General features: G+C 39.8%; 89 protein-coding genes, 2 rRNA genes and 2 pseudogenes. 50 read left to right on the forward strand and 43 right to left on the reverse strand.

Annotated elements, in window-relative coordinates; translation table 11 throughout:
* Nucleotides 1-22: 22 nt before the first annotated feature.
* From F908_RS14585 to F908_RS14595, 3 genes are all read left to right on the forward strand, one after another.
* Nucleotides 23-2,914, forward strand: a 23S ribosomal RNA gene (locus F908_RS14585).
* Nucleotides 2,915-3,109: 195 nt separating this feature from the next.
* Nucleotides 3,110-3,224, forward strand: a 5S ribosomal RNA gene (rrf, locus tag F908_RS14590).
* 339 nt (nucleotides 3,225-3,563) lie between these two features.
* Entirely contained in the window at nucleotides 3,564-7,976 is a 4,413-nt protein-coding gene (locus F908_RS14595; RefSeq protein ID WP_005164241.1) for a hypothetical protein, read from the forward strand.
* Between the two features lie 60 nt (nucleotides 7,977-8,036).
* Here F908_RS14595 and F908_RS14600 read toward each other — a convergent pair whose 3' ends face one another.
* Nucleotides 8,037-8,372, reverse strand: coding sequence for a protein tyrosine phosphatase family protein (locus F908_RS14600; protein WP_005164243.1), 336 nt, complete (start codon nucleotides 8,370-8,372; stop codon nucleotides 8,037-8,039).
* Between the two features lie 123 nt (nucleotides 8,373-8,495).
* Between F908_RS14600 and F908_RS14605 the strand changes: the two genes are divergently transcribed.
* From F908_RS14605 to F908_RS14615, 3 genes are read left to right on the forward strand one after another with little or no spacing between them, the layout of a single operon-like run.
* The gene (locus F908_RS14605) at nucleotides 8,496-9,392 is read left to right on the forward strand and encodes an alpha/beta hydrolase (RefSeq protein WP_005164245.1); all 897 of its coding nucleotides are present in this window, start codon (nucleotides 8,496-8,498) and stop codon (nucleotides 9,390-9,392) included.
* Nucleotides 9,393-9,830 (forward strand): thioredoxin TrxC, encoded by a 438-nt coding sequence (gene trxC / locus F908_RS14610; RefSeq protein WP_005164247.1) that lies wholly within the window; start codon nucleotides 9,393-9,395, stop codon nucleotides 9,828-9,830.
* 1 nt (nucleotide 9,831) lies between these two features.
* Nucleotides 9,832-10,245, forward strand: coding sequence for an acyl-CoA thioesterase (locus F908_RS14615; RefSeq protein WP_005164249.1), 414 nt, complete (start codon nucleotides 9,832-9,834; stop codon nucleotides 10,243-10,245).
* A gap of 48 nt (nucleotides 10,246-10,293) precedes the next feature.
* Here F908_RS14615 and F908_RS14620 read toward each other — a convergent pair whose 3' ends face one another.
* Together F908_RS14620 and F908_RS14625 are read right to left on the reverse strand one after the other, a co-directional pair.
* Nucleotides 10,294-10,788, reverse strand: a complete 495-nt coding sequence (locus tag F908_RS14620; RefSeq protein WP_005164251.1) for a DUF4442 domain-containing protein — start codon at nucleotides 10,786-10,788, stop codon at nucleotides 10,294-10,296.
* 14 nt (nucleotides 10,789-10,802) lie between these two features.
* Entirely contained in the window at nucleotides 10,803-11,291 is a 489-nt protein-coding gene (locus tag F908_RS14625; RefSeq protein ID WP_004655922.1) for a YajQ family cyclic di-GMP-binding protein, read from the reverse strand.
* Nucleotides 11,292-11,381: 90 nt separating this feature from the next.
* On the opposite strand from F908_RS14625, the gene F908_RS14630 reads away from it, so the two are divergent.
* The gene (locus F908_RS14630) at nucleotides 11,382-11,696 is read left to right on the forward strand and encodes a rhodanese-like domain-containing protein (protein ID WP_005164253.1); all 315 of its coding nucleotides are present in this window, start codon (nucleotides 11,382-11,384) and stop codon (nucleotides 11,694-11,696) included.
* 69 nt (nucleotides 11,697-11,765) lie between these two features.
* On the opposite strand, the gene mnmC is transcribed toward F908_RS14630, so the two are convergent.
* The 4 genes from mnmC to F908_RS14650 are packed head-to-tail and all read right to left on the reverse strand — an operon-like array spanning nucleotide 11,766 to nucleotide 15,088.
* On the reverse strand, nucleotides 11,766-13,676 hold the full coding sequence (gene mnmC / locus F908_RS14635; RefSeq protein WP_005164254.1) for a bifunctional tRNA (5-methylaminomethyl-2-thiouridine)(34)-methyltransferase MnmC2/FAD-dependent 5-carboxymethylaminomethyl-2-thiouridine(34) oxidoreductase MnmC1: 1,911 nt from the start codon (nucleotides 13,674-13,676) through the stop codon (nucleotides 11,766-11,768).
* A 17-nt stretch (nucleotides 13,677-13,693) separates the two neighbouring features.
* The gene (locus F908_RS14640) at nucleotides 13,694-14,146 is read right to left on the reverse strand and encodes an SH3 domain-containing protein (protein ID WP_005164255.1); all 453 of its coding nucleotides are present in this window, start codon (nucleotides 14,144-14,146) and stop codon (nucleotides 13,694-13,696) included.
* 3 nt (nucleotides 14,147-14,149) lie between these two features.
* Nucleotides 14,150-14,452, reverse strand: coding sequence for a YciI family protein (locus F908_RS14645; RefSeq protein ID WP_005164260.1), 303 nt, complete (start codon nucleotides 14,450-14,452; stop codon nucleotides 14,150-14,152).
* Between the two features lie 24 nt (nucleotides 14,453-14,476).
* Complete coding sequence (locus F908_RS14650) at nucleotides 14,477-15,088, reverse strand: septation protein IspZ (RefSeq protein ID WP_005164263.1); 612 nt, start codon at nucleotides 15,086-15,088, stop codon at nucleotides 14,477-14,479.
* Nucleotides 15,089-15,133: 45 nt separating this feature from the next.
* On the opposite strand from F908_RS14650, the gene F908_RS14655 reads away from it, so the two are divergent.
* Nucleotides 15,134-15,985, forward strand: coding sequence for a PHP domain-containing protein (locus F908_RS14655; protein WP_005164268.1), 852 nt, complete (start codon nucleotides 15,134-15,136; stop codon nucleotides 15,983-15,985).
* A 42-nt stretch (nucleotides 15,986-16,027) separates the two neighbouring features.
* Nucleotides 16,028-16,345: a hypothetical protein gene (locus F908_RS14660; RefSeq protein ID WP_005164271.1), complete on the forward strand. Its 318-nt coding sequence runs from the start codon at nucleotides 16,028-16,030 to the stop codon at nucleotides 16,343-16,345.
* A gap of 40 nt (nucleotides 16,346-16,385) precedes the next feature.
* On the opposite strand, the gene F908_RS14665 is transcribed toward F908_RS14660, so the two are convergent.
* Together F908_RS14665 and radC are read right to left on the reverse strand one after the other, a co-directional pair.
* Nucleotides 16,386-17,297, reverse strand: a complete 912-nt coding sequence (locus F908_RS14665; protein ID WP_005164274.1) for a bestrophin family protein — start codon at nucleotides 17,295-17,297, stop codon at nucleotides 16,386-16,388.
* Between the two features lie 65 nt (nucleotides 17,298-17,362).
* Nucleotides 17,363-18,076, reverse strand: coding sequence for a RadC family protein (gene radC, locus F908_RS14670; protein ID WP_005164276.1), 714 nt, complete (start codon nucleotides 18,074-18,076; stop codon nucleotides 17,363-17,365).
* A 110-nt stretch (nucleotides 18,077-18,186) separates the two neighbouring features.
* Between radC and coaBC the strand changes: the two genes are divergently transcribed.
* The 4 genes from coaBC (at nucleotide 18,187) to F908_RS14690 (ending at nucleotide 21,610) form a co-directional block, all read left to right on the forward strand.
* Nucleotides 18,187-19,443 (forward strand): bifunctional phosphopantothenoylcysteine decarboxylase/phosphopantothenate--cysteine ligase CoaBC, encoded by a 1,257-nt coding sequence (gene coaBC, locus F908_RS14675; protein ID WP_005164280.1) that lies wholly within the window; start codon nucleotides 18,187-18,189, stop codon nucleotides 19,441-19,443.
* A 154-nt stretch (nucleotides 19,444-19,597) separates the two neighbouring features.
* The gene (locus F908_RS14680) at nucleotides 19,598-19,975 is read left to right on the forward strand and encodes a cytochrome b562 (RefSeq protein WP_005164281.1); all 378 of its coding nucleotides are present in this window, start codon (nucleotides 19,598-19,600) and stop codon (nucleotides 19,973-19,975) included.
* Between the two features lie 197 nt (nucleotides 19,976-20,172).
* Nucleotides 20,173-21,015 carry a bifunctional transcriptional activator/DNA repair enzyme AdaA gene (locus F908_RS14685; protein ID WP_005164283.1) on the forward strand — a complete coding sequence of 281 codons (843 nt, stop codon included), beginning with the start codon at nucleotides 20,173-20,175 and terminating at the stop codon, nucleotides 21,013-21,015.
* Nucleotides 21,002-21,610 (forward strand): alpha-ketoglutarate-dependent dioxygenase AlkB family protein, encoded by a 609-nt coding sequence (locus F908_RS14690; RefSeq protein ID WP_005164285.1) that lies wholly within the window; start codon nucleotides 21,002-21,004, stop codon nucleotides 21,608-21,610. The genes F908_RS14685 and F908_RS14690 overlap by 14 nt, the downstream gene beginning before the upstream one ends.
* A 60-nt stretch (nucleotides 21,611-21,670) precedes the next feature.
* Here the strand turns inward: F908_RS14690 and secB are convergent, their stop codons facing one another.
* The 4 genes from secB to rsgA all read right to left on the reverse strand — a co-directional run bounded on the left by secB (nucleotide 21,671) and on the right by rsgA (nucleotide 24,000).
* The gene (secB, locus tag F908_RS14695; RefSeq protein WP_005164288.1) at nucleotides 21,671-22,129 is read right to left on the reverse strand and encodes a protein-export chaperone SecB; all 459 of its coding nucleotides are present in this window, start codon (nucleotides 22,127-22,129) and stop codon (nucleotides 21,671-21,673) included.
* Between the two features lie 29 nt (nucleotides 22,130-22,158).
* Entirely contained in the window at nucleotides 22,159-22,419 is a 261-nt protein-coding gene (gene grxC / locus F908_RS14700; RefSeq protein ID WP_004664142.1) for a glutaredoxin 3, read from the reverse strand.
* An 11-nt stretch (nucleotides 22,420-22,430) separates the two neighbouring features.
* Nucleotides 22,431-22,847 (reverse strand): rhodanese-like domain-containing protein, encoded by a 417-nt coding sequence (locus tag F908_RS14705; RefSeq protein WP_005164290.1) that lies wholly within the window; start codon nucleotides 22,845-22,847, stop codon nucleotides 22,431-22,433.
* 94 nt (nucleotides 22,848-22,941) lie between these two features.
* Nucleotides 22,942-24,000, reverse strand: a complete 1,059-nt coding sequence (rsgA, locus tag F908_RS14710; RefSeq protein ID WP_005164291.1) for a ribosome small subunit-dependent GTPase A — start codon at nucleotides 23,998-24,000, stop codon at nucleotides 22,942-22,944.
* Between the two features lie 124 nt (nucleotides 24,001-24,124).
* Here rsgA and orn point away from each other — a divergent pair, with 124 nt between their 5' ends.
* Entirely contained in the window at nucleotides 24,125-24,679 is a 555-nt protein-coding gene (orn, locus tag F908_RS14715) for an oligoribonuclease (protein WP_034601948.1), read from the forward strand.
* Nucleotides 24,680-24,835: 156 nt separating this feature from the next.
* On the opposite strand, the gene F908_RS14720 is transcribed toward orn, so the two are convergent.
* Together F908_RS14720 and F908_RS14725 are read right to left on the reverse strand one after the other, a co-directional pair.
* On the reverse strand, nucleotides 24,836-26,035 hold the full coding sequence (locus F908_RS14720; protein ID WP_005164292.1) for an MFS transporter: 1,200 nt from the start codon (nucleotides 26,033-26,035) through the stop codon (nucleotides 24,836-24,838).
* The gene (locus F908_RS14725; RefSeq protein WP_051064417.1) at nucleotides 26,014-26,466 is read right to left on the reverse strand and encodes a RidA family protein; all 453 of its coding nucleotides are present in this window, start codon (nucleotides 26,464-26,466) and stop codon (nucleotides 26,014-26,016) included. Before F908_RS14725 ends, F908_RS14720 begins: the two co-directional genes overlap by 22 nt.
* Before the next feature lie 71 nt (nucleotides 26,467-26,537).
* Between F908_RS14725 and soxR the strand changes: the two are divergent.
* The 4 genes and pseudogenes from soxR (at nucleotide 26,538) to F908_RS14745 (ending at nucleotide 30,642) form a co-directional block, all read left to right on the forward strand.
* Nucleotides 26,538-27,031, forward strand: a pseudogene (soxR, locus tag F908_RS14730) (redox-sensitive transcriptional activator SoxR).
* Between the two features lie 690 nt (nucleotides 27,032-27,721).
* Nucleotides 27,722-28,849: a Re/Si-specific NAD(P)(+) transhydrogenase subunit alpha gene (locus F908_RS14735; protein ID WP_005164298.1), complete on the forward strand. Its 1,128-nt coding sequence runs from the start codon at nucleotides 27,722-27,724 to the stop codon at nucleotides 28,847-28,849.
* Nucleotides 28,850-28,860: 11 nt separating this feature from the next.
* Entirely contained in the window at nucleotides 28,861-29,184 is a 324-nt protein-coding gene (locus F908_RS14740; protein ID WP_004678363.1) for a proton-translocating transhydrogenase family protein, read from the forward strand.
* 3 nt (nucleotides 29,185-29,187) lie between these two features.
* On the forward strand, nucleotides 29,188-30,642 hold the full coding sequence (locus F908_RS14745; RefSeq protein WP_005164300.1) for an NAD(P)(+) transhydrogenase (Re/Si-specific) subunit beta: 1,455 nt from the start codon (nucleotides 29,188-29,190) through the stop codon (nucleotides 30,640-30,642).
* Between the two features lie 59 nt (nucleotides 30,643-30,701).
* On the opposite strand, the gene F908_RS14750 is transcribed toward F908_RS14745, so the two are convergent.
* Nucleotides 30,702-31,523 carry an SDR family NAD(P)-dependent oxidoreductase gene (locus F908_RS14750; RefSeq protein ID WP_005164301.1) on the reverse strand — a complete coding sequence of 274 codons (822 nt, stop codon included), beginning with the start codon at nucleotides 31,521-31,523 and terminating at the stop codon, nucleotides 30,702-30,704.
* A 262-nt stretch (nucleotides 31,524-31,785) separates the two neighbouring features.
* Here F908_RS14750 and F908_RS14755 point away from each other — a divergent pair, with 262 nt between their 5' ends.
* Both F908_RS14755 and F908_RS14760 read left to right on the forward strand, forming a co-directional pair.
* Nucleotides 31,786-33,108 (forward strand): ammonium transporter, encoded by a 1,323-nt coding sequence (locus tag F908_RS14755; protein WP_005164303.1) that lies wholly within the window; start codon nucleotides 31,786-31,788, stop codon nucleotides 33,106-33,108.
* A gap of 12 nt (nucleotides 33,109-33,120) precedes the next feature.
* Nucleotides 33,121-33,735: a hypothetical protein gene (locus F908_RS14760; RefSeq protein WP_005164304.1), complete on the forward strand. Its 615-nt coding sequence runs from the start codon at nucleotides 33,121-33,123 to the stop codon at nucleotides 33,733-33,735.
* A 42-nt stretch (nucleotides 33,736-33,777) separates the two neighbouring features.
* On the opposite strand, the gene rsfS is transcribed toward F908_RS14760, so the two are convergent.
* The 5 genes from rsfS to F908_RS14785 form a co-directional block, all read right to left on the reverse strand.
* The gene (rsfS, locus tag F908_RS14765; RefSeq protein ID WP_004664160.1) at nucleotides 33,778-34,176 is read right to left on the reverse strand and encodes a ribosome silencing factor; all 399 of its coding nucleotides are present in this window, start codon (nucleotides 34,174-34,176) and stop codon (nucleotides 33,778-33,780) included.
* Between the two features lie 81 nt (nucleotides 34,177-34,257).
* On the reverse strand, nucleotides 34,258-35,052 hold the full coding sequence (locus F908_RS14770) for a hydroxypyruvate isomerase family protein (RefSeq protein ID WP_005164308.1): 795 nt from the start codon (nucleotides 35,050-35,052) through the stop codon (nucleotides 34,258-34,260).
* A 23-nt stretch (nucleotides 35,053-35,075) separates the two neighbouring features.
* Entirely contained in the window at nucleotides 35,076-35,942 is an 867-nt protein-coding gene (locus tag F908_RS14775) for an NAD(P)-dependent oxidoreductase (RefSeq protein ID WP_005164309.1), read from the reverse strand.
* Between the two features lie 18 nt (nucleotides 35,943-35,960).
* Nucleotides 35,961-36,749 (reverse strand): crotonase/enoyl-CoA hydratase family protein, encoded by a 789-nt coding sequence (locus F908_RS14780; protein ID WP_005164310.1) that lies wholly within the window; start codon nucleotides 36,747-36,749, stop codon nucleotides 35,961-35,963.
* A 76-nt stretch (nucleotides 36,750-36,825) separates the two neighbouring features.
* Nucleotides 36,826-39,636, reverse strand: a complete 2,811-nt coding sequence (locus F908_RS14785; protein ID WP_005164318.1) for a GacS-like sensor histidine kinase — start codon at nucleotides 39,634-39,636, stop codon at nucleotides 36,826-36,828.
* Between the two features lie 149 nt (nucleotides 39,637-39,785).
* On the opposite strand from F908_RS14785, the gene cysM reads away from it, so the two are divergent.
* From cysM to F908_RS14805, 4 genes are read left to right on the forward strand one after another with little or no spacing between them, the layout of a single operon-like run.
* Entirely contained in the window at nucleotides 39,786-40,721 is a 936-nt protein-coding gene (cysM, locus tag F908_RS14790; protein ID WP_005164319.1) for a cysteine synthase CysM, read from the forward strand.
* 22 nt (nucleotides 40,722-40,743) lie between these two features.
* Nucleotides 40,744-41,559: a 3'-5' exonuclease gene (locus F908_RS14795; protein ID WP_171063604.1), complete on the forward strand. Its 816-nt coding sequence runs from the start codon at nucleotides 40,744-40,746 to the stop codon at nucleotides 41,557-41,559.
* Nucleotides 41,560-41,568: 9 nt separating this feature from the next.
* Entirely contained in the window at nucleotides 41,569-42,978 is a 1,410-nt protein-coding gene (rlmD, locus tag F908_RS14800) for a 23S rRNA (uracil(1939)-C(5))-methyltransferase RlmD (protein ID WP_005164325.1), read from the forward strand.
* Nucleotides 42,979-43,009: 31 nt separating this feature from the next.
* Nucleotides 43,010-45,316 carry a RelA/SpoT family protein gene (locus tag F908_RS14805; protein WP_005164327.1) on the forward strand — a complete coding sequence of 769 codons (2,307 nt, stop codon included), beginning with the start codon at nucleotides 43,010-43,012 and terminating at the stop codon, nucleotides 45,314-45,316.
* Between the two features lie 100 nt (nucleotides 45,317-45,416).
* Here the strand turns inward: F908_RS14805 and F908_RS14810 are convergent, their stop codons facing one another.
* The 5 genes from F908_RS14810 to F908_RS14830 all read right to left on the reverse strand — a co-directional run bounded on the left by F908_RS14810 (nucleotide 45,417) and on the right by F908_RS14830 (nucleotide 49,894).
* The gene (locus tag F908_RS14810; protein ID WP_034602944.1) at nucleotides 45,417-46,418 is read right to left on the reverse strand and encodes a CsgG/HfaB family protein; all 1,002 of its coding nucleotides are present in this window, start codon (nucleotides 46,416-46,418) and stop codon (nucleotides 45,417-45,419) included.
* Between the two features lie 73 nt (nucleotides 46,419-46,491).
* Nucleotides 46,492-47,094 (reverse strand): penicillin-binding protein activator LpoB, encoded by a 603-nt coding sequence (gene lpoB, locus F908_RS14815; RefSeq protein ID WP_005164332.1) that lies wholly within the window; start codon nucleotides 47,092-47,094, stop codon nucleotides 46,492-46,494.
* A gap of 28 nt (nucleotides 47,095-47,122) precedes the next feature.
* Nucleotides 47,123-47,530, reverse strand: a complete 408-nt coding sequence (locus tag F908_RS14820; protein ID WP_005164336.1) for a DUF1425 domain-containing protein — start codon at nucleotides 47,528-47,530, stop codon at nucleotides 47,123-47,125.
* Between the two features lie 18 nt (nucleotides 47,531-47,548).
* Entirely contained in the window at nucleotides 47,549-48,919 is a 1,371-nt protein-coding gene (locus tag F908_RS14825; RefSeq protein ID WP_005164338.1) for a COG3014 family protein, read from the reverse strand.
* A 201-nt stretch (nucleotides 48,920-49,120) separates the two neighbouring features.
* Entirely contained in the window at nucleotides 49,121-49,894 is a 774-nt protein-coding gene (locus tag F908_RS14830) for an SDR family oxidoreductase (RefSeq protein WP_005164341.1), read from the reverse strand.
* 93 nt (nucleotides 49,895-49,987) lie between these two features.
* Between F908_RS14830 and mazG the strand changes: the two genes are divergently transcribed.
* The 9 genes from mazG to yjgA all read left to right on the forward strand — a co-directional run bounded on the left by mazG (nucleotide 49,988) and on the right by yjgA (nucleotide 56,651).
* Nucleotides 49,988-50,794 (forward strand): nucleoside triphosphate pyrophosphohydrolase, encoded by an 807-nt coding sequence (gene mazG, locus F908_RS14835; protein WP_005164356.1) that lies wholly within the window; start codon nucleotides 49,988-49,990, stop codon nucleotides 50,792-50,794.
* The gene (locus tag F908_RS14840) at nucleotides 50,763-51,191 is read left to right on the forward strand and encodes a ComEA family DNA-binding protein (protein ID WP_005164358.1); all 429 of its coding nucleotides are present in this window, start codon (nucleotides 50,763-50,765) and stop codon (nucleotides 51,189-51,191) included. Before mazG ends, F908_RS14840 begins: the two co-directional genes overlap by 32 nt.
* 139 nt (nucleotides 51,192-51,330) lie before the next feature.
* Nucleotides 51,331-52,785: a polynucleotide adenylyltransferase PcnB gene (gene pcnB / locus F908_RS14845; protein WP_005164360.1), complete on the forward strand. Its 1,455-nt coding sequence runs from the start codon at nucleotides 51,331-51,333 to the stop codon at nucleotides 52,783-52,785.
* Entirely contained in the window at nucleotides 52,782-53,270 is a 489-nt protein-coding gene (gene folK, locus F908_RS14850; RefSeq protein WP_005164362.1) for a 2-amino-4-hydroxy-6-hydroxymethyldihydropteridine diphosphokinase, read from the forward strand. Before pcnB ends, folK begins: the two co-directional genes overlap by 4 nt.
* 39 nt (nucleotides 53,271-53,309) lie before the next feature.
* On the forward strand, nucleotides 53,310-54,119 hold the full coding sequence (gene panB / locus F908_RS14855) for a 3-methyl-2-oxobutanoate hydroxymethyltransferase (protein ID WP_005164364.1): 810 nt from the start codon (nucleotides 53,310-53,312) through the stop codon (nucleotides 54,117-54,119).
* Between the two features lie 3 nt (nucleotides 54,120-54,122).
* Nucleotides 54,123-54,968: a pantoate--beta-alanine ligase gene (gene panC, locus F908_RS14860; protein WP_005164365.1), complete on the forward strand. Its 846-nt coding sequence runs from the start codon at nucleotides 54,123-54,125 to the stop codon at nucleotides 54,966-54,968.
* 23 nt (nucleotides 54,969-54,991) lie between these two features.
* Nucleotides 54,992-55,843, forward strand: coding sequence for an RNase adapter RapZ (rapZ, locus tag F908_RS14865; RefSeq protein WP_005164367.1), 852 nt, complete (start codon nucleotides 54,992-54,994; stop codon nucleotides 55,841-55,843).
* A complete protein-coding gene (locus F908_RS14870) occupies nucleotides 55,840-56,109 on the forward strand; it encodes an HPr family phosphocarrier protein (RefSeq protein ID WP_005164368.1) in 270 nt (89 codons plus the stop codon). Before rapZ ends, F908_RS14870 begins: the two co-directional genes overlap by 4 nt.
* Nucleotides 56,110-56,111: 2 nt before the next feature.
* A complete protein-coding gene (yjgA, locus tag F908_RS14875) occupies nucleotides 56,112-56,651 on the forward strand; it encodes a ribosome biogenesis factor YjgA (RefSeq protein ID WP_005164369.1) in 540 nt (179 codons plus the stop codon).
* Nucleotides 56,652-56,696: 45 nt separating this feature from the next.
* Here the strand turns inward: yjgA and F908_RS14880 are convergent, their stop codons facing one another.
* Nucleotides 56,697-58,340: an acyl-CoA synthetase gene (locus tag F908_RS14880; protein WP_005164370.1), complete on the reverse strand. Its 1,644-nt coding sequence runs from the start codon at nucleotides 58,338-58,340 to the stop codon at nucleotides 56,697-56,699.
* Nucleotides 58,341-58,604: 264 nt separating this feature from the next.
* Here F908_RS14880 and thrS point away from each other — a divergent pair, with 264 nt between their 5' ends.
* On the forward strand, nucleotides 58,605-60,527 hold the full coding sequence (thrS, locus tag F908_RS14885; RefSeq protein ID WP_005164372.1) for a threonine--tRNA ligase: 1,923 nt from the start codon (nucleotides 58,605-58,607) through the stop codon (nucleotides 60,525-60,527).
* A gap of 5 nt (nucleotides 60,528-60,532) precedes the next feature.
* Entirely contained in the window at nucleotides 60,533-61,084 is a 552-nt protein-coding gene (infC, locus tag F908_RS15790; RefSeq protein ID WP_081399795.1) for a translation initiation factor IF-3, read from the forward strand.
* 60 nt (nucleotides 61,085-61,144) lie between these two features.
* Here the strand turns inward: infC and F908_RS14895 are convergent, their stop codons facing one another.
* Nucleotides 61,145-61,618, reverse strand: a complete 474-nt coding sequence (locus tag F908_RS14895; RefSeq protein WP_005164373.1) for an Hsp20 family protein — start codon at nucleotides 61,616-61,618, stop codon at nucleotides 61,145-61,147.
* Between the two features lie 289 nt (nucleotides 61,619-61,907).
* Here F908_RS14895 and F908_RS14900 point away from each other — a divergent pair, with 289 nt between their 5' ends.
* Together F908_RS14900 and F908_RS14905 are read left to right on the forward strand one after the other, a co-directional pair.
* Nucleotides 61,908-62,525: a glutathione S-transferase N-terminal domain-containing protein gene (locus F908_RS14900; protein WP_005164375.1), complete on the forward strand. Its 618-nt coding sequence runs from the start codon at nucleotides 61,908-61,910 to the stop codon at nucleotides 62,523-62,525.
* A 26-nt stretch (nucleotides 62,526-62,551) separates the two neighbouring features.
* Entirely contained in the window at nucleotides 62,552-62,977 is a 426-nt protein-coding gene (locus F908_RS14905; RefSeq protein WP_005164378.1) for a YqaA family protein, read from the forward strand.
* 32 nt (nucleotides 62,978-63,009) lie between these two features.
* Here F908_RS14905 and F908_RS14910 read toward each other — a convergent pair whose 3' ends face one another.
* A complete protein-coding gene (locus F908_RS14910) occupies nucleotides 63,010-64,263 on the reverse strand; it encodes an MFS transporter (protein WP_005164379.1) in 1,254 nt (417 codons plus the stop codon).
* Nucleotides 64,264-64,499: 236 nt separating this feature from the next.
* Here F908_RS14910 and rpmI point away from each other — a divergent pair, with 236 nt between their 5' ends.
* The 3 genes and pseudogenes from rpmI to F908_RS14925 all read left to right on the forward strand — a co-directional run bounded on the left by rpmI (nucleotide 64,500) and on the right by F908_RS14925 (nucleotide 65,714).
* Nucleotides 64,500-64,694: a 50S ribosomal protein L35 gene (rpmI, locus tag F908_RS14915; RefSeq protein WP_004637967.1), complete on the forward strand. Its 195-nt coding sequence runs from the start codon at nucleotides 64,500-64,502 to the stop codon at nucleotides 64,692-64,694.
* 11 nt (nucleotides 64,695-64,705) lie between these two features.
* A complete protein-coding gene (rplT, locus tag F908_RS14920; protein ID WP_004675688.1) occupies nucleotides 64,706-65,065 on the forward strand; it encodes a 50S ribosomal protein L20 in 360 nt (119 codons plus the stop codon).
* Between the two features lie 92 nt (nucleotides 65,066-65,157).
* Nucleotides 65,158-65,714 (forward strand): annotated as a pseudogene (locus F908_RS14925) (NADAR family protein).
* Between the two features lie 153 nt (nucleotides 65,715-65,867).
* On the opposite strand, the gene F908_RS14930 reads toward F908_RS14925, so the two are convergent.
* Nucleotides 65,868-66,869: a hypothetical protein gene (locus tag F908_RS14930; RefSeq protein WP_005164383.1), complete on the reverse strand. Its 1,002-nt coding sequence runs from the start codon at nucleotides 66,867-66,869 to the stop codon at nucleotides 65,868-65,870.
* A 231-nt stretch (nucleotides 66,870-67,100) separates the two neighbouring features.
* On the opposite strand from F908_RS14930, the gene pheS reads away from it, so the two are divergent.
* The 3 genes from pheS to F908_RS14945 are packed head-to-tail and all read left to right on the forward strand — an operon-like array spanning nucleotide 67,101 to nucleotide 70,789.
* A complete protein-coding gene (pheS, locus tag F908_RS14935) occupies nucleotides 67,101-68,081 on the forward strand; it encodes a phenylalanine--tRNA ligase subunit alpha (protein ID WP_005164386.1) in 981 nt (326 codons plus the stop codon).
* A gap of 33 nt (nucleotides 68,082-68,114) precedes the next feature.
* Nucleotides 68,115-70,496 carry a phenylalanine--tRNA ligase subunit beta gene (gene pheT / locus F908_RS14940; RefSeq protein WP_005164394.1) on the forward strand — a complete coding sequence of 794 codons (2,382 nt, stop codon included), beginning with the start codon at nucleotides 68,115-68,117 and terminating at the stop codon, nucleotides 70,494-70,496.
* Nucleotides 70,493-70,789 carry an integration host factor subunit alpha gene (locus tag F908_RS14945; RefSeq protein WP_004664224.1) on the forward strand — a complete coding sequence of 99 codons (297 nt, stop codon included), beginning with the start codon at nucleotides 70,493-70,495 and terminating at the stop codon, nucleotides 70,787-70,789. Before pheT ends, F908_RS14945 begins: the two co-directional genes overlap by 4 nt.
* A 100-nt stretch (nucleotides 70,790-70,889) precedes the next feature.
* On the opposite strand, the gene F908_RS14950 is transcribed toward F908_RS14945, so the two are convergent.
* The 3 genes from F908_RS14950 to trxA form a co-directional block, all read right to left on the reverse strand.
* A complete protein-coding gene (locus F908_RS14950) occupies nucleotides 70,890-71,141 on the reverse strand; it encodes a hypothetical protein (RefSeq protein WP_005164397.1) in 252 nt (83 codons plus the stop codon).
* Between the two features lie 391 nt (nucleotides 71,142-71,532).
* Nucleotides 71,533-72,801, reverse strand: coding sequence for a transcription termination factor Rho (gene rho / locus F908_RS14955; protein WP_004906752.1), 1,269 nt, complete (start codon nucleotides 72,799-72,801; stop codon nucleotides 71,533-71,535).
* A 327-nt stretch (nucleotides 72,802-73,128) separates the two neighbouring features.
* Nucleotides 73,129-73,455, reverse strand: coding sequence for a thioredoxin (trxA, locus tag F908_RS14960; protein WP_004675702.1), 327 nt, complete (start codon nucleotides 73,453-73,455; stop codon nucleotides 73,129-73,131).
* A gap of 273 nt (nucleotides 73,456-73,728) precedes the next feature.
* On the opposite strand from trxA, the gene ppx reads away from it, so the two are divergent.
* Genes ppx through F908_RS14985 form a run of 5 tightly spaced genes read left to right on the forward strand, consistent with a single transcriptional unit; the run spans nucleotide 73,729 to nucleotide 78,864 of the window.
* Nucleotides 73,729-75,249: an exopolyphosphatase gene (ppx, locus tag F908_RS14965; RefSeq protein WP_005164404.1), complete on the forward strand. Its 1,521-nt coding sequence runs from the start codon at nucleotides 73,729-73,731 to the stop codon at nucleotides 75,247-75,249.
* A gap of 33 nt (nucleotides 75,250-75,282) precedes the next feature.
* On the forward strand, nucleotides 75,283-76,107 hold the full coding sequence (locus tag F908_RS14970; protein ID WP_005164406.1) for an acetyl-CoA carboxylase carboxyltransferase subunit alpha: 825 nt from the start codon (nucleotides 75,283-75,285) through the stop codon (nucleotides 76,105-76,107).
* Entirely contained in the window at nucleotides 76,044-77,435 is a 1,392-nt protein-coding gene (gene tilS / locus F908_RS14975) for a tRNA lysidine(34) synthetase TilS (protein WP_081399883.1), read from the forward strand. The genes F908_RS14970 and tilS overlap by 64 nt, the downstream gene beginning before the upstream one ends.
* Nucleotides 77,436-77,438: 3 nt before the next feature.
* Nucleotides 77,439-78,278 carry a pyrroline-5-carboxylate reductase gene (proC, locus tag F908_RS14980; protein WP_005164417.1) on the forward strand — a complete coding sequence of 280 codons (840 nt, stop codon included), beginning with the start codon at nucleotides 77,439-77,441 and terminating at the stop codon, nucleotides 78,276-78,278.
* A 16-nt stretch (nucleotides 78,279-78,294) separates the two neighbouring features.
* Entirely contained in the window at nucleotides 78,295-78,864 is a 570-nt protein-coding gene (locus F908_RS14985; RefSeq protein WP_005164419.1) for a YggT family protein, read from the forward strand.
* 60 nt (nucleotides 78,865-78,924) lie between these two features.
* Here F908_RS14985 and polA read toward each other — a convergent pair whose 3' ends face one another.
* The gene (gene polA, locus F908_RS14990; protein ID WP_005164422.1) at nucleotides 78,925-81,690 is read right to left on the reverse strand and encodes a DNA polymerase I; all 2,766 of its coding nucleotides are present in this window, start codon (nucleotides 81,688-81,690) and stop codon (nucleotides 78,925-78,927) included.
* 189 nt (nucleotides 81,691-81,879) lie between these two features.
* Here polA and F908_RS14995 point away from each other — a divergent pair, with 189 nt between their 5' ends.
* A complete protein-coding gene (locus F908_RS14995) occupies nucleotides 81,880-84,735 on the forward strand; it encodes a DUF2339 domain-containing protein (protein WP_005164425.1) in 2,856 nt (951 codons plus the stop codon).
* Here F908_RS14995 and F908_RS15000 read toward each other — a convergent pair whose 3' ends face one another.
* Nucleotides 84,736-85,653, reverse strand: a complete 918-nt coding sequence (locus F908_RS15000) for a mechanosensitive ion channel family protein (RefSeq protein ID WP_005164426.1) — start codon at nucleotides 85,651-85,653, stop codon at nucleotides 84,736-84,738.
* A 9-nt stretch (nucleotides 85,654-85,662) separates the two neighbouring features.
* A complete protein-coding gene (locus tag F908_RS15005) occupies nucleotides 85,663-86,484 on the reverse strand; it encodes a hypothetical protein (RefSeq protein WP_005164430.1) in 822 nt (273 codons plus the stop codon).
* A 93-nt stretch (nucleotides 86,485-86,577) separates the two neighbouring features.
* On the opposite strand from F908_RS15005, the gene gspE reads away from it, so the two are divergent.
* Nucleotides 86,578-88,068 (forward strand): type II secretion system ATPase GspE, encoded by a 1,491-nt coding sequence (gspE, locus tag F908_RS15010; protein WP_005164434.1) that lies wholly within the window; start codon nucleotides 86,578-86,580, stop codon nucleotides 88,066-88,068.
* Nucleotides 88,069-88,133: 65 nt separating this feature from the next.
* Here gspE and F908_RS15015 read toward each other — a convergent pair whose 3' ends face one another.
* The 7 genes from F908_RS15015 to F908_RS15045 form a co-directional block, all read right to left on the reverse strand.
* Nucleotides 88,134-88,568 carry an organic hydroperoxide resistance protein gene (locus tag F908_RS15015; RefSeq protein ID WP_005164437.1) on the reverse strand — a complete coding sequence of 145 codons (435 nt, stop codon included), beginning with the start codon at nucleotides 88,566-88,568 and terminating at the stop codon, nucleotides 88,134-88,136.
* 88 nt (nucleotides 88,569-88,656) lie between these two features.
* A complete protein-coding gene (locus tag F908_RS15020; RefSeq protein ID WP_005164440.1) occupies nucleotides 88,657-89,094 on the reverse strand; it encodes a MarR family winged helix-turn-helix transcriptional regulator in 438 nt (145 codons plus the stop codon).
* Between the two features lie 80 nt (nucleotides 89,095-89,174).
* Nucleotides 89,175-89,528: a DUF4951 domain-containing protein gene (locus F908_RS15025; RefSeq protein WP_005164441.1), complete on the reverse strand. Its 354-nt coding sequence runs from the start codon at nucleotides 89,526-89,528 to the stop codon at nucleotides 89,175-89,177.
* Nucleotides 89,529-89,730: 202 nt separating this feature from the next.
* Nucleotides 89,731-90,555: a carbon-nitrogen hydrolase family protein gene (locus tag F908_RS15030; RefSeq protein ID WP_005164445.1), complete on the reverse strand. Its 825-nt coding sequence runs from the start codon at nucleotides 90,553-90,555 to the stop codon at nucleotides 89,731-89,733.
* Between the two features lie 28 nt (nucleotides 90,556-90,583).
* Nucleotides 90,584-91,105 carry an anti-anti-sigma factor GigB gene (gigB, locus tag F908_RS15035; RefSeq protein ID WP_004664261.1) on the reverse strand — a complete coding sequence of 174 codons (522 nt, stop codon included), beginning with the start codon at nucleotides 91,103-91,105 and terminating at the stop codon, nucleotides 90,584-90,586.
* Between the two features lie 102 nt (nucleotides 91,106-91,207).
* Nucleotides 91,208-92,176 (reverse strand): RsbU family protein phosphatase GigA, encoded by a 969-nt coding sequence (gigA, locus tag F908_RS15040; protein WP_034602948.1) that lies wholly within the window; start codon nucleotides 92,174-92,176, stop codon nucleotides 91,208-91,210.
* Nucleotides 92,177-92,307: 131 nt separating this feature from the next.
* Nucleotides 92,308-93,192, reverse strand: coding sequence for an MlaA family lipoprotein (locus F908_RS15045; protein ID WP_005164451.1), 885 nt, complete (start codon nucleotides 93,190-93,192; stop codon nucleotides 92,308-92,310).
* Between the last annotated feature and the right edge of the window lie 332 nt (nucleotides 93,193-93,524).

Raw genomic sequence — 93,524 nt, forward strand, 5'->3', positions numbered from 1 at the left:
TAACGACTGTTTGGGGTTGTATAGTCAAGTAATTAAGTGCATGTGGTGGATGCCTTGGCAGTCAGAGGCGATGAAAGACGTAATAGCCTGCGATAAGCTCCGGGGAGGCGGCAAATATCCTTTGATCCGGAGATTTCTGAATGGGGGAACCCACCCGCTATAAGGCGGGTATCATAAGCTGAATACATAGGCTTATGAAGCGAACGAGGGGAAGTGAAACATCTCAGTACCCTTAGGAAAAGAAATCAATTGAGATTCCCTTAGTAGCGGCGAGCGAACGGGGATCAGCCCATTAAGTTGTGTGTGTTCTAGTGGAACGCTCTGGGAAGTGCGAACGTAGAGGGTGATATTCCCGTACACGAAAGGGCACACATAATGATGACGAGTAGGGCGAGGCACGTGAAACCTTGTCTGAATATGGGGGGACCATCCTCCAAGGCTAAATACTCCTGACTGACCGATAGTGAACCAGTACCGTGAGGGAAAGGCGAAAAGAACCCCTGTGAGGGGAGTGAAATAGATCCTGAAACCGCATGCATACAAGCAGTGGGAGCCGACTTGTTCGGTGACTGCGTACCTTTTGTATAATGGGTCAGCGACTTACATTCAGTAGCAAGGTTAACCGTATAGGGGAGCCGTAGAGAAATCGAGTCTTAATAGGGCGTTTAGTTGCTGGGTGTAGACCCGAAACCAGGCGATCTATCCATGAGCAGGTTGAAGGTTGGGTAACACTAACTGGAGGACCGAACCCACTGTCGTTGAAAAGCCAGGGGATGACTTGTGGATAGGGGTGAAAGGCTAATCAAGCCTGGTGATAGCTGGTTCTCCCCGAAAGCTATTTAGGTAGCGCCTCGGACGAATACCATTGGGGGTAGAGCACTGTTTCGGCTAGGGGGTCATCCCGACTTACCAAACCGATGCAAACTCCGAATACCAATGAGTACTATCCGGGAGACAGACTGCGGGTGCTAACGTCCGTAGTCAAGAGGAAAACAATCCAGACCGCCAGCTAAGGCCCCAAAATCATAGTTAAGTGGGAAACGATGTGGGAAGGCATAGACAGCTAGGAGGTTGGCTTAGAAGCAGCCACCCTTTAAAGAAAGCGTAATAGCTCACTAGTCGAGTCGGCCTGCGCGGAAGATGTAACGGGGCTAAAACTATGTGCCGAAGCTGCGGATGTATACTTTGTATACGTGGTAGGGGAGCGTTCTGTAAGCCGATGAAGGTGTGTTGAGAAGCATGCTGGAGGTATCAGAAGTGCGAATGCTGACGTGAGTAACGACAAAACGGGTGAAAAACCCGTTCGCTGAAAGACCAAGGGTTCCAGTCCAACGTTAATCGGGGCTGGGTGAGTCGACCCCTAAGGCGAGGCCGAGAGGCGTAGTCGATGGGAAATTGGTTAATATTCCAATACTTCTGTGTAATGCGATGAGAGGACGGAGAAGGTTAAGTCAGCCTGGCGTTGGTTGTCCAGGTGGAAGGTTGTAGGCATGTATCTTAGGCAAATCCGGGGTACTCTATGCTGAGAACTGATAGCAAGCTGTACTTGTACAGTGAAGTGGCTGATACCATGCTTCCAGGAAAAGTCTCTAAGCTTCAGTTACACAGGAATCGTACCCGAAACCGACACAGGTGGTCAGGTCGAGTAGACCAAAGCGCTTGAGAGAACTCTGCTGAAGGAACTAGGCAAAATGGTACCGTAACTTCGGGAGAAGGTACGCTGCTGACGGTGATGGGACTTGCTCCCTGAGCTATTGGCAGCCACAGAAACCAGGCCGCTGCAACTGTTTATTAAAAACATAGCACTCTGCAAACACGAAAGTGGACGTATAGGGTGTGATGCCTGCCCGGTGCTGGAAGGTTAATTGATGGGGTTAGCGTAAGCGAAGCTCTTGATCGAAGCCCCAGTAAACGGCGGCCGTAACTATAACGGTCCTAAGGTAGCGAAATTCCTTGTCGGGTAAGTTCCGACCTGCACGAATGGCATAATGATGGCGGCGCTGTCTCCAGCAGAGGCTCAGTGAAATCGAAATCGCTGTGAAGATGCAGTGTACCCGCGGCTAGACGGAAAGACCCCGTGAACCTTTACTGCAGCTTGACATTGAACTTTGACCTTACTTGTGTAGGATAGGTGGGAGGCTTTGAAGTTGGAACGCTAGTTCCAATGGAGCCGTCCTTGAAATACCACCCTGGTAATGTTGAGGTTCTAACTCTGCCCCGTAATCCGGGGCGAGGACCATGTCTGGTGGGTAGTTTGACTGGGGCGGTCTCCTCCTAAAGAGTAACGGAGGAGTACGAAGGTGCGCTCAGCGTGGTCGGAAATCACGCGTAGAGTATAAAGGCAAAAGCGCGCTTAACTGCGAGACCCACAAGTCGAGCAGGTACGAAAGTAGGTCTTAGTGATCCGGTGGTTCTGTATGGAAGGGCCATCGCTCAACGGATAAAAGGTACTCTGGGGATAACAGGCTGATACCGCCCAAGAGTTCATATCGACGGCGGTGTTTGGCACCTCGATGTCGGCTCATCTCATCCTGGGGCTGAAGCAGGTCCCAAGGGTATGGCTGTTCGCCATTTAAAGAGGTACGCGAGCTGGGTTTAGAACGTCGTGAGACAGTTCGGTCCCTATCTACCGTGGGCGCTGGAAATTTGAGAGGATCTGCTCCTAGTACGAGAGGACCAGAGTGGACGAACCTCTGGTGTACCGGTTGTGACGCCAGTCGCATCGCCGGGTAGCTATGTTCGGAAGGGATAACCGCTGAAAGCATCTAAGCGGGAAGCCTACCTCAAGATAAGATTTCCCTAGGAATTTATTCCTCTAAAGAGCCGTTCGAGACTAGGACGTTGATAGGTTGGGTGTGGAAGCACGGTGACGTGTGAAGCTGACCAATACTAATTGCTCGTGAGGCTTGACTATACAACACCCAAACAGTTGTTGTATTCAAGATAAATTCAATACATAACTTGATTTAGTGTGAAAACTAGTTAAAATGCTGAACACAAAGTTAGACTCAATATCTAATCCGTTAATAACTCTTTGGTTCGTAAGTAAGGCAGACATGAAGTGAAAACACAACATGATCAGTAAGACCCCAAAACACCACAACAGTTTGCTGGCGACAATAGCAAGAGTGAACCACCTGATCCCTTCCCGAACTCAGAAGTGAAACCTCTTAGCGCTGATGGTAGTGTGGCCTTTGCCATGTGAGAGTAAGTCATCGCCAGCTTTTAAATCTAAACACCCCCATTCGAAAGAGCGGGGGTGTTTTTATTGCTGGGGCAAAGAAATTGGGAGTTGATTTAAGAATAAATTTTAGTCTGATGAAAATTGTGTAATATGTAGAAATCAAAGATCTATTAGACTGAGAATGCTCAATATTTCATTTGTGAAAAGAATTGGAAAGATCCAATAAAATTTTTAATTTACTTTTTTGCCAATTAGTTCTCTATATATATGGATAAAGAGACAGTTGCTGATTGATAAAAAATGTTATTTCTAGTAAATTTTTGTCCTAAAGCCATAATAGTAATTTAGGGCTAAATTATTACATAAGATGGACACTGCCATGACGTATTTAATTAATTTAAAAAAATTAGGGGTTAACTCTACACTCTTAGCTACTTCAGTTGCATTAGTTGCTTGTGGGGGTGGGGGTGGAGGGTATTATGGAAATAATAGTTCTAATAATACCAGTGGCAGTGGTTCTGATTCAGGAAATAATTCTTCTACTGATAGCTCAAAAGTTGCTGAAAGTATTAAAGTATTAGACTTAAAAGATACTTCAAATAATGTAATAGTTAATGCTAATGATAATTCTACTGTTAAATTCTCAATACAAGTACTAAATAAAGATAGTGGTGGAATTGCTGATAAAGATGTGACTTTATCTATCACTGATAGTGAAAAATTAGGTGTAACCAGTAAAGTTTCATTAGTGAAAACAGTTGATGGCGGTATTGCCGAGTTTGAACTAAATGTACCATCTATATCTGCAGGAACGGGTAAAGTATTATTAACAGCAACTGTGAATGGCACATCAATTAAGCAGGTTTATACTCTAAACATTGCTAAAACTAGTACTGTTCAAAGTAACTTTAACTTAAACATTCAGCAAGGAGTTGTTCTTAATTTACCTAAAGGTTCTGCAACGATTAATGCCCAAGTGACAGATCAAAATGGTGGCGTTAAAGCTGGCCAAAATGTTAGTTTAGCTCTACCTGTTGAGATGCAAGGTAAGTTTTCTATTTCTTCTGGATCTTCTCTTACTACCAACAGCGATGGTATTGCTACATTTACAATTGTCGCAAATGCTGATTTAACGACCGAAGATGTTCAGAAGTTTGTTGCGACTTCTCAAAGCTTAGATTTTAAATTGATAGATGAACATAAAGCTCAAAAAACGGTAAAAGCTGCGATTACTTTTAAAGATATTTCACAAATTGTGCAAAAGCTTGAAATTATTAAAGCTGATGCACCAATTACTGCACAAAACGGTATGACAATCGTTAAAGTGCGTGCAAAAAATAGTAGTGATATTGCTCTAGCTAATAAAAAAGTGAAGTTAATTTTCACAGATAAAAGTGATGCTTACGGTGTTAGTATTGATCAAACTGAAGTAATAACTGACTCTAATGGTTATGCAACCTTTACGTTAAAAGCTAACTCTAACTATCCGATCGCTTTGTCACAACAGGGTATTAACTTAAAAGCGGTATATTCTGATAATACAGAAGTTTTTGCTCAAGATACGATTAGTGTTATTACGGTTGATAGTAATGCAGCAGACCAGTTAGCGTTACAACGTTTAGAAGTTGCGTCTTCTTATAAAATCAATGCAAAAAATGATCAGATAACGATTACCGTTAAAGGCATTAATAATAAAGGTGAGGCTGCTACAAAAGGAAAAGTTACATTAGCACTAAATAATATCGCTACTTCTAATGGTGTAACTTTTGATGGGAGTGCTGAGCGAGATTTTAGTACAGCTGCAGGTGGTTATATTACATATACTTTACATACTAATGCGAATACTGCAGATGCAGTTGCTGCTTTAGTACAGGCGGGTATCACTGCTACATTTAAGACTGATAATAGCTTAACAAATGAAATAAAAATTGCTGTGACGGATGAAGCTAAATCTGAAGAGGCAGTAAGTTATTTATTAATTGATCCGATTAACACTGCTTTTGATTATACAAAAGACCAGACTATTACTGTAAAAGTTAAAGCAATTGGTGTTAAAGGAAGTGCTCTAAAAGGTGAAACAGTTTCTGTTTCATTGCCAACATTATCTACAACAGATTTACAAAATTTAGGCTTAAGCCTAACAGGTCCATCTTCTAAAAATACAGATGAAACTGGATACGCAACTTTTGTTTATGATTATAAGGCAAGTGGTTTAAGTGAACAAAAGCAACTAGTTTCAAACGGTATTCGTATTACGGCACAGGCTAGTTCGAATAGTGCACAACAAACAACAACAATTAATTTTAAAGCTCCTACAGATCAAACTGATTTAGATCTAGACTATTTAACTGTAGACATGCCTGGCAATTTAGTAATAACTCAAGGTGTTGAGCAAACAATACAAGTAGCAGTGAATGCAACGGGTACTGATGGTAAATTTTTAGTGGGTCAAAAAGTTGGTATTGGTTTAAATGAAGCTGCAATAACTAATGGAGTAAGTCTTGCTACTGCATCAGCAATTTCAACTGACGCTAACGGTAAAGCTATTTTTAGTCTTAAAATTAAGGCGAATAGTCCAACAGAACTTGCAAATTTAATTGCGAATGGAATAACAGTTGCTGTCAATAGTAAGCGTAAAGATGGTTCAGCTTATACGATAGCACGTAAAATTGATATTAGTCAGCCACCAGTAATTTTGCCAAATCTTGCAGGATTAGATTTAACTTATGATGTGCAAACAGTATCTGTTTTGGGCGGAGAAGTACGAGTAAAAGTTACGGCTAAAGATAATGCAGGCAATCTGATTGCGAATACTCCATTGACTATTGCTTTATCTAACTTGGTAAGTTCTAGAGTTTCTTTATCCAATGTTTCGCTGACTACAAATAGTAAAGGTGAGGCTGAGTTTACGGTTAAGGTATCTGAGGGTGTTTATGATGCTAGTCTAATCAAAAATGGAATTACATTCGCTGTTGTTGGAACGAATCTTAACAATGGTGATCGTATCCAGCAAACAGGTACTATCCAAGTTGCTATTCCTAAAGATTCAGTTAATTTACGTTTAACTTCTGATAAGAATGACGTGGAAATAGGTCAAACATATCAAGTTCAAGTTGCTGTAAAAGATGAGCTTGGCGCAAATACTGCTTATCCTGTTAATTTATCTTTAAATCAAGAAGCAATAAATGCAGGAATAAAGTTGAGCGCTGATTCCGTAATGACAACTGCAAATGGCTCAGTCCCAATTTCAATGACTATTCCAAAAGATATGTCAGATTCCGTTAAGTCTGCTTTATTAACTTCTGGTATAAAAGTCTTTGGTACAATTAAAAATCCAAAAGGTGAAGAATTAAAAACAACCTTAAACTTCACTGTAGTTGCGCCTATCAATGTAAATCATTTAACAATTGATAGTAATAAAGTCTCATTAAGTACGGCAGGTGATACAGCATTAACTACCGTTAAGCTATTAGATGTTAATCAAGGCGGAGTGGCAAATCAGCCAGTAACTTTAGCGATTGTTGATCCTCGAAATGTTACCTCAATCAAAGGTGCTTCACAAGTTGTTACTAATCAATATGGTGAGGCTGTCTTTACCCTAGATATGAAGGCTACTGTCGATACCAATACAGCACCTATTTTACTCATAGCATCGCACGTTAATGAACAAGGTGCTGTAGTACAACAAGTATCACAAATAGCAGTAAATTCACCAACTGCATTAGCGCCTCAGTTAGATTTGAAATTGAAAGCATCTAAAGATAAGTTGCATGTTCGTGGTGATGCTGTAGATATTTCTGTACTTGTTACTGATATTAATGGTTCGAGTCAATCTGGTAAGGCAGTAACTTTAACTATTCCAGAATACCAAAAAAATGGGGCATACATTCGTGGGGCATCAACAGTTGATAGTGATGCAAATGGTTGGGCTACATTCACAGTTGTTGTTGATGAAAACCTTCGTGGACAAGGTTATAGCGCAGCTCAGTTTGTGATAGATGACCTTCGTGTAGAAGCACTAGTTAAAGATAATAATGGAACTGAACGACGTCAAAGCTATTTGGCGGATATAATTGCTGCTGATGTTCCTGTTACTCAGGGATCAATTACAGTGACTATGAATCCAACCAAAGTAGGTGTTGATGATCCGAATGGTATTTATTACAACTGGAGTGCTTCTGCACAAGTTGTAGATTTAGATGGTCGTCCTGTTGCAAATCAAAATGTTACAATGGACGTACGAGCAGTCGAATTTAAACGAGGAGAGTGGATTGTTGTACAAGATTCTGTGACAAAAGAAAGATCTTGGGTCCAACATCTGCCACCAGCATCAGCATCTTTAGTTCCGCCATTGGCTTGTGCTGTATCAGCGATAGATGATCCTTCAACGTCATACGATGATCGTAATGTTACTATTCATGGCTTTAATAAATTTGATCAGGCATTGAATACTTATCGAGATATTTTGACTCTGGATCGCAATGGTAATCAAGTATTAGAAACACTCAATGCTGTGCGTTTTATTGGTGCAAGTGAAGCAAATCCTTATACAGCAACTTATACGACGGATAAAGAGGGTAAATTTGATTTCCAACTCCGTTATCCAAAAGCATATGCATCATGGTTATCTGTTCAGGTTGGAGCAACAACAACGTTATCTACGTTCCCTATTCATGGTTATCGTACTGTTTCATTGGCACCAGTTGCTGCTGATTTTGATAAAGTGAATTGGGCATATACACCATCATTAGATAATACTAGCCCGTATGGAACTTTACATACCTGTAAATAATTACTGATGCTCATAAAACTGGAAGCTCAAGGGCTTCCAGTTTTATTTTGATGAATTGAATTAATCATCCAATAAATCCATTTGTTTTGCGAGTTGGTATAAATTATTTGAGCGATTACCTGTGCGACAGAACATCAAGATCGGTTTTGGTAGCTCATTATAATGGTTTGCAAATGTGCGAACATCTAACTCTGTAATTTGACCTGCAACAACTGGTTGGTAGACATAATCTAAGCCCGCATTACGTGCGGATTCTTCAATCTGTGAGCTTGTAGGTTGTTCAGAACCACCTTCCATGTCTGGACGATTATTAATAATAGATTTGAAGCCTTTTTCGACAACTTGATCTACATGCTCAGGGCCGATTTGACCTGCAAAACCAACATTTTCTGACATCTTGTCACTCCAAAAATAAACAAAACATTTTATGCTCTATCATAGCATTAAGCTTGATCTTGAGTTTAAATGTCTGTAGCAAATAAATGATGATAAGTAATAAGATAAAGCATTGGAGCGCGCATGCACACCTATACAGTTGAGCCGTTGTATGTTCCTAGTGGCGAAGAAACCATAGCAGCAGATTTCTACCTCCCAAAGACCAATATTAAACCTGCTGTAATTCTTATGGCACATGGATTTGCTGGATTACGCCAATTTAAATTAGTTCAGTATGCACAACGTTTCTCTAAAGCTGGCTATGCTGTCATTTTATTTGACTATCGCTATTGGGGGGGCAGCACAGGAAAACCGCGTGAATTGGTTTCACTTGGTGCTCAACTAGATGATTGGAAAACCATTGTTCAATATGCTTCGAATTGTAAATTAATTGATAGTCGACGTATTATTTTATGGGGAACCTCACTAAGTGGTGGATATGCGCTTAGTTTAGCTACTGACCTTAAAAATATTCAGGCCGTGATGGTACAAGTGCCTTATGTAGATGGGGCTGAAACAGCAAAATTATACCCATTACAACGTTATCCAGAGGCTTTAAAGCGTTCTAGCCAAGATTACATGGGGTCTAAGATGGGCTTAGTGCCAAAAACTCTGCCGGTTGTAGATCAGCATAAACTATGCTTTTTACCGACCTCTGATAGTTATTATGGTTATCATTCGATTGTAAATCCTGACTATTATTGGAGTGGTGAAGTTCCTGCACGTGTATTTTTTAATTTAATGCGCTATCGTCCAATTCAATTTGTACGCAAAATTAATATCCCTGTTTTGTTTATTGCTGCGAAACATGATTCTTTGATTCCAATTGAATCTAGTCGTGAAGCTGCTACAAATATTGCACCATTTGTAAGCTATCATGAGTGGGAAATGAAACATTTCGATATTTATCACGGTTCTTGGTTTGAAAAAGCAGTCACAACCCAATTAGAATTTTTACATCAACATATCGGAGTGATGTAAATGATCATTGTCTGTGCATCCTGTGGTGCAAAAAATCGTGTACCTGAAGAAAAATTAGCAGTTCATCCAAACTGTGGGCAATGCCATCAACCATTATTAACGTTAGCGCCAATTGAATTAAATGAGCAAAATTTTAGCCATTTCATTAGTCATTCAGATTTACCTGTACTCATCGATCTTTGGGCAGAATGGTGTAATCCTTGTAAAATGATGGCACCTCATTTTGCTGAGGTTGCCAAACATAATCCTCACGTCGTGTTTGCTAAAATTGATACTGAAGCAAACCCGCCTTTAAGTGCTGCATTTAATGTCCGCAGTATTCCGACTTTGGTCTTAATGAATAAGACGACTGAATTGGCCAGAATAAGTGGTGCATTACGTACACCAGAGCTACAGCAATGGTTAAATCAGCAATTACAGCAACATCAAGGACATTAACATGACTGAACGTTCAAATCATCCAGAAGGGGTTTTATCCTTACAGAATATTGCTATGCCAGCAGATACAAACTGGAGTGGTGATGTATTTGGAGGATGGATTGTATCTCAGATGGATCTCGCAGGAGCGATTCATGTTGAGCGTTTGAGCAAGGGACGATGTGCAACAATTGCAATTAATGAAATGACCTTCCTTGTGCCTGTTAAGGTTGGAAATGTGATTAGTTGCTATACTAAAATTTTGAAAGTCGGAAATACTTCCGTACAGGTGCAAATCGAGGTATGGAATAGTCACGACAATTCGCGTGATCCGATTCGAGTTACTCAAGGTGTTTTTACATTTGTTGCTGTTGACGTGAATGGTAATAAACGACAAATCTCAGAACAAATTAAGCAAGATTTTTTAGCAAGCTGATAAAACAATAAAGCCCAAATTTAATTGGGCTTTATTTTAAATCTAAGACTATTTTTTACGTTTTGGTAGCCAAGCCCAAAGCATCTGACATTGAATTGGTTCGTTACCAGAATCGTCAATGACGGTCACAGGAATTAATAACTCGCCTTTATCATTATCCGCAATAAACTTTTGTTGATCTGCTGATAATGTCGCAGTTGCTGTTAAACCGCCTTGAGCAACTTTTAAATAGTCAACATGCAATGATTTAATTAACAAGATACGATCATCTGGGATATGTAAGCCCGTTAAAAAGCCCGTTGCAGTTTCTGCTAATAACGCCATTGCTGCTGCGTGAACCCCTTTAATATGATTTTGCATATTACGTTGGTTTTCAATACGCACAGTGACATGGTCTTTATCAACTTCTAAATAACGAATATTTGCTGTTCCAACCATAGGAACAACACGACCAAAAGCTTTACTCCATAGCGTACTACGGATACTTTTTGGAAATTTAGAAGTGGTTTTAACCAGCGTATAAAGACGGTTATCTTTTGCCATAATGAACCTAATGCTTAGTCTTTGAAATTATTAAATTGAAGTGGTAGACCAAATTGTTGTTCACGTAAAAAGTTCATGACCTGTTGCAAGGTATCGCGCTTTTTATCTGTGACACGGATTTTGTCTCCTTGGATAGAAGATTGCGCTTTGATACCACTTTCTTTAATGGCTTTATTAATTTTTTTTGCGGTATCTGAGTCAAGTCCATCTTTCAGCTTGATCACTTGGACTACATTTTTACCAGAAGCAGTGGCTTTTTGTGGATCTAAAGCTTGTACATCAATCTTACGTTTATAGAAGTGATTTTCAAGCATGGTATAGACTTGTTCACATTGGAAGTCACTTTCAGTTGAGATTTTGATTTCTTTATTTTTTTCATTTAACTCAATTGAAACGTCTTGTCCACGGAAGTCAAAACGTGTTGCAATCTCTTTTTCTGTATTTTGTACAGCATGATTGACTTCAAATAACTCTAATTCAGAAACAATATCAAAAGAAGGCATGGTTAGACCTTTACAAAGGGAAAGAATATTTGAGATGCTAAGGGTGTTTTCTTCATTTGCCAAGTGTTGTTTACATCAAAGGAGTGCACAATGATCCGTAAACAAGAAATTACAACATTTGAGTTCCCAGAAGGCGCAGTCATTTGGGATGTCCGAGATGCTAAAGCCTATGCAGAGGCACACGTCAAAGGGGCGTTGAATCTTCCAATTGCTGAAATTAATGCGGATAGTTTGACTCAGGTTGCAGCGGATCAGCCGATTTATATTTTATGTGGTGGTGGTAGTAAAGCACCACGCGCAGCAGAGCTTTTAGAAGGTTTAGATGATTCTCGTGAATATGTTGTATTGATGGGCGGTACACGTGCAGCACGTGATGCTGGCTTAGCTTTAGAACAAGGCGCATAGATCAGTTAAATTTGCCAAAATACTTAGGTATTTTGGCAAATTTAAAGAATGAACAACTAAAATAATAATTTACCCAGAATAATAAGGTTTTTTAGCTTTTAATTTCTTTTGAAATCTTTGAGGGTTTAATTTATCCAATAAACTTTGAGGAACTGGGCAAAGTTCACCTAAAATTAATGCTGCTAAGATTTCACTACATAATGGCGCAAATAAGAAACCTTTCGATCCTAAACCAGCAAAAGTATAGATTTGATCAAGATTTTGTATTTTCCCAACTAAGGGGAAATAATCTAAACTTTGTGCGCGAACGGATGCTCTTCCTTGCCAAGTCTCCAGTTTTGGAAGTTGTTCTGCATATTGAGGGAAGACACTGTGGATAAGTTCGTAGTTATGCACATGATCTTCAGTTAGCACTTCTGCATCATCCCGATTGGGATAAAAAGATGCCCCCAGAATTAACTGTGAAGCATCCAGTTGCATGCAATAGCCACCATAACTATAAGCTTGATCCAGTGCTAAAGGCCGCTGGCTATTCTCAACCCAGCTGACTTGTCCTCGAATTGGCTTTAAGACTGGATAGTTTTCGATGAGTTCAGCACTTTGTTTAGCACAACAGACAATCGCATGATCCGTTATGGCAATTTTTTGTTGGTCTTGCCAGAGTGTAACTTGGCTATCAGTCGACTCTAATCGAGAAATTTTTGCTTTTTCTATTCGAATATTAGCATGTTGTAAAATCTCATCACGTAATTGATGTGGTGAAACTGCACCTGCTTCATGTAAGGTCAGACTTGGAAGCTCGGTTTCTGGAAGACATTCAAGCGTTGTATTTGCAGTTAAAACGTTTTCAGGATATTGCTCAACCAGTCCTAGCAGTTCATCTGCATTTTTTAATGCAATTTGCTCGACTTGAATCGGTCTAAATGCCTTAAAACGAGGATAAAAATTCAACGCATGTTGCCAACTCAAGGTCATTAAGTGTTCATGCGCCTGTTCAATTGGGCATAGTTTTGGATTGAGCAATGCCAAGGGATTGCCAGATGCTCCTGAAAGCGGCTCATTTTGCTCGTAGATCGTAACTTGATGTCCTCGTTGAGCAAATGCCCATGCTGAGCTTAAACCTGCGATTCCTGCGCCAATAATCGCAATATGTCGCTGTACAGATGCTGAGCTTGTTATTTCAGATTCATTTTGAATCGTTATGTCTTGCTTCGAATCGGCGGTGTCTGTTTCTTCTTGTGAAGCATTTAGCCAAATAGCTTTGAGCATTTCTCGTTTATGGCCAAAACCTCGTGGACGGCTGATTTGGATACCGTGTTGTTTAAGCCCACGTTTTAATATGCCTGCGACACTAAAGGATGCGAAAGTTGTTCCAAAATCAGATAAACGCACCATATGATCTAAGACATTTGCCTGCCACATATCTGGGTTACAAGAGGGAGAAAAACCGTCCAAAAACCATGCATTCACTGCTTGGGTTTTAGGGATCGTTGGAAAAATATCCTGAGCATCCCCTAGCCATAAATCAATACTAAAACGTTCTTCAGGAAAACTTAAGCGATGACAACCTGCGATTGGCAAGGGATATTGCTGAATCAATTTTTCTGCTAAAGGTTTGAGCTCTGTCCAAACATTGAGTGCGCGGATCAAATCTGCTTTATTTAATGGAAATTTTTCAACGCTGACAACATGTAAATGGCTGTGATTATCTAAGCGAACTTGTTGCCAGAGTTGCCACAGGGTCAAAATATTGAGTCCTGTACCAAAACCAGTTTCACCTACACAGAAATATTGATAATCGTGTAGTTGAGAGAGGCGTTCGGTTAAATCATTGCCATTTAAAAATACATGTCGGGTTTCAAGCAAACCATTGTCTTTAGAAAAGTAGACATCACCGAATTGTTTAGAAATAGGAATTTCGATGCCATCGACTATTTCCCAATCTAATTCAGCAGTTTGTAATTTTGATGAATGAGACATAAATAAAAATTATATTGTTACCACTGGCGACGACGTTTGGTGTAGACATAGCTCGCAATAAAGAAACCTAGAATGACACCAACAGCAATGGTCATAGCACCATACAAGAACATTTGAGCACTGCGCTCACTTTGTAAAACTTGAATCTGAACAGTAAGATTGTCATTTTTGAGTTGTAATTCTTGATTTTGCGAGAGCGCTTCAAGATTGGCATTTTCAAGTTGTTTTAAGCGATTGGCTTGATCTTGAACCAATGCTTTGACTTTTGCTTCTTGTTGCTGTTTAGCCTTTGCAATTTGTTCAGCAGTTAAGGGCTTAGCAGTTGCCGTAGTAACAGGGGTGGAAGTTGTTGTTGAGTTTGGTTTAGCTTGAACAGTTGTTGTCGGTGCAATAGCTGGTGTTGGTTCAACAGCCCAGACTGATGAACTCATTAAGCATAAGGCGAAAAAGCTTTTGGCTGCAAAGTGCATGATTTACCCTTTTGGAAAAGCTTTGTTGAAAGGCTTTACCTCAATATTTGAGTAAATTCCTTCTTTTAAAAAAGGCTCTTCCTGAATCCAGCTATCTAGTGCTTCACGCGTGTCAAATTCAACAATAATCGTACTGCCTAAAAAACCTGCTTGTGGATTATTTGGATCTTTAGGATGAGCGCCAGCAGCAATTAAACGTCCTTCATCATCTAGCTTTTGCAATCGTTCAATATGTTGTGGACGAGTTGCTAAACGTTTTTCTAAGGTACCTTCATGATCAGTGCAGGTTAGGACAAAATAAGGCATGGCAGTCGCTCAATGATTCAAAATTCAGTCGGTGGTTTTAAAATGCTTTCTTAAGAAAAATAGTATAGCAGCAAGGTAACTGATAGAAACGATAATATCGCCGAAAGCCGTGAATTCGCCCCAATATTTGCCTTGCATATAGACGAATCCAAAGAAAAAATGTAAAGCGGCAAGCAAAAAGAATTGTCCACACCACGCTAAGTTCAATCTCATCCAGCCTTGATGACTTAATTCGAGTAACGAACCAAGAAGCTTTTTAATAATCGGGGTACGTTCTTTATTGAATAATGGGGTAACTAAAAAACCTATTCCAATACCGATATTGATGATGATTGCTTTCATTTTAATGTAGGTCACATCACTGAATACGAGTGTGATTCCACCAAAAATCACCGACATGACAACAATAAACCATTGCATTTTTTCCAGTTTAAATTTCTGGAAAAAGAACAAACAACCGTAAACAACAAGCGTTGAAATTAAAAGTGCACAGGTTGCCACAAGAATATGATTTTGATCGGTATTTCCTGTGCTACCAACCAACTGTAATAAAGGGTGATGACTATCTTTGGGATCAGTGGTTTTATAAAAATAAAAGAAGATAATAATCGGCAGATAGTCGAGCAACGCTTTCATGTTACAGTACGATGATGAAATAGGTCAGATAGCATAATACAAACCATGTTCGGTGTCGATTTACATACACATACCCACATTTCAGATGGTACGTACTCTCCAGAACAACTGGTAGAGGCGGCTGTTGACTTAAAAATAAAGATGCTTGCCGTGACAGATCATGACACGATGGATGCTTTAAACCGTGTCCAAAAACATGCTCAAGACTATGATATTAAAATCATTTCTGGTGTGGAGATATCCAGCCAATGGTCAAGGCCAAATATTAAAAAGAGTTATGGTGTTCATATTGTTGCTTTGAATATGCAAGATGAGACGCCTATAAAAGCAATGCTTGAAAATCAGAAAAAAGTCCGTGCTGAACGTGCGAAAGTAATTTGTAGCTTATTAGAGAAATGTATTGATTTTGATATTTACCCAGATGTGATTGCCAAAGTTGATGGACATCCAGATCGAGTGACCCGTACTCATATTGCCAAAACATTGGTAGAGAAAAATATTGTCAGTCGCCCACAACAAGCATTTGATCGTTTTCTTAAAGAAGGAAAAAAGGCATTTGTGAAATTTGAAGGTTTAGGGCTTAAAGAAACGATTGACGTGATCCATGCCAGCCAAGGCTTCGCAGTTTTAGCGCATCCAACCCGATATGATTTATCAGCGACCAATATTCGTTATTTAATTGAATTATTTGCTGAATCGGGTGGAGATGCTGTTGAACTTCCTCCGAGTGTAGAACCGGCATCAACACGTCAAATGGTGGATCGAATGATTCAGCAGTTTGATTTGGCTGTTTCGATCGGCAGTGATTTTCATGGCGACAATATGCCGTGGGTTAAACTGGGGAATACACCTAGAGTTAAAGAAGGACAAAAAGGTGTTTGGGAAAACTTTAGGTAAAATTTCAAAAATATTTGAAGTTATTTCAAGATAGAGGTTGGTATGGCATGTATTTGGCCGAGTGGAGATGACAAAGTCATCTTAAGTGTAGACTTTAATTTGATTGATTTTGCTGAGGTAAATAAGCTGTCATTGCATGAGTTTGATGATGATGGCTTAGGGAGAACAATAGCAACTCATATATATGAAAAAGAAAACTTTCCTGTAGTTTTTATGAAGCATCTTCAAGCTCAAAAAGCGTATGTCGATATTCATATTGATAGTTCATGTATAGATATTAAAGAATGGGAAAACATTTTAATCGAGAAATATTTTAAGAATGACTTTATCTATTTTAGATGGTCTGATTATAACACTTAAGAAATAATCTTTTACTCGATAAATGTTTCCTCTTTATAATTTACAATAAATTATGATCATGCGCTTGAATCGGTGGAGGGGTTGGGCGACCTAATGTTCCCAGTAACTCAATTTCAATTGAACGTACCATCGCATCTAAAGGCAAGTCATTGCTTTGTGTTCCAAATGGCTCTTCAATTTCTGTACTTAAAGCATCTAACCCCAAAAATGTATAAGCCAAAATTCCGACTAAAAGTGGGGTCACTAGACCTAATAAAGATCCCAAACTAAACGGCAGCATAAAGCAGAAAAAATATACAGTACGATTCAGTAAAACAGAGTAGGCAAATGGAATTGGGGTATTCGCAATACGATCACAACCCGTTTGCATTTCACTTAAAGCCGCGACATGGCTGTTCATTTGAGTATAAATAATATCTGATATTTCACCTTCTTTCATGGCTTGTAATAGTTCCCATTGAATCAGGCTAAGTGTGTATTGCGGTGCATTATGTTGTTGATAGAGTTGAGTTAGTGCTTGCTGGCTTAGACCACTGGTTTCTATAAGTTCAGTGGGATTTGCTGTTTGGTGACGTAAGCGGTCGCGTAACACATTCGCAAATACAATTACATTTTGAATAATACGTTCGCGGCGAGCCTGAGTTAATACACGACAGTCACGGTCAAAATGACGAGAAGTTGCAATTAAAACACCCCAAAGCTTACGTGCTTCCCACCAACGATCATAACAAGCTGTATTCTTAAAACCTAAAAAAATCGAAAGGACAACCCCAATCAGTGTAAAACCTACCAAAGGAATTTCTGGAAATCGATACAGATCTACATACTCAACACCACCAATAATGGCAGAGATAAGCATGACAAATCCTAGCGAGGGTAAAATTTTAGGCAAAATCGTCCCGCGCCATGAGAATAAAACTTTAAAAATACTCGGTTGATCACGGACAATCATGTTATTTGAATCATTAATTTTATGTGTTGATGTTCGGGTTAGATTTGGGCTTTGTCAAGATGAGATTACTTGATTTTAGTGGGGTTGAGGAGTTGTTGTTCAGAAAATGAAAAATGATCTTCTGCTGAAATAATAAAATGATCAATCAGATTAATTTCCAATAGTTTACAAGCTTGTTTGAGTTGCTGAGTCAGATAAATATCTTCTAGTGAAGGTTGAGCAATACCATAAGGATGATTATGTGCAACCACGATTTGGCAAGCCTGTTGTTGTAAGGCATAACGTAAGGTTTGATTCAGCGAAACGCTACATGAATGATGTGAACCATAGAATAGTTTTTTGAAATGGAGCTTTCTGAGTTCAGCATCTAAACAAAGTACAGCAAAAACTTCCTGCTTTTCACCTTGCAGTTCGTAGCGCAAATAATCCAATACCAGTGTTGATGTATCTAGACATAAACGTTGTTGATGAAAATAGTTGTGTAGATAACGCCGTCCAAGTTCTTTAACTGCCATGAGTTGGGCATATTTGGTAGAAGCAATTCCATTAAATTGGGATAAGTCTTCAAGTGATGCATCAAAAATCGGATTCAAGCCACCAAAATGTTGAATCAGAATTCGAGAAAGTTCCACCGCCGAATGTTGTTTTGAGCCTGAGCGTAGAAAAATAGCCAATAGTTCTGCATCAGATAGGCTTTGTGCACCTTGTAGTAATAAGCGTTCACGTGGGCGTTCTTGTTCAGGCCATGTTTTGATAGATTGTCTTATTGATTGATTCATTTTTATTCACACAATTTTTTTATGATGATGATTTTTCCAAGTACATCACTTGGGTATGACCGTATTTAATGCTATTGTGAGCGCCACTGCAACAGTAAGGTATCCTGTTTGTGAGCTTTGATCTCAGTGTTATTCCACATAAAAACATTATATTAGCGGTTACTGGCGGCATTGCTGCCTATAAAAGTGCGATTTTAGTCCGCCGTTTAAAAGATTTTGGTTTCGATGTTCGTGTCGTAATGACGCAAGGCGCACAAGCATTTATTACACCGCTCACTTTCCAAGCACTTTCAGGAAACCCTGTACATACCGAATTGCTTAATCCTGAAGCAGAAGCAGGCATGGGACATATCGAATTGGCACGTTGGGCTGATCTGATTCTCGTTGCACCTGCAAGTTGTAACAGCATTGCAAAATTTGCCAATGGTTTGGCAGATGATCTATTAAGTACCCTATATTTAGCAACCAAAGCCCCTGTGTGGATTGCACCTGCTATGAATCAACAAATGTGGGCAGCGAAAGCGACTCAGCGTAATTTGCAAACTTTAGTTGAAGATGGCGTGCATGTGATTATGCCTGATGCGGGTGAGCAAGCATGTGGTGATGTTGGCTTAGGGCGTATGCCTGAGCCTGAAGATTTAGCACGTCAAGTTGCCGCTTATTTTCATAAAGCACAACGTGCGATTGCTGAAAAATTTGGTTTATTGGCTGGCAAACGTGTCACTATTACAGCTGGTCCGACACGAGAAGCAATTGATCCTGTTCGTTATATTTCCAATCACAGTACGGGTAAAATGGGTTTTTCACTAGCGGCCGCTTGTTACGCAGCTGGTGCAAAAGTCACTTTAGTTGCAGGTCCAGTGAGTTTAGATACACCAAATGGTGTACAACGGATTAATGTCAGTTCAGCTATGCAAATGCTTGATGTCAGTATGAATCAGCTTAAAGAAGGTTGTGATATTTTTATTGCGACGGCGGCAGTTGCTGATTATCGCGTGGCTCAAGTTGCAGAACATAAAATTAAAAAAGCAGGTGATGAACTTGCAGTCGCTTTGGTGAAGAATCCTGATATCGTGGCGACGATTGCAGAGCAACAACAACGTCCATTTATGGTTGGGTTTGCAGCTGAAACCCAAAATGTTGAGCAATATGCAGCAGGAAAATTGGTTGCTAAAAAACTCGATATGATTGCGTGTAATGATGTATCACGCCCTGATATTGGTTTTGCTTCTGATGAAAATGCAATGACAGTATTTTTTGCTCAGTCATACCATATGGAAAAGCGTGAGTTAGAGAAAGCGTCAAAGCAAGAGATTTCGCAACAATTGGTAGAAGCAATACATGATGCTTTACTACAGAAGTCGTAAATAAAACAGTTTTACTTTTATTAAAATGCAACGAAATCGTTGCATTTTTTATGTATGCTAAAACAGCGCCGCAATATATGCGGCCAAATCAGAGTTCAATAAGTTTTGCTTCTGATCAGCCATCTACAGCCACAGTTTTCGATAGGATATCTTGATGATTAAAAAAACTTTAGCCACCGTGATTATGTTTTCTTCTCTTGCCCTTAGCAGCACCGTTATGGCTGCGGGTTTACATGATGATATGAAAGCTTTAGGTAAAAACTATAAAGCGTTTAACCAAGCTAAAAATCCACTAGCAGCGACAACTGCTTTAAATAATATGCGTAATGCAGCAACGCATTCAAAACAATATAAATTAGCGGTAAATACAACGGAAAAAGTACCGACCTCAACAGCTTTATTTGATCAAATTATTGTTGAGATTGATAAGGCTAAAGTACTTGTTCAAGCCGGTAAATTAGATGAAGCAAAAAAACAGGGCAAAAAAATTGCCGAGTTACGTGATCAGGGACATAAATACTATACACACTAATCTCATCGAGATGATTGGTGAGTCATCCCTTGTAATCAGCTAAAGTATTTTATGTTCTATCTTTTAAAAGCTGTGCTTGAATGAGCGCAGTTTTTTATTTGTACAGAGAGAAGGATAAACAAAAACTTAGCATGATTCAGATTTTCACTGCATTTTAAAATTGATACAGTGAAAATGTGAATGATGAGAGGTGGTCTATGTCCTCACAACAACATTATCAAAAAGTTGCTCAAGCAATTGCTTATATTCAACAAAATTTTCAGCAGCAGCCACAACTTGATGAGGTGGCAGCTCATATTCATTTGAGCTCAGCACATTTTCAGCGTCTATTTACGGAATGGGTGGGGACGAGCCCTAAGAAATTTTTACAATATACCAGCATTGAATATGCAAAACAGATTCTGAAGCAGCAACAGGGCAGTATCTTTGATGCGACTTTTGCCACAGGTTTATCGAGTACCAGTCGATTACATGATCTTTTCCTTCAGATTGAAGGAATGACGCCTGCTGAATATAAAAATGGTGGTGAAGCTTTAACAATTTCTTATCAATTTGCAGAAACATTATTCGGTGAGGTTTTAGTTGCTTCAACATCCAAGGGAATTTGTGCTTTAACATTTGTAAAAAAACCAACAGAGGCTTTACAGCATTTAAAAGCACAATTTCCTAAAGCAATGTTTATTGCTCAATCAGATTCACTACAACAAAGTGCTTTAGCCCTGTTTCAGACAGATCACAGTCAATTGGCCAAGATTAAATTACATTTAAAAGGGACAGCGTTTCAGTTGAAGGTTTGGCAATCTTTACTCAAAATTCCAATGGGTCAACTCACGACTTATGGAGAGCTTGCAAAATCGATTGATCATCCTAAAGCCGCACGTGCGGTGGGTACCGCAATTGGTAGTAATCCGATTGCTTTTCTGATTCCATGCCATCGTGTGATTCAATCGACAGGTGCATTCGGCGGATATGAATGGGGGCAAGTGAGAAAAACGGCAATGATTGCTTGGGAGGGTATTCATAGTCATGCAACTATTTGATATTGATGCGGATCCAAGTCATAACTATTTACCCTATCAAGGCACTGTTCAATATTATGGAAAAGTGATTCCAAATTTGAGAGCAGATGATTATTTTGACAAGCTCATGCAAAATATTGCATGGGAAAATGATCAAGCAATCATTTTTGGGCGAAAAATCATTACCAAAAGAAAAGTGGCTTGGTATGGTGATCAGGCATTTGAATATACCTATTCAAATATCCATAAGTATGCGTTGCCTTGGACAAAAGAATTACTCGAATTAAAGGTACTTGTCGAAAGCTTAACAGGTGAATTATTCAACTCATGCCTGCTCAATCTTTATCACACAGGTGAAGAAGGCATGGCTTGGCATAGTGATGATGAAACAGATCTTAAAAGAGATGGTGCAATAGCTTCACTCAGTTTTGGTGCAGAAAGAAAATTTTCATTTAAACATAAACATAGCAAGGAAAAAATCGAGTTGTACTTAGAGCATGGTAGTTTACTGGTGATGAAAGATACAACACAAAGCTACTGGCTACATCGTTTACCACCCACCAAGAAAGTGACCACACCTAGAGTTAATTTGACCTTTAGAACAATTGTTGATTGATTATTTGACAATAAAAAAGGACTGAAAATCAGTCCTTTTTTAATACTATGATCAGCGTAATTATGCTTGACCTTGTGCATCAGCATCCGCTTGTAAACGTTGCATGTTTGCTTCGAACTCAGCATCAAAGTTAATTGGTGTAAGTAACAATTGTGGGAAGCTACCCTTAGTGACTAAGTCATTTACAGACTCACGTAAGAATGGGAATAGAATATTTGGGCAGTATGCACCTAAGATGTAAGGAAGGCGATCTTCTTCTACACCATCAATAAGGAAAATACCTGATTGAGTTACATCAACAATGAATGCGGTCTCACCTTCATTCGTGGCTTGAACCACAACTTTTAAAGACACTTCATAGTGTGTTGGATCAATTTTTTCTGCTGAAGAAGATAAATTGATATTGAGTTCTGGCTGCCATTGTTTAGTAAATACTTGCGCACCAGGAACCTCAAAAGAAATGTCTTTTGTATAAATACGTTCTAACGCGAGTTGTGGTTGAACTTGTTCTTCGCTCATTGTTTTTCCTTAAATCTTGGAGTGTGTTGTTAAGCTAATAATTGGTCGAGTTTACCTTCACGCTCTAAGGCATAAAGTTGATCAAAACCACCGATAAATTGATCTTTAATAAAAATTTGAGGCACAGTACGATGATTGGTACGTTGCATTAACTCAATACGAACTTCAGGGGCTTCGTTGGAAAGATTAATTTCTTTATAAGCAACGCCTTTACGCTCCAATAATTGTTTTGCGCGTACGCAATATGGACAAGAAAGCGTTGAATAAATTGTGACGTTTGAGGTTGTCATTTTATCTCTCCTTAAGCTTTGGTTTTACTTTTAACTAAGGGTAAGCCTTGAGCTTTCCAGTTGCTGATACCACCATCTAGACGATAGCTATCTGCATGCGCAACTTTTTGTAATGCTGCACCCGCAACTTGACCTAAGTTACATATAAATACCAATGGACGATCACTTGCTTTTAATTCATCTACATGACTTGTGATTTGGCTATATGGAATGTTACGGCTACCGCTGATGTGACCATCACGGAAATCTTTCGCATCACGTAAGTCGATCAACATAGCATTTTTTGCCTTGACCAAAATACCGAGTGATTGTGGTGAAATTTTACGGCCATTGCGTTGTCCTTCTAAAATAAAGAACAACACAATTAACACGCCGAGCGCACCAAACAAGAAGGGGTGATTCCCCATAAACTCTAACCAGCGTTCCACAAGTCACCTAAAGTTAAAATCAAAATTGACCCTGAGTATAACTTATCTCTATGGTGATCAAAAATGTTAGTTCAAGGGCAAAACTTGAAGAAAACTAACTTTTTTGCTGCGCTTCTTGAATCTCATCAATGAGGCGTAGGTAACTGTCTAAACGACGCGGCAAAATTTCGCCTGCGTCAACCGCTTGTTTTAGGGCACAATTTTTCTCATGGGTATGGGTGCAGTTACGGAACTGACACAGCCCTAAATGGGCTTCGATGTCGGGAAAACCTGTACGTACCTTTTCTAAACTGAGATGCCATAACCCAAATTCGCGAATTCCAGGAGAATCAATGAGCGCACCGTTTGTTCCAAATTTAATCAAACGCGTTGAGGTGGTGGTGTGCTGACCAAGTGCTGAATTTTCGGAAATCACATTGGTTTTCTGTGCAGCATCTGGAACGATGGTATTGATGAGCGAGCTTTTACCGACACCAGACTGCCCAACGAAAGCCACCGTCTCATTATCCAAACGTGTAGATAACTCAGATAGATCACCACGAGAATGACAAATCAGGGTTTCATAACCCAAAGTTTCATACTCACTGAGCATCGTGAGAATAGGATCATGGTCAGTCAGTAAATCTGATTTGTTGAGTACCAATAACGCAGGAATGTTGGCATCGGCACAGGCCACTAGATAACGGTCAATCAATGTTGGAGCAGGTTCTGGTAACGGCGCAAATACAATCACAATCAGGCTAATATTTGCCGCAACAGGTTTAACTTTATGATAACGATCTGGTCGAGTGAGCAATGATTGCCTTGGATAAATCGCAGTAATAATACCTAAGCCCGTATTCGGATCTGCTTGCCACTTTACTCGATCACCTGTAACCAAGAGTTCTAAATTAGTACGAGTATGACAGCGCCAGATACTGTCTAACTCGATTGGTTTCCAGAATGGTTCTGGTTCACCTTCGGCAATTTGTGGTTTTTCAGGATGCTGTTCTGGAACCGATAAGGCTTGCACTTCGAGTTGACGACCATAATGCTGAACAACCAGCCCATCTAAATCTTGCGATGTATCAATGTCGTCTTGACGGGATTTGTGTTGTTTCTCAATACGACGCTGTTGTTGTTCAGTTAAACGACGCTTACGAATTAAAGCCATTCATGTCCCAAAAAATCCACACTTTGAAGATCGCAAAAATAGCATGAAGCCACTATAGAATTACAGCCAAGATGTAATTAATTTGCTACTATTGATGTTTTTAAGCCCTTTAGAATCGCTATTTATGAGCAGCACCCCAGATACACGATTAATTTGGATTGACCTTGAAATGACAGGTCTTGATACTGATAATGACAAGATTATTGAAATTGCAACAATTATTACAGATGACAACCTTAATATTTTAGCTGAAGGGCCTGTTTTAGCTGTTCATCAATCAGATCTCATTTTGAATGCAATGGATGAGTGGAATACCAAGCAACATGGTCAATCTGGTTTAATCGAGCGTGTACGTCGCAGCAAGTTGAATGCACAAGATGTAGAGCAGCAAACACTCGAGTTCTTAAAGAAATGGGTCAATCCAAAATCTTCACCGATGTGTGGTAATTCGATTTGCCAAGATCGCCGTTTCTTGCATCGTTTAATGCCAGAGTTGGAACAATTTTTCCATTACCGTAATTTAGATGTGTCTTCTGTGAAAGAGTTAGCGAAACGCTGGAGACCTGAAATCATGAGCGGTCTCAAGAAAAATGCCTCACACTTGGCAATGGATGACATTCGTGATTCGATTGCTGAATTAAAATATTACCGTGAATACTTTTTTATTATGAATCATTAAAAGTCATTGATTCTCAAAAGTAGTTAGCTGTGATATTGGCTAATAAAATGGTAACCCCAAAATAATGAGCATTAAGCTGATTGTTCTGGGGTGGGTTTTTGATGCTCAAAGATATTGTTAGTATGCATTGATTGATAAGTGATTTTAGTTTGAAGTCTAGCAATTATTTGCAGTATTTTTATTTTTATAAATTAAGTAATTATCCAATAAACTAAAAAGCATACAGGCAAAAACAAGACTTATTCCAGCGATGCAAGTCATTGTCCAACCACCATGATTCCATGAAAAAATCCCAAGTGCAGAGCCACAAGCACCGCCTGTAAAATACGCCGTCATATATATGGCATTAATTCGAGATTTTGCATCAGGTCGTAAGCGGAAAATAATACTTTGATTACTGGTATGGACATGCGCTAAAGCCAATTGGATAACGGCAAATCCAAGAATGTAGCTGAATAGAAAAGTTTGTCCAAAATAGAAACAAATCCAACTGAGGATGAACAAGCCACAACCGATCCAAGTTAATTGTTTGGTATAACCTTGGTCAGCGTAACGACCTATATATTGAGTTGATAATGCGCCGAAAATACCGACAAGGCTAACCATTCCAATCACAAGGTCAGGAAGATGATGTGCTGCTGTGAGCAATAAAGCAATTGTTGAGTACAAAATACTGACTGCCGCAAATGCAAAAGCACCTGTCAATGCACGTAATAGCAAACGTTTTTCTTGTTTTAATAATTCAGCCATAGAGACAAAAATTTGTCTGTAATCCATTTTGATTCGCATAACATATGGAAGTCGACTTTTGAGTGCATAAGCCAAAATCAACATTAAAATACCACTCACGACATAAATGACTTTCCAATGAAACAAATTTGAAAACAGCCCTGCAAGACTTGTGGAAAGTAAAATACCAACCAATAAACCACTCATGAGAAAGCCAACAACTTCACCTGTTTTTTCTGGTTCAACAGTCATGGTTGCGAGTGGAATTAACACTTGAGCAGCGACAGAAAATAGTCCAACTAGAATTGTACCAATCCAAAGCATTGGTAGATTCACAGAGAAAGCACAAATAAATAGGCCTACCGCACATAATGCCATTAAGAGCGGAATAAATTTGGTCTTATTAACGACATCGCCCATTGGAACAATAAAGAGCAAACCGAGCGCATAAGAAACTTGAGCAAAAGTTACAGTCAGAGCTGCTTGCCCCTCTGTCACTGCAAAAAATTGCTGAATGGAGTGAATTAAGGGTTGGCTATAATAGTTTGCACCTGCGCATAAACCACATGCTGCTGCCATAAACCAGAGTAAGGCTTTATTTTGACTCATATTTTGGGTCTTTGACATAATATTCTCTTCTCTGGTTCTAAGGCAGTATACGCAGTCGCTTCGATTTCAATTTGCATTTCTGGTAATGCTAAGCCTGTGACTGGAATAAGTGTACAAACAGGGAATTCATAAGTTTTCCGAAGATCCACTATTGTTTTAATCACCAGCTGATGTTTCTGAGTGTCATGATCAACAATCAGAACACGTAACATGGCAATATCTGAAAGTGTTGCTTGAATTGAGGCTAAAGCCTGTTGAATATTATAAAAGACTTGTTGTACCTGTTGGTCAAAAAAAGGTGAAAGTTCATCATTTTTATTTTCTCCACCTTGCCTTGCGAGATGAATAATTCGCATATTCGGTTTCACAACAGCAATATGACTATATCCATTGCTTTTAGGATGATAGAGCGCTTCAGGATTAATTATTTGAAAGGCTTGAGTATTTATTACGGTACATCTTTATAGAATAAGATATCTGCTAGTATCAAAGTTCAAGTTAACTAGAGATCAAGGAAATTTTGAAACAATATTCCCCAGAAACATGGCTTAGCATCGGAGAACTTGCAAAACGTAGCGGCGTAAGTGTTTCAACGATTCGTTTTTATGAAGAAAAAAATCTGATTTGGGGTACTAGAACGGAGGGGGATCAGCGTAGGTATCAGCGTGCGATGCTTAGGCGAATTGCAATTATAAAAGCAGCTCAACAGGTTGGGATCAGTTTAAAACAAATAAAACAAACGCTGAGTATCTTACCAAAGCAACAAGTGGCTACGAAAAAGATTGGCAAATTATGTCACAAGCGTGGCAAGGGCAATTGGATCAGCAAATCATGATGTTGTTGCAGTTAGGCCAACAATTGGATCAATGTATCGGTTGTGGTTGTTTGTCTTTGGAGCAATATCTTTTGCGAAATCCTGAAGATTGTCTTGCTGAGGATGCTATGGGTGCACATTTTCAAGAAATTTTATTTTTAATGATCAAAAAAAAAATAAGTCAGAATTTTAAAAGATGATTTTATTGCACTAATTTTGTGCGTTTTTTGAGGTTTTACTAGACAAAATCATACAAATATCACTTGAAAAAATGCCATTTAAAATTTTTACATTTATTTTTGATAATTATCTTGATTGATCTCTATTCGCATCTTTGGATCATTTTGAATGATTTGCTTAGTCTTTACTAATCGATGATTTTATCTGTAAAAATTTGATCGAAGTCGCTCTAAAAACGCTATAAATGTTCTAAGAAGCCAATCTCACCGATTGATTGCATGATTATGATGCAGATTCGGATGATTTATAAATCACAATACGTTCAATATCTAAACCAGATAAGTAATTTGTATTGATTATAAGTCATTGATGCAACAAAGCCCTGATTTATTATTTATACCTTACTTTTTTATCTGTTGTTGATGACTGAAAAAGATAGTGAGCTGGTGAGTTTGTTTAAATAATCAGATTTACCTATATAGTATATAAAGATAAAGTGTTTTTACTTATAAGTAGGCAAACATGCTGATTATATAAGTTGTAAGCATTAATCTGAATCATCAGTTCAAAATATAGGTATTTATTAAATAAATATTGGGTGGAATTTTAAAAAAGTTCCATTAGAATCCAAAATTCAACAAAGAATACTCCTGGGGGAAACATTGCTACTCGCGATGTTTACTTAAGAAAAACTAGCTTGAGGAACGCTCATGCAGATCGGAATCCCAACCGAAACTGTTGCAGGTGAAAGTCGTGTAGCGGCAACACCAGAAACAGTTAAGAAGTTGATTAACGCAGGTCATAGCATTGTCATTCAACGTGGCGCTGGTGTTAAAGCAGCCTATATTGACAGTGCTTATGAACAAGTTGGCGCAACTATTACGGACGATGCTTATACAGGCAGCCAAATTATTTTGAAGGTACGTGCCCCTAAAGGTGACGAAATTCAAAAACTTGCGGCAAATACAACTGTAATAGCTATGTTTGACCCTTACCGCAATCCAGAATTAGACCAGTTTGCTGCTCAGCAAGTGTCTGCTTTTGCTTTAGAGTTACTTCCTCGTACGCTTTCACGCGCACAAAACATGGATGTACTTTCTTCTCAGGCAAACCTGGCTGGTTATAAATCTGTATTGTTAGCTGCGGCTGAATATCAACGTATGTTCCCAATGTTAATGACGGCTGCGGGTACTGTAAAACCTGCGCGTGTCGTGATCATGGGTGTTGGTGTTGCTGGTCTTCAAGCGATTGCGACTGCAAAACGTTTAGGTGCGGTTGTAGAAGCAACTGACTTACGTCCAACGGCTAAAGAACAAGTTGAGTCTTTAGGCGGTAAATGGTTAGACGTACCAATGTCAGACGAAGAAAAACAACGTGCTGCTGAAGCTGCGAAAAGCGGTTATGGCTGGCAGCCAGGTGAGCAATACATCAAAGATCAAGCTGCGATTGTAGATAAAGCGGTATCAAATGCTGACATCGTAATCACAACTGCATTGATTCCAGGTCGTAATGCTCCACGCCTGATCAAGGCTGAAACTGTTGCCAAGATGAAACCGGGTTCTGTCATTTTAGATATGGCAGTTGAAACGGGTGGTAACGTTGAAGGTTCTAAAGAAGGCGAAACTGTTGTTACTGAAAATGGTGTGAAAATTTTGGGTATTCCAAACATTCCAGGCACAGTTGCAACTGAAGCATCTGCATTGTATGCACGTAACGTTTTCAACTTCCTTGAAACATTATTCGACAAAGACAAAAACTTTGCAATCAATCAAGAAGATGAAATCCAAAAAGCGTTACTCGTGACTCATGGCGGTCAAGTACTGCTCAAGCGCGGTTAAGGAGAGTTCTCATGGTTGAAACGATTACAATTTTCGTCCTTGCCATCTTCGTAGGTTATTACGTGGTCTGGGGCGTAACGCCTGCATTGCACACACCATTAATGGCGGTAACCAATGCGTTATCTTCGATCATTATCGTGGGTGCAATGATTCAGACTGTGGGTATGCCTGTGATTGGTGTTGATGCCAATGTAGCATTCCAGAGCGTAAACGTTGTAAGCATCTTGGGTGCGATTGCTGTGTTCTTGGCAAGTATCAACATTTTTGGTGGCTTTGCGGTAACTGCTCGTATGCTTGAAATGTTCAAGCCGAAGCAAAAGAAAAAAGAGGGCTAATAGATGGAATTTATTCGAGACTATGCGGATTGGTTCTACCTGATTGGTGCCGTCCTTTTTATCTTAACTTTGCGTGGCTTGTCTGGCCCTAAGACTGCAATTGCAGGTAACCGCTACGGTATGATCGCAATGGCGATTGCTGTAGTCACAACCTTCTTTGTTGCTGAGCATCCAGTAGTTTGGATGATTGGCGGTGCAATGGTGTTGGGTGCTGTTGTTGGTATCGCGCGTGCGAGAACAGTTCCAATGACGCAAATGCCTGAGACGGTTGCATTGATGCACTCTCTCGTCGGTTTGGCTGCGGTATTAATTGCGATTGCTGCGATTCTACACAACAACCAACTCAATGTATTATTTGAACAAAATGAAGCTGCTTTAACTGCTGCTGGTGTTCAGCACGCACATATGAGTCCAGTTCATTTATTTGAATTGTTTGTTGGCTGTTTCGTTGGTGCGATTACTTTTACTGCGTCTGTATTTGCTTACGGTAAATTAGCTGCGAAAAAATGGGCAAAAACAATTTCTGGTGCATGGGTTAAACCAGTTCAAGCAATCATTTTTATTGCGATGCTTGCATGTGGTTTCTACTTCTTCACTACGGGTAACATGACTGCATTCTGGGCAATGACAGCACTTGCACTTGCATTTGGCTGGGTGTGGATTGCGCCAGTCGGTGGTGGTGATATGCCAGTTGTGGTATCACTTTTGAACTCATTCTCTGGTTGGGCTGCAGCAGGTATTGGTTTCACACTTGAAAACAATATGTTGATCGTTGCGGGCTCACTTGTGGGTTCTTCTGGTGCAATTCTTTCTTACATCATGTGTAAGGCGATGAACCGTTCAATCATCAACGTCTTGTTTGGTGGTGCGATGGGTGGTGCAGCAGTTGCATCAGCAGATAAAGGTGAACAAGTTCAACGTAACCACCGTTCTGGTTCAGCAGATGACGCAGGCTTCCTGATGTCAAATGCAGACAGCGTTGTGATCGTACCTGGTTATGGTATGGCGCAAGGTCGTGCACAGAATGCTGTAAAAGAATTGTGTGAAGTTTTGAAAGAGCAAGGCGTAACAGTACGTTTTGCGATTCACCCAGTTGCTGGTCGTATGCCTGGTCATATGAACGTATTACTTGCTGAAGCTGATGTTGCGTATGAAGACATCTTGGAAATGGACGAGATTAACTCTGATTTCCCAGCAACTGATGTTGTATTGGTTATCGGTGCGAATGACGTTGTTAACCCAGCGGCAAAAGATGATCCAAGCTCACCAATCTATGGTATGCCGATTCTTGAAGCGCATAAAGCACGTACCATCATGGTGATCAAGCGTTCTATGGCAACAGGTTATGCTGGCTTGGACAATGACTTGTTCTATAACGAAAAAACGATGATGATCTTCGGTGATGCCAAGAAAGTTGTTGAAGATATGACAAAAGCAATCAATGGTGGTGGTCACTAATCTGACCCTATCAGGATTGAAAAAGCCACCCTTGGGTGGCTTTTTTATTTTCGATTTAATTAAAGATATTTTTCTACAAGATCCATAGATTGAGTATAAAGATCGCGCGCAAGCTGTTGGTTTTTAGCATGTGGTGATTTCCAGTCTGGCATATGTGCACTGACATATTCACCATTACGATTTGCCCAATGATCTGCAATAGCCATATCTGTAATTAACTTTGCAGGAACCGAGGTGGGTACTAAACCGATTTTCATAACCTCATAAATAGGCTTTGGTAGTTCGCGATAGATGTCTGAAGCAACACCGCCTGGATGTAAAGCATTATTGGTAATTGTACTGTTTGCCATTTGTTCAGCCAGTGCATTGCTGAATAAAAGATTCGCTAATTTAGATTGACCATAATAAAACAGTGGATTGTAAAAACCCTCAGCACGAAATTTATTTGGTTTGATTGAACCCGCCCAATGTGCAATCGAAGCAAGATGTACGATTCGGGCTTTAGGTGCTTTTTCTAATACTGGGAGTAGTTTTTGCGTCAAAAGAAAGTGACCGAGATAATTCACCCCAAATTGTTGTTCAAATCCATCAGCAGTGAGTTGCTTGGTTTTGGCAAAAAGGCCAGCATTGTTGATTAAAACATCTAGATTGCCATATTGATCAGCGATTTGATCTGCCGCTTTTCGGGTTTGTTCAAGACTATTTAAATCAAGTGAAACTAAGTCTACTTGTCCTTGATTAAGTTTACGTAATTTTTCTTGTGCAGCTTGTGCTTTTTGAGGATTGCGGCAGGCAAGAATGACATGTTGTCCTTGTTTGACCAATTGTTCCGCTGTAGCAAAGCCAATCCCTGTATTTGCACCTGTAATCAAGACCTTCATGTGTTACTCCTGTGATACTTTTTATTAACCAAGTTCTAAGGTGGTGTTATAGTGCGTTAAATTTGACAATTTGTCATGTCAATTTTTTAAAATTACCAATAACTCATCTTTGTACTTTGAGTAAAAAACTTTAATCATCAATAAGAATGTTAAATCGCTTTTTTATGATAAATAAATATAAACCAATAAATTTTTTGAATAAATGAAGTTTGTTTTGGCATTCTCTTTGCATTTAATTTCTTATTCTTTTTAGGGGAATTATATGAAAAATTTCGTATTGATTTTGCTATTTCTGTTGTTTTTCTCTTCCGCTACTTTTGCCGAAACTGCACCTAATATTCAAGAAATTCGCCTTTCCCTGGATAGCGTGTGGGTGGTTGTTGGTGGAATTTTAGTTTTCTTTATGCAAGCAGGATTTGCTTTAATTGAAAGTGGATCTGTTCGTAGTAAGAATACCGTTAATGTTCTTATGAAAAATTATATGGATACCTGTATAGGCGGCATCATTTTCTGGCTATTTGGTTTTGGTTTGATGTTTGGTTTAAATCAAACAGGCTGGATAGGATGGGGATATTTTATGCCGAGTCAATTAGATGACTGGCATTGGAATTTATTATTTTTCCAAATGATGTTTGCAGCAACAGCAACCACGATTGCAAGTGGTGCGATGGCAGAGCGAATACATTTTGTGGCCTATGTGGTGAGTGCCATCTTTGTCAGTGGTGTGATTTATCCGATATTTGGAAGTTGGGCTTGGGGAGGATTGTTTGGTGGAGATGGTTGGTTAAAAGCTCTGGGTTTCATTGATTTTGCAGGTTCAACAGTCGTGCATTCAATTGGTGGTTGGGTGGCACTGGCAGGCATTATCGTATTAGGACCACGTTTAGGTCGATTTGGTCGCAAAGGGCAAAGCCATTTTTTAGCAGGGCATAACTTACCTCTCGTTGCATTAGGAGGCTTTATTTTGTGGTTTGCTTGGTTTGGTTTTAATGCCGCTTCAACCGTTGCAGCTAGTGTTAGTATTGGGCGTATTGCATTGAATACACATCTTGCTGCGTGTGCGGCAGCTTCAACTTATATGATTCTTGCACTACTTCAATCAAAAGCAGTCTTGATGCGTCATACGATTAATGCTTCATTAGCGGGCCTAGTCGCAATTACGGCAGGATGTGCCACAATGTCACCGCCGTTTGCCATTATCACAGGGGCAATCGCTGGATTTTTAATTACCTTTGTTCCACAATTTATAGAAAAGATGCAATTAGATGATGTTGTGGATGCTGTGACTGTTCACGGTGTTTGTGGTGCATGGGGGACATTAGCCGCAGGCATTTTCTTTGAACAAGCACTATTTAATTTAGATATTATTCTTGTTCAGGCCTTAGGTGTGGGGGCTGCATTGATTTGGGGATTTGGTGCATCTTTTATTATGTTTAAATTTCTCGATAAGCTCTTGGGTGGTTTGCGAGTTTCACAACAACATGAACAACGTGGTTTAGACTACACTGAACATGCGGAGTTATCTTATCCTGAGTTTCAAAGAGATGTGACTTTTGAGACTGAAAACATCACTCATCGGCATTGAGGGGTGATTGCTATGGTTGAACTGACAATTGAACAAAAGAAGCAGGCAGTCACAAAAGGATTATCCCATTTTTTGCCAGATACCGTGTTGCAACGTGTTTTACACTATTGGGAAAGTGAATATGGTCATCAGCCTTCTTTTGTATTAAACCGTTTTTTAAGTGAAATTTGTACAACACATGAGTTGCAGTTGCTCCGCAAAGACATGTTGCGTCAGGTTTTGCATGAAATATCGATTGTTGAAAAGCAGCAACATCTTGAGGTTAAAGAGGATCTAGAGGTGGTGATTGCGGAAGAAGAGCAGCCTGTAGATCTATTTCAAGCTTTTTATGATTTTATCATCACAATTTTAAAGTCAGTTCATCGGAATGATTATTTAGAGTTCGTAGATGAATTGGGGATAAAAATGAAAAAGCATCGCTTATTGGCTGCTTATCGATTTATTGATGGTTCAGAAAAAAATTGTCTTAAGCAAATACCTCAAACACTCTATGCTGAACTGATTACAATTTTTTATGCCATTTATTGTGATTTTTATGGACCAAATAAAGCTGATCAGCTTTATGCGCAGATTAAGAATACAGTGAAGCAACAATATCCTGAAATTGATTTAAAACAGTTACTATGAATATAAAAAAAGCGACCAATTTGGGTCGCTTTTTTGAGAGCTTTAAGCTACTGATTCTGGTGCACGCCATAAACTTTCTAAGTCATAGAATTTACGGGCGGTAGGTAGCATAACGTGTACAACAACGAACCCTAGATCAATTAGGATCCATTCAGCATCTCGTTCACCCTCAACACCAATCGGGCGAAAACCTGCTTTACGTGCTTCATCAGCAACATTGTCAGCAAGTGCTTTGACATGACGAGTAGATGTTCCGCTTGCAATTACAATTGCATCGGCAACATTGCTAATAGAACTTACATCAAGTTCTAGAATATCTTTGGCTTTTACATCAGTAAGGGCTTCATGTACAACTTTTAAACAAGCATGTACATCTTTGTTTGCTGTTTTGATTTTTAGGTCGTGAGAATTAGAAGCGCTGGGCGATGGTTCTAAATTCATAGAGGGTATATTTTCCTGACAATTGCTCATTGTCAAATATACCGTTTTTCTCTATAAAATTCAAATTTCAGCAGTAACAGTTTATGTATTTACGTCATTGGAAAAGTACTTTTCTTTCCATGCAAAAGATTGATCTGATTGAGTTTTTGGTCGGTATTCTGCACCAATATAACCTTGATAGTCACTTTGATGTAACCAGTCAAAAATTTGCTTATAGGGAATATTTCCTGTGTCAGGTTCATGTCGATTTGGATAATCGGCAAATTGGATATGTCCAATTTGATATAAATTTTCCTGTAATCCAGCCAAAATCTCTTCACCCATCATTGCCATATGGTAACAATCGTACTGCATTTTTAAAGCAGGATGGTTGACGACTTCCAGCATTTCTTGGGCTTGAGCGATATTCTGAACTAGAAAACGTGGCATATCTGTGCCATTAATCATTTCAAAAACAGGTTCAATACCTTGTTCAGTGAGCATGTGGCAAGCAAGTTTCAAATTGCTTGCTAAGGCATTTAAACAAGGTAAGAGATCAGCATCTTGCGGCTGTTTACCCGCTAAAATATTGACTCGAGGAACATTCAATGCCTTTGCATAACGAATTGCAAGCATAAGGGCATGATGAAATTCAATTTCTTTTCCAGGAATACCTGCTAGGCCATTACCGCCCTGCATTAAATCGCCAGCAGGCACATTCATGAGGCAAAGGGAAAGATTGTATTGTTCAAGCTGAGTTTGAATATCAAAAATTTCTAATTCATATGGGAACTGAATTTCGATATGTTGGAAGCCATGTGCATGGGCTAAAGCAAAACGCTCAATCAAAGGGACTTCCGTAAAAATCATCGACAAATTGACTGCAAGATGGCTCATATTCAATCTCCTTCAATCAATTATTATTGCTCTATATATTGAATAATAGTCGCTAAATCATTATCAGCAAAACCGTTTTCTTGGTGAGCTTGTAACTGTAGTAGGGCTTTTTGTGCAACAGGTATATTTAGGTTAAAACTATGTGCAAGTTTTAATGCATTATTAAGGTCTTTAGATAAGGTCTGCACTTTCCATTGCACAGGCTCGAAAGTATGGGTTGCCATACGAGGAGCTAAAATTTGAAATGGTTTAGAATCTGCAAAACCGCCCGCGAGAGCAGGGGCAAGTAAGGTGGTATCTACGCCTGCTTGGCTTGCTAATGCAACAGCTTCTGCGATCAACGTGCTATTTGCTGCAACAATTAATTGATTACAAATTTTGGTGGCTTGTCCAGTCCCTGTTTCACCCATACGGGTGACACGTTGTGATAAGACTGTATAAATAGGCTCGAGTGCTTGGATGGTGTGTTCATCGCCACCAGCAAAAATGACCAAAGTACCTTGTTCTGCCCCGATAGTCCCACCTGAAACAGGTGAGTCAATCCAAGTCACTTGTTGCTGTTGGGCAGATTGTGCCAATTGTTGTGTCGCGGTTACCGACAAGCTAGAAAAGTCAACAATCACTTGCTCTGCTTTTAAATAGGGCTGGATTTGATCGAAAACGCTTTGAACAGCTTGATCATCCGCTAAACATATTAAAATAACAGGGTATTCCGCAATCTTGTTTAATTCTAATTGAGTTGCACCTTGTTGAATAAGTGCTTCACATGCATGTTGGCTTCGATTCCATACCGCTACAGTATAACCAGCTTGAAGAAGTCGAGAGGCCATACGTGTACCCATTAACCCCATGCCTAAGAACGCGATAGGTGTTTGTTGATTCGCATGCATGTGAATTTATCCTCGTGCTTATTTATATTGGCGCGGCAAGAATTGAATTTCTGGATTCTTATCTTTTTTACGTGCAAGGCTACTGTTTTTACCTAAAAGTAATTTAAGCTGCCACAGTTTTTCTAAACGTAAAGCCTTTTCAGGTTGATGTTCCATTGCATCCAATACTCGTTTCGCTGCCATAATTGCATCTGGCGAGCGCTGTAAGATTTCTTGGGCGATCACGTTTGCTTTGGCTAATGGATCTTGATCTAAATGTGTCACTAGACCAATTTCTTTAGCGTATTCTGCGTCAAAGATACGCGCAGTCAGCGTTAGTTCTTTGGCTAGATCAACGCCGATCAGCCCTTTTAATGAGCGGGTTAAACCCATGTCAGGTACTAGGCCCCAACGGCTTTCCATAATCGACATTTTAGTAGTGGGAGTCGCAATACGAATATCCGCTGCGAGTGCAAGCTGCATTCCTGCACCAAAGCAAAAACCTTCGATCGCTGCAATAACAGGAATAGGCAAATTTTGCCAAATTAAAAAAGCTTTTTGAAATAAGCTTTGTCCTGGTTTGATCAGTTCCCATGCTGCAAATGCTGTATTTTTTGGATTATTTAGATCTGATAAGTCGATACCAGCACTAAATACCTGTGCTTCACCCGTGAGGATGACACAACGAATTGAACGATCTTTCTCAATTTTTTTAGCTGTTGCAACCAATTCTTTTAATAATGCAAAACTCATTGCATTGCGTTTATCTGGTCGATTTAAGGAAACAGTTGCAATCCCATTGTTCTTTTCAACGCGTAAAAGTGCCATTTACCATACTCTTATTGTGTTTGATTGGGGCAGCATAGCATGAGTCTTTAACCTGAAACATGACACCGCAGTCACATTAAATGTCATGGGCGTGTAAGATGAGATTTGCGGCTTGTCGCACCTGTTCAATGGCCGTGTTTAATTCATTAAAGCGATAATTTGTTTCCCGAATAAAGCCGTCATCTGCTTTACGTCGTTCTTTACGTAGGGTTGAAACGAATTGTTCAAACTCGCCCGAAACCTGTTGTAAATTCGGTGTTCCTACGTATCGAGTAGCACCATATAAACGGTGTAATACATGTTCCAGTTGAGGGAAGTCTTCCATTTCAATCAATTGTTGCATTTCAGCAAGTTCAGTATCGAAACTGTCTACCAACATATTCAATAGATCTTGTGCTAGATCTTCTTTGTTCGCTGCTAATTGAACACTTTGTTGCCAATTCAAAATTTGAGGATCAATCGTTTCAATCGAACGTTTTTGTTCCGTATTTGCTGGTTGGGAAGAGAAATTGTTTTTCGTCCAGTGCGTTAAGATTTGAATGATTTGTTCCATTTGAATCGGTTTGGTTAGGTAATCATTCATACCAACTTTGAGTAATTTTTGCTTTTCGTCTGCTAGAGCATGTGCCGTGAGTGCAATAATCGGAAGTTGCATGCCTGTATCTAAAGTTGACTCTAAGGAACGAATTGCTCGTGTTGTATCAATTCCAGACATCACTGGCATTTGGATGTCCATAAAGACTAAGTCAAATGGCGGTAATTTTTGTTGTATACGTGCTTGAATGATATCAATCGCTTTCTGCCCACTGAGCGCTTTTGTAGTGGTGACATTCAATTCACCAAGTAATGCTTCCAGTACAATCAAGTTAGGTAAATGATCGTCTACAGCAAGTATATGTAATCCTTGACCATTAAAGTTTTCTGGTTCTGGCTCAAAGATAGGTTGATTTCCCAATAACTGAACCAGTTCACGACGACTCAACGGTTGGTAGAGCGGGCGTGCACGATATTCATTCAGCATGTTTGGCTCAAGGCTCATTTGATAACCGTAAACGGCTAAGTTTCCTTGGTAACGCTGACGAATTTCTTTGAGTAGTGCTTCTGTATCACCACTATGGTCAACGATAAGCCATGTATTTTCTTGCTGATTTAAATGATTCAGACGACTAAATAAATCCAAAATTGATTGTGTTTCGATATGTGAGACACAGTAGTTTTCTAAATATGAACGAAGCACACTCGCTGTGGCAGGATGGGCAAGGTAAGAGACTACTTTTAAATGATCGAAATGTGGATGCTCGACAAATTCATCTTGTTCATCTACTTTAAATGAAGCCGTAAACCAAAAAGTTGAACCTTTTTCTGTCGGTGCACGTTCTTGGTTGTCTTCAAAGCCAATTTGACCATGCATCAAATGAACAAGTTGTTTGGAAATCGCTAAGCCTAATCCTGTACCTCCAAATTGACGAGTAACGGAAGCATCACCTTGAGAAAATGATTCAAATAATTTTTTACGGTCGGTACCACTGAGACCAATACCACTATCTTGAACGCTGAAATGTAATAGGCATTGTCCAATATCATCATCTTCCATACGTACACGAACAATGATTTCACCATCTGGAGTGAACTTAATGGCATTGGAAATGAGGTTGGTCAGAATTTGTTTAAAACGTAAGGCATCGCCAACCACATGCTGTGGAATATTCTCAGCGTAGTAAAATGCCATGTTGATATGTTTTTGCGCTGCAAGCGGAGAAAGCATATCCATCACATCAAAAATAGCTTCTTCCAAATCAAATGGTGCAGTTTCGAGCTCTAATTTACCTGCGTCAATTTTAGAGAAATCAAGTACATCATTAATCAGTGCCAATAGGTGAGCAGATGATTTACGAATAGTCTGTAGGTATAGGTTTTGTTCATTGCTAAGGTTCTGCTGACGAAGCAATAAATGAATAAAGCCATCAATACTGTTGAGAGGTGTTCTTAGCTCATGGCTGATATTGGCTAAAAAGACTGATTTAGATTGATTTGATGAAATCGCTTGGTCACGTGCTTGACGATAGGTAATGTTCTGAACTTCGAGTGTGTCTAAGGTACGACGTAAATCCTCTTCGGTTTGTTCAGTATGCTCTTTCAACTCCAAGAAACTAAAATGTAAACGTTTGACTGCATTGGCAATATCACGCTGGAGCAGGCGTAACTCGCCTGTACTGTTCACCACAATATGCTGATCCAGCGTATCGGCATTCAGGCGCTGCATCTGCATACGAATTTCATAGAGTGGCGCCAGCCAGCGCCGTGAAAAAACATTCAGGCAAAATAGTAAAATCATCAGGGTAATCAGCCCTGTCGCTACCAAGGCTAATAGAATTTTATAACGAGCTAACTCAAGTGGCTGATTGTCTAATTCAATCATGAGCCAAATTGATTCGTTATGACCACCAGCCAATTTTGCACCATAGATGCTGTTGTGTTTATGTGCGATTGGACCAAAAAAATTACTGTTATTTGGAAAAGTTGGCCAAAAACGATTATTTTGATAACCAATACTGAGATAGGTTTGCCCTTGATTATCAATAATGACAGCGCGTTGTAAGTTTTTCTCATCAAACATTTTTTGCATAATGTTTTGAGCGCGATCATATTGATCGGGGTGTTGTTGTACCAGTTGCAGTAATTTTTCTGCGGTTTGATGATAACGAGCTAAGATCGCTGAAGCATCGGAATGCTGTTGTTGTTTGGCTGCACTGGTGGTTTCAGATAAAACCCATAAAATTCCAACACCTGTCAGTACGGCGATCGGTACTAAAATAAGTGCAATCAATTGTCCATAAGCATGATTGAGCCGTAAGCGTTTTGACAGGATTTTATTGAAATTTGACATAGTGCGGTCAGATTTATCATTCTGTGCAACATCTTAGCATGCTTTGTGGCAAACAGAGGTACGGGCTAGCCAATAAAAAGCATAGTGAAAAGGTGCAGTATTTCTTATTTTTTCATACAATAGTCGCCACCTTAATATCGGTGTCGATCATGACGAATACGCAAACTGATTTTTTAGCAGATGAATTTTTACTAGATTATTATGTCGGTAAAAGCCCTTTAGTGCGTTTGCAACGTTTAGCAAGTCATACTCAAGCTACCATATTAGCGAAATTAGAAGGTAATAATCCTGCTGGCTCAGTCAAAGATCGCCCTGCTTATAACATGATTGTTCAAGCAGAGAAACGTGGACAAATTCAACCTGGTGATACTTTAATTGAAGCCACTAGCGGTAACACTGGCATTGCTTTAGCCATGGTTGCCGCGATGCGTGGCTATAAAATGAAGCTGATCATGCCAAACAACATGAGCCAAGAACGTAAAGATGCAATGTTGGCTTATGGTGCTGAGTTAATCGAAGTGACTAAACAGCAAGGTATGGAAGGTGCACGCGATTTAGCTTTACAAATGCAGGCTGATGGCAAGGGGTTTGTGCTGAACCAGTTTGGTAATCCAGACAATGTAGAGGCGCATTACCTCACAACTGGACCTGAGATCTGGAAGCAAACGGGCGGAAAAATTACCCACTTTGTCAGCTCGATGGGGACGACAGGAACCATTATGGGGGTCTCTAAGTATTTAAAAGAACAGAACCCTGATATTCAAATTGTGGGCTTACAACCCTCTGATGGTTCGAGCATTGCAGGGATTCGTCGTTGGCCTGAAGAATATCTGCCAACCATTTTTGACCGTAGCCGTGTTGACCGTATCATTGACATTCCACAGCTTGCGGCGGAACAGACCATGCGTAAACTGGCACGCATGGAAGGCATCAGTGCAGGAACCTCCTCTGGTGGGGCCGTATGGGCATCACTGAAAATTGCTGAAGAAACACCTGAAGCCGTGATTGTGTGCATTATCTGTGACCGTGGTGATCGCTACTTGTCAACAGGACTGTTTTCAGTTCAAGATGAAGATCAGGCCTAACTGATTATACTGAATGATGAGCTTGCGTTTTCCAATTTTAGTTTTTGATATTGAAACACTGACTGACTTAAAGGCTGGTGCTCATCTTTATCAACTTGACTTGCCTCAATCCGATGTAGAACAGGCATTAATCAAAATCCGCCGTCAGGAATCAGGTAGCGAGTTTCAGCGTTTGCCCCTGCATGAAATTGTCTGTATTTCAGGTTTATGGATTGATGAAAAGGGCTTCCGCCTGTTTTCATTTAGTCAGGAGCAAAGTACAGAAGCTGAAATGCTGACAAAATTCCTGTCCATTTTTGACAAGAAGCAGCCGACACTGGTGAGCTGGAATGGCTCGCAGTTTGACTTGCCTGTGATTCTGTTCCGAGCCATGTATCATGGGCTTTCTGCGCCCAGCCTGTTTGATCAGGGTGAAATTGATAACCAAAAGCGCTTTAACAACTACCAGAACCGTTACCACCACCGTCATGTTGACCTGATGGATGTAATGGCGATGTTTAATGGACGCAATTTCCAGAAACTTGATGATGTTGCTTGTCTTTTAGGATTCCCTGGAAAACGTGGTGAGACTGGTTATCATGTGCCAGAGTATGTGAGTACTGAACAATGGTTAAAACTGACCAGTTATTGTGAAGGTGATGTTTTAAATACATGGTTGATCTATTTACGTTGGTTGTTGCTCAAAGGGCAGCTTAATCAACATGATCATCAGCATTGGCTTCAAACCACGATCGATTATTTACAAACTCAAACGCAACAAACAGAATTCTTACAGGTATGGCAACAAACATCGCAATATACTGTATTTACCGCAAATACGTTTGCGCCAAAAAATTAGGTTGATCTTTTGAAACATAAAGCGAAACAGCGCCCAGCTCAATATCCGACATATACCTTCCAAATCGAAGCTTTTTCTCATGAGGGGCGAGGGATTGCGCATTATGGAACGCATCCTGATCATCCAAAAGAAAAGCATGGCAAGAAGGTTTTCATTCGTTATGCGCTCGTGGGTGAAACAGTACAAGCCAAGATTAGCAATCAAACTTCTCGTTTAGAAGAAGCGGATATGGTTAAGCTAGAAAGTGATGCGGCTGTGGGACGAGTCGATCCAATTTGTCCGCATTTTGGGGTGTGTGGTGGCTGTAGCTTGCAACATATTCATCCAGATGAACAGATTTTATTAAAACAGAATGTATTAAAGTCACATTTACAACATTTTGCTGGTTTACAACCAGAGCAATGGTTAGATCCAATCCGCTCTGAAAAAATAGATTATCGTCGTCGTGCTCGAGTGGGCGTTCGCTATATTGCGAAACAAAATCGTTTGGTGATGGGCTTTCGTGAGCATCACAGTAATCATTTAACACCGATTCAGCAGTGTCACGTTCTTGATCAGCGTTTGTCCGAAAGTTTAGTAGAGTTGAGAAAACTACTCGAAAGTCTAACAGGCAAAGCCCACATTGGTCATATAGAATTAGCAATGGGTGATACCGAGACAGCATTATTGATTCGCCACTTGGATGAATTAAATGTGTCGGATGTCAACCAATTACGTCAATTTGCGTTACTAAAGGATTGGCAGTTGTATTTGCAACCTAAAGGCGCAGATAGTTTACATCGTGTTGATGATGCTCAAGCACCGATGCGTTTGCACTATAGTCTGGATGAGTTTGCGGTTAAATTTGCATTTTCACCTTTAGACTTTACTCAGGTGAATAGCGGTGTAAATGCAAAGATGATTCACTTGGCATGTGAATTGCTAGATTTACAGAAAGGGGAGAGAGTGCTCGACCTGTTTTGTGGACTGGGTAATTTTTCCTTACCTTTAGCACGTTGTGTTGGTGAGACAGGTCAGGTCATTGGTGTTGAAGCAAGTGATGAGATGGTACAACGGGCAACTGAAAATGCGAAAGCAAATCAATTGTCTCAGGCATTGTTCTTTTCACAAGATTTAACAAAAGACTTTTCGCATCATTCTTGGGCAAAACAGGGATTTGATGCATTATTAATTGATCCTCCTCGATCAGGTGCGTTTGAGGTTATGCAATATGTACCTAATTTTGGAGCAAAAAGAATCGTTTATGTTTCATGTAATCCATCAACACTGGCAAGGGATGCGGGTGTACTGGCACAATATGGTTATCAACTTAAAAAAGCAGCAGTCATGGACATGTTTACCCATACTGAGCATGTTGAATCAATTGCCTTATTTGAAAAAAATGAGCAATTTGAAAAGACCCAAGAGATAAACGATTAGAGAATGAGTTACATATCCAGAGGAGAATGGTATGGTCACAGTACGTGAGCAGTTACCTGGGCGACTCCATGAGTTGTCAGAGGAAACGACTGTAGAACATGCCGCTGAAGCGCAAAGTGGTCTGGTCTCTTGGCTAGCTCGAGTGCGTGATATTTTGGATGGGGCGGAGCTAAAGCAACTTCAAAAAGTTGCAGAGCTGACCTTGGCAAAAGAATTAGAAACCACGGTTCATCATCGTAGCAATACCTTTAGTACAGGTATTGGCATGGCTGATATTTTGGCGCATTTACATGTTGATGAAGACACATTGTCAGCGGCAGTGTTGTATCGAAGTGTGCGCGAAGGGTTAATTACTTTAGAGGATATTCAACAACAATTCGGCGAACAGGTGCTTGGTCTTGTACAAGGCACGCTTGCGATGGGTAAGCTCTCTGAATTGATTGAAAAAAATAAACGTTTAGAAGATCATTTTAATAACAATCAGCGTGAGCATTTAAACGGCATTTATAAAATGCTGATTTCAGTGACAGAAGATGTACGCGTTGTTTTGATCAAATTGGCTGAACGTACTTATGCTTTACGTGAATTAGCCACTGCAAGTAAAGAACGCCAAGAACGCGTTGCACGTGAGATTTTAACGATCTATTCACCACTTGCACATCGCTTAGGTATTGCACAACTAAAATGGGAATTAGAAGATCTCGCTTTCCGTTATTTGGCGCCTGAGCGTTATAAAGAAATTGCATCGTTGCTGAATGAAAAACGTTTAGAGCGAGAGCAATATATTCAGTTTGTGATTGATAAGCTAAAGACTGAACTGGGTATGCATCATATTCAGGCGGAAATCACTGGACGAGTGAAACACATTTATTCGATTTATCGAAAAATGAAAAGTAAAAATCTGAGTTTTGATCAGCTTTATGATATTCGTGCAGTGCGTGTATTGGTCAAAAGTGTACCAGACTGTTATCACGCTTTAGGTATTGTGCATCAGCTGTGGCGTCATATCCCGAACCAATTTGATGACTATGTCACCAATCCAAAAGCCAATGGTTATCGCTCATTACACACGGCAGTGATTGCTGAAAATAAATCTTTAGAAGTACAAATTCGTACTTTTGAAATGCACAACGAAGCCGAACTGGGCGTTTGTTCGCATTTTAATTATAAAGAAGGTGCAAAAAATACCGATCATTCATTTAATCATCGTCTACATTCTTTACGTGCGGTATTGGAACATTATCAAGAGCGTACCGAAACTACACCCCATGGCGAGGATGAAGAGTCAAATGGTATAGATCAAATTCAAGATTTTGAAAATTTTGAAAAAATCTATGTGTTTAGTCGTGATGGTGATATTAAAGAATTGCCACGAGGTTCGACGGTTTTAGATTTTGCTTACCATGTACATACTGAGGTAGGTAATAAGTGTTATGCAGCACGTGTCAATCAACGTTATGTGCCATTAACTTATACGCTGAAAACGGGTGAACAGGTTGAGATTTTAACCAAAAAAGATCGTGAACCGAACCGTGATTGGTTGGTGAACTCTTTAGGTTATATCAAAACTGCTCGTGCGCGTGACAAGTTGCGCCATTGGTTTAGACAGCAAGATCGGAGTAAGAATGTTGAGGTGGGGCGTGAGTTACTTAATAAAGAGTTAGCACGCTTAGCAATTCACCCGAAAAGTATCGATCTTAAAGACTATTCATCTCACTTTAATCTGAAATCAGGCGATGACATTTTAGTTGCTTTAGTCAGTGGTGATATCAGTTTGCATGCTTTGATGAATCAAGTGAATCGTCAGATGCACTTGGATCAAGATGAGCCTGAACTGGTCTTAAAGCCTGCCTTAAATCCACGTGCCAGCCATACGCTCTCAGCACACGGGATTTTGATCGATGGTTTGGATAATGTGGAATTGCATATTGCACAGTGTTGTCAACCTGTACATGGTGAGTCGATTGGGGGGTATATCACTTTAAATCGTGGTGTCAGTATCCATAAGGTTGCTTGTCCAGATTATTTGCGTATGACGACTCAAGAGCCTGAACGTGCTGTTGAAGCGGATTGGGAAATGCAACCGACCCGTGGTCAGAGTGTGCAAATCGTGGTTGAGGCTTATGATCGCCGTGGTCTGCTTAAAGACCTCACGCAAGTGATTTTCTCAGATCAAATCAATATTCGTCAGGTCAATACGATTTCTGAGGCAGATGGGATTGCCAATATGAAGTTGTTGATTGAAGTGAAAGGTTTGGCACAACTGTCTCGTTTATTGGCTCGTTTAGAGCAGCAACCAGGCATTATTAGTGCAAGACGTTTGGTTCAGGGTAGTTGATTGACATTATATTTATAAAAAAGAACACTTTAAATGAATTTAAGGTGTTCTTTTTTGCATCAACAAAAAATCATAAATTGAATATACACAGATTATTCGATCACCAACGAATCGGTTTTTCACTCGAACCTGGTGTGAGTTCAGCATCCGAGAGTGGTTCTGAACTCTCTACTTGTGTCGAGTTTTGTCGAGAGTAACTGATCGGCATTAAAGACAAGCCATTTAAGACATCATTACTTATTTGTTGTGCGAGTAAGTCTGATGAGGTTGTAGATTGTGAATTATGAATAAGCTCTCCTAGAGATTGGCGTTGCTGTTGATTTACAGTTCCTGCAGCAGCAACTTTTCCTGTATTTACCTCAATCACTCGCCAATTTAGACGGATTGCTTGTTGCCCAGCTGGAACAGCGCCATAAAATGAACGTCCTTGAGTCGTTTTTGCTTCATTGATACGTCCAACTAAAATATAGTCAGCACCCACCTTTTGCCCAAGTCTTGCCATTTCTGCTGGTGCACCATCCCAACGAAGAAAGGCATTTTCACTTGCCATTTCCTCAATATAGTCACGACTCACCAAACTTAACTGACGTGAGTTTGCCAGTTGAGTGCCGACCAAATCAGCAACTTCTGTCACAAAGTCATCAGCATCACTGCCATCTGTGAGTTGAGTTTTTGAATGGTTATATTGAAATGGCATAACCGCAATACGGCGTAAGTGTTGATCCGCTACACTTGATTGAAACTTGCTGACATAAGCACGCACTTTGGCGCGGTAGTTCTTGCCCGAACCCGAAATACTTAACACCTGAAAACGATTAATCGCATTAGTGCCCTGCGTTTCAACACTGAACACAGGTGAGGTTTTTCCTTGGTAGCTCCAATGGTTGTTGCTGACCACCATGCTCACTTCTTCCGCTAAGTCAGTGCGTGAACTAACACTGGTGCCATTTACAGACTGGGCTGCAATCAGCAAGGCTTCTGCAATAGCCTGTTGTTGGGTTGGGCCGCTACCTGTGGCTTCTTTCATGACTTCTTGTAGGGCGGCGTTGGCTGAGTGAATTGTTGTTAAGCAGAACAGGGCTGCACAAAGTAAGGATTTCATCATTTTCTATCATTCTATATGACCCGATGTTCAGCAGGTGCTGAGCATCGGGTTTATTGTTGTTGTGAATGGTTTATAGACCAAAAGTAGCACGTTTAGCCGATTTACGAATTTCTTTTTCGCCTGTCCATTCAACAATACCTGTTTTCAGGTTTTGTAATTTGAAAGTGAACTTGTAGTACACATCACTCTTACCGCCTGAATTTTTGACGATGCTGGATAAGTTACCATTCAGCATGTATTCAGCGGCAATTTGAGATCCTGTTTTCACTGCTGTACGTTTGTCTACCATGCCACTTTGCTGTTGATAAGCCAACTGGTCTGCCATTGCACCGACAGAAGTCATGTCAACGAAACGGAATTTTCCAGAATTAATTAGTTTATTCTGGATGGTGTCAGTGATGGATTCAGTATCAATATGCTCTTGGGTCTTGTTTTTGATACGGTCAACAAACAGTACTGGACGGCGAGCCTGAGTCATTTCAATCACTGGTGGAAACGCCAGCATGTCATCAACCATCTTGGCTGCGATTTGTTGAAGGTCGGTTGAACCAAAATCTTTGGTTAAGGTTTCAGTTGCCTGTGCATCGCCATAAGATACAGCCTGGGAGGCACAGCCACTGAACAATGCCATGCTGCCAATTGTGGTTGCTAAAGCCAACGTACGGAATTTCATGTTTTACCCCTTATAAATAAGCTGTTGATTAGTCTTTCTTCATGTAAATAAGTACATCAACACCACTTGGATTGGGTGCGACAGACTGAACGGTTTTTACTTCACGCCCTTGTAATGTGATTGGTTTCCAAGTTGCACCTTCTGGATTGATTTCTGTTCCATTGGCATCAAACCAAACAACTTTGTATTCAAAAGATTGTTCGTAGAACCAACCATTTTTTAAGGCGAGTGATGCTTTTTTAATATCTCCAAGACTGACCATATTGATTCGATTGACACCAATACGGGTTGCGAGAATAGGATTACCTGTCATGGTTCTGACATTGCTTGCACCAGTATTTGGGTCTGTTTGTGTACGCATCGCATTTGGTGCTGTACATGCAGTTAAGCCAAGGCTAAAGCTACACAGAATTATGGGTAAAAGGCGTTGTTTCATTATGTTTTACTCAAGTTGTTATTTAGCGATACTGAAGCTATCAGCGACAATTTGTTGGTTGGTTTCGATACCATGAATGAAGGTCGTCTGATTAGCTTTCACTTCAATATTGATCGATTGATTTGCATAGTTGTTTTTAAGTTGGATGGTATGACTACCAACAGGGAGTAAAAGGCGAGTGACTTGTGCATTGCTTGGGAGGGTATTCCATGCACGAACATCTGCTTTTTCTGTGGCAGTGTTATAGATATTGCCTGCAAGTTGTCCAAATACGCCTAAACGATTGCCCAGTTCTTTTTGTACAGCGTATTTCGCTGTAGAACGTGCAATTTGAGTTGTGAGATTAGCTGCAATCTTTTCTTTTAGTGTTTTGACAGCCAACGCACCAATATCAGTAAGTAATGCTGTATTTGCAACGGTTTTCCCATTTACAGCCACATCAACCTGACTTGGTGCAACATAGGTTGAAGGATCATAGCTTGCAAATGAGATATTCACTAATCCATTTGGTGTTGGAATTGCTAAGGTCGAAGAAATTTTTTGAGGAACTAATCCTTGCTCCAGAAAAATAACAACTGGATATTGACCATTTGCTTTCTTTGCGCCGTTATCGAGTCGTTTTACATCATTTTTAATAAAATCATTTGGCTGTAGTTCATATGCTTTTTTATAATCAACTAAAGCATCATTTTTTTCACCCAAGGCTTCCCATAATGTTGCCGCCATATAAAATGCATACGCATTTTGATAGGTATTTTTTACTTTACCCGCAATTGTATTTAGTCCAGCTAAAGCTTCATCGTATTCAGCTGGAGCAGAATTAACATTTTGACCTTTAGCTGCTGCTTTTTCTGCTTCTTTGCTATGAGCTAATTCAATTTCGCGTTGAATACGTTGCGCTACACGCATTTCAACAGCCGCGCCCTCAGTATTATTTAAAGCTAGATAGTTTATTGATTGGTAAACATGTGCTAATACCTGTTCATATTCAGGAATCTTATAAGGTGCTACACTATCATTACTCACGAGGGAAAGTGCCTTAAAACCTAATTTAGAGGCGCTAATTGTTGCTTTATTATTTTCAGCATCTAATAGTTCAAATGCTTTTTCAAAAGTTTGCTTACTGGCTTCATATTGTTTGTTTGCTTGTTCTAAACGCGCCTTTTCTAATAGATACAACGCTGCATCATTACTTTTAGCTTTTTTTTCAAATAATTCTTGCGTTGGTGCCGATATCGGTTGAGTCAAAGATGAACGAAAATTTTGAGCCGTATCCGTATAGTTATCAAATAAACCAGCATGTGCTTGAGTTGTTAAACCAGAAATCGATAAACTTATGCAACTGATGAATAAGAGTGAAAGCTTTGGTTTTAATAATAAAGATGACATATAAACCCCTGTAAAAATACAAAATGTATTAAAAAATTATATAAATATACAAAAAGTTATAAATAATTAACAGGGATTTAAGGAGATATTTAATAAATATTTTTATTTTATAAAGTAAAAGATTTTTTTTATTAGTATAAGTTTTTGAAACATAATATTTATTTTGATTCATTCAAATATTATTTGAATGAATCTTTTAATTTATCTTTTTGATAAAAAAATATTGGTCAATCGATTTAAAAACTGTGGACTAATGCTTGAGAGTTGATACATCAGCTTAGTTTTGATACCTACAGGGGTATGCGTTGGAATCAGGGCATGATCTTTTTGTTGTGCTAGATGTAATACTTGTTTTGCTACATCAGCGGGGGTTAAATCTACGCCAATATTTTGAATACTGCCCGCATCCATATTCTTCACCATATTGGTTTGTACAAATAAAGGCATTACATCGAGTACACGAATATTATATTTTTGCCACTCTACATCTAAGGCTTCTGTTAAACCACGAACAGCAAACTTACTTGCTGAATATGAGGCTAAATCTGCTTGTCCATAAATTGCTGAAGCTGAAGAAAGATTAATTACACGAGCAAAACTCGCTTTTTCTAGATGGGGTAACCCAGCATGGCAACCATTCAGAACGCCTTTGATATTGATATCCACAGTGCGATGATGGGATTGAATTGACGTCTCTTCAAATGCGCCAGAGTATAAGATTCCAGCGTTGTTAATTAAAATATTCAGTTCGCCTGCCCAATTTTTAAAATCTTGTAGTGCTATTTTCCACTGACGAAAGTTACTGACATCTAAATAACCCGCTTTAGCATTTTCACCAAGTTCGTTGGCTAAACGAAGCGCTTGCTCATCATTAATATCATAAATACCGACTTTGTAACCATGACGATGAAAGATACGTGCAATCTCAGCACCAATTCCTTGTGCTGCCCCGCTAATAAATACGCTATGTTGCATTGCTTTCCCTTGCTTTATCATATTTCTTTAATCGGCGTATATTACGCATAAGCAGGTTCAAGCTGCAACATTTTGGTGTATTTGGAGGAATTCATGGAAAAGTTATTAGAAATCATGCACGAATTAAGACAAAAGTGTCCATGGGATCAACAACAAACACCAAATAGTTTGACGCGTTATGCGATCGAAGAAGCTTATGAGGTGGAAGCTGCGATTCGAGAGGGCGATCTAAATGAAATTCGTAATGAGTTAGGCGATTTGTTATTGCAGGTCGTGTTCCAATCTCAGATGTATAGTGAACAAGGCGCATTTAACTTCCATGATGTGGTAGATGCAATTAGTGAAAAATTAATTCGTCGTCATCCACATGTATTTCAAGCTGAAAAATATCAAAATTTAGATCCAAAACAAGTCAGTGAACTATGGAAACAAATTAAGCAACAAGAAAAACAAGGTAAGGCTCAATCTCGACTAGATGACGTGAAACATGCGCCAGCATTGGTACAGGCACATGAGATTCAAAAAAAAGCAGCGCAGTTGGGTTTTGATTTTGAAACAGTTGAAGATGCTTATGGGAAGTTAAATGAGGAATTAGAGGAATTACAACAGGCAATAAAAACTAAAAAAACTGATGAAATACAAGAAGAATTTGGAGATTGTCTATTTTCTTTAATTAACATAGGACGTAAAATTGGCGTGTCGAGTGAGACTGCATTATTGGCAACGATTCATAAATTTAGAAGCCGATTTGCATATATTGAACAACAAGCACAAAGACAAAATAAAGACTTGCAAGAAATGAGTTTGGCAGAAATGGATGAACTCTGGGAGCAAGCAAAACGACACTTAAAACTTCAGGGGAAATCCAATGAATTTGCCGCAACCACGCAGCAAACATAACTTTATTCTGTTTATTTTTATATTTTTAAGCTGCTTTGTTTGTGCGAGTGCACAGCCATTTGATCAATCCTATGAAAAATGGAAAGCTCAACAACAAGCACGTGATCAGCAATTAGCGAAGCAGCCTAACAATAATTATTATTTATCAAGACCTACGCCACAGAAAAGCTCCCAGCAAGTTTCATCCTCTACCAATATTCAGGGCGATAAGATTAGTTTGAACCAAGCAAATTTACAGCAGTTACAGACTTTAAATGGCGTTGGTGAAAAAAAGGCTCAGGCAATTGTTGAATATCGCCAAAAGAATGGTGGTTTTAAAACGGTAGATGAGTTGGTCAATGTCAAAGGAATTGGTCCAAAATTACTTGAAAAAAATAAAGCACGCTTAGCATTATAGGATAAAAATAAAGATGATATTGCAATTAAAACATACTGATCTGTTGAAACTTCAACAGAATAAATTGCCCTTTGAGTGTGTTAGAGCTATGATTAGCGACAAATTGTTATTTACGTCCTGACGTAGGAGACAGTGTCTTTTGCAAACTTTGCGTGCGTCAAAATGTGGTTTGTCCACAGCCCAACTCCCTTCTTCAATATTAGATGTAATCGATAGCCTAACGAAAGCAGGCTATGAGGCATATATTGTGGGCGGCGGTGTTCGCGATATGATGTTAGGTCTTAATCCTAAGGATTTTGATGCTGTCACCAATGCAACACCAGCACAAGTGAAAGAAGTTTTTGGTCGACGTTGCCGAATTATTGGTCGACGTTTCGAATTAGCACATGTTTATTCTGGTCGCGAACTGATTGAAGTCGCAACTTTCCGTGCTCCTCCCAAAAAAGCAGTCACCAGTGCTTCTGGTATGATCCTGCGAGATAATAATTGGGGAACCATTGAGCAGGATTTCGCGCGCCGTGATTTTTCCATCAATACCCTGTATTACCAGCCACGTAAAGGCATCGTACTTGATTTTTGTCATGCGGTTGATGATATTAAAACCCGTACCCTGCGTTTTTTGGGAGAGCCTGCCCAGCGTTTTGAGGAAGACCCTGTACGCATGCTGCGAGCATTGCGTTTCGCCGCAAAACTGAATTTCCAGATTGACCAATCCATTCTTGATGTTTTCAGTGTTGAGATGACGCAGTTGTTGCGGGATGTCTCACCGCACCGCCTATATGACGAGTCACAAAAACTATTTACCATGGGGCACCTGACGCAGGTCTTGCCAATGCTGATAGAGTTTGGTGTTTGGAAGCAATTATTTGCTGAAATTCCTCCAAATCTAACAGCTTTCATCGAACGTGCAGCTAAAAATACTGATCAACGAATTCAAATTGGTAAGACCATTAATCCCGCATTTTTTTATGCAGTATTGTTATGGAAGCCTTTCTTAGAGCGTTGTGATTTTTATTTAAATAAAGGGGTTGTTCCTGCTGAAGCACGTGCCCAAGCTGGTTTAGATGTATTGAAACGTCAAGCCACACGTACCATTATTCCTCGTTTTGCTGAAACTTTTATTCGTGAAGTATGGGAAATGCAAACCCGTTTGCTCAATCCAAAACCACAGCAAATTGAAGCTTTAGCTGGACATGCACGTTTTCGTGCAGGCTTTGACTTCTTGTTGTTACGTGAGAAATCAGGTGATAGCAGTACCGAAGGCATGGGTATTTGGTGGGAAGCTTACCAAGAAATGTCAATCGATCAAAAAGAAGTCGCAATTCGTCAATACAACCGTCAACGTAGTAAAACACGCCGTAAGACAGTTGAAGTTGATGAGCCAAAGACCACTGAGATTGAGCCTTTGGTCAATGTCCCTGAGCCTAGAAGCCGCCGTGCCAAGAAAGAACGTGTTAGAGCAGATGAATCAACTAGCCGTTTTATTGAAAAAGCGACTGCCGTTTCAGGACAAATCAATGCAGATCATCCGATCCTTAAGCGTAAGCGTGTACAACGTGATCTCAGCCAAGTGGTTTTTGGACCGACGCAATGACTATTCGTACCTATATCGGTTTAGGCAGTAACTTAGGCGATTCACAACAGATTCTTAGCGAAGCTGTTGTGAAGTTGGCTAGTTTAGGTTCGGTAAAAGTTTCAAGGCTTTATCAAAGTCCGCCGATGGGTCCTCAGGACCAGCCAAATTATCTAAATGCCGTTGTTCAATTGGACACGACACTTGAAGCACTTGCCTTATTAGACCAATTACAACAATTTGAGCAAGAAGCAGGTCGTATTCGTTTAAGGCGATGGGGAGAGCGCACGCTTGATTTGGATCTATTGATTTATGGTCAAGAGCAGATTCAAAATGAACGTTTGACCGTACCACATATTGGTATTTTAGAGCGTGATTTTGTGATCCTTCCCTTATTAGATTTAGATGCTCATTTACAGTTAAATGGGCACTCATTAAAAGATTTAGAACTAGTGCAGCAAGCAAACTTAACTGTAATCGCAGATCAATCTTGGGCAACTGCTTAAGATTGTTTCGTTCTGGAAATGCCTGCAGAGGATATCATCATGATTAGTCTAAGTGACTTAAGAAAATTTAAAGCTGATGGACGTAAGTTCTCATGTCTTACTTGTTACGATGCAAGTATGGCTAAAGCGATGGAATTGGCTGAAATTGATACAATTTTAATTGGTGATTCTCTAGGAATGGCGATTCAAGGAAGAGATTCTACACTTCCTGTGACAGTTGAAGATATGGTTTATCATACAGCAGCTGTACGTCGTGGTAATTCGCACGCTTTAATTATGACTGATCTACCATTTATGAGTTATGCAACGCTTGAAGATGGTCTAAAAAATGCCAAAGCCGTGATGCAAGTAGGCGCACAAATGGTCAAGATTGAAGGCGGTGCTTGGCTAAGTGAATTAGTCCAAGTTTTGACACGTAATGGTATTCCTGTCTGCGTGCATTTGGGTTTAACGCCACAATCAGTACACGTATTCGGCGGCTATAAACTTCAAGCACGAACGCGTGAAGCAGCAGATCAATTAATTGCGGATTGCCAAGCTGTGGTTGATGCAGGTGCTGCGGTATTATTATTAGAGTGTGTTCCAGCTCAGTTAGGCAAGGAAATTGCTGAACTATTTCCTAATACGCCAGTGATTGGTATTGGTGCAGGCAATGAAACCGACGGACAAGTCTTGGTGGTACAAGACATGCTTGGTTTAACTTTTGGTCGCGTTGCGCGTTTTGTGCGTAATTTTATGAAAGAACAAGCGGGCGAAACCGCAATTCTGGACGCCTTTAAGGCCTATCATGCTGCTGTTCAAAATCAATCATTTCCAGCGAAAGAACATACTTTTCAAGTTGAGCTCTAACTCATGAAAACAGAAACAACAATACAAGGCCTAACCGCATCATTAGCACCGGCAAGAACAACAAAAAAATTAATTGGTTTTGTGCCAACTATGGGGAATTTGCATGAAGGTCATTTGACTTTGGTGCGCGCTGCAAAAAAAATCTGTGATGTCGTGGTGGTGAGTATTTTTGTTAACCCAATCCAGTTTGGTGCGGGTGAAGATTTTGATAGCTATCCACGTACCTTAGAACAAGATAGTCGTTTGTTGGCAGATGTAGGGTGTGACATTATTTTTGCCCCTTCTGTCGATCAAATGTATGGCAAGCAGCCTCGTTTAACCAATATTAGTGTTAGTCAAATTACCAATGATTTATGTGGTCAATCGCGTCCAGGTCATTTTGATGGCGTGGCGGTTGTTGTCACTAAACTATTCAATATTGTACAACCTGATTATGCTTTTTTTGGAGAAAAAGATTACCAACAATTGGCTGTAATTCGTCAGTTGGTGCAGGATTTAAATATTCCATTAGAAGTCATCGGTGTACCAATTGTACGAGCAGCAGATGGTTTGGCTTTAAGTTCACGCAATGGTTATTTGTCTGAAGAGCAACGAAGTATTGCGCCAAAAATTTATCAGTTGTTAAAACAAGCTGAGGTTGGATTGGGAGAGGGGCAATCACTTTCGCAAGTGTTAGCAAATATCTCAACGGAATTGACACAAGCTGGATTTGTTGTGGATTATGTAGAGGCTCGTCAACCTAATTTGCAACCAATTGAAGAGTTTGATCGTGATTTAGTTTTATTTATTGCGGCTAAATTGGGTTCAACACGTTTGATTGATAATTTACACATTAATTTCAAAACATAAAATAAATTAAAGGGCGATATGCGATGAAGCGTATTCTTATCGTGACAGGACAGTCAGGTTCAGGAAAATCATCTGCATTACAGGTGCTTGAAGATTTGGGCTATTATTGTATAGATAATTTACCTTTGGCATTATTGCCTGAAATTGTGTCAAAACTGGATCATGAGAATAATCTTGAGCAGTTGGCGCTGGGCGTTGATATCCGTAGTACCCGTGCCGATATGCAGGAGTTTGACCATGTTTTTGAACAATTGCAAAAACATGGTACCGTGGATATCATTTATTTAACCACGCAAGATCAGGATTTAGTTGCACGGTTTAGCTCTTCGCGTAGACCGCATCCCTTAGCAAATCGTTTTAATAGCCTGTTGCAATGTATACAGGAGGAAAAACAGTTGCTGATACCGATCCAGTTTCGTTCCACCGTGCATATTGATACCACAGATAAAAGTGTCCATGATTTAAAGCATATTTTGCTGACCAAACTGGGGCAGTCAGACAAGTTGATTGTGATTCTACAATCCTTTGGCTATAAACATGGCATTCCGCTTGATGCCGATTATGTATTTGATGTGCGTCATTTACCTAATCCGCATTGGGATTTAGAGTTGCGTCGTCTTTCTGGGTTGGATGATCCCGTCTGCCGTTTTTTAGAAAGCAATCAGCAAACCAATGAAATGTTTACCGATATTTATAACTTCTTGGAAAAATGGTTGCCAGCTTTTGCGGAAGGGCATCGACATTACATGACCATTTCAGTGGGATGTACAGGTGGGCAACATCGTTCAGTTTATATCGTGGATAGACTCAAACAGGCTCTTAAGGCAAAATGGACTGTCCAAATCTTACATAGAGAAATGAAGCACTGGTCATGATAGACACAACAATTGATGTAATTAATAAACTCGGCTTACATGCGCGTGCATCTGGTAAACTGATTGAAGTCACAACTAAATTTAGCTCTTCGATACAAATCGGCAAGGGTGATAAATTGGTTGATGCAAAAAATATTATGTCATTGTTGATGTTGGGTGCTGGTAAAGGCACAACATTAAGATTGGTGATTGATGGTGCTGATGAAGAAAAAGCACGGGAAGAAATTCAAACGCTGTTCGCAGCAAAATTTTATGAGGCAGAGTAATCGTGGCACGTGGTACCCAACAACGTTATACAGATGAAGATTTTGAGTCATTAGAAGGACGTGCGAGTAGAACCGAGCAAAAAAAAGCTGTGCAACGTATGGCTGCTTTAGGTGAGCAATTGGCTCAACTCAATCCAAAACAAATTCAAAAGCTTCCTGTCGATGAGCGTTTGATTGATGCATTACTTGAAGTGCAGAAGATCAGTTCATTTGAAGCACGCCGTCGTCAGTTTCAACGTGTTGGTAAGTTATTGCGTAATGAAAATGAAACCACGATTTTATCTTATTTGACACCGCAACAAGGTGCTAAAAAACAAATGCAATTGATGCGTTGGGTCGATCGAATGATTGATCAAGGTGATCCAATCATTAATGAGTTTAGTAAAGTGTTTAATGCTTCTGAACGCCATACTTTGCGTCAGCATGTTTTACGCATTCATCGAGATATCAAACAGCAGGTGAGTGAAGAAGAACTTGCCGCATCCAAGCTCAAATTTGTGAACTATGTACAGCAAGTCGCCTTGTTATCTGATCAAGGTTAAAGCCAAAAAGAAGTTTCAGTTGAAACTTCTTTTTATTTTTAGGCATTAATTCTCAAACGAAATGCTAGCTCGTTCTTTTGCCCACTCTCTTAAAATAAATTTTTGTAATTTGCCTGTTGATGTTTTTGGAATCTCAGTAATCACGACATCTTTGGGAACTTTAAAGCGAGCCAGTTCTTTTTGGCAATGTGCAATAATTTCTTCTGCGGAAGCAGATGCACCTTGCTTCAACTCAATAAATGCACAAGGCACTTCTTGCCAACGTTCATCAGGTTTTGCGACCACTGCGGCGGTGAGTACAGCAGGGTGGCGGTAAAGTACATCTTCGACTTCGAGCGATGAAATATTTTCGCCACCTGAAATGATAATATCTTTAGAGCGATCAGTAATTTTGGCATAACCATCAGGATGGCAAACGGCTAGATCTCCTGTATGAAACCAACCACCTTTAAAAGCTTCTTCAGTCGCTTGTGGATTTTTGAGATAACCTTTCATCACGATATTACCACGGAACATAATTTCGCCCATGGTTTGTCCATCATTCGGTACGGGTTGCATCGTTTCAGGATCAAGTACTCGCATACTGTCTTGGAGTGGATAAGGAACACCTTGACGAGAATGAAGTTGAGCCTGTTCTTGAATAGATAAGTCACTCCATCCTGCTTGCGAAGCACATAATGCCGATGGACCATAGGTTTCTGTCAAACCATATACATGATTAACATTAATTCCAATATGGCGCATACCTTCAATAATCGCAACGGGCGGGGCAGCTCCAGCAACCATGACTTCAACATGGTGGTTGAAAGCTGTTTTTTGTTCTGCTGGAGTATTGATGAGCATGGATAAGACAATTGGCGCACCGCAGAAATAATCGACTTTGTGTTCAGCGATATATTTAAAAATTAAAACTGGATCAACTCGACGTAAGCAAATATTGGTGCCGCCACTGGCAGCAATTGACCATGCAAAACACCAACCATTACAGTGAAATAGTGGTAGTGTCCATAGATAAACCGCACGAGGTTTCATACCACATGCCAAAATATTACTGGCCGCATTGAGATAAGCACCACGATGGTGATAAACCACACCTTTTGGATTGCCTGTGGTGCCTGAAGTATAATTCAGACTAATCGCATCCCATTCATCTTGTGGAAGTAGCCATTCAAATTCAGGGTTGCCTTCAGCTAACCACGATTCATATTCATATTGCCCAAGTGCAATTTGCTCACCTTCGTATTCCTGATCAAATACATCAATCACAATAATATCTTGAGTGATCAGCTTTAACGCTTCTTCAGCAAGTGATCTGAATTCTGGATCGACCAAAAGAACTTTTGATTCTGCATGAGCCAGCATAAAAGCAATGGTTTTGGCATCGAGACGAGTATTCAGCGTATTGAGTACTGCACCTGCCATTGGTACAGCGAAATGTGCTTCAATCATTGCAGGTACATTCGGCAAGAGTACCGAAACGGTATCATTCTTTTGAATTCCTAACTGAGTGAGCTGATGTGCAAACTGGCGACAACGTTGATAGCTTTGTTGCCATGTGATTTGACGTTCCCCATGAATAATGGCGGCTTGGTATGGATAAATATAAGCAGCACGTTCTAAATAACGTAAAGGTGATAAAGCAACGAAATTTGCAGGGGTTCTCGGTAATTCATCATATGCACTAACCATGTGTTTGCTCCATTTGTGTTTTTTTCATTTATATCTATATCAACATAGTGTGTCATTCAGTCTAAATCATTTAGGCTTTAGTCGGAGATGAAGCTTAATCAATCTAGGTTTTTATGATTCAAAGGTTTCATCCTCAACTAAACCTGTGTAAAATCTTGAATACTTTTTTATCCGCCGTTTTTTATCTTTTGAGGTTCGCCTCAATACATAATCTCGCGGTGATATGCTCCTTCGTATAGGGCATCACTCCTTAAGGATTTTATTATGCCAATTATTACTTTGCCAAATGGCGATCAAAAACAGTTTGATCAAGCCGTATCTGTGATGGACGTTGCATTAAGCATTGGTCCGGGTCTTGCGAAAAATACCGTAGCAGGTCGTGTTAATGATCGTCTAGTCGATGCTTCAGACTTGATTACCGAAGATGCAACTGTGCAAATTATCACGCCTAAAGATGAAGAAGGCGTAGAGATTATTCGTCACTCTTGCGCACATCTCGTTGGTCACGCTGTTAAGCAGCTGTTTCCAGAAGCAAAAATGGTAATTGGTCCAGTCATTGAAGAAGGTTTCTACTATGACATCTGGATGCCACGTCCTTTTACTTTAGATGATATGGCAGCGATTGAAGAGCGTATGAAAAAGCTCATCGATCAAGATTATGATGTCATTAAAAAAATGACACCACGTGATGAGGTGATTGCAGAATTCACAGCACGTGGCGAAGAATACAAATTGCGCTTGATCGCAGACATGCCGAATGAAACACAAATGGGCTTGTACTACCATCAAGATTATTTGGATATGTGCCGTGGTCCGCACGTACCCAACACTAAATTCTTAAAATCATTCAAGCTCACAAAAATCTCTGGTGCTTACTGGCGTGGTGATGCGAAGAATGAACAGCTTCAACGCATCTATGGTACGGCTTGGGCTGATAAAAAACAGTTAGCTGCATATATCAAACGTATTGAAGAAGCAGAAAAGCGTGACCATCGTAAAATTGGTAAAGCATTAGATTTATTCCATATGCAAGAAGAAGCACCAGGTATGGTGTTCTGGCATCCAAATGGTTGGACAATCTATCAAGTGCTTGAGCAATACATGCGTAAAGTTCAGCAAGACAATGGCTACCTAGAGATTAAAACGCCGCAAATCGTCGATTTTACGCTTTGGGAAAAATCTGGTCATGCAGCCAACTACGCAGACAACATGTTTACAACTCATTCAGAGAGTCGTAACTATGCTGTTAAGCCAATGAACTGCCCTTGTCACGTACAAGTGTTTAACCAAGGCTTGAAATCTTACCGTGATTTACCAATTCGTTTGGCTGAGTTTGGTTCTTGTCATCGTAATGAGCCATCAGGTTCTTTACACGGGATTATGCGTGTTCGTGGATTTACCCAAGATGATGCACATATTTTCTGTACTAAAGAACAAATTGGTCAAGAAGTTGCTGACTTTATTAAGCTGACTTTAGATGTTTATAAAGACTTCGGCTTTGAAGAAGTGCAAATGAAATTGTCTACACGTCCTGAAAAACGTGTCGGTGATGATGCACTTTGGGATTTAGCTGAAAAATCTTTGGCGGATGCTTTAGATAACGCAGGCTTGGCTTGGGATTTGCAACCTGGTGAAGGTGCATTCTATGGTCCGAAAATTGAATTTTCATTGAAAGATTGCTTAGGCCGTGTATGGCAGTGCGGTACGATTCAATGTGACTTCAACTTACCAATTCGCTTAGATGCGTCTTATGTCACTGAAGACAATGATCGTGATCAACCAGTCATGCTTCATCGTGCAATTCTTGGTAGTTTTGAGCGATTTATTGGTATACTAATTGAACATTATGCGGGTTTCATGCCACCTTGGCTTGCACCTGTGCAAGCGTGTGTAATGAATATTACCGATGCACAAGCAGAAGCATGTGAACAAGTGGTTGCAAAACTCAAAGAAAATGGTCTTCGTGCTATTTCTGACTTGAGAAATGAAAAAATCGGATTTAAGATTCGTGAGCGTACCCTAGAGCGTATTCCTTACCTTCTAGTTCTTGGTGATCGAGAAGTTGAAGAAGGTACTGTTAATGTGCGTACTCGCTCAGGAAAAAATTTAGGTACTATGTCAGTAGATGCATTTATTGACCTAGTGAAATCTGCCGTTGCCGAACGCGGCCGGTATATTGTGGAGTAATAAAGATTAAACAGCCTGACCGTAACCAGCAACAAGGTGCTAAAAGTAACCGTCCTGCAATTAACGAAGAGATCCGTGCGAAAGAAGTACGCCTCGTCGCTGCAGATGGAGAACAAAAAGGTGTTGTTTCATTAACTGAAGCATTACGTGCTGCTGAAGAAGCTAATCTTGACCTTGTTGAGATTGTTGCTAATGCAGAACCGCCTGTTTGTAAAATCATGGACTACAACAAGCACTTATTTGACTTAAAGCAAAAGCAAAAAGATGCGAAGAAAAAACAGCATCAAGTGCAAGTGAAAGAAATCAAGTTACGTCCTGCAACGGACGTAGGTGATTACCAAGTAAAATTGCGTGCAATTTTACGTTTCCTTGAAGAAGGAAATAAGGTGAAAATTACCTTGCGTTTCCGTGGTCGTGAGATGGCACATCAACAGCTTGGTTTGGCTCAATTACAAAAAATTGAAGCTGACGTTGCTGAATTTGGCGTAGTTGAACAAGCGCCGAAGATGGAAGGTCGTCAGATGGGCATGTTACTTGGTCCGAAAAAGAAAAAGTAATCATCCAATCATCAAAAAAGCCCTGCTCGAATAGCAGGGCTTTTTTGATTTAAAGCATAATTACTCAGTACTTACAGTTTTTTCTGTAGAATCAGGCTGATCAAGTAAAAGTTTTTTCTTACCAATTGGGATTTCGCGTGGAAGTTTCTCTTCTGGTATGATTCGTTCCAACTCAATGACCAATAAACCATTCTCATAATCAGCTTGTTGAACTTCAATATGTTCATCTAAGCGTAAAGACAATTTAAAGGCACGACGCGCGATTCCTTTATGCAGATATTCAGTTGTTTCTTTCTGAACAACCTCAGGTTTACCTGAAATGGTAAGAAGCTGATTTTCTAGACTCAGTCCTAATTCCTCTAGGCTAAAACCTGCGGTAGCCACCACAATGCGATAACGGTTTTCACCAGATTTCTCTATGTTATATGGAGGGTAATTGGGTGTATCACTTTGCATGGCGTAGTCAATAAAATCATTTAAACGGTCAAATCCAATGCTACGACGAAATAAAGGATGAAGATCTAGATTACTCATGATTAGAACCTCCTGAGGTCAGCAAAGTTTTAAAAATAAGAAGATAAAACTTAAACCTGCCATGTAAAAACATCGACAGAATGTTAAAAATCGTCATTTCTAACACAATAATTAATATAGGTTTGGGTTTAAAAAATTCAAGTTAAAGATCTATTTTTTTAAGTAAATTTTATATATAATTGATAATTATAGAAAATTATTTTTAATTTGCAGAACTTGTTGTTTCTTTTTAAATCTATTAAGGTGTGTAAAGAGCCACTATCTACGGTGTATGGAGAATAATTTTAAAATGATTGATCTTTATTATTGGGGAACACCCAATGGACATAAAATAACCATTGCACTTGAGGAAATGGGCTTGGATTATCAAATTTTTCCAATTAATATTTTGGAAAATGATCAGTTCCAACCTGATTTTTTACGTATTTCGCCAAATAATAAAATTCCAGCGATTGTTGATCAAAATGGACCGCGAGGTGAACCGATTTCTGTATTTGAATCAGGTGCGATCCTACAATATTTAGGTCGGAAGACTGGATTATTCTATCCTACGGATGAACAAGAGCGAGTTGAAGTAGAGCAATGGTTAATGTGGCAAATGGGTGGGTTTGGTCCAATGCTAGGGCAAAATCATCATTTTAATAAATTTGCACCTGAACGTATTCCTTATGCAATTAATCGTTATATCAATGAGACTAAGCGCCTTTACACTGTTTTAAATAAGCAATTGATTGGTCAGAAGTTCGTGGCGGGTGAGTATTCAATTGCCGATATGGCAATCTTGCCTTGGGCATTGCGTTATGAATGGCAAGGCATTCAGCTTGAAGATTATCCATATGTGCAAGACTATATTGAACGCTTAACGGCGCGTTCTGCGATACAAAAAGCTTTATCGATCCAAGTCTAATATTTTACCGTGTTTAAGTTTGCCTCATGAGTTATTGGTTGTTGTTTATATCTGCTTTTGGGGCTGCGACGTTATTACCTTTACAGTCGGAAGCAGTATTAATAACCTTATTGATACAAGGGCTTTCCAATCCTCTTTATCTGATCTTGGTTGCAACCATTGGAAATGTCTTGGGTTCATGTGTGAACTGGTGGTTAGGACTGAAAATTGAACATTTTAAAGGTAAAAAATGGTTTCCTGTTTCTGGACGGCGTTTAGAGCAGGCTCAACAGATTTATCATAAATATGGTTTTTATTCACTTCTACTGAGTTGGACACCTGTGATTGGTGATCCGATTACCTTGATTGCAGGATTGATGAAAGAAAATTTTTGGCGATTTTTATTGATTGTCACCATCGCCAAAGGTGGGCGTTATTTAACGTTGTATGTGTTATATGTTGGAGTCTTTTGAAAAAAGGGAAAGTTTGACTTTCCCTAAAACCTTTAATGATCAGTACCTTTAGTAATATCGACGTTAAATAAATCGCTGGTTTTCAACCAACAGTAAGTTACAACTGCAAGCGTCATACAACCACCAAATAGGGTCGCAGTGATTGTTCCGAGATATTTGGCTGCCAGACCTGATTCAAAAGCCCCGAGTTCATTACTCGATGAAACGAACATTCCATTTACCGCAGCCACTCGACCTCGCATATTTTCAGGCGGGAAAATTTGTAGCACAGTTTGACGAACTACGACAGAAACACTGTCACAAGCACCAGTCATGGCTAAGGCAAATAGTGATAGCCATATATTGTTTGAAAAGGCGAACAGAATGGTAAAAATACCAAAGCCAGCGACAGCCAATAACATATTCCGCCAAGCGTGGTGCATTGGTGGGAATTTGGTCAGGACAATCATAGTAATCAGTGCGCCGATCGAAGGGGCGGCGCGTAGATAACCTAAACCTTCAGGGCCGACCTTTAAGATTTCTTCTGCAAAAATGGGCAATAATGCAATCACACCGCCAAAGAGTACCGATACCAAGTCTAGTGAGATTGCCCATAAAACAATTTTGGTTTTCCAAATAAAGCGGAAACCATCGGTCAGGCTTTGTAAGACATTCTCAGTTTCCATTTTGGGGAATGTTCGTTTTTGTAAGCAATTAATCAAAATAAAGCAGATTGCCAATAATGTTGATACTGCAAAAAGGCTCGTTTCGCGTCCCAGAAATGCCAACATAAAACCACCCAACATTGGCCCAATAATGACACCACTTTGCCAGCCGATCGTGGTCCAAGTGGCACCATTTGCATACAGTTCGCGTGGAATTAAAAAGGGTTTGAGTGAGGTTGCTGATGGATTGTAAAAACCTCGAATAGTACCCAAGGCAAATATGACAGCATAAATGCCCCAAGAAAGTGTGCTAATACCAATTTTTTCTAAGCCATGGAAATGGAATAAGCCCCAAAGAACCAAAGGTAAAGGAATGGAAAAGAATAAACAGACCTTCATAATGCTTTGTTTATTCAGTTTATCTGCAAAATAACCACCCCATAAAGAAAGCGTGATAAATGGGATTGCTTCAGCCAAACCAATAAAACCCAAGGTTAGGGGATCACGAGTGATTTGATAGAGTGAATAAGCAACAATAATTTCCTGAATTAAAATTGCCAGTGTTAAGCAAAATTGATTCAAGGTCACAATAGAGAAATCTCGATACCGTAACGCGGCGAATGCATCATTCTGAATATTCATAAGAATAAAGATTTAATAATTTGATTCTATTATAGGCGCTAATTTTGTGGATTTTTCTCATAATTTGAGAATTAATTATGGAAAATAACGTTTGAGAAAAATAAAGTAGTTGATGTTAAAAAATGAGCATTTTACTTTTGTTTTAAAGGCAGATGCTATATGATACTGCCTTCCTTACCTGCAGGTCGATTTGCAATAGTGCAAACGAGCCGAACAGGTGCCCAAAAGAGGTTACTATGGCTAAGTTAAAAACTCGCCGTGGTGCAGCTAAACGCTTTAAAGCGACTGCAAACGGTTTCAAGCGCAAACAAGCATTCAAGCGCCACATTTTGACCAAAAAATCTGCTAAGCGTATCCGTCAATTGCGCGGTTGTGTAATGGTTCACGTAAGTGACGTTGCATCAGTTCGTGCTATGTGCCCATACATCTAAGGAGATTATAAATGGCTCGTGTAAAACGTGGTGTACAGGCTCATCGCCGTCACAAAAAAATTCTTGCTCGCGCTAAAGGTTACTATGGTGCTCGTTCACGCGTTTACCGCGTAGCGTTCCAAGCAGTAATCAAAGCTGGCCAATATGCTTACCGTGACCGCCGTCAAAAGAAACGTCAATTCCGTGCTTTATGGATTGCGCGTATCAATGCTGGTGCTCGTCTTAACGGTTTGTCTTACAGCCGTATGATCGATGGCTTGAAAAAAGCTCAAGTGATCATCGACCGTCGCGTATTAGCTGACATCGCTATGCATGATGCAGTTGCATTTGCTGCTTTAGCTGAAAAAGCTAAAGGCGCATTAGCTGCATAAGCTTAGAGATTCAAAGAAGGCCGCTTTTTAGCGGTCTTTTTTATTTTTAGTGAATTGGATTTTCAATAATAGATAATAATCAGAGATATATGATGCAAGACGAAAATTTTTTAAATGATTTAATTCAACAAGTCCAGCAAGGTCGCCCATTTAAATATTTATATTTCTGGAGACATACTCCAAAGCAAAACAATCATGTGGATAAAAGTTGTTTTAGCCAGTGGTTTTCATTACCATTTAAACAGGAGGGTGTTGAATATCTCACAGCAGAACATTATATGATGGCGCAAAAAGCAAAACTCTTTAACGATGATGAGATATTTCAACAGATTTTGAAGGTCACCACCCGAATGAAGCAAAACAGCTCGGTCGGAAAGTACAGCATTATGACGAGCAGTTGTGGCAGGAAAAGCGTTTTGAGATCGTAGTACAGGCAAATTGGGCTAAATTTTCACAGCATCCTGAGCTAAGAGATTTTCTACTTACTACGCATGATCGTATTTTGGTTGAAGCATCGCCCGTTGATCAGATTTGGGGGATTGGAATGGCACAAGATCACGAGCATATTCAAGACCCGAACCTATGGCAGGGGTTAAACTTACTTGGATTTGCTCTGATGCAGGTTCGGTCTCAATTTCTGGCTCATTAATATTGAGCCTTTGAGAAGAAGCTATACTCTGTACTTATTGTATAGCCCTTATAGTCTGCTCAAACATGCTGATGTTATGGCGATACGATTTGATTCAATATCTAAATCTGGTTCTATCAACATCTATGAATGTGACTGAGCGCTTGATGGAAGTTATAGTCCAAAATAATAAGCAACCAAACAAATAATCACGGTTAATATAATCAATTTAATCACGCCAGACGCACCTACTTTATGATGGTGGGACTTATTAATCTGATGTGGAATTTCCATGGTTCGGTCAATGATTTCAGGTTCTTCTGCCGTAAGTTGAGCCGTTTGGTAGTGATTTGCGGTTTTTACAATCAGCTTGGCAAATAAGTCATCCGTTTTTTGTGAAAAATTACGGAGATTAATCTGTTCTTCAGGGCTAATTAACTCACCTGTAGTCGTATAAGGATGCTTTCTTTGTTGTTCTAAATAATCAGTTAATGCTTGTGTGCGATGTAATAATCGATGTGCACAATCCGCTGGATAATCTGTTGGAATCAATGCTAATTGTTTGCTAGAAAGATGTGTAAGATCAGCTTCATAACCATAAAAAGGCAAATCTTGTTGTTCTGGCTCTGGAAAATGTTCAGCATATTTACTATCGAACAGTTCTTTCTCCAAGACAATGGCAGCCTGATTCCAATTTATCTTCTGTAAGTCAGCATCAATTTTTTTGGCGAATTTATCATTCAACTCATAACGCCAAAATACTTCTTGGTGGAGTGTTGTTTGTTGAGATGCCGGCGCATCAAAGGCTTGATCACTGTTATCCCATTCAGCCAGTTCATGGCCACAGATCCATGCGGTTTTTTTATTGCCTTGATGGCTCACAATAAAATGCGCAAAGGGAAGCAGCTCTACGTTAGCATTTGGATTTTGCTCATCATTCAGTACGCTAGATAAATGTAGGCTGAGTTTTTTAATACCTTGTTTTTTTAAGCCTTCAAGCCAAATCTGGAAATGTTGTGCCAACAGGTGTTGAGAGAGTAAGTCTCTAAAAATCAGTCGATTTTGATTGAAAATCGGATGTTCAACCCAACGGCTAAAATTGAGATTTCCTGCTAAATATTCATTGCCATAAGTCACTAGTGTAAGCTGTTGTTTCCAGATTTGATCAAGCGCCATCGTTATTCTTTCTCATTGACGATATCGGTATCTTATACATTTTATTCAATTGTTGAGTAATTTTTCAGAAATTTTAGTTGATCTGCTTAGGTATCTTGTTGTTTTATTTTTGCATCTTTATTTTCAAAAGTACGTTATTTAAACCGCTGTTTATTTTCATCAAACTGGTAAAAAGCTGATAAACTATAGCGTTTTATTATATTTCTATATTTTGTTGCTTTGAGAGTTACTATGTCACTGGAAGCCCTGACCACTGAAGCGCTTGCTGCCATTGCAGCGGCTCAAGACCTTGCTGCACTCGATCAAGTTCGTGTGCAATTTACAGGGAAGAAAAGCCAGCTTGCAGAGCAGTCGAAAGCACTTGGAAAAATGGATCCTGAAGAGCGAAAAGTACAAGGTGCTGCGATTCATGCTGTGCGTGAAGCAATCAATACGGCTTTGACTGAGCGTCAACAGACATTACAACAAGCTGAACTTGCAAAAAAATTAGCAAGTGAAACCATTGATATTACTTTACCGGGCCGCGGTCAGCGCATGGGAAGTATTCATCCTGTTACTCAAGTACAAGAGCGTATTTGCCAATTCTTTACTAAAGCAGGTTTCCAAATAGCACATGGTCCAGAAGTTGAAGATGATTATCACAACTTTGAAGCCTTAAATATTCCGGGACATCACCCAGCCCGTGCGATGCATGACACTTTCTACTTTGATGCAACCCATTTGCTTCGTACCCATACTTCAGGCGTGCAAATTCGAACCATGGAAACCAGTCAGCCGCCAATTCGTATCGTGTGTCCTGGCCGTGTTTATCGTTGTGACTCAGATCAAACCCATTCGCCAATGTTCCATCAGATCGAAGGTTTGTACGTTGCTGAAAATACCAGCTTTGCTGAGTTAAAAGGTTTATTGATTAACCTACTCAATGAGTTCTTTGAAAAAGATTTAAAAGTACGTTTCCGTCCATCTTACTTTCCATTTACAGAGCCAAGTGCAGAAGTGGATATTATGGATGAACGTGGTCGCTGGTTAGAAGTTTTAGGCTGTGGCATGGTGCATCCAAATGTATTGCGTGCCGCAGGAATTGATCCTGATAAATACAAAGGCTTTGCCTTTGGTCTAGGGGTAGAACGTTTTGCAATGTTGCGTTATGGCATCAATGATTTGCGTATGTTCTACCAAAATGACGTGCGTTTCTTACGCCAATTTGCCTAAACAGTTTTTCAGGATTAAAGAAGGTTTATACAAATGAAAATTAGTGAAAATTGGTTACGCAGCTGGGTAAATCCAGCGATTGATAGCGATACATTGTCTGATCAATTGACCATGTTGGGTTTGGAAGTTGATGAGTTAGCACCTGTTGCAAAACCGTTTACTGGTGTGGTTGTTGGTGAAGTCCTTACGGTTGAACAACATCCAGATGCGGATCGTTTACGTGTGACCACGATTAATATTGGTTCGGGTGAAGCCTTACAGATTGTCTGTGGTGCGCCAAATGTTCGTGTGGGCATGAAAGCTCCTGTTGCAACTATCGGTGCAGTATTGCCAGGTGATTTCAAAATTAAAAAAGGCAAGCTCCGTGGTGTTGAATCACAAGGTATGCTCTGTGGTGCTTCTGAAATTGATTTAGAAGACAAAATTGATGGTTTGTTAGAGTTGCCTGCTGATGCACCAGTGGGGATGAATATTCGTGAATATTTAAAGCTTGATGACAATGTCATTGATATCAGTATCACACCAAACCGTGGTGACTGCTTTAGTATCCGCGGGATTGCCCGTGAAATCGCAGTGATCAATCAGTTAAAGGTGAATGAGCCTGAGATCCAGTCTATACCTGCAACAATCACAGATGAGAAAGCAGTAACGATTAGCACGGAAGGTACACCACGTTATTTGGGTCGTATTATCAAAAATGTCAATGTCAAAGCGCCGACACCGGAATGGATGGAACAGGCATTGGCACGCTCAGGCATTCGTACGCATAGTATTTTGGTGGATATTACTAACTATGTATTACTCGAGCTTGGTCAACCGATGCATGCCTTTGACTTGGCAAAAATCGAAGGTTCGATTCAAGTGCGCCAAGCGCAGCCACAAGAAAAACTGACTTTGCTCAATGATCAAGAAGTTGAACTGCAAGATGACATGATGGTTATTGCAGATGATCAGAAAGTATTGGCAATGGCAGGCATTATGGGCGGGCTGGATTCATCGGTAACTGATGAGACTCAAGATATCTTCCTCGAAAGTGCGTTCTTTGCGCCTTTAGCTATTGCAGGGCGTGCTCGTCGTTTCGGTTTGCATACTGACTCATCACAGCGCTACGAACGTGGCGTTGACTTTGAATTGCCGATGATTGCTATGCACCGTGCTTCTGAGCTGATTCAAGCCTTTGCTGGTGGTGAATTTGGTCCAATTACCGTTGCCGAGCAAGAGGCTTTATTGCCGAAACGTGAAGCGATTGTATTGCTACAAGCACAGGTTGATCAGTTGTTAGGCTATCAAGTTGCTGGTGATTTTATTGCGGATGCGTTAACACGGTTGGGCTGTGTGGTTGAAAGCAAAGCTGAAGGTGAGTGGAGCGTAGTTCCACCATCACATCGCTATGATATGGCAATTTATCAAGACTTGATTGAAGAAGTTGCACGTATTCACGGCTATGACAATATTCAAATCAGTTTGCCAAAAATTGATGTGACATTGGAGAAATATCAAGATCGTTTTGAAATCGCTCAATTACGTCAAACGATAGCAACCTTGGGTTACCAAGAAGCGATTAGTTTTAGCTTTGCCGATGCAAAACTTGAGAAGCAATTGAATCCAAACGTACAGCCATTAATGCTTGCCAACCCAATTTCAAGTGACTTGGCTGCAATGCGTAGTACTTTGTTATCCAGCCTGATTCCTTGTGTCCAGTACAATTTAAACCGTCAGCAGCAGCGTATCCGTTTCTTTGAACTGGGCTTACGTTTTGATTATCAAAATGCACAAAGTATTCATGACCTGAAACAGATTCCGACTCTGGCCTTGATTGCGGTTGGTTCACGTGTACCAGAATCTTGGCATGCAAAACCACAGGTAATGGATTTCTTTGATTTCAAGGGTGAGGTGGAAGAAATTCTGGCTGCGGGGCGTGTAAAGGCTGAATTTGTCCGTACTGAGCGTGCATGGCTGCATCCAGGTCAATCTGCGGAAATTGTGGTGGATGGACAGTCGATTGGTTACTTGGGGCGTTTACACCCGTCACTGGAAAATGAACTCGATTTGGGCACAACATGGGTGGCAGAACTGGATCAGCAGGCTGTTTTGCAATCTTATGTATCTAATTTTACAGAATTATCACGTTTTCCATCGGTTAGACGTGATATTGCGCTTTTAATCTCTGATAATATTGAGGTTAGAGATATTCAGCGCTTAATTGAGCAGACTGGTGGTGAGTTACTCGACTCAACATGGTTGTTCGATGTGTATACGGGTCAAGGGGTTGAACAAGGCAAGCGCTCTTTAGCTTTTGCAGTGTTGTGGCAACATCCAGCACGTACGCTTGAAGATGCTGAAATTAAATCTGGTATGGATAACATTATTCAAGTGTTGGAAGACACTTACCAAGCGACATTGAGGGCCTCATGACAGCATTAACAAAAGCAGAGATGGCGGACCATTTAAGTGAGCTTACTAGCTTAAATCGCCGTGAAGCAAAACAGATGGTTGAGTTGTTTTTTGATGAGATCAGCCAAGCATTAATTGCGGGTGAACAAGTCAAACTTTCTGGTTTCGGTAATTTTGAATTACGTGATAAACGTGAGCGTCCAGGACGCAATCCAAAAACGGGTGAAGAAATCCCGATTTCTGCCCGCCGAGTGGTTACGTTTAGAGCGGGTCAAAAATTTAGACAGCGCGTTGGAAATGAGCAGATCGATTGATCTGCTTTTTTTATAGTGATATTTTTATTTGATTAAAAATCTAGGCGTAAAAAAAGAGAACCTATAATGGTTCTCTTTTTGATAATCTAAAAATATTAGATTATTGAGCAGCAGAAGCTGGAGCAGCTTCAGAAGCAGCAACGTCAGAAGCAGCAGCAGCAACGTCAGAAGCAGCAGCAGCAACGTCAGAAGCAGCAGCTTCAGCAGCAGTAGTAGCTTCAGAAGCAGCAGCTACAGCTTCAGACGCAGCAGCGTTAGCATCAGCAGCAGGAGCTTCTTCTTTCTTAGAGCAACCAACGAAAGCTAAAGTAGTAGCAATAGCAGCAGCAACAGCGAATTTTTTGAATAACATGGCATCACTCTCATAAAATTGTGAGATTAAAAAAAACCTAGAGTTAGTCTGTTTGTGCTTTTATTATTCCTAAACGCTTTAGGTAACAACGCAGGGAGCAGCCTAACTGGTCTGCTGCTATCCTATCAAAGCAGATCATGAATTACTACTGTTCTGTCCAACAAAACGACAAAAATGGGCAGAATTTGTCTATTTTTTGATAGAAAAAAACTATGGAAATTAAAATTAAAATCGGTATTTTATTGTTTTTTTATTGAAATTAATTTTAAATTTATTAAAAACAAAGGTTTATTGTTTTATTGGAATTTTAAAATAATCTGTAAATATTATGTAAGTTTGTCAACCAAATAAAAAAGGCTACCATAAAGGTAGCTTTTTTAATGCACTTATCTTATGTCGATGCTTTACGTTTCATTTGATCAAAGAAGTCATCATTAGTTTTGGTTTCCTTCATACGATCTAATAAGAATTCCATTGCAGCAAGTTCATCCATAGGGTGAAGCAATTTGCGTAAAATCCAAACTTTACGTAGATTTTCTTCGCTCATTAGGCGCTCTTCACGACGAGTTCCAGATTTTTTGATATTCATTGCAGGGAATACTCGTTTCTCTGCGATACGGCGATCAAGCGTAATTTCTTGGTTACCTGTACCTTTAAATTCTTCGTAAATTACATCATCCATTTTACTGCCTGTTTCGATCAAAGCAGTTGAAATGATGGTTAGAGAACCACCTTCTTCGATGTTACGCGCAGCACCGAAGAAACGTTTAGGGCGTTCTAATGCATGAGCATCCACACCACCGGTTAATACCTTACCTGATGATGGAATCACAGTGTTGTAGGCGCGGGCAAGACGAGTAATTGAGTCAAGTAAAATCACAACGTCTTTTTTATGCTCAACTAAACGTTTTGCTTTCTCAATCACCATTTCTGCAACCTGAACATGTCGAGCAGGTGCTTCATCAAATGTTGATGCCACAACTTCACCGCGAACAGTACGTTCCATTTCTGTAACTTCTTCAGGACGTTCGTCAATTAAAAGTACGATTAAGAACACTTCAGGATTATTACGCACAATGGATTGAGCAATGTTTTGTAATAGCATTGTTTTACCCGCTTTAGGCGGTGCAACAATAATAGAACGCTGACCTTTACCAATCGGTGCCACCAGATCAACTACACGGGCAGTGAGGTCTTCAGTGGTTCCATTGCCCAGTTCCATGACTAACTGTTCAGTTGGGAACAATGGTGTCAGGTTTTCAAATAAAATTTTATTACGCGAGTTCTCAGGTGTGTCATAGTTAATTTGATTAACTTTGAGTAATGCAAAGTAACGTTCGCCTTCTTTTGGTGGGCGAATAGTACCTGTAATGGTATCGCCTGTGCGTAAGTTAAAACGGCGAATTTGTGATGGGCTGACATAGATATCATCTGGTCCTGCTAAATATGAACCAGCAGCAGAGCGTAAAAAGCCAAAACCATCTGAAAGAATTTCGAGAACACCATCACCAAAAATTTCTTCGCCATTCATGGCATGGCGTTTTAAAATGGCAAAAATAATATCTTGTTTACGGTTACGTGCCATGCCTTCAAGGCCCATAAACTCCGCAATTTTAATGAGTTCGCCAATGGGTTTTTTCTTGAGTTCAGTTAAGTTCATAAGTGGTCAGACAGAATGGAATAAGTGGAGGAGTGTTTGGAAAGAATAAAAAAATCGACCGCATACATACATGCTGATGTAATTGTATAGTTACACAACCACAATTCAGTAGTCTGGTTCATTGTTTCAGAGAGAAATGTGAAAACAATTATTATTGCCGAGCGGCGATCTTATGTTTGTGTCTTGTAAGAAACGCGATGAAGTAGATTCCATTCAAAGCTTCTTGATCCAAGAATATAAGCGAAACTAAGAAATTTGTCAATTTTTACTGAGAAATACGTCGCTTAATTTAGACGTATTTCTCTTACTTATACGGTCAAAATCTCATTAGATATTTTGATCAATAAATGCTGCAAGTTTAGAACGAGGTGCTGCACCGACTTGTTGCGCAACAACTTCGCCATTTTTAAACATTAATAATGCTGGAATGTTACGAATGTTGTACTTCACAGCAGTGTCTTCACATGCAGTCACGTCAACTTTAACGATTTTGACTTTCCCTGCATATTCATTTGAAAGGTCTTCTAGCACTGGTGCAATGGCTTTACATGGTGCACACCAGCCAGCCCAAAAGTCAACAAGTACAGGAGTTTCAGCATCTAAAACATCTGCTTGGAAGTTTTCATCAGTTGTATTAACAATAGTCGCAGACATAAGGTTACTCCAAATTTAATAAATAAAGTGCAAATTCGTTCATCATCAGCATGAATATTACATTGCTACTTTACTCAATGTAAGGGTTTGTTCTGATTATTCAAGTTTCAAAATGAAAAGTCTAATGGATGCTCACGATGTTGATTATCGGCTTCTACAATCATTTATAGCTTAAAAGCGAAAATACGCACCTATTATTGCTTAAAATGACTTTAAAATTATTGGCGTGTGAATTACTCTAATGCGTGAATTGAGCATAGGTTTATATGAATAATGTCTGATTTTCTGATTGATGAAGAGTTACTTGCTGCAATTGATATGGGGTCGAATAGTTTCCACTTGGCGATTGCTCGTGTTGATCACGGTGAAGTGAAAAAAGTTGCTTCAATGTCAGAAAAAGTACAATTAGCAGCTGGGCTGGATGAAAATAAAAATTTAACTGAAGCTGCGCAACAGCGTGGATTGGCGTGTTTGGCTCGTTTTGTAGGGCGGTTAAGCTCTGTTCAAGCAAATCGGTTAAGAATTGTGGCGACGAATGCTTTAAGACAAGCAAAAAATGGTCATGAATTTATTCAAAAAGCAGCCGAAATCTTACCAAAACCTATTGAAATTATTGCTGGACGTGAGGAAGCTCGTCTTATTTATCTAGGTGTTTCACACACGATGGCCAATGGTGGTCGACGTTTAGTAATTGATATTGGTGGTGGTTCAACAGAGTTCATCATTGGCGAAGAGTTTGAACCGCTACACACTGAATCTTTGCAAATGGGTTGCGTCGCTTACAGTAAAGCTTATTTTGCTGATGGTGAGATTTCAAGCAAGGCTTTTGATAAAGCTGTTGTCGCAGCGCGTAAAGAACTCTCTGCGATTGCAAATACCTATAAAGCAGAAGGTTGGGATACTGTTGTTGGCTCAAGTGGAACAATCAAAGCTTGTCGTCAAATTACTGTAAATCTTGGTTTGAGCGATGAACAAGAAAATTTAACTCGTGAAGGCTTATATAAATTAAAAGATCGTTTGCTCAAATTTAAACATATTTCTGAAATTGATTTTGAAGGTCTACGTGAAGATCGACGAGCAGTTCTGCCAGCAGGTCTTGCGATTTTATATGCCATCTTTGAAGTTTTAGAGCTCGATAAATTGGCATATTCTGATGGTGCTTTACGTGAAGGTGTGATGTATGACTTACTTGGTCGCTTCAAACATGAAGATATTCGTGACCGAAGTGTTCAAGCCTTAATGGGACGTTATAATGCTGACCCAAAGCAAGCTGAACGTGTCGTAAATACAGCACAACAGTTATTTGATGGCGTCGCGGATGCTTTAAATTTAACGACTGAAGACAGTGACTTGCTGCGTCGTGCAGCCTATTTGCATGAAATCGGCTTAGCGATTAGTCATGGTGGATACCATCGTCATGGTGCATATTTATTACAGCACTCCGATATTCCCGGTTTCTCTCAAATCGATCAAAATCACCTCTCTCATCTTGTATCGCACCATCGTCGAAAATTACGTGCAGATGCAAAAAATGACGTTCTAAAAGTTGGTGGTAGTCATTTATTGTATCTCTGCTTACTGCTTCGTCTCGCTGTTTTGCTGAACCATAGTCGTAGTGATCAGATGCTTCCTGCCATTGAACTGAGTGTTGTAAATGGTCAACAATGGCAACTCAGCGTTTCTGGCGATGCTAAACAATGGCCTTTATTGGTTGCTGATTTGCATGATGAGCAAGTGCAATTTAAACATTGGGACATTGAGTTAAATATTCAGTCAGACAATTTTGTTGATTAACAATATATCCTTGTTAGGGATTATCTACGACTTATGAAAAATAAAGCGACTCAGTCCAAGTCTTGGGCTACGGTTCAAATTGCACGACATCCTGAACGTCCGCAATTTCTAGATTATGTCAGTGAAATCTTTACTGAATTTGATGCTCTTCATGGTGACCGTTTATATGGTGACGATGGTGCTATGATTGGCGGTTTAGCTCGTTTCGATGGGCAGCCAGTGATGGTGGTTGGTCAACATCGTGGTCGCAGTACGCGTGAAAAATTACAACATAACTTCGGTATGTGTAATCCAGAAGGTTATCGTAAATCACAGCGTTTACTTGATATGGCTGAACGTTTTAATCTTCCAGTATTTACTTTTGTCGATACCATGGGAGCTTATCCTGGTGTTGGTGCTGAAGAGCGTGGTCAAGCAGAAGCAATTGCAACAAGTTTAGCGCAGCTTTCTAGTTTAAAAGTACCTGTGATTGCGACTGTACTTGGTGAAGGCGGTTCTGGCGGGGCACTTGGTATTGGTGTCGCTGACCGCGTGATTATGCTATCGCATAGTATTTACTCAGTCATTTCACCTGAAGGCTGTGCTTCGATTTTATGGAAAACTGCGGACAAAGCTGCACAAGCCAGTGAAGCGCTCGCATTAACTGCTGACAAGCTGAAAGCTTTAGGTATTGTTGAGTATGTGGTGGATGAGGGTGAGGGTGCTCACTTACAACCTGAAAAAGTCATGCATGATTTGAAAGATGTGTTAAAACAAGCCTTAAATGAATTGCAACCGATGGATGCACAAGAGCGATGCGATGCACGTTATCAACGTTTAATGAAGTTTGGCAGCAGCAATTTAGGCATCGCGTCTTAGCGCAAACTCAGCATTTTTCTGAACAAACTCAATTCTTAATTGGGTGCAGCGGCGGCATGGATTCCATGCTGTTGCTGTATCTGATGTCTGAACTTTTCCCCACCCGAACCCGCGCGATATATATTGATCATCAACTTCAATCGATGAGTGAAGAATGGGGCAATTTAGTACAAAAACACGCTGATGGGCTAAAGATTCCTTGTGCTTTGCAAAAAGTCTCAGTCGGGTCAGGTAATCTAGAGCAACAAGCACGAGATGCGCGCTATCAAGCTTATTGTAGACATTTAACTGAGAATGACATTTTAGTACTTGGCCATCATCAGCAAGATCAAGCGGAAACGCTGTTATTACGATTATTTTCTGGTGCAGGTGTCAATGGTTTGGCCGCGATGCAGCAAATTGATGTTCGGCAAGATATGACCATTTGGCGACCATTTTTAGATCTGAGTCGTGAGCAAATTGAGCAATGGTCACAGCAACTGGGTTTTGATTATGTGACTGATCTCACCAATCACGATACGCACTATGATCGGGCATGGTGTCGAGAAGAGTTATGGCCTGTATTAGAAAATCGCTTCCCTAAAATGCAGTCAGCTGTGTCAAGAACGAGTTATCTGATGCAAGATGCGGCAGAAATTTTAGATGATGTGCTGCAAAGTGATTGGAAATTATGTGCAACTGAGAATGAGCTGGATTTAACTTGTCTGTTGGAATTATCGGATGCACGAAAACGTCAATTGCTGTCTGCTTGGGTAAAAGGTAAGGATCAATATCGCCCAAGCTACGATATGATACAACGCTTACAACAAGAGGTTATTCTGGCAAAACCAGATGCTCAGGCAATTTTACATATCAATCAACACTATTTTGTTCGCTATCAGAAAAAATTATATCGTTTAACTCACAATCAATTATATGCACAAAAACAATCTACCATTCTGCCTGCATTATTAGAGCGATATGAGATGGGTGAAACGATCAAAGTTGCGGCTGGAACGTTTAAGATCGAATCTCAAGCGATTGGATTTTCATCCCAGCTTTTAGGGCGAGAGTTAAAGCTGCTGAAACGCCTAGGAGGGGAAAAAATTCATCTCTATGGTCGAGTTGGACATTGGCCATTGAAAAAAGCCATTCAAGATGCACAGATTTTGCCTTGGTTACGTCATACAATTCAAATATTGGTCGTAGATAATGTTATGCTTGGGGTTTTTAGCCCAAAGGGTTTTTGGTTGGCGCAATCTGATTATTTAGAGCAGGGCGGTTGGCAACCAAGTTTAATTTCTGACTGCAATGACTTTTTTCAGCAGTCTTTTTCATATGATGAGTAGGACATGGCGACAACATTGAATCAAAATATTTGTTTTATTGGTGGTGGTAACATGGCGCAAGCCTTGATTGGTGGGCTACTTTCTCGTGGTTTACCGACGACCCGCATTACCGTTTCTGATCCAGTTGAACAAATTCGTCACATCTTAGAAGAAAAAAATATTCAAACCACAACAGACAATGTGGACGCAATTAAAAATGCGGACGTTGTGGTATTAGCGGTTAAACCCCAAGTTTTGGCAACGGTATTACAACCATTAAAAGGTTTATTGTCGGATAAACTCGTGATTTCAATTATTGCGGGTGCTGAAATTCAAACGATTTCAGATTTAATTGGTGGTAGTCAGCGTATTGTTCGTGTCATGCCGAACACGCCAGCATTGGTACAAACGGGTGCACATGGTATTTATGCATCTGAAGCAGTAAATGCTCAAGATCGTGAATTAACCAGTCAAATTTTGGCTGCGACAGGTTTAACCATTTGGGTAGACAATGAAGCGCAAATTGATGCAGTAACAGCAGTTTCTGGTTCTGGTCCAGCCTATTTCTTTTACTTGATGGAAAGTATGATTCGTGCAGGTAAAAACTTGGGCTTAGATGAGAAAGTCGCGACGGCATTGACCCTGCAAACAGCATTGGGTGCGGCACAAATGGCGATTACTAGCTCAAATTCTCCAACAGAATTACGTAAAAATGTGACTTCTCCAAATGGTACAACGCAAGCAGCTTTAGAAGTGTTTGATCGTGCGCAGATTTCACAAAATATTCAAGCAGCGCTTGCAGCAGCTCAGAAGCGTAGCCAAGAGCTTGCACAAGAGTTGAGTGACAAGACTAAATCGGTTTAAGTAGGATAAGACAATTATGGGTGCAAGTTCTGCGCTAATTTTTGGTGTTTTGATCAATGTTGCAATTTTATTGATCTTTTTCCGTTTTTTAATGCAATTAGCGGCAGTCAGTCCATACAATCCTGTGGTCCTTTCAACCGTGAAAGCGACCAAGATTGTGGATGTTTTTAGCCGTATTTTTCCCACTCTAGGCAAGGGGCGTGTCAATTTAGCCGCAGTTGCTTTGTTGGTGGTATTGTACTTACTGAAAATTTTTGGGTTGATGTATTTGTCAGGACAAATGCCACATAGCGCGGTGTATCTTGTGATCACGACATTTGTGACAATGATCCAAGATTTAATTCGTTTCTGTCGTTATTTGATTTTTGCAACCATCATTTTGAGTTGGGTGGTAATGTTTACGCAGTCACGATCACCTTATATTGAAGTGATTCAAGAGCTTGCAGAACCTTTACTTGCACCATTTCGTCGTCTGTTACCGAATATGGGGATGATTGACCTATCTCCAATTTTGGCTTTCTTAGCTTTATATATTGCTGAGATCTTAATGAATGAAGCGGCTAAAGTTCTTTTAACAGGTCTTTAATCTGCTTCAAAATAAAAAAGGGACTGTAGTTGATACAGTCCCTTTTTTATTTACATTATTTTAGTGAGCAGCATCCCAGTTAAGACCTTGTCCAACTTCAACCACAAATGGCACTGAAATTTCTAATACAGACTGCATCACCTCAGCAATTTGTTTTGAAAGTTCATCTGCAATAGCGACATCTGCTTCAAAGACCAATTCATCGTGAACTTGTAATAACAGCTTAGCCTGATCTTTTGGTAGGACTTTATCAACTGCAATCATGGCAAGTTTAATGATATCAGCAGCACTTCCTTGCAATGGTGCATTGATTGCTGCGCGTTCGGCTGCCTGCTTAATCATTTTATTGGTTGCCATAATGTCTGGTGTATACAGACGACGACCTAAAATGGTTTCAACAAAGCCTTGTTCACGTGCAATCTGACGGGTACGTTCCATATAGTCGAGTACGCCCGGATAGCGTTGGAAATAGCGTGCAATATAGCTACGAGATTCTTCGCGTGTAAAGCCCAGTTGACGAGTAAGCCCAAACTCAGACATTCCATAGAGTAGACCAAAGTTAACGGCTTTAGCTTGTCGACGTTGATCATGAGTGACATCTTCAATCGCAATTCCCAAGACTTCCGATGCAGTACGGCGGTGTACATCTTGGCCTTGTTGGAAAGCATGGACTAACGCATCATCTTGCGAAAAATGTGCCATCAAACGCAGTTCAATTTGCGAATAATCGGCTGCGAGTAACACACGACCTTCAGGTGCAATAAAGGCTTTACGAATCTGACGACCAATTGGTGTACGAATTGGAATATTTTGCAAATTTGGATCAGTGGAAGATAAACGCCCAGTTGCCGTGAGTGCTTGGTGATAACTGGTATGTACACGATGCGTTGCGTCATGTGATTGCTCGATCAAGCGATCAGTATAGGTGTTTTTGAGTTTTGCTAATCCACGATGTTCTAAAATAACTTCAGCTAGAGGATGTTCGATTTTCTCTAAAATACTTTCACTGGTACTATATTGACCCGTGGCAGTTTTCTTACCACCTTTGAGTCCAAGCTTATCAAATAGGACTTCACCCACTTGTTTAGGTGATGCGATATTAAAGGCTTCACCTGCTAACTCAGTTGCTTGGTTTTCTAAAGTTTGAATCGTTTCAGAGAACTCGACACTGAGTTGATCCAAAAATTGATGATCCAGTTTAATTCCATCTTCTTCCATACCTGTAAGCACGCGTGCTACAGGCATTTCAATATTATGTAGAATATGAACAAGTTCAGGATGGCTTTCAAGTTTTGCTTTTAATACTTCATAAAGACGATAAGTGACATGTGCATCTTCAGCAGCATAATGTGCCGCTATTTCTAATTCAATCTGATTAAAGGTTTTTTGCTTTACGCCTTTACCTGCGATTTGTTCAAAAGTGGTGGTCAAATGGCTGAGATAAACACGAGCTACATCATCCATCCCATGACGGGTTGCCGCTGCATTGAGTACATACGAGGCAAGCATAGTATCGAAATACCAGCCTTGAATCGTGATACCGTGATTAGCAAAAATATGCGCATCATATTTTAAGTGATGACCAATTTTTTTGATTTGCTCATTTTCTAAAATTGGCTTGATTTGAGCTAATAATGTTTCACGGTTGAGTTGAACAGGTGCACCTTCATAGTCATGTGCAACAGGTATATAGTAAGCATCATGAGCATCGAATGCGATTGAGAAGCCGACTAACTCAGCAACACGATAATCTAGATTTGTAGTTTCAGTATCAATTGCAAAATGATCAGCATGCTGCATACGTTGAAATAAAGCATCCCAAGCATCTTGGGTTAATACCGTGTGATAGGTTGCAGTTCCGAGTTGATCATCTTGACTAGAAAGGTTGGCATGATCCTCAGTGACCACTTGCTCAACTTTCTGTTCGGCTTTGACAATACTTTGAGATGTTTGTTGGTAAGCCGAATTATTTGGATTGTTGGGATGGTCTAAAGATTGTAATTGGTTACGGAATTCTAGTTCTGTATAGAGGTCACGTAATTGATCTACATTTGGATTGCTTAGTTTTAAATCATGCCAATCTAAAGCTAAATCTAGATCACAGACAATACTGGCCAGTTGATGGTCAATCTTAATATTCTCTAAATTGTCTTTAATATTTTGGCTGATTTTGCCTTTCAGTTGATCAACATTGGCAATAATATTATTTAATGAACCATATTCAGTCAGTAGTTTTGCGGCAGTTTTTGCGCCGACACCTGGCACTCCCATAATACCGTCAGAAGCATCTCCCATCAGGGTGAGATAATCAATAATTTGATGTGGATGTACCCCAAATTTTTCTAGTACCCCAGCTTCATCTAACACACGTTCTTTAAAACTATCTTCGAGTTTAACGTGTTCATTAACCAATTGTGCCATGTCTTTGTCACCTGTTGAGATCAAGACATGGTGACCTTCAGCCAATGCACGTTTAGTGAGTGTGCCAATAATATCATCGGCTTCCGCACCTGGCAGGCTGTACAGTGGAATACCCTGTGCCTTGATTAAGGCATGCAAATACGGAATCTGCTGTGACAGTTCCTCTGGCATGCTTGGACGGTCACCTTTATAAATAGGTGATAATTTATGGCGAAAAGTTGGTTCTGGTGTATCAAAAATCACAGCCATATGAGTCGGCTGAGTACGACGCATTAACTTTTGAATTGCTGAAATTGCGCCACGGATTGCGTTGGTGTGTAAACCTGTAGAGGTTGTTAATGGCGGTAAAGCGTGAAAAGCACGAAATAAAAAATAAGACCCGTCAACCAAGACAAAAGGTGGCATTATGCAAATCCTTATTATGAACTAAATGCCATTTTACGTGAAAAAGTAGTGGCTGTCCTTGTTGTCTTGTAGAGCAGTGGCAAACTGTGTCGCATTAAATAATTGCAGTATTTTGTATGTAAAAATGGCTGCTTATCAAGTGATCAAGTAAGATAACTTAAATGAAGCTGTCATAATTGATCTAAGTCTATGTATAAAAAAAATAAACAGGGAATTATTATCGTTTTAGTTGCTTTGACTGTGCTGCTTGCTTGCGCAATTGCATTTCAATGGCATGGAGCGATTGTTGCTGCAACAATTGGATTAACTGTTGTTATTGTGCACGTTATTTCAGAAATTCATCAGCGCTTACGCCAGCTAGAGCAGGCCGCGCCAAGTTTTTTTGCACAATCAGCGAATATAAATGGGCAAAAAATTATTATTTATGCTGCTGCACTCGTGGCACTTTTTGCTTACGCCAATACGTGGATGTGGCTGGCAGGTGGTGCATTGCTGGTGCTTATGCTGTGCCTGATTCAAACCATCAGTGCCTTTCAAACACGGTTGCTTCATCTGGAACAATATATAAATGCCGAGCCGAAAACAGAAGTTTTAAGCAATATTCAAGATATTGAGATTGGTCAGGTTGCCCCACCAAATTCTCCAGCCCTTGAACCACAGCATCCAGCGTGGATGCAGGCCAATGTCGCAGCAACTCCAAATATGGATATTCAGGATTCCATATCCCCCAACAATCCCCTCACAGCGAAAGAACAGGCTTGGTGGCAACCTGCATTCGACTGGATGATACATGGTAATCTAATCCTGCGTGTTGCCGTTGCCGTGTTGATGGTCGGTGTGGTGTTACTGTTACGCTTTGCTAGCGAGCATTGGCAATTAAGCTTGGGGGTAAAACTGAGTTTTATTGCTATTGCTGGTGTTATCACGACTATTGCAGGTTATTTACTACAAAAGAAAAACCAATTATTTGCTGTAGCTTTACAAGGCGTGGGTTTAGCAGTCGTTTTTTTGACCTTGATTTTCTCGCATCATTTCGCCGTGATTGCTAGCTTAAGCACAGCGAGTATTTTATTTGTAATTCTATTATTAGCGACGGTCTATCTCAGTTTAAAACAGCAAGCTTTGTATTTAGCGATGTTGGCTTTGAGCATGGCATATCTTGCACCACTGGTGATTCCACAAAATCATCCTGACGTGATTTTCTTATTTGGCTATTACTTTGTAATTAATTTAGCTGTTGCTGCGGTTAATTTTATTCAGCCATGGAAAATTTTGCATCAAATCGCATTTTTTGCCACCATGTTTATCGGTGGCGCAACGATTGGGATATATGCAAAAACATATCAGTTTGACACCTTGGATATGATCTTATGGCTGCATATTGCTTTATTTATTTGGTTAAGCATTCGCTATAGCCAACTAATGTTACGGACACAAACTCAAGATACAAGCATCAATCAGACAATTCCTCAAAGTCGTCAACGTCTACAGCCTATCTTAGATGTTGGGCTTATTTTTAGTGTTCCTGTACTTGGTTTTTCCCTGCATGCATATTTAATGCATAACTCGACTCAAGCATTAACTTGGGGAGCTGTTGCATTAGCCATTGTGTATATCGCATTAAATCTATGGATTAAACGGCAGCATCCACAATTATCTATCTTGGCAAAAAGTTTCTTTATTCTTGCAGTGGTTTTTACGGCATTAATTTTTCCATTGGCTAAAGGGGCACATTGGACTTCAACGGGTTGGGTGATTCAAGGAACAGCATTAATTGTCTGGGGAGTAACTGAACGTTATCGTTTAAGTCGTTATGTGGGTGTTGTATTGGTGCTGTTAAGTTCAGTAGCACTCATTTTCCAAGTTTGGTCAAATGACCACTTTCCGATACTCAGTACAGTCATCTATGCAATCGCTCAGTTTATTTCAGCTTACTATTTATTAAATTATCAACAAGTTGAAAAATACTTTAGTGCTCGAATGCTCAGTGGAATTTTTTTAGCATTGGGCATGTATGCAGGAGCGATTGCAGGCGTTGAATTGATGCAGTGGCAACAACATGGACTGAGCCCATATTTAGCAATAGCAGTTTTATTATTGGCTTCGTTCAGTCTAGTCGTTCGCTTTACATCAAGATTACAGTGGGACAATGTACAGCTGATCTTATTGGGGAGTTTATTATTTCTGCTTTATGGTGAAAGTTTTGCAAAGAATGTTTATGTTCTGTTGCATTGGTCGAGTAAGTTAAATCAAGTCAGCTTTGCGGTTGCTTCGGTTGTATTGGCTCTAATGTTAATCACTTTGAAGAGTAATACTTCAAAGGAAAGTCTTATTATAGGGTCAAGCTTATTGTGGTTAAGTTTGGCAAGCATTGGTTTGTCGATTTTCCCAATGATGCCAATCCTTGCACTTGCCATCGCTCCTATCATCTACGGTATTTGGTTATTTCAAACGAATAGGACACAGTTACTGCATCAGCTTCCCGTCTGGTGCCTGACCCTGTTGTGGCTAGTGCTGGTCAGTCTGGATGCCTATTCTGCTGAGCAATATTATTTTTTACCGTTGCTGAACTTCACGGATATTCTATCCTTGCTGATGTTTATGGGGATGATCTGGATTATTTATCATCACGATTTTAGCGTTGAGCAATCCGTAGAAGGGGGCTTTAAAGTTACCGCCATTTTAATTGGTTTATTGGTGTTGAGTAGTGTGGTGGTACGTGCGATGCATCATTATCTGGGTACACCATTGTGGGGGTTGGACATTTGGTCACATGGTGATGTGCAACTCAGTCTGACTTTATTATGGGTGATTCTGGCATTTATCCTGATGACTTTTTCCAGTCGCTGTCATATTCGCCAAATCTGGTTTGTGGGTGCTGCGTTGTTGGGTATTGTGGTGGCTAAATTATTACTGCTGGACTTATCGCAAAGCGGTACATTGACACGCGTGATCTCATTTATTGGTTCGGGTGCGGTCATGCTGGTGATTGCATATCTTGCACCGCTACCACCTGCGCTTGAGGAAAATCAGAAAGAGGGTTAATCAACTCTCTTTCTGCCCTTTTTTAAGTTCTTTCTGATGGGCATATTGATCAAGCTCATCATCATCAAGTGGGATAGGTCGGTCAATCAAGCCCATTTTAGGTACAGGAATCTCAATTTGATTTTCTAAGAAACCATTGCGTACACGTTCTTGCATTTCATCGCGAACTTTCAATGCATTTTCCTGTCTACACCATACCGCAAAGAGAAGTTCAATCGATGACTCCCTAAATGCTGTTACAGTAACGGTTGCTTTCGGATCATCCATGACCAAAGGATATTTAGCAGCAACATCTAAAAGTACTTGTCGTACTTTGATAATGTCTTCATGGAAATTGATCGCCAATGTAATTGGAATACGCCGTATTGGGTATTTTGACAAATTCATGACGGGTGTTCGAATCAATTGTTCGTTTGGTAGGCGAATATACACATTATCTAGTGTCAGCAATTTAACTGAGAGGAGGTCAATTGAAATGACTTGTCCTTCAATCGTTTGTCCGCGAATTAAGGTAATCTGAATCGTATCACCAACTTCAAATGAACCTTCGCCGATCAAAAATAAACCACTGATCAAGTTGGTTGCCGATGTCTGTGATGCAAAACCCAAAGCAACGGTCAGAATTCCTGCTGCACCCAAGAACACGCTGAGTTTAAATCCAGCCTCTCTTAAGCTGGTCATAATAAATAACAGGAAAATAAAATAAAAAATCCCTCTACGCCATAGCAAGCGTTGATGGGCATTAAAACGATTTCCAATTGTACGAATGAAGGCATTCGATACCAGTCTTGCGATTACAAAACCAATAAACGCTAAAATAATCGCAACAACGATTTCGCTTAAACGTTCGAAGTTAATATTGGTGAAAATACTGGCGAGACTGCTAGCAACATCCTTTGGAATATTCGAATCAGGCATAGCAACCTCTTAAAAGAATGAATCAAACATATTGAATAATGTACTTCCAGGCGCACGAGGAGGATGTACATAAATCACTTCACCCGCTTGAGTTGGGGTTCTATTCTCAATCCGAATACGTGCTGGATGATCCATACCTTCATAATAGACTTTGATTTGTGAAGTCCATAAACGACCTGTACTTTCACTATAGAAAAGGGGAAGAGCAGGAACAGGAACATTCATACGATCAAAACGTAATTGATGTTGGCTAGTATTGTGAAATTCAATAGGAGTGACTGCGCGAAAAGCGCGCGGTTTTAACAGATTTAAATCAGTACGACCGTCTACAGAAGTGGCATAGCAAATTTCACCATTTTGAGGATCTTTACCGAACCATGTGTCTTTCGGTTGGATCACAGGAATATCAAATAGAGCTTCAGTGAGTCCATCCACTAAACCTGCAATCCATAGTGGGGTACTAATATATAAAGTTCCACGTTGTCCCGCAGGAATATAAATCGGATCAACGGGTTTAATCACTACAGAGCGATCTGCTAAACGCGGCATTAAATGGAATGTACTCTGTGTGTTATGAAACATGTAGCGTTCGATTTTTGCAGGTTGTGGCATTGCAAAAATCGTGTCATTTAGAGCTTGCCATTGCTGTTCGTAATCATGTTGAGATTGAGGACGATGATATTCCAATCGCCATTCTTTAATGCCACGTGTTAGACGAAATAATAATGAACCAAATTGCCAAGCTTTGGCTTGTTGAATTTCAAATTGTTGTTCGCCCCACCATTTCAATTCGTTGGCATGTGGAGCTTGATATTGATTATTTTGAGACAAGATGCAAAATTCCTGTGTGAGTATGCTAAACAGACTTCACGCTGTAACCTGCTTAGAGTACACTCAAGCATCTTTTTTATCATTATTTGTATAATGCAAATACTTAAACAAATACAAATTCCTTATAGTTTTGCCAAAAGACATGGCGTTTTATTACGTTATGAAGGTGATCAAATTTTTATTGTGCGACGGAAGGACACCGCGCGTATTGCTTTGCAGGAAGCACGTCGAATTTTGGGGAAATCGGCTCACGATCAATTGTGTACTGATCAAGAGTTCCATGCCTTACTCAGTTCTAGCTATGCAGGGGATACAGGTGAGTCACAACAAGTGGCTGCGGGTCTAGAAGATCATCCAGATTTATTAAGTTTGGCAGACCAAGTGCCTGAAGCTGAAGACTTGATGGATCAAGAGGATGATGCACCAATTGTTCGCTTAATTAATGCCTTATTGTCTGAAGCGATTCGTGTCAGCGCATCTGATATTCATATTGAAGCCTTTGAGAAAAAACTTTCGGTACGTTTACGTGTCGATGGTCAACTGCGTGAAATTGTACAGCCGCGCCGTGAACTTGCGCCGTTGTTGGTGTCACGTATTAAAGTCATGGCGAAACTGGATATTGCAGAAAAGCGTATTCCTCAGGATGGTCGTATTTCACTGCGCTTGGCAGGTCGTGAAGTGGATGTGCGTGTATCGACTTTACCTTCTTCGCATGGTGAACGAGTGGTCATGCGTTTACTAGACAAGCAAGCTGGGCGTTTAAATATGACTCATCTTGGTTTAATGAAAAATGACTATGAACGTTTAACGCAATTGGTACATCGTCCGCATGGCATTATCTTGGTGACAGGCCCAACAGGTTCGGGTAAAACGACAACCTTATATGCTGCATTGTCTGATCTTAATGATAATACACGTAATATTTTGACTGCCGAAGATCCGATTGAATATCAATTGGAAGGGATCGGTCAAACGCAGGTCAATACTAAAGTTGATATGACCTTTGCACGTGCATTAAAAGCGATGCTACGCCAAGATCCAGATGTGGTAATGGTTGGTGAGATTCGTGATCTTGAAACTGCTGAAATTGCGGTACAAGCATCTTTAACAGGGCACTTGGTGTTATCTACGCTGCATACCAATACAGCAATTGGTGCGGTAACACGTTTAAAAGATATGGGCATTGAACCATTCTTGTTGGCAAGTTCTTTGATAGGTGTCATTGCACAACGTCTTGTTCGAACCTTGTGTCCACATTGTGTGACTTGGCGAAAAGCAGATGATTTTGAGCGACAAGTGTTCCAACATCTCAAAGTTGATGAATATATGCAGTTACCTGAACCGCATGGTTGTGAAAAATGTTCACATGTTGGCTTTAGCGGACGAACTGCAATTTATGAAATTGTGCCAGTAGATGATTCGATGCGCCGTTTGATTCATGGTAATGCAGCTGAGTTTGAATTAGAAAATCATGCGCGTCGCCATGCTGCTTCGATTCGTGATGATGGTTTATTGAAAGTGTTAGCTGGAAAAACCACATTAGAAGAAGTATTGCGTGTGACGAATGAAGCTGCGGAAGTGTAAAGATGATATAAGTAAAAAAACAGCATGGATCACCATGCTGTTTTTCTTTGTAAAATCTGAAATCATTATTCAGTGGTTACGATATTAAAATTCACATCAATATTGCCACGAGTTGCATTTGAATATGGACAAACAATGTGTGCAGCGGCAACCAATTGTTCAGCTTCAGCTTGTTCCATACCAATCAGATAGACATTTAAAGTGACTTCGATACCAAAGCCATTTGGAATTGGACCAATTCCCACTTCACCTTCAACATAAGCATCTTTCGTAATTTTGAATTTATCTCGATTTGCAACAAATTTCATTGCACCTAAGAAACATGCTGAATAACCAGCCGCAAAAAGCTGTTCAGGGTTGGTCACCTCACCACCAGCACCGCCCATTTCTTTTGGCACACCTAACTGAACATCTAAGACACCGTCTGATGAAGTTGCGCGACCATCACGACCACCTGTAGCTTTTGCTTTTGCACGATAAACGACTTGTTCTAAAGACATGATTTTTATTCCTGAATAAATATTGTGTACAATTAAATCGTACACGATATATCTAGGAATGCAAGTTATCGATTTGTAAACTTAGGTTCTATTGCGTGAGATGGTGACGTAATGTCGCAAGCTGATCTTTAAGCTCTGTAAGTGATGTGGTTGAACAGGTCGCTGCTTCTGAAATTTTGGATGGAATATCGACTGCTTGTAATTTTAAAGTATGACCTTGTGGCGTAAGGGAAATAATAACCTGTCTTTCATCTTCGACTGAGCGTTTGCGTGAAATTAGTTGTGAGGCTTCAAGCTTTTTTAATAATGGAGTGAGTGTGGAAGATTCTAAGAATAATCTTTCTCCGATCTCAGACACACTGAGTTGATCCCTTTCCCAAAGCACTAACATTACCAGATATTGAGGGTAAGTTAATCCGAGAGGAGAGAGCAATTGACGGTAGACTTGATTTAAGGCAAGGTTGGTTGAGTAAATCAGAAAACAAAGCTGATTATCTAATAGTAATTGCTTATGTTCATCACCCATGCGCTTCTCAAACAGTATATTCATGTGATGATTATATCGTGATCTGCTTATGATTAGTTACGCAGATTTCATATCAATCATTACCAAAGCTCAGTGATTTTTTTCATCAAACGCGCCCTATAACGTGCTGTTGGATTATTAGGGTTATTAAGTGCTTCTTGTTCATAATATTGTTGCCAAGCAACAATCATGTCTAAAGTTGCACCTTTTTGTTTGATAATAAGCACGTCTTCTCGCTGGATATTATCTAATCTTTGTCTCGCACCTTCAGAACCCGTTCCCCAACCAATCACCCATTGCCCAAAAGAATTTAATGATAAATTTTGCGGTGTAGATAAGACACTTTGTGGACTGGCATTGGTTTCAACGATTGCTGCATGAAGTTGTGCAATTGCCCCTATAAAAAATAAAAAAATGAAAATTACTTTAAACATAAATCAAACTTAATACGAATGAATTGAGGGTATTACATCACGTATAGAATACGACCATTTGATCTTGTTCTACCATGATAAATAAAGCCTATTAAATCATGATCCTACAAAACATACATTTATGAAAATTGACTATAACAGTCAAAGTGATGCCATATGAGGATAAATTGAACAAAAGTATGCTTAGATAAAACGATTGTTTTTAATAATTGATAAGTTTGCGATGCTGCATTAATGGCATTGCTAGTCGAATATCATTTTGTTCAGCTAGGTCAAATGAAGATGTAATTAAACCATGTCCTTCAACTGTAATCATTTCTAATAGTTGCCCTCGGCTATTTGTAATCCCTGCATGACCCCAAGTTTGACGCTGTTCACCATGCCAGCCTTGCTGAGCTGCACCAAGCACATAACATTGGCTATCCATTGCACGTGCTTGTAATAGTAATTGCCAATGAAGTTGCCCTGTAGTGTAAGTAAATGCAGCAGGCGCGGTTAGAATGTTTGCACCTTGTTGGCGTAGAATCAAAGCAAGTTCTGGAAAGCGTAAGTCGTAACATACCATCAGTCCGATATTGCCAAAAGGTGTTTTGGCAACTACAACTTCATCACCAGGTTCAAAGAATCTTGATTCCTGATAACCACCGACAGCATCACTGACCTGAACGTCAAATAAATGGATTTTGTCATAACGCGCTTCAGTTCTTTCAGGGCTAATGCATAAACTGACGGTTCTAACTCGACCATCCTGAATGATTGAACCATCAGGACGAAATGGGCAGGGAAGTGTACCCGCAACAATCCATATCTGGTATCGGTGGGCAAGCTGTTCCAGTCGTTGCTGAATCGCCTCAAACTGTGCTGCGGTCTCACGTTGCTTACCTGCGGCAAAACAAACAAAATTTTCTGGGAAAACAATAAGCTCAGCAGCCTGAGCCTTACTTTGTTGGATCAATGACTCAATGACGATGAAATTTGCTTCAATGTCATTTTGAGAGTTCATTTGTGCAACAGAAAGTAAGGTCATACAAGCATCACAATTTAGTTTTCAGCAATTATGCATTTTGTTTTTGTGAATCAAGAGATAAACACTCTTGTTCTTTTTGCAATTGCTTTACAAGTGGCTCAAACATATTTTGGTTGTTTTCATTTAAACGCATTAGTGTTTTATGCGCATCTAACACAGTGTTGAGCATTGCACTATGTGTAACGTGCTCTTCAGTTAATTCTAAAGTGCATACGTTTGGATCGCCGCAATAATTTAAAATCACAAATACCTGACCTAGCCCCATACTGTTGGCTAAAGTTGTAATATCTGGATTTGTCGAGAGCATAACAGCTTGAATATGATGAACTTGTTTAAGCTTAAGACCTAGTTTTGCAAGTACACCCAAGACTGTGCTGTCAATAAATGTAGTTTCAGTTAAATCAACAATTGCACCGACAACATTCTGTTGCTGTTCAATTTTGTTGAGTAACTTGTCTAAACTTATACAAGAGTGAGCGCGCACTTCGCCAATAAGCTTGAAAATATGCGTTCCGTTCAAACTTGCATATTCAACATGACCTGTTGACATATAAATGCCATTTTCAGAGAAAGGATATAAAATTATCCCATAGTGATATTCTAGACACAAGTGGTTGGATGCTGTGATCTAATTAAAATATTGATTTTAGACTTAATTCATTCGACATATGCTTAATATTGCAATATCGTCAGCAACATGATCTGGTGCTTTGAAAGCGTCATGCTGAAGATGTTCGACCAATTGATTAAATTGATCATTCAAACCGCCATCAAATGGTTCAAGTGCGCCATCAGAACATAATATAAAACGAGCATTACGGCTCAGCGTACAACAATGTTCTTCAACTTCTAGTTCTTCAGTAAGACCTAATGGAAAGCTACTTGTTGTAAGGATTTGTGGTGGTTGGTTGGGTTCAAAGATAATTGGAGGAGGGTAGTGACCAGCGCTAGACCAACATACTTCATGAGTTGCTAAGTTTAATATTCCCGCCACCATAGTAATATGCTTTTCAATATTTTCTTGTACTAACATTGCATTTAGTTTTTGAATCAATTGACTAGGTGTTTTTGATCGGCCATGAAATGCCGCCATCCAAGATGTGAGTAAACTACTTGTTACCCCATGGCCTGAAACATCTGCTAAATAAAACAAGACTTCATCATCATTTAATCTCCAGTAATCATACCAATCTCCTGACAGGTAAGCTGAAGGCTGAAAAAATGATTCAAATTGATAGTTTGGTAATTCGATCGGGTTTGGTAATAATCTTTTTTGTAGTTCTGCGGCGGAAGGTAAATCTCTACTATCTTGATTACGTTTATATTGAGCATCGATTTTAAACAATGAGTGAACAGGATTTTTGGGTAATTCACTCCAAATCCATCCTGCCAACGCACCCATTTCCCATGCTTGAGCTAATGCAGTTCCTTCATGTTCAAAAGCAAGAACAATTGTAGGTAATTTCCATTGGTATTTTAAAAAATCTTGTACATCGGCAATAGCAATGATTGTTTGATCATACAAATCTAAATCATCGATATGAATGATTTGTAAACTCGGTAACTCATTTAGTGCTTGTTCTAAATAAGATATTGAGCGTGTGGGTTGAATAAAATACATAGATAAACAGCCGACCTTTTGTATTTGTATGATCATTTTTTAATTCATCATAGATGAAATATGATGAAAAACATAGTATTGCTAAAACTTTAAATTAATACATAAGTCTATCATTTAAAATTCCTCAGAGATTATTTGTCATCACCTGATTGATCGTTATTATCATCTTCGTCACTTACAAATGAAACATCTGCCGAATCTCCATGCTTTTCAGCGATTTGGAAGGCTTTACGTTGTAAGTAAAAATCACGGATCATTGAATATTTATCGCCTTTTAAGCTTTCTTCAATATCCAAAATTTGTGAGCGAGCATCAATTGCTTGTAATAAATTAGTAGACCAATAAATACCTTCTTGATCATCTAATAAATATTTTTGTGGGCGACCAAAACTATCTGTTGCTAAACCAAAACCGTCACGGAATGTGCTTGGACCAAAAAATGGCAGCATCACGTAAGGACCTGATGGTACACCGTAGTAACCTAAAGTGACGCCAAAACTTTCCTCTTCAGTGGTTAGGCCTAAACGACGGGCAGGATCAGCAAAACCTAGTGTTGTAAGCGTATTAATCGTGAAACGACCTAATGTCTTGGCAGCGCGAGTTGGTCGTCCTTGGATTAATTGGTTGACTGCATTCCAAGGTTCACCTAGATTTTTCCTAAATTGGCGATAAGGAGTACGGACTTCTTCTGGAACTTTTGCTACATACTGTATTGCAACAGGTTTTAATAAATTACGATCCAAAGCATCATTTAAAGCAAAGATCTGTCTATTCAATGGTTGTAAAGGATCTTTTACAGCATCAGGTTGGGCAGCGTTTGCATTGACCTTTAAATCATTTCTAGTGATATGTTTTAAATCTTTTATGGCTTGAATCGTCGATGTTGATTGTTGATTGTTGGTATTTGCCACAGAGCTTGTTTGAATAGATGGCTCGTTTTGAACTTCTTGTGCTAATACAGGTGAGTATGCTCCAGCAGTTAACAGCCCAAGCAAGATGTAATTTGAGTAATGCATATAAGTCCTTCGTCGCCATTAGAGCGAAATACAGTCATTAGAATGATTGCGCTGCATGACGCAAAACATAGATATAAGGTATACAGTTTAGTTGTTCTCTTCTTATTAAAACAAATTCGGTCGAAAAATATAAGAAAAATTGTGATTTTGGTTTAAAAACGTCCACTTAAATAAAAAGATTAGGAAAGGGGGTTGTATTGGGTAAGGAATGATGTAGAATGCACATCCATCGGCGGCGATGCAGATAAAAACTTGTTGATAAACAAGGATTTGGCTAGATAGGTTAGGTTCTTGGGTTGATTAGTGAGTTTTAAAAATATCGAAATTACCTG

This window comes from Acinetobacter sp. NIPH 284 (assembly GCF_000369425.1).
In the GTDB taxonomy this organism is placed as follows: Bacteria; Pseudomonadota; Gammaproteobacteria; order Pseudomonadales; family Moraxellaceae; genus Acinetobacter.

Bases quoted from the DNA above. Each gene is read 5' to 3' on its own strand.
- F908_RS14595 (WP_005164241.1), top strand. From the start codon at position 3,564: ATGACGTATTTAATTAATTTAAAAAAATTAGGGGTTAACTCTACACTC.
- F908_RS14600 (WP_005164243.1), bottom strand. From the start codon at position 8,372: ATGTCAGAAAATGTTGGTTTTGCAGGTCAAATCGGCCCTGAGCATGTA.
- F908_RS14605 (WP_005164245.1), top strand. From the start codon at position 8,496: ATGCACACCTATACAGTTGAGCCGTTGTATGTTCCTAGTGGCGAAGAA.
- trxC (WP_005164247.1), top strand. From the start codon at position 9,393: ATGATCATTGTCTGTGCATCCTGTGGTGCAAAAAATCGTGTACCTGAA.
- F908_RS14615 (WP_005164249.1), top strand. From the start codon at position 9,832: ATGACTGAACGTTCAAATCATCCAGAAGGGGTTTTATCCTTACAGAAT.
- F908_RS14620 (WP_005164251.1), bottom strand. From the start codon at position 10,788: ATGGCAAAAGATAACCGTCTTTATACGCTGGTTAAAACCACTTCTAAA.
- F908_RS14625 (WP_004655922.1), bottom strand. From the start codon at position 11,291: ATGCCTTCTTTTGATATTGTTTCTGAATTAGAGTTATTTGAAGTCAAT.
- F908_RS14630 (WP_005164253.1), top strand. From the start codon at position 11,382: ATGATCCGTAAACAAGAAATTACAACATTTGAGTTCCCAGAAGGCGCA.
- mnmC (WP_005164254.1), bottom strand. From the start codon at position 13,676: ATGTCTCATTCATCAAAATTACAAACTGCTGAATTAGATTGGGAAATA.
- F908_RS14640 (WP_005164255.1), bottom strand. From the start codon at position 14,146: ATGCACTTTGCAGCCAAAAGCTTTTTCGCCTTATGCTTAATGAGTTCA.
- F908_RS14645 (WP_005164260.1), bottom strand. From the start codon at position 14,452: ATGCCTTATTTTGTCCTAACCTGCACTGATCATGAAGGTACCTTAGAA.
- F908_RS14650 (WP_005164263.1), bottom strand. From the start codon at position 15,088: ATGAAAGCGTTGCTCGACTATCTGCCGATTATTATCTTCTTTTATTTT.
- F908_RS14655 (WP_005164268.1), top strand. From the start codon at position 15,134: ATGTTCGGTGTCGATTTACATACACATACCCACATTTCAGATGGTACG.
- F908_RS14660 (WP_005164271.1), top strand. From the start codon at position 16,028: ATGGCATGTATTTGGCCGAGTGGAGATGACAAAGTCATCTTAAGTGTA.
- F908_RS14665 (WP_005164274.1), bottom strand. From the start codon at position 17,297: ATGATTGTCCGTGATCAACCGAGTATTTTTAAAGTTTTATTCTCATGG.
- radC (WP_005164276.1), bottom strand. From the start codon at position 18,076: ATGAATCAATCAATAAGACAATCTATCAAAACATGGCCTGAACAAGAA.
- F908_RS14680 (WP_005164281.1), top strand. From the start codon at position 19,598: ATGATTAAAAAAACTTTAGCCACCGTGATTATGTTTTCTTCTCTTGCC.
- F908_RS14685 (WP_005164283.1), top strand. From the start codon at position 20,173: ATGTCCTCACAACAACATTATCAAAAAGTTGCTCAAGCAATTGCTTAT.
- F908_RS14690 (WP_005164285.1), top strand. From the start codon at position 21,002: ATGCAACTATTTGATATTGATGCGGATCCAAGTCATAACTATTTACCC.
- secB (WP_005164288.1), bottom strand. From the start codon at position 22,129: ATGAGCGAAGAACAAGTTCAACCACAACTCGCGTTAGAACGTATTTAT.
- grxC (WP_004664142.1), bottom strand. From the start codon at position 22,419: ATGACAACCTCAAACGTCACAATTTATTCAACGCTTTCTTGTCCATAT.
- rsgA (WP_005164291.1), bottom strand. From the start codon at position 24,000: ATGGCTTTAATTCGTAAGCGTCGTTTAACTGAACAACAACAGCGTCGT.
- orn (WP_034601948.1), top strand. From the start codon at position 24,125: ATGAGCAGCACCCCAGATACACGATTAATTTGGATTGACCTTGAAATG.
- F908_RS14720 (WP_005164292.1), bottom strand. From the start codon at position 26,035: ATGTCAAAGACCCAAAATATGAGTCAAAATAAAGCCTTACTCTGGTTT.
- F908_RS14735 (WP_005164298.1), top strand. From the start codon at position 27,722: ATGCAGATCGGAATCCCAACCGAAACTGTTGCAGGTGAAAGTCGTGTA.
- F908_RS14740 (WP_004678363.1), top strand. From the start codon at position 28,861: ATGGTTGAAACGATTACAATTTTCGTCCTTGCCATCTTCGTAGGTTAT.
- F908_RS14745 (WP_005164300.1), top strand. From the start codon at position 29,188: ATGGAATTTATTCGAGACTATGCGGATTGGTTCTACCTGATTGGTGCC.
- F908_RS14750 (WP_005164301.1), bottom strand. From the start codon at position 31,523: ATGAAGGTCTTGATTACAGGTGCAAATACAGGGATTGGCTTTGCTACA.
- F908_RS14755 (WP_005164303.1), top strand. From the start codon at position 31,786: ATGAAAAATTTCGTATTGATTTTGCTATTTCTGTTGTTTTTCTCTTCC.
- F908_RS14760 (WP_005164304.1), top strand. From the start codon at position 33,121: ATGGTTGAACTGACAATTGAACAAAAGAAGCAGGCAGTCACAAAAGGA.
- rsfS (WP_004664160.1), bottom strand. From the start codon at position 34,176: ATGAATTTAGAACCATCGCCCAGCGCTTCTAATTCTCACGACCTAAAA.
- F908_RS14770 (WP_005164308.1), bottom strand. From the start codon at position 35,052: ATGAGCCATCTTGCAGTCAATTTGTCGATGATTTTTACGGAAGTCCCT.
- F908_RS14775 (WP_005164309.1), bottom strand. From the start codon at position 35,942: ATGCATGCGAATCAACAAACACCTATCGCGTTCTTAGGCATGGGGTTA.
- F908_RS14780 (WP_005164310.1), bottom strand. From the start codon at position 36,749: ATGGCACTTTTACGCGTTGAAAAGAACAATGGGATTGCAACTGTTTCC.
- F908_RS14785 (WP_005164318.1), bottom strand. From the start codon at position 39,636: ATGTCAAATTTCAATAAAATCCTGTCAAAACGCTTACGGCTCAATCAT.
- cysM (WP_005164319.1), top strand. From the start codon at position 39,786: ATGACGAATACGCAAACTGATTTTTTAGCAGATGAATTTTTACTAGAT.
- F908_RS14805 (WP_005164327.1), top strand. From the start codon at position 43,010: ATGGTCACAGTACGTGAGCAGTTACCTGGGCGACTCCATGAGTTGTCA.
- F908_RS14810 (WP_034602944.1), bottom strand. From the start codon at position 46,418: ATGAAATCCTTACTTTGTGCAGCCCTGTTCTGCTTAACAACAATTCAC.
- lpoB (WP_005164332.1), bottom strand. From the start codon at position 47,094: ATGAAATTCCGTACGTTGGCTTTAGCAACCACAATTGGCAGCATGGCA.
- F908_RS14820 (WP_005164336.1), bottom strand. From the start codon at position 47,530: ATGAAACAACGCCTTTTACCCATAATTCTGTGTAGCTTTAGCCTTGGC.
- F908_RS14825 (WP_005164338.1), bottom strand. From the start codon at position 48,919: ATGTCATCTTTATTATTAAAACCAAAGCTTTCACTCTTATTCATCAGT.
- F908_RS14830 (WP_005164341.1), bottom strand. From the start codon at position 49,894: ATGCAACATAGCGTATTTATTAGCGGGGCAGCACAAGGAATTGGTGCT.
- mazG (WP_005164356.1), top strand. From the start codon at position 49,988: ATGGAAAAGTTATTAGAAATCATGCACGAATTAAGACAAAAGTGTCCA.
- F908_RS14840 (WP_005164358.1), top strand. From the start codon at position 50,763: ATGAATTTGCCGCAACCACGCAGCAAACATAACTTTATTCTGTTTATT.
- folK (WP_005164362.1), top strand. From the start codon at position 52,782: ATGACTATTCGTACCTATATCGGTTTAGGCAGTAACTTAGGCGATTCA.
- panB (WP_005164364.1), top strand. From the start codon at position 53,310: ATGATTAGTCTAAGTGACTTAAGAAAATTTAAAGCTGATGGACGTAAG.
- panC (WP_005164365.1), top strand. From the start codon at position 54,123: ATGAAAACAGAAACAACAATACAAGGCCTAACCGCATCATTAGCACCG.
- rapZ (WP_005164367.1), top strand. From the start codon at position 54,992: ATGAAGCGTATTCTTATCGTGACAGGACAGTCAGGTTCAGGAAAATCA.
- F908_RS14870 (WP_005164368.1), top strand. From the start codon at position 55,840: ATGATAGACACAACAATTGATGTAATTAATAAACTCGGCTTACATGCG.
- F908_RS14880 (WP_005164370.1), bottom strand. From the start codon at position 58,340: ATGGTTAGTGCATATGATGAATTACCGAGAACCCCTGCAAATTTCGTT.
- thrS (WP_005164372.1), top strand. From the start codon at position 58,605: ATGCCAATTATTACTTTGCCAAATGGCGATCAAAAACAGTTTGATCAA.
- F908_RS14895 (WP_005164373.1), bottom strand. From the start codon at position 61,618: ATGAGTAATCTAGATCTTCATCCTTTATTTCGTCGTAGCATTGGATTT.
- F908_RS14900 (WP_005164375.1), top strand. From the start codon at position 61,908: ATGATTGATCTTTATTATTGGGGAACACCCAATGGACATAAAATAACC.
- F908_RS14905 (WP_005164378.1), top strand. From the start codon at position 62,552: ATGAGTTATTGGTTGTTGTTTATATCTGCTTTTGGGGCTGCGACGTTA.
- F908_RS14910 (WP_005164379.1), bottom strand. From the start codon at position 64,263: ATGAATATTCAGAATGATGCATTCGCCGCGTTACGGTATCGAGATTTC.
- rpmI (WP_004637967.1), top strand. From the start codon at position 64,500: ATGGCTAAGTTAAAAACTCGCCGTGGTGCAGCTAAACGCTTTAAAGCG.
- rplT (WP_004675688.1), top strand. From the start codon at position 64,706: ATGGCTCGTGTAAAACGTGGTGTACAGGCTCATCGCCGTCACAAAAAA.
- F908_RS14930 (WP_005164383.1), bottom strand. From the start codon at position 66,869: ATGGCGCTTGATCAAATCTGGAAACAACAGCTTACACTAGTGACTTAT.
- pheS (WP_005164386.1), top strand. From the start codon at position 67,101: ATGTCACTGGAAGCCCTGACCACTGAAGCGCTTGCTGCCATTGCAGCG.
- pheT (WP_005164394.1), top strand. From the start codon at position 68,115: ATGAAAATTAGTGAAAATTGGTTACGCAGCTGGGTAAATCCAGCGATT.
- F908_RS14945 (WP_004664224.1), top strand. From the start codon at position 70,493: ATGACAGCATTAACAAAAGCAGAGATGGCGGACCATTTAAGTGAGCTT.
- F908_RS14950 (WP_005164397.1), bottom strand. From the start codon at position 71,141: ATGTTATTCAAAAAATTCGCTGTTGCTGCTGCTATTGCTACTACTTTA.
- rho (WP_004906752.1), bottom strand. From the start codon at position 72,801: ATGAACTTAACTGAACTCAAGAAAAAACCCATTGGCGAACTCATTAAA.
- trxA (WP_004675702.1), bottom strand. From the start codon at position 73,455: ATGTCTGCGACTATTGTTAATACAACTGATGAAAACTTCCAAGCAGAT.
- ppx (WP_005164404.1), top strand. From the start codon at position 73,729: ATGTCTGATTTTCTGATTGATGAAGAGTTACTTGCTGCAATTGATATG.
- F908_RS14970 (WP_005164406.1), top strand. From the start codon at position 75,283: ATGAAAAATAAAGCGACTCAGTCCAAGTCTTGGGCTACGGTTCAAATT.
- tilS (WP_081399883.1), top strand. From the start codon at position 76,044: ATGCGATGCACGTTATCAACGTTTAATGAAGTTTGGCAGCAGCAATTT.
- proC (WP_005164417.1), top strand. From the start codon at position 77,439: ATGGCGACAACATTGAATCAAAATATTTGTTTTATTGGTGGTGGTAAC.
- F908_RS14985 (WP_005164419.1), top strand. From the start codon at position 78,295: ATGGGTGCAAGTTCTGCGCTAATTTTTGGTGTTTTGATCAATGTTGCA.
- polA (WP_005164422.1), bottom strand. From the start codon at position 81,690: ATGCCACCTTTTGTCTTGGTTGACGGGTCTTATTTTTTATTTCGTGCT.
- F908_RS14995 (WP_005164425.1), top strand. From the start codon at position 81,880: ATGTATAAAAAAAATAAACAGGGAATTATTATCGTTTTAGTTGCTTTG.
- F908_RS15000 (WP_005164426.1), bottom strand. From the start codon at position 85,653: ATGCCTGATTCGAATATTCCAAAGGATGTTGCTAGCAGTCTCGCCAGT.
- gspE (WP_005164434.1), top strand. From the start codon at position 86,578: ATGCAAATACTTAAACAAATACAAATTCCTTATAGTTTTGCCAAAAGA.
- F908_RS15015 (WP_005164437.1), bottom strand. From the start codon at position 88,568: ATGTCTTTAGAACAAGTCGTTTATCGTGCAAAAGCAAAAGCTACAGGT.
- F908_RS15020 (WP_005164440.1), bottom strand. From the start codon at position 89,094: ATGGGTGATGAACATAAGCAATTACTATTAGATAATCAGCTTTGTTTT.
- F908_RS15025 (WP_005164441.1), bottom strand. From the start codon at position 89,528: ATGTTTAAAGTAATTTTCATTTTTTTATTTTTTATAGGGGCAATTGCA.
- F908_RS15030 (WP_005164445.1), bottom strand. From the start codon at position 90,555: ATGACCTTACTTTCTGTTGCACAAATGAACTCTCAAAATGACATTGAA.
- gigB (WP_004664261.1), bottom strand. From the start codon at position 91,105: ATGTCAACAGGTCATGTTGAATATGCAAGTTTGAACGGAACGCATATT.
- gigA (WP_034602948.1), bottom strand. From the start codon at position 92,176: ATGTATTTTATTCAACCCACACGCTCAATATCTTATTTAGAACAAGCA.
- F908_RS15045 (WP_005164451.1), bottom strand. From the start codon at position 93,192: ATGCATTACTCAAATTACATCTTGCTTGGGCTGTTAACTGCTGGAGCA.